106 protein-coding genes (1 of these 106 running past the window's edge) are annotated in these 113,654 nt (G+C 71.2%); 50 read left to right on the plus strand and 56 right to left on the minus strand.

The window, feature by feature from the left end:
* Positions 1-197: 197 nt before the first annotated feature.
* From ABEB12_RS33700 to ABEB12_RS33725, 6 genes are all read left to right on the plus strand, one after another.
* On the plus strand, positions 198-1,364 hold the full coding sequence (locus tag ABEB12_RS33700) for an acyl-CoA dehydrogenase family protein (RefSeq protein ID WP_185063829.1): 1,167 nt from the start codon (positions 198-200) through the stop codon (positions 1,362-1,364).
* Positions 1,364-2,539: a CoA transferase gene (locus tag ABEB12_RS33705; RefSeq protein WP_185063828.1), complete on the plus strand. Its 1,176-nt coding sequence runs from the start codon at positions 1,364-1,366 to the stop codon at positions 2,537-2,539. Before ABEB12_RS33700 ends, ABEB12_RS33705 begins: the two co-directional genes overlap by 1 nt.
* Positions 2,536-4,317, plus strand: coding sequence for an acyclic terpene utilization AtuA family protein (locus tag ABEB12_RS33710; protein ID WP_185063827.1), 1,782 nt, complete (start codon positions 2,536-2,538; stop codon positions 4,315-4,317). The genes ABEB12_RS33705 and ABEB12_RS33710 overlap by 4 nt, the downstream gene beginning before the upstream one ends.
* A gap of 127 nt (positions 4,318-4,444) precedes the next feature.
* Positions 4,445-4,921 carry a hypothetical protein gene (locus ABEB12_RS33715; protein WP_185063826.1) on the plus strand — a complete coding sequence of 159 codons (477 nt, stop codon included), beginning with the start codon at positions 4,445-4,447 and terminating at the stop codon, positions 4,919-4,921.
* A gap of 34 nt (positions 4,922-4,955) precedes the next feature.
* Positions 4,956-5,297 carry a hypothetical protein gene (locus tag ABEB12_RS33720; protein ID WP_185063825.1) on the plus strand — a complete coding sequence of 114 codons (342 nt, stop codon included), beginning with the start codon at positions 4,956-4,958 and terminating at the stop codon, positions 5,295-5,297.
* Between the two features lie 52 nt (positions 5,298-5,349).
* Entirely contained in the window at positions 5,350-5,838 is a 489-nt protein-coding gene (locus tag ABEB12_RS33725) for a MarR family transcriptional regulator (protein WP_185063824.1), read from the plus strand.
* 51 nt (positions 5,839-5,889) lie between these two features.
* Here ABEB12_RS33725 and ABEB12_RS33730 read toward each other — a convergent pair whose 3' ends face one another.
* The 14 genes from ABEB12_RS33730 to ABEB12_RS33795 form a co-directional block, all read right to left on the minus strand.
* Positions 5,890-6,684: an AAA family ATPase gene (locus ABEB12_RS33730; RefSeq protein ID WP_345703375.1), complete on the minus strand. Its 795-nt coding sequence runs from the start codon at positions 6,682-6,684 to the stop codon at positions 5,890-5,892.
* Between the two features lie 538 nt (positions 6,685-7,222).
* Positions 7,223-7,636, minus strand: coding sequence for a hypothetical protein (locus tag ABEB12_RS33735; RefSeq protein WP_185063822.1), 414 nt, complete (start codon positions 7,634-7,636; stop codon positions 7,223-7,225).
* Positions 7,633-9,189: a peptidylprolyl isomerase gene (locus ABEB12_RS33740; protein WP_185063821.1), complete on the minus strand. Its 1,557-nt coding sequence runs from the start codon at positions 9,187-9,189 to the stop codon at positions 7,633-7,635. Before ABEB12_RS33740 ends, ABEB12_RS33735 begins: the two co-directional genes overlap by 4 nt.
* Positions 9,186-11,510 carry an RND transporter family protein gene (locus ABEB12_RS33745; RefSeq protein WP_185063820.1) on the minus strand — a complete coding sequence of 775 codons (2,325 nt, stop codon included), beginning with the start codon at positions 11,508-11,510 and terminating at the stop codon, positions 9,186-9,188. Before ABEB12_RS33745 ends, ABEB12_RS33740 begins: the two co-directional genes overlap by 4 nt.
* Before the next feature lie 19 nt (positions 11,511-11,529).
* A complete protein-coding gene (locus tag ABEB12_RS33750) occupies positions 11,530-12,822 on the minus strand; it encodes an MlaD family protein (RefSeq protein WP_185063819.1) in 1,293 nt (430 codons plus the stop codon).
* Positions 12,823-12,825: 3 nt separating this feature from the next.
* Entirely contained in the window at positions 12,826-14,274 is a 1,449-nt protein-coding gene (locus tag ABEB12_RS33755) for an MCE family protein (protein ID WP_185063818.1), read from the minus strand.
* Entirely contained in the window at positions 14,271-15,698 is a 1,428-nt protein-coding gene (locus ABEB12_RS33760; RefSeq protein ID WP_185063817.1) for an MCE family protein, read from the minus strand. The genes ABEB12_RS33755 and ABEB12_RS33760 overlap by 4 nt, the downstream gene beginning before the upstream one ends.
* Positions 15,695-17,032, minus strand: coding sequence for an MlaD family protein (locus ABEB12_RS33765; protein ID WP_185063816.1), 1,338 nt, complete (start codon positions 17,030-17,032; stop codon positions 15,695-15,697). The genes ABEB12_RS33760 and ABEB12_RS33765 overlap by 4 nt, the downstream gene beginning before the upstream one ends.
* Positions 17,032-18,405: an MlaD family protein gene (locus tag ABEB12_RS33770; protein WP_185063815.1), complete on the minus strand. Its 1,374-nt coding sequence runs from the start codon at positions 18,403-18,405 to the stop codon at positions 17,032-17,034. Before ABEB12_RS33770 ends, ABEB12_RS33765 begins: the two co-directional genes overlap by 1 nt.
* Positions 18,402-19,628 (minus strand): MlaD family protein, encoded by a 1,227-nt coding sequence (locus tag ABEB12_RS33775; RefSeq protein ID WP_185063814.1) that lies wholly within the window; start codon positions 19,626-19,628, stop codon positions 18,402-18,404. Before ABEB12_RS33775 ends, ABEB12_RS33770 begins: the two co-directional genes overlap by 4 nt.
* Positions 19,629-19,634: 6 nt before the next feature.
* Positions 19,635-20,462, minus strand: coding sequence for an ATP-binding cassette domain-containing protein (locus ABEB12_RS33780; protein WP_185063813.1), 828 nt, complete (start codon positions 20,460-20,462; stop codon positions 19,635-19,637).
* Positions 20,463-20,493: 31 nt separating this feature from the next.
* Entirely contained in the window at positions 20,494-21,342 is an 849-nt protein-coding gene (locus ABEB12_RS33785; protein ID WP_185063812.1) for an ABC transporter permease, read from the minus strand.
* A gap of 18 nt (positions 21,343-21,360) precedes the next feature.
* The gene (locus tag ABEB12_RS33790; protein WP_345703376.1) at positions 21,361-22,227 is read right to left on the minus strand and encodes an MlaE family ABC transporter permease; all 867 of its coding nucleotides are present in this window, start codon (positions 22,225-22,227) and stop codon (positions 21,361-21,363) included.
* 549 nt (positions 22,228-22,776) lie between these two features.
* Positions 22,777-23,226 carry a hypothetical protein gene (locus ABEB12_RS33795; RefSeq protein ID WP_185063811.1) on the minus strand — a complete coding sequence of 150 codons (450 nt, stop codon included), beginning with the start codon at positions 23,224-23,226 and terminating at the stop codon, positions 22,777-22,779.
* Between the two features lie 147 nt (positions 23,227-23,373).
* Between ABEB12_RS33795 and ABEB12_RS33800 the strand changes: the two genes are divergently transcribed.
* A complete protein-coding gene (locus ABEB12_RS33800; RefSeq protein ID WP_185063810.1) occupies positions 23,374-24,246 on the plus strand; it encodes an alpha/beta fold hydrolase in 873 nt (290 codons plus the stop codon).
* A 44-nt stretch (positions 24,247-24,290) separates the two neighbouring features.
* Here ABEB12_RS33800 and ABEB12_RS33805 read toward each other — a convergent pair whose 3' ends face one another.
* The 3 genes from ABEB12_RS33805 to ABEB12_RS33815 form a co-directional block, all read right to left on the minus strand.
* Entirely contained in the window at positions 24,291-25,619 is a 1,329-nt protein-coding gene (locus tag ABEB12_RS33805) for a DNA polymerase IV (RefSeq protein WP_185063809.1), read from the minus strand.
* 161 nt (positions 25,620-25,780) lie between these two features.
* The gene (locus tag ABEB12_RS33810; RefSeq protein WP_185063808.1) at positions 25,781-26,095 is read right to left on the minus strand and encodes a hypothetical protein; all 315 of its coding nucleotides are present in this window, start codon (positions 26,093-26,095) and stop codon (positions 25,781-25,783) included.
* Positions 26,095-26,724, minus strand: coding sequence for an AAA family ATPase (locus tag ABEB12_RS33815; RefSeq protein ID WP_185063807.1), 630 nt, complete (start codon positions 26,722-26,724; stop codon positions 26,095-26,097). Before ABEB12_RS33815 ends, ABEB12_RS33810 begins: the two co-directional genes overlap by 1 nt.
* Before the next feature lie 225 nt (positions 26,725-26,949).
* Here ABEB12_RS33815 and ABEB12_RS33820 point away from each other — a divergent pair, with 225 nt between their 5' ends.
* Positions 26,950-27,624: a class I SAM-dependent methyltransferase gene (locus ABEB12_RS33820; RefSeq protein ID WP_185063806.1), complete on the plus strand. Its 675-nt coding sequence runs from the start codon at positions 26,950-26,952 to the stop codon at positions 27,622-27,624.
* Positions 27,625-27,697: 73 nt separating this feature from the next.
* Here ABEB12_RS33820 and ABEB12_RS33825 read toward each other — a convergent pair whose 3' ends face one another.
* The 3 genes from ABEB12_RS33825 to ABEB12_RS33835 form a co-directional block, all read right to left on the minus strand.
* On the minus strand, positions 27,698-29,374 hold the full coding sequence (locus ABEB12_RS33825) for an AMP-binding protein (protein WP_185063805.1): 1,677 nt from the start codon (positions 29,372-29,374) through the stop codon (positions 27,698-27,700).
* Positions 29,375-29,388: 14 nt separating this feature from the next.
* Entirely contained in the window at positions 29,389-30,342 is a 954-nt protein-coding gene (locus ABEB12_RS33830) for a cyclase family protein (protein ID WP_185063804.1), read from the minus strand.
* A 189-nt stretch (positions 30,343-30,531) separates the two neighbouring features.
* Complete coding sequence (locus ABEB12_RS33835; RefSeq protein ID WP_185063803.1) at positions 30,532-30,849, minus strand: hypothetical protein; 318 nt, start codon at positions 30,847-30,849, stop codon at positions 30,532-30,534.
* A gap of 482 nt (positions 30,850-31,331) precedes the next feature.
* On the opposite strand from ABEB12_RS33835, the gene ABEB12_RS33840 reads away from it, so the two are divergent.
* On the plus strand, positions 31,332-31,568 hold the full coding sequence (locus tag ABEB12_RS33840; RefSeq protein WP_185063802.1) for an FmdB family zinc ribbon protein: 237 nt from the start codon (positions 31,332-31,334) through the stop codon (positions 31,566-31,568).
* Positions 31,569-31,743: 175 nt separating this feature from the next.
* On the plus strand, positions 31,744-32,715 hold the full coding sequence (locus ABEB12_RS33845; RefSeq protein WP_345703383.1) for a glycoside hydrolase family 43 protein: 972 nt from the start codon (positions 31,744-31,746) through the stop codon (positions 32,713-32,715).
* Positions 32,716-32,817: 102 nt separating this feature from the next.
* On the opposite strand, the gene ABEB12_RS33850 is transcribed toward ABEB12_RS33845, so the two are convergent.
* Positions 32,818-33,783: a right-handed parallel beta-helix repeat-containing protein gene (locus ABEB12_RS33850; RefSeq protein WP_185063800.1), complete on the minus strand. Its 966-nt coding sequence runs from the start codon at positions 33,781-33,783 to the stop codon at positions 32,818-32,820.
* A 116-nt stretch (positions 33,784-33,899) separates the two neighbouring features.
* On the opposite strand from ABEB12_RS33850, the gene ABEB12_RS33855 reads away from it, so the two are divergent.
* Both ABEB12_RS33855 and ku read left to right on the plus strand, forming a co-directional pair.
* Entirely contained in the window at positions 33,900-35,066 is a 1,167-nt protein-coding gene (locus ABEB12_RS33855; RefSeq protein WP_185063799.1) for a hypothetical protein, read from the plus strand.
* A gap of 9 nt (positions 35,067-35,075) precedes the next feature.
* The gene (ku, locus tag ABEB12_RS33860) at positions 35,076-35,873 is read left to right on the plus strand and encodes a non-homologous end joining protein Ku (RefSeq protein ID WP_185063798.1); all 798 of its coding nucleotides are present in this window, start codon (positions 35,076-35,078) and stop codon (positions 35,871-35,873) included.
* 365 nt (positions 35,874-36,238) lie between these two features.
* On the opposite strand, the gene ABEB12_RS33865 is transcribed toward ku, so the two are convergent.
* Entirely contained in the window at positions 36,239-37,219 is a 981-nt protein-coding gene (locus tag ABEB12_RS33865) for a nitronate monooxygenase (RefSeq protein WP_185063797.1), read from the minus strand.
* A 110-nt stretch (positions 37,220-37,329) separates the two neighbouring features.
* Between ABEB12_RS33865 and ABEB12_RS33870 the strand changes: the two genes are divergently transcribed.
* From ABEB12_RS33870 to ABEB12_RS33880, 3 genes are read left to right on the plus strand one after another with little or no spacing between them, the layout of a single operon-like run.
* On the plus strand, positions 37,330-38,106 hold the full coding sequence (locus ABEB12_RS33870; RefSeq protein WP_185063796.1) for a hypothetical protein: 777 nt from the start codon (positions 37,330-37,332) through the stop codon (positions 38,104-38,106).
* Positions 38,107-38,157: 51 nt separating this feature from the next.
* Positions 38,158-39,228, plus strand: a complete 1,071-nt coding sequence (locus tag ABEB12_RS33875) for a nitrilase-related carbon-nitrogen hydrolase (protein WP_185063795.1) — start codon at positions 38,158-38,160, stop codon at positions 39,226-39,228.
* 58 nt (positions 39,229-39,286) lie between these two features.
* Positions 39,287-39,805 (plus strand): monooxygenase family protein, encoded by a 519-nt coding sequence (locus ABEB12_RS33880; protein WP_185063794.1) that lies wholly within the window; start codon positions 39,287-39,289, stop codon positions 39,803-39,805.
* A gap of 1 nt (position 39,806) precedes the next feature.
* On the opposite strand, the gene ABEB12_RS33885 is transcribed toward ABEB12_RS33880, so the two are convergent.
* Complete coding sequence (locus ABEB12_RS33885; protein WP_345703377.1) at positions 39,807-40,568, minus strand: GntR family transcriptional regulator; 762 nt, start codon at positions 40,566-40,568, stop codon at positions 39,807-39,809.
* Between the two features lie 130 nt (positions 40,569-40,698).
* Here ABEB12_RS33885 and iolC point away from each other — a divergent pair, with 130 nt between their 5' ends.
* Genes iolC through ABEB12_RS33930 form a run of 9 tightly spaced genes read left to right on the plus strand, consistent with a single transcriptional unit; the run spans position 40,699 to position 51,057 of the window.
* Positions 40,699-41,646: a 5-dehydro-2-deoxygluconokinase gene (gene iolC / locus ABEB12_RS33890; RefSeq protein ID WP_221498471.1), complete on the plus strand. Its 948-nt coding sequence runs from the start codon at positions 40,699-40,701 to the stop codon at positions 41,644-41,646.
* Positions 41,639-42,526, plus strand: a complete 888-nt coding sequence (locus ABEB12_RS33895; RefSeq protein WP_185063793.1) for a Cgl0159 family (beta/alpha)8-fold protein — start codon at positions 41,639-41,641, stop codon at positions 42,524-42,526. The genes iolC and ABEB12_RS33895 overlap by 8 nt, the downstream gene beginning before the upstream one ends.
* Positions 42,523-43,401: a 5-deoxy-glucuronate isomerase gene (gene iolB, locus ABEB12_RS33900; protein WP_185063792.1), complete on the plus strand. Its 879-nt coding sequence runs from the start codon at positions 42,523-42,525 to the stop codon at positions 43,399-43,401. Before ABEB12_RS33895 ends, iolB begins: the two co-directional genes overlap by 4 nt.
* A complete protein-coding gene (gene iolD, locus ABEB12_RS33905; protein ID WP_185063791.1) occupies positions 43,398-45,500 on the plus strand; it encodes a 3D-(3,5/4)-trihydroxycyclohexane-1,2-dione acylhydrolase (decyclizing) in 2,103 nt (700 codons plus the stop codon). The genes iolB and iolD overlap by 4 nt, the downstream gene beginning before the upstream one ends.
* A 14-nt stretch (positions 45,501-45,514) precedes the next feature.
* Entirely contained in the window at positions 45,515-47,104 is a 1,590-nt protein-coding gene (locus tag ABEB12_RS33910) for an aldehyde dehydrogenase family protein (protein ID WP_185063790.1), read from the plus strand.
* Positions 47,105-47,130: 26 nt separating this feature from the next.
* Complete coding sequence (locus ABEB12_RS33915) at positions 47,131-48,114, plus strand: substrate-binding domain-containing protein (RefSeq protein WP_185063789.1); 984 nt, start codon at positions 47,131-47,133, stop codon at positions 48,112-48,114.
* A gap of 6 nt (positions 48,115-48,120) precedes the next feature.
* On the plus strand, positions 48,121-49,173 hold the full coding sequence (locus tag ABEB12_RS33920) for an ABC transporter permease subunit (protein ID WP_185063788.1): 1,053 nt from the start codon (positions 48,121-48,123) through the stop codon (positions 49,171-49,173).
* 10 nt (positions 49,174-49,183) lie between these two features.
* The gene (locus ABEB12_RS33925; protein WP_185063787.1) at positions 49,184-50,002 is read left to right on the plus strand and encodes an ATP-binding cassette domain-containing protein; all 819 of its coding nucleotides are present in this window, start codon (positions 49,184-49,186) and stop codon (positions 50,000-50,002) included.
* Entirely contained in the window at positions 49,999-51,057 is a 1,059-nt protein-coding gene (locus ABEB12_RS33930) for a Gfo/Idh/MocA family oxidoreductase (RefSeq protein WP_345703378.1), read from the plus strand. The genes ABEB12_RS33925 and ABEB12_RS33930 overlap by 4 nt, the downstream gene beginning before the upstream one ends.
* Positions 51,058-51,208: 151 nt before the next feature.
* On the opposite strand, the gene ABEB12_RS33935 is transcribed toward ABEB12_RS33930, so the two are convergent.
* Positions 51,209-52,240, minus strand: coding sequence for a substrate-binding domain-containing protein (locus tag ABEB12_RS33935; protein ID WP_185063786.1), 1,032 nt, complete (start codon positions 52,238-52,240; stop codon positions 51,209-51,211).
* Positions 52,241-52,350: 110 nt separating this feature from the next.
* On the opposite strand from ABEB12_RS33935, the gene ABEB12_RS33940 reads away from it, so the two are divergent.
* The 8 genes from ABEB12_RS33940 to ABEB12_RS33975 all read left to right on the plus strand — a co-directional run bounded on the left by ABEB12_RS33940 (position 52,351) and on the right by ABEB12_RS33975 (position 60,029).
* Entirely contained in the window at positions 52,351-53,403 is a 1,053-nt protein-coding gene (locus ABEB12_RS33940; RefSeq protein WP_185063785.1) for a Gfo/Idh/MocA family protein, read from the plus strand.
* Complete coding sequence (locus ABEB12_RS33945) at positions 53,394-54,443, plus strand: Gfo/Idh/MocA family protein (RefSeq protein ID WP_185063784.1); 1,050 nt, start codon at positions 53,394-53,396, stop codon at positions 54,441-54,443. Before ABEB12_RS33940 ends, ABEB12_RS33945 begins: the two co-directional genes overlap by 10 nt.
* Positions 54,440-55,339, plus strand: coding sequence for a TIM barrel protein (locus ABEB12_RS33950; protein WP_185063783.1), 900 nt, complete (start codon positions 54,440-54,442; stop codon positions 55,337-55,339). Before ABEB12_RS33945 ends, ABEB12_RS33950 begins: the two co-directional genes overlap by 4 nt.
* On the plus strand, positions 55,332-56,513 hold the full coding sequence (locus tag ABEB12_RS33955) for a fatty acid desaturase (RefSeq protein WP_185063782.1): 1,182 nt from the start codon (positions 55,332-55,334) through the stop codon (positions 56,511-56,513). The genes ABEB12_RS33950 and ABEB12_RS33955 overlap by 8 nt, the downstream gene beginning before the upstream one ends.
* 5 nt (positions 56,514-56,518) lie before the next feature.
* On the plus strand, positions 56,519-56,830 hold the full coding sequence (locus ABEB12_RS33960; protein ID WP_221498470.1) for a MocE family 2Fe-2S type ferredoxin: 312 nt from the start codon (positions 56,519-56,521) through the stop codon (positions 56,828-56,830).
* A gap of 49 nt (positions 56,831-56,879) precedes the next feature.
* Positions 56,880-57,968 carry a phytanoyl-CoA dioxygenase family protein gene (locus ABEB12_RS33965; protein WP_185063780.1) on the plus strand — a complete coding sequence of 363 codons (1,089 nt, stop codon included), beginning with the start codon at positions 56,880-56,882 and terminating at the stop codon, positions 57,966-57,968.
* A gap of 76 nt (positions 57,969-58,044) precedes the next feature.
* Positions 58,045-59,253 (plus strand): Gfo/Idh/MocA family protein, encoded by a 1,209-nt coding sequence (locus ABEB12_RS33970; protein ID WP_185063779.1) that lies wholly within the window; start codon positions 58,045-58,047, stop codon positions 59,251-59,253.
* Entirely contained in the window at positions 59,250-60,029 is a 780-nt protein-coding gene (locus ABEB12_RS33975) for an oxidoreductase (RefSeq protein ID WP_185063778.1), read from the plus strand. The genes ABEB12_RS33970 and ABEB12_RS33975 overlap by 4 nt, the downstream gene beginning before the upstream one ends.
* Positions 60,030-60,042: 13 nt before the next feature.
* Here ABEB12_RS33975 and ABEB12_RS33980 read toward each other — a convergent pair whose 3' ends face one another.
* Positions 60,043-60,411, minus strand: a complete 369-nt coding sequence (locus ABEB12_RS33980) for a DUF4286 family protein (protein ID WP_185063777.1) — start codon at positions 60,409-60,411, stop codon at positions 60,043-60,045.
* Between the two features lie 111 nt (positions 60,412-60,522).
* Between ABEB12_RS33980 and ABEB12_RS33985 the strand changes: the two genes are divergently transcribed.
* Positions 60,523-61,299, plus strand: coding sequence for a hypothetical protein (locus ABEB12_RS33985; protein WP_345703379.1), 777 nt, complete (start codon positions 60,523-60,525; stop codon positions 61,297-61,299).
* On the opposite strand, the gene ABEB12_RS33990 is transcribed toward ABEB12_RS33985, so the two are convergent.
* Positions 61,222-62,022, minus strand: a complete 801-nt coding sequence (locus tag ABEB12_RS33990; protein WP_185063775.1) for an SAM-dependent methyltransferase — start codon at positions 62,020-62,022, stop codon at positions 61,222-61,224. The two genes, ABEB12_RS33985 and ABEB12_RS33990, sit on opposite strands and share 78 nt — an antisense overlap.
* A gap of 139 nt (positions 62,023-62,161) precedes the next feature.
* On the opposite strand from ABEB12_RS33990, the gene ABEB12_RS33995 reads away from it, so the two are divergent.
* Entirely contained in the window at positions 62,162-63,739 is a 1,578-nt protein-coding gene (locus ABEB12_RS33995) for an MFS transporter (RefSeq protein WP_185063774.1), read from the plus strand.
* Here the strand turns inward: ABEB12_RS33995 and ABEB12_RS34000 are convergent.
* Positions 63,736-64,959 (minus strand): cytochrome P450, encoded by a 1,224-nt coding sequence (locus ABEB12_RS34000; protein WP_185063773.1) that lies wholly within the window; start codon positions 64,957-64,959, stop codon positions 63,736-63,738. The two genes, ABEB12_RS33995 and ABEB12_RS34000, sit on opposite strands and share 4 nt — an antisense overlap.
* A gap of 295 nt (positions 64,960-65,254) precedes the next feature.
* Between ABEB12_RS34000 and ABEB12_RS34005 the strand changes: the two genes are divergently transcribed.
* Positions 65,255-65,605, plus strand: a complete 351-nt coding sequence (locus ABEB12_RS34005; protein ID WP_185063772.1) for a hypothetical protein — start codon at positions 65,255-65,257, stop codon at positions 65,603-65,605.
* A gap of 144 nt (positions 65,606-65,749) precedes the next feature.
* On the opposite strand, the gene ABEB12_RS34010 is transcribed toward ABEB12_RS34005, so the two are convergent.
* Positions 65,750-66,040, minus strand: coding sequence for a hypothetical protein (locus ABEB12_RS34010; RefSeq protein ID WP_185063771.1), 291 nt, complete (start codon positions 66,038-66,040; stop codon positions 65,750-65,752).
* A 294-nt stretch (positions 66,041-66,334) separates the two neighbouring features.
* Between ABEB12_RS34010 and ABEB12_RS34015 the strand changes: the two genes are divergently transcribed.
* A complete protein-coding gene (locus ABEB12_RS34015; protein WP_185063770.1) occupies positions 66,335-66,607 on the plus strand; it encodes a hypothetical protein in 273 nt (90 codons plus the stop codon).
* Between the two features lie 45 nt (positions 66,608-66,652).
* Here ABEB12_RS34015 and ABEB12_RS34020 read toward each other — a convergent pair whose 3' ends face one another.
* The 3 genes from ABEB12_RS34020 to ABEB12_RS34030 all read right to left on the minus strand — a co-directional run bounded on the left by ABEB12_RS34020 (position 66,653) and on the right by ABEB12_RS34030 (position 69,651).
* Entirely contained in the window at positions 66,653-67,363 is a 711-nt protein-coding gene (locus ABEB12_RS34020; RefSeq protein ID WP_185063769.1) for a TetR family transcriptional regulator, read from the minus strand.
* Positions 67,360-68,643 carry an acyl-CoA dehydrogenase family protein gene (locus ABEB12_RS34025; protein ID WP_185063768.1) on the minus strand — a complete coding sequence of 428 codons (1,284 nt, stop codon included), beginning with the start codon at positions 68,641-68,643 and terminating at the stop codon, positions 67,360-67,362. The genes ABEB12_RS34020 and ABEB12_RS34025 overlap by 4 nt, the downstream gene beginning before the upstream one ends.
* A 204-nt stretch (positions 68,644-68,847) precedes the next feature.
* Positions 68,848-69,651 carry a PaaX family transcriptional regulator C-terminal domain-containing protein gene (locus ABEB12_RS34030; RefSeq protein WP_185063767.1) on the minus strand — a complete coding sequence of 268 codons (804 nt, stop codon included), beginning with the start codon at positions 69,649-69,651 and terminating at the stop codon, positions 68,848-68,850.
* 382 nt (positions 69,652-70,033) lie between these two features.
* On the opposite strand from ABEB12_RS34030, the gene ABEB12_RS34035 reads away from it, so the two are divergent.
* Complete coding sequence (locus ABEB12_RS34035) at positions 70,034-71,581, plus strand: long-chain-fatty-acid--CoA ligase (protein ID WP_185063766.1); 1,548 nt, start codon at positions 70,034-70,036, stop codon at positions 71,579-71,581.
* Here the strand turns inward: ABEB12_RS34035 and paaE are convergent, their stop codons facing one another.
* The 8 genes from paaE to ABEB12_RS34075 all read right to left on the minus strand — a co-directional run bounded on the left by paaE (position 71,582) and on the right by ABEB12_RS34075 (position 80,125).
* Complete coding sequence (paaE, locus tag ABEB12_RS34040) at positions 71,582-72,646, minus strand: 1,2-phenylacetyl-CoA epoxidase subunit PaaE (RefSeq protein WP_345703380.1); 1,065 nt, start codon at positions 72,644-72,646, stop codon at positions 71,582-71,584. It lies immediately after the preceding gene.
* Positions 72,643-73,146, minus strand: coding sequence for a 1,2-phenylacetyl-CoA epoxidase subunit PaaD (paaD, locus tag ABEB12_RS34045; RefSeq protein WP_221498597.1), 504 nt, complete (start codon positions 73,144-73,146; stop codon positions 72,643-72,645). Before paaD ends, paaE begins: the two co-directional genes overlap by 4 nt.
* Before the next feature lie 61 nt (positions 73,147-73,207).
* Positions 73,208-74,170: a TetR/AcrR family transcriptional regulator gene (locus ABEB12_RS34050; RefSeq protein ID WP_345703384.1), complete on the minus strand. Its 963-nt coding sequence runs from the start codon at positions 74,168-74,170 to the stop codon at positions 73,208-73,210.
* 213 nt (positions 74,171-74,383) lie between these two features.
* Entirely contained in the window at positions 74,384-75,391 is a 1,008-nt protein-coding gene (locus tag ABEB12_RS34055) for a TIM barrel protein (protein ID WP_185063762.1), read from the minus strand.
* 1 nt (position 75,392) lies between these two features.
* Positions 75,393-76,577, minus strand: a complete 1,185-nt coding sequence (locus ABEB12_RS34060) for a Gfo/Idh/MocA family protein (RefSeq protein WP_185063761.1) — start codon at positions 76,575-76,577, stop codon at positions 75,393-75,395.
* On the minus strand, positions 76,577-77,623 hold the full coding sequence (locus ABEB12_RS34065) for a substrate-binding domain-containing protein (RefSeq protein WP_185063760.1): 1,047 nt from the start codon (positions 77,621-77,623) through the stop codon (positions 76,577-76,579). The genes ABEB12_RS34060 and ABEB12_RS34065 overlap by 1 nt, the downstream gene beginning before the upstream one ends.
* Entirely contained in the window at positions 77,613-78,641 is a 1,029-nt protein-coding gene (locus ABEB12_RS34070; RefSeq protein WP_185063759.1) for an ABC transporter permease subunit, read from the minus strand. Before ABEB12_RS34070 ends, ABEB12_RS34065 begins: the two co-directional genes overlap by 11 nt.
* A complete protein-coding gene (locus ABEB12_RS34075; RefSeq protein WP_185064629.1) occupies positions 78,638-80,125 on the minus strand; it encodes an ATP-binding cassette domain-containing protein in 1,488 nt (495 codons plus the stop codon). Before ABEB12_RS34075 ends, ABEB12_RS34070 begins: the two co-directional genes overlap by 4 nt.
* Positions 80,126-80,259: 134 nt before the next feature.
* Between ABEB12_RS34075 and ABEB12_RS34080 the strand changes: the two genes are divergently transcribed.
* The gene (locus ABEB12_RS34080; protein ID WP_345703385.1) at positions 80,260-81,456 is read left to right on the plus strand and encodes an ROK family protein; all 1,197 of its coding nucleotides are present in this window, start codon (positions 80,260-80,262) and stop codon (positions 81,454-81,456) included.
* Between the two features lie 489 nt (positions 81,457-81,945).
* Here ABEB12_RS34080 and ABEB12_RS34085 read toward each other — a convergent pair whose 3' ends face one another.
* The 11 genes from ABEB12_RS34085 to ABEB12_RS34135 all read right to left on the minus strand — a co-directional run bounded on the left by ABEB12_RS34085 (position 81,946) and on the right by ABEB12_RS34135 (position 93,088).
* On the minus strand, positions 81,946-83,040 hold the full coding sequence (locus ABEB12_RS34085; RefSeq protein ID WP_185063757.1) for an alcohol dehydrogenase catalytic domain-containing protein: 1,095 nt from the start codon (positions 83,038-83,040) through the stop codon (positions 81,946-81,948).
* Positions 83,037-83,777, minus strand: coding sequence for a glucose 1-dehydrogenase (locus tag ABEB12_RS34090; RefSeq protein ID WP_185063756.1), 741 nt, complete (start codon positions 83,775-83,777; stop codon positions 83,037-83,039). Before ABEB12_RS34090 ends, ABEB12_RS34085 begins: the two co-directional genes overlap by 4 nt.
* 10 nt (positions 83,778-83,787) lie before the next feature.
* A complete protein-coding gene (locus ABEB12_RS34095) occupies positions 83,788-84,390 on the minus strand; it encodes a TetR family transcriptional regulator (protein WP_185063755.1) in 603 nt (200 codons plus the stop codon).
* Between the two features lie 85 nt (positions 84,391-84,475).
* A complete protein-coding gene (gene paaC / locus ABEB12_RS34100; RefSeq protein WP_185063754.1) occupies positions 84,476-85,360 on the minus strand; it encodes a 1,2-phenylacetyl-CoA epoxidase subunit PaaC in 885 nt (294 codons plus the stop codon).
* Complete coding sequence (paaB, locus tag ABEB12_RS34105) at positions 85,357-85,683, minus strand: 1,2-phenylacetyl-CoA epoxidase subunit PaaB (RefSeq protein WP_185063753.1); 327 nt, start codon at positions 85,681-85,683, stop codon at positions 85,357-85,359. Before paaB ends, paaC begins: the two co-directional genes overlap by 4 nt.
* Positions 85,680-86,597, minus strand: coding sequence for a 1,2-phenylacetyl-CoA epoxidase subunit PaaA (paaA, locus tag ABEB12_RS34110; RefSeq protein WP_345703386.1), 918 nt, complete (start codon positions 86,595-86,597; stop codon positions 85,680-85,682). Before paaA ends, paaB begins: the two co-directional genes overlap by 4 nt.
* Positions 86,598-86,835: 238 nt before the next feature.
* Positions 86,836-88,092, minus strand: a complete 1,257-nt coding sequence (locus ABEB12_RS34115) for a hypothetical protein (protein ID WP_185063751.1) — start codon at positions 88,090-88,092, stop codon at positions 86,836-86,838.
* A gap of 110 nt (positions 88,093-88,202) precedes the next feature.
* Positions 88,203-88,820, minus strand: a complete 618-nt coding sequence (locus ABEB12_RS34120; RefSeq protein ID WP_185063750.1) for a TetR family transcriptional regulator — start codon at positions 88,818-88,820, stop codon at positions 88,203-88,205.
* Entirely contained in the window at positions 88,817-89,626 is an 810-nt protein-coding gene (locus tag ABEB12_RS34125; RefSeq protein WP_185063749.1) for an enoyl-CoA hydratase-related protein, read from the minus strand. The genes ABEB12_RS34120 and ABEB12_RS34125 overlap by 4 nt, the downstream gene beginning before the upstream one ends.
* Positions 89,627-89,682: 56 nt before the next feature.
* A complete protein-coding gene (locus ABEB12_RS34130) occupies positions 89,683-91,122 on the minus strand; it encodes a M1 family aminopeptidase (protein WP_185063748.1) in 1,440 nt (479 codons plus the stop codon).
* A 280-nt stretch (positions 91,123-91,402) separates the two neighbouring features.
* Positions 91,403-93,088, minus strand: coding sequence for a PucR family transcriptional regulator ligand-binding domain-containing protein (locus tag ABEB12_RS34135; RefSeq protein ID WP_185063747.1), 1,686 nt, complete (start codon positions 93,086-93,088; stop codon positions 91,403-91,405).
* Between the two features lie 52 nt (positions 93,089-93,140).
* Here ABEB12_RS34135 and ABEB12_RS34140 point away from each other — a divergent pair, with 52 nt between their 5' ends.
* From ABEB12_RS34140 to ABEB12_RS34150, 3 genes are all read left to right on the plus strand, one after another.
* The gene (locus tag ABEB12_RS34140) at positions 93,141-94,583 is read left to right on the plus strand and encodes an aldehyde dehydrogenase family protein (RefSeq protein ID WP_185063746.1); all 1,443 of its coding nucleotides are present in this window, start codon (positions 93,141-93,143) and stop codon (positions 94,581-94,583) included.
* A gap of 124 nt (positions 94,584-94,707) precedes the next feature.
* On the plus strand, positions 94,708-95,295 hold the full coding sequence (locus ABEB12_RS34145) for a rhodanese-like domain-containing protein (protein WP_185063745.1): 588 nt from the start codon (positions 94,708-94,710) through the stop codon (positions 95,293-95,295).
* Between the two features lie 82 nt (positions 95,296-95,377).
* Entirely contained in the window at positions 95,378-95,638 is a 261-nt protein-coding gene (locus tag ABEB12_RS34150; protein ID WP_185063744.1) for a metal-sensing transcriptional repressor, read from the plus strand.
* Between the two features lie 50 nt (positions 95,639-95,688).
* Here ABEB12_RS34150 and ABEB12_RS34155 read toward each other — a convergent pair whose 3' ends face one another.
* Together ABEB12_RS34155 and ABEB12_RS34160 are read right to left on the minus strand one after the other, a co-directional pair.
* A complete protein-coding gene (locus tag ABEB12_RS34155; RefSeq protein WP_185063743.1) occupies positions 95,689-96,780 on the minus strand; it encodes a cysteine--tRNA ligase in 1,092 nt (363 codons plus the stop codon).
* Positions 96,781-96,821: 41 nt separating this feature from the next.
* Complete coding sequence (locus ABEB12_RS34160) at positions 96,822-99,164, minus strand: hypothetical protein (RefSeq protein ID WP_185063742.1); 2,343 nt, start codon at positions 99,162-99,164, stop codon at positions 96,822-96,824.
* A 203-nt stretch (positions 99,165-99,367) separates the two neighbouring features.
* On the opposite strand from ABEB12_RS34160, the gene ABEB12_RS34165 reads away from it, so the two are divergent.
* Both ABEB12_RS34165 and ABEB12_RS34170 read left to right on the plus strand, forming a co-directional pair.
* Positions 99,368-100,978: an amidohydrolase family protein gene (locus ABEB12_RS34165; RefSeq protein WP_185063741.1), complete on the plus strand. Its 1,611-nt coding sequence runs from the start codon at positions 99,368-99,370 to the stop codon at positions 100,976-100,978.
* Positions 100,979-101,160: 182 nt separating this feature from the next.
* Positions 101,161-102,177 carry a glutamate cyclase domain-containing protein gene (locus ABEB12_RS34170; protein ID WP_185063740.1) on the plus strand — a complete coding sequence of 339 codons (1,017 nt, stop codon included), beginning with the start codon at positions 101,161-101,163 and terminating at the stop codon, positions 102,175-102,177.
* A 121-nt stretch (positions 102,178-102,298) separates the two neighbouring features.
* Here the strand turns inward: ABEB12_RS34170 and ABEB12_RS34175 are convergent, their stop codons facing one another.
* A complete protein-coding gene (locus ABEB12_RS34175) occupies positions 102,299-103,399 on the minus strand; it encodes a hypothetical protein (protein ID WP_185063739.1) in 1,101 nt (366 codons plus the stop codon).
* Positions 103,400-103,726: 327 nt separating this feature from the next.
* On the opposite strand from ABEB12_RS34175, the gene ABEB12_RS34180 reads away from it, so the two are divergent.
* Positions 103,727-104,488 (plus strand): hypothetical protein, encoded by a 762-nt coding sequence (locus ABEB12_RS34180; protein ID WP_185063738.1) that lies wholly within the window; start codon positions 103,727-103,729, stop codon positions 104,486-104,488.
* A 4-nt stretch (positions 104,489-104,492) separates the two neighbouring features.
* On the opposite strand, the gene ABEB12_RS34185 is transcribed toward ABEB12_RS34180, so the two are convergent.
* Both ABEB12_RS34185 and ABEB12_RS34190 read right to left on the minus strand, forming a co-directional pair.
* Positions 104,493-105,218, minus strand: a complete 726-nt coding sequence (locus tag ABEB12_RS34185) for a methyltransferase domain-containing protein (RefSeq protein ID WP_185063737.1) — start codon at positions 105,216-105,218, stop codon at positions 104,493-104,495.
* Positions 105,219-105,228: 10 nt separating this feature from the next.
* The gene (locus ABEB12_RS34190) at positions 105,229-105,855 is read right to left on the minus strand and encodes a TetR/AcrR family transcriptional regulator (RefSeq protein WP_345703387.1); all 627 of its coding nucleotides are present in this window, start codon (positions 105,853-105,855) and stop codon (positions 105,229-105,231) included.
* 82 nt (positions 105,856-105,937) lie between these two features.
* On the opposite strand from ABEB12_RS34190, the gene ABEB12_RS34195 reads away from it, so the two are divergent.
* The 3 genes from ABEB12_RS34195 to ABEB12_RS34205 all read left to right on the plus strand — a co-directional run bounded on the left by ABEB12_RS34195 (position 105,938) and on the right by ABEB12_RS34205 (position 109,689).
* Positions 105,938-106,960: a spirocyclase AveC family protein gene (locus ABEB12_RS34195; protein WP_185063735.1), complete on the plus strand. Its 1,023-nt coding sequence runs from the start codon at positions 105,938-105,940 to the stop codon at positions 106,958-106,960.
* Entirely contained in the window at positions 106,947-108,293 is a 1,347-nt protein-coding gene (locus ABEB12_RS34200; protein WP_185063734.1) for an FAD-dependent oxidoreductase, read from the plus strand. The genes ABEB12_RS34195 and ABEB12_RS34200 overlap by 14 nt, the downstream gene beginning before the upstream one ends.
* A gap of 460 nt (positions 108,294-108,753) precedes the next feature.
* The gene (locus ABEB12_RS34205) at positions 108,754-109,689 is read left to right on the plus strand and encodes a universal stress protein (RefSeq protein ID WP_185063733.1); all 936 of its coding nucleotides are present in this window, start codon (positions 108,754-108,756) and stop codon (positions 109,687-109,689) included.
* Here the strand turns inward: ABEB12_RS34205 and ABEB12_RS34210 are convergent.
* Complete coding sequence (locus tag ABEB12_RS34210; RefSeq protein ID WP_185063732.1) at positions 109,675-110,313, minus strand: TetR family transcriptional regulator; 639 nt, start codon at positions 110,311-110,313, stop codon at positions 109,675-109,677. The genes ABEB12_RS34205 and ABEB12_RS34210 overlap by 15 nt on opposite strands.
* A gap of 58 nt (positions 110,314-110,371) precedes the next feature.
* Here ABEB12_RS34210 and ABEB12_RS34215 point away from each other — a divergent pair, with 58 nt between their 5' ends.
* The 3 genes from ABEB12_RS34215 to ABEB12_RS34225 all read left to right on the plus strand — a co-directional run.
* Positions 110,372-111,385 carry an alpha/beta hydrolase gene (locus ABEB12_RS34215; protein WP_345703381.1) on the plus strand — a complete coding sequence of 338 codons (1,014 nt, stop codon included), beginning with the start codon at positions 110,372-110,374 and terminating at the stop codon, positions 111,383-111,385.
* Positions 111,386-111,492: 107 nt separating this feature from the next.
* Positions 111,493-112,419 carry a ferritin-like domain-containing protein gene (locus tag ABEB12_RS34220; protein WP_185063730.1) on the plus strand — a complete coding sequence of 309 codons (927 nt, stop codon included), beginning with the start codon at positions 111,493-111,495 and terminating at the stop codon, positions 112,417-112,419.
* On the plus strand, positions 112,416-113,654 hold the 5' portion of the coding sequence (locus ABEB12_RS34225) for an FAD-dependent oxidoreductase (protein WP_185063729.1). 252 nt of this gene lie beyond the right edge of the window; only the first 1,239 of its 1,491 coding nucleotides appear in the window; its start codon is at positions 112,416-112,418; the stop codon falls past the right edge of the window. Before ABEB12_RS34220 ends, ABEB12_RS34225 begins: the two co-directional genes overlap by 4 nt.

Raw genomic sequence — 113,654 nt, forward strand, 5'->3', positions numbered from 1 at the left:
TGTTCACCGAATGGTCGATGCGCAGCCGGGCACCCACCTTGGCCCGCATGTTCTCGATCATCTGCTCGTCGATCACAGCCTGCGGCATCACCGCGGCCCGCTCCTGCACCGGCATGCGGGGAGCTTAGCCGGTAAGTGCTCGCTCCACAAAAACTTGAGGACTAGAGTAATTTTCGATCCGGGTTTAGGGTTGCCGCGTGGACTTCACCGAGAACGAGGACCATCGGGCGATCAGGCAGGCGGTGCGCGACGTCTGCAAGCAGTTCGACGATGACTACTGGATGCGCCTCGAGGCCGAGCACGAGTTTCCCTGGGACTTCTACCGGGAGATGGCCAAGGGCGGCTGGATCGGCATCGCCATCCCGGAGGAGTACGGCGGCGGCGGGCAGGGCATCGCCGAGGCGTCGATCGTGCTGGAGGAGGTCGCCGCGTCCGGGGCCTGCATGAACGGCTGCAGCGCCATCCACCTGTCCATCTTCGGCATGCACCCGGTGGTCCTGCACGGCGACGAGCAGATCCGACAGCGCTACCTGCCCCGGGTCGCGGCCGGCGACCTGCACGTGGCGTTCGGCGTGACCGAGCCCGACGCCGGCCTGGACACCACCTCCATCACCACCCGGGCGGTCCGCGACGGGGACGGCTACCGCATCCACGGCCGCAAGGTGTGGACCTCCAAGGCCACCTACTCGGAGAAGGTGCTGCTGCTCACCCGCACCACGCCCAAGGCGGAGGGCAAGAAGTCCACCGAGGGCATGACCCTGTTCGTGGCCAACCTCCAGGACCCGGCGGTGGAGATCACCCCGATCCCCAAGCTGGGGCGCAACGCGGTGGTCTCCTGCGAGGTGGTCTACGACGGCCTGTACGTGTCCGAGGAGGACCGGGTCGGCGAGGAGGGCAAGGGCTTCTACTACCTGCTGGACGGCCTGAACGCCGAGCGGGTGCTGATCGCCGCCGAGGCGCTCGGCGTCGGGCGGGCGTCGCTGCGCCGGGCGGTCAAGTACGCCAACGAGCGGGTGGTCTTCGGCCGGCCGATCGGCAAGAACCAGGCGGTGGCCCACCCGCTGGCCGAGGCGCACGCCCGGCTGCACGCGGCCGAGCTGGTGATCCGGGAGGCGGCCTGGCGGGTGGACACCCGGCAGCCGTCCGGCGAGGCGGCCAACTCGGCCAAGTACCTGGCCGCCGAGGCGGCCTTCCAGGCAGCGGACGCGGCGGTGCAGACCCACGGCGGGTTCGGCTACGCGTCGGAGTACCACGTGGAGCGCTACTTCCGCGAAGCCCGGCTGCAGCGGCTGGCCCCCATCCCCCAGGGCATGATCCTCAACTACCTGGCCGAGCACGTGCTCGGGCTGCCGAGGTCCTACTGATGTTTCCCCTGGAAGGCATCCGGGTGCTCGACCTGTCCCGGGCGATCTCCGGGCCGTACGTCGGGCGGATGCTCGCCGACCTGGGCGCCGAGGTGGTCAAGGTGGAGGTACCCGGCACCGACATCACCCAGGCCTTCGGGCCGCGCAGCCACGGTCACACCGGGCTCTACCTGCAGCAGAACGCCGGCAAGCGGAACGTCTCACTGGACCTCGGCGCGGACGGCGGGGCCGAGCTGCTGTGCCGGCTGGCCGAACGGGCCGACGTGGTGATCGAGAACTTCCGCCCCGGCACGCTGGACCGCCTCGGCGTCGGCTGGTCGGTGCTCTCGAAGCGAAACCCGAGGCTGGTGATGCTGTCGGTCTCCGGTTTCGGGCAGTGGGGACCCGAGTCCGGCCGGCAGGCCTATGCGCCGGTGCTGCACGCGGAGACCGGGCTGCTCGGCCGGCAGGCCCAGGTGGACGGGGCCGAGCCGAACGACGTGGTCATGGCGCTGGCCGACTCGGTGACCTCGCTGCACGGCATGGTCGCGGTGCTCTCCGCGCTGCGCCTGCGGGACAACACCGGGACCGGGCAGTACCTGGACATGAGCATGTTCGAGGCGATGCTGGCCACCGACGACTACACGCCGTACGCGCTGGAGGGCACCGAGGTGTTCGCCGCGCGGGGCAGTGTGTACGCCGACGCGCCGGGCGGGCCGCTGCTGGTCTCCGGCGACCCGAAGTTCCTCTGGCACCGGCTGTCCGGGCGGCACGGGTTGACCGATCCCGACCCGGAGGTGTCCGGCCCGGAGCGGTTCACCGCGCGCGCCCGGGTGATCCGCGAGTGGGTCGCGTCCTTCGGGTCCCGCCCGGAGCTGATCGCGGCGCTGGAGGCGGCCGGGGTGGCCTGGGCGGAGATCCGCACGCCGGCCACCGTGATGGAGTCGCCGACCGCCCAGGCCCGCGAGGTGACGGCCCAGGTGGACGACCGGGCCGGCGGCACCCGCCCGGTGATCCGGATGCCGTACCGGTTCTCCGCCGGTTCCTGTGAGCCCCGGGGTGGGGCGGCCTTCGTCGGCGAGCACAACGCCGACGTGCTGGGCCGCTGGCTGGGCCTGGACGCCGCCCGGGTGCGGGAACTGGAGGCCGGCGGCACACTGATCCCGGCGGATCTTCCGGTGAGTGAGGCGAAATGACCAAGCGTGCGGTACGGATCGGGAACTGCTCCGGGTTCTACGGGGACCGGGTGGCGGCGGCCCGGGAGATGGTCGAGGGCGGCCCGATCGACGTGCTGACCGGTGACTACCTGGCCGAGCTGACCATGCTCATCCTGTGGAAGGCGCAGCAGAAGGACCCCTCGGCCGGCTACGCGCGCACCTTCCTCACCCAGGTGGAACAGGTGCTGGGCAGCTGCCTGGACCGGGGCATCAAGATCGTCACCAACGCCGGCGGGCTGAACCCGGCCGGGCTGGCCGAAAAGATCACCGAGCTGGCCGGCAAGCTCGGCCTCGAGCCGAAGATCGCGTACGTCACCGGGGACAACATCGTCGACCGGCTGCCCGAACTCCAGTCCCAAGGCGTGGACTTCGCCAACCTGGACACCGGCCGGCCGCTGGCCGAGACCGACCGCACGGCGATCTCCGCCAACGCCTACCTGGGTGCTTGGGGCATCGCCGAGGCACTCGCGGCACAAGCGGACATCGTGGTGTGCCCCCGGGTGACCGACGCGTCGCTGGTGGTCGGGCCGGCCGCCTGGTGGCACGGCTGGGCTCGCGACGACTACGACGCGCTGGCCGGAGCGGTCGCCGCCGGGCACGTGATCGAATGCGGCCCCCAGGCCACCGGCGGCAACTACTCGTTCCTGGACGAGATCACCGACCGCCGCTACCCCGGCTTCCCCATCGCCGAGGTGGCCGCCGACGGCTCGAGCGTGATCACCAAGCACGACGGCACCGGCGGCCTGGTCTCCCCCGGCACGGTCACCGCGCAGCTGCTGTACGAGATCGGCGCCCCGGAGTACCTGAACCCGGACGTGACCGCCCACTTCGACACCCTGAACCTGACCCAGGACGGCGAGCACCGGGTGCTGATCTCCGGCACCCGCGGATCGGCACCGCCCCCCACCTTGAAGGTGGCGCTGAACCAGCTGGGCGGCTACCGGAACACCATGACCCTGGTGCTCACCGGCCTGGACGTCGAGGCCAAGGCGGCCTACGCGGAGCAGCTGCTGTTCGAGGTGCTCGGCGGCCGGGAGAAGTTCGCCGAGGTGGACGTGAACCTGCTCCGCTTCGAGCACGCCGACGCGCCCCGCAACGTGGAGGCCACCGCACACCTGCGCATCACCGTGAAGGACCCCGACCCGCGCAAGGTCGGCCGCGCCTTCTCCAACGCCACCATGGAGCTGGCCCTCGGCGGCTACGCCGGCTTCCACACCACCACCCCGCCCACCCCGGAAACCGCCTACGGCGTCTACTGGCCCGCCCTGATCCCCGCCGAACACGTAACCCACACCGTGGTCCTCCCCAACAGCGAACGCCGCGTCATCCCCCACCCGCACCCCACCTCCCCGATTCAGTCACTTCAGCACGCTGATTCAGTCACTTCGGCAGGCCGGGAGGAACCCGCGAGGGACTTCGGCGAGACCCGGCGCGAGCCGCTGGGCCGGGTGTGCGCGGCGCGGTCCGGGGACAAGGGCGGCAACGCCAACGTGGGCCTGTGGACCCGCACGCCGGCCGAGTTCGCGTGGTTGCGCGCGCACCTGACCGAGGCGAAGTTCCGCGAGCTGTTGCCCGAGGCGGACGGCCTGGCCGTGCACCGCTACGAGCTGCCCAACCTGAACGCGCTGAACTTCGTGGTGGTTGGCCTGCTCGGCGAGGGTGTGGCCTCGTCCACCCGGCCGGACCCGCAGGCCAAGGGCCTCGGCGAGTACCTGCGCGCGCGGACCACCGACATCCCGGTCGCATTGCTGGGGTGAGTGACCACTAGCGGGTGAAACCGGAGCGTTTTCGCTGGCCGGGCCACACCTCGGGGCATGGCCCGCTCGTTATTTCAGCACGGAGGCCGAAGACTGCCCTCCGCCCGCTCCGGAGAGGATCGAGACGATGATCAGCACGGTCCGACGCACGCTGCGCACCACGGCGACCGCGGTCGGTGTCGCCGTACTGATCTTCCCACTGGCCGGCACCGCCGCCGCGGACACCCCGGACCTCGGCCTGGACGAGGGCACGCAGCGGGAGTCGAGCGCGACCGACCAGCTGCCGAACACCTCCACCACGCTGCCCAACCGCACCGGTGACACCGGCCTGAGCGGCGTCGATCTGCCCGGCACCGCGCCCGGCGCCCTGCCGATCTCCTACCGGACCAGCTCGGACTCCGACGACTGCAAGTCCTTCAAGGACCACACCTACAACACCACCCCCGGGTACAACGGCTACCGCAAGGACGACCGCAAGTACGACAGCGGTGACTACGACCCGGACTGCACCGGCCACAAGGGGCCGAAGGAGTTCCCGTACAACGGGTACAACGGCACCGACTCCAAGAAGCAGGCGGAGAACGACTACCTGCTCGGGCTCTAGCGACGCTAACTGAGAGATCTCTTAGACTCCGGGCATGCGCTCCCTGCCGCCTTCCGCCCGTTCGTTCGCCGCTCTCCTGCTCGGTTCGGTCCTCGCGCTCGGCGCGCTGACCGGGTGCGGCGGGGGCAGCGAGGGCACGGACACCAGCTGCGACCTGACCGGTTGCACGATCACCTTCCCCCGGGACGGCACGCCGTCGGTCTCCGTGCTGGGTATCACCGCGAAGATGGTCAGCTTCGAGAACAACCAGGCCAACATCGAGGTGGCCGGCCAGACGATCACCGTGCCGGTCGGCGGGGAAACCCAGTCCGAGGGTTGGAACGTGCGCGTGGAGCGGGCCACCGACACCGAGATCGTGGTGCGCGTTTCGCACTGAGCCCACTACTCCAGAGTTGGATAGTCGGGGCCTCAATCTTTAGTCTGGGCACGTGACGGAACAGGACGCGGTCGAGTACATCCGCAACGAGTGGACGGCCCGGGAACAGCCGGGCGCGGACCACTTCGCGGCTATGGCCGCGCTCATGCGCACCCACCAGCTGATGATCGCCGAGCTGGACCGCCTGCTGAAGGGGTACAACCTCAGCCGCACGGCGTTCCTGCTGATGGCCACGCTGCTCATCTCCCGTGACCACACCCGGCCGCTCGGGCAGCTGTCCAAGCACCTGCTGGTCCACCCGACCACGGTCACCCTGGTGATCGACCAACTGGAGGCCCGCGAGCTGGTCGTCCGCCGGCCGCACCCCAGCGACCGGCGTACCGTGCTCGCCGCGCTCACCGAGGAAGGGCTGCGGGTGGTGACCAAGGCGGCCCAGGAACTGGGCGCGGCCAACTTCGGCCTGCCCGGCGTGACCGATTCGATGGCCCAACGGCTCACCGGGGTGCTCGGGCAGGTCCGGGGCAAGCTGGGCGACACCTAGCGCGGAACGCGCTTGCCGAGCGTGCGCCCAGTTCGGCGCACGCGGGAAACACTAGTCCTGGCTGAGCAGGTGGCGCAGGTAGCGGTCGGGGGCGTTCAGGAACTCCCTGGTCAGCCGCACCGGTAGCGCCTGGTCGTAGTCGACGGCGGCGATTCCGCCGTCCTCGTCGATCTGGTAGATCGTCGCGCCGGGCAGCGCGAGCAGCACCGGCGAGTGGGTGGCCACCACGAACTGGCTACCCCCGCCGGCCAGCTCCACCATCCGGGCCAGCACGGCCAGGCACCCACGCACGGACAGCGCCGCCTCCGGCTCGTCCAGCAGGTACAGCCCGCCCGGGCGGAACCGGTGGGTGACCAGGTCCAGGAACGACTCGCCGTGCGAGCGCTCGTGCGGGGAGATCCCGCCGTAGGCGTCGAGCAACGAACCCCCGGGCTCCCGATCCAGCCGCTCGATCTCGGTCGCCACGTTGTAGTACGACTCCGCCCGCAGGAAGAACCCGCCGCGCGGCTTGCGCACGCCCCAGGTCAGCCGGAGATGATCGCCCAGCGAGGACTCGCTGGCCCTGGTGGCGAACCGGAAGCTCTGGCTGCCCCCCTCGGCGTTGAACCCGCAGGCCACGGCCATGGCCTCGACCAGCGTGGACTTGCCGGAGCCGTTCTCCCCGACCAGGAAGGTCACCCCGGGCGGCAGCGGCAGCCCCGACGGCCACGCGGCCAGCCCGGCGACCACCGGCAGCGTGAACGGGTACCGGCCGGTAGCCACCTCGGCCAGCGGCAGCTGCACCCGCCTGACGAACTGGCCACCCTCGCCCGCCGGCGCACTCACCACCACCGGTCGCCGCCCCACCCCCGCACGGTAACCACAACCCCCGACAATCGCCCTCCGACCCGGTGTAACCGCGACGCCGCACAGCTCGGACCGCGTGCGGCGGTAAGGCTCAAGGGGCTTTCCGGATCGGCAATCTGTTACGAGCCAGCCCAGCCCGATCCGTCGGCGCCTCACGCGCGCCGCCAAGATCCACATCAACCTCAGGCACCTTCCTCGGCGCCCGAAGGTGCGTCAGGTTGATGTCGATCTCCAGTTGGGCCGAGTGCCGGCTCTAGAGGGCTTGGACGGCACGGCCGCGCCGTCTGCCGCGACGCGGGTGCGGCCCCGATGCATTAGCTACGGACTGTGGTCGGATTGCCGCCCAGCGGTGGGCGGCTGGGGCGGGTGGCTTCATCGAGCGTTAGCTCAGTCCGGCGAATTCCATGATCGAAGCGGACTGCCCCAGCGCTCGGCGAGTAACGGTAGCTCGGAACCGGGCGGCAACGGTCCCGGCGATTACGGCGCGTGGCGGATGCCCAGAGGCAGCGCAACAGGCGGCTTCGGAGGTGAGCCAGTGCTACGACCGGCGGGCGAGCAGGGTGGCGGCCAGGCCGCCGACGATCAGGGCGGCGACGGCGGTGCCGACCGTGGTCGGCACATCGATCATCCGCTGCGCCATGTAGAACAGCGGAATGATCAAGGTGTAGCCGAGGAACGCGGCCACCGCACCGGTCAGCCCGGGCGAGTCCGCCTCCGCGCACCGCCAGCCGGCCACCACGAACGCGGCACCGGCACCGACGATGAGATACACCAGCGCGGCCTTCGGGTGGATCGTTGCCACCAGCGGTCCGGTCAGCCAGACCAGCACCAGCACGAAGAACGCGCTCCAGGTCCCCTTCGCCACCAACGGCCAGTCGATCCGGTCGATCCAGGAACCGCCCGGTTCCGGTCGGCGCCCGGCCGCGCCCGGACGCCCGCCCCGCTGGCTCACTTCGGTCCCTCAGCACCCGGCGCGGGAACAGCGCCCGGACCAGGAGCCCCTGGAGCGGAGGCCGCACCCGGCGCGGGAGCCGGGGCGGCGGCCGCGCCGGGAGCCGGCACACCTGGGACAGGAGCCCCGCCCGGCGCAGTAACACCGCCCGGAGCCGGCGCCCCACCCGGGACGGGCACGCCACCTGGAGCCGCGGCCGAGCCTCCAGGCCCCGGAGCTGTGCCCGGAGCCGGAACCGGGACACCCCCCGGCACGGGAGCGCCCGGTGCCGGAGCGGAAGCGCCCGGTGCCGGAGCGGGCGCCACCCCCGGGGCCGGAGCCGGAGCGGAAGCGCCCGGGGCCGGAGCCGCGCCGGGAGCCCCCGGTGCCGGAGCCCGGACCGCGCCGGGAGCCGGGGCTGAGCCGGGAGCAGGACCTCCACCCGGTGCCGGAGCCCCGCCCGGATCCGGAGCAGGACCGCCCGGAGCGGGAGCCCCGCCCGGAGCGCCTCCTGGCGCCTGGGCGCCTTGGGGCTGCTGGGGCCGGCCGGCTTCGGGGTCGGGCACCGCGTCGGGGTTGGCGGGGCGGTACTTGTCGGCGTACCGGACGTTGGCGTTCTTGAGCTCGTCGATCAGGAAGGCCTGCCACTTGTCGGCGGCCTTCTCCTCGATCAGCATCTGCTTGAGCGGCCCGGCGACCTTCTCCCACTCGGCGGGCGCGCCGGGCTGCACGGAGACCACCTTGCCGATGTTGAACCCGTACGGCGTGGCCACCGGGCCGTAAACCGAGCCGACCTGGGCGCCGAACGCGATGTTGGCGTACGGCTGCTCCAGCTGGCCGGCCGCCACGACGCCCAGGTTGCCGCCCTGTTCCCGGGTCGCCCCGTCGATGCTGCGCTGCTGGGCGAGCTGCTCGAAGTTGGCGCCGGCGTGCAGCGCGGCCACCACGTCGTCGGCCTCGGTCTTCTCCCGGACCACGATGTTGTGCAGCTCACGCCGCTCCGGGATGGCCAGCTCGGCGCGGCGCTCGTCGAAGGTCCGGCGCACCTCGTCGTCGGAGACGGTGATGCCGGCGGTGACCTGGTCGCGCAGCAGCCCGAGCAGCATCCGCCGCTTGAGCTCGGCCAGCACCTTCTTCTCCGAGGTGCCCTGGTTGAGCAGGTCCTGCACGTAGCGGTCCCGCCCCTCCGGCCCCTCGCCGTAGTACTGCGTGATGTAGCGGGCCAGCACGTCGGACACCTGGCGGTCGGCCACGGCCAGCTGCCGCTCACTGGCCAGCCGGTCGAGCAGCAGCGCGAACGCGGTGGACTTGGCCATGTCCCGGCGGAAGGTGTCCAGCCGGGCCGGCTCGGTGGGCGGCTGCACGCCGTACAGCGCGCGGTTGACCTGGACCTGTTCCTCGAGCTGTTCCTCGGTGACGTCCACGCCGTCCACCCGCAGGGCCACGCCGTTCGGGAGGTGGGTCGCCTGGTACCAGTAGATCCCGCCGCCCAGCAGCGCGACCAGCAGCACGGCCAGCGCTCCGGCCAACCACCAGCGGGTCTTTCCCTGGGTCAGTACCTCGGGCAGCTTCATTCTCGAGCTCCTTGCGAAGACGCCTCGCCGGCGCGCGCGGTCAGCCGCACCACGCACAGCGAGGACAGCAGCGCCAGCAGCACCGCTCCGGCCAGCAGCACACCGAACTCCCGCACCACGGCGATCCCGGAACACATCAGCACCGCGTAACCGAGGGCCGACGTGGTCGTCACCAGGAGCACCGCCCGGCGCAGCGCCGGATTGCTCCGGCGGTGTGCCTCGGCGAGGAGCACGGTGAACTCGCATCCTACGGCGGCGGTCAGCGAGCCCAGCGCGACGGTGATGGGGGACAGCGGGGTGCCGGTGGCCCAGAGCAGGAACAGCCCGCCGCCGGTGGCCAGCACGGCGGCCAGCACGGCCCGTCCGGCGTCCCAGCGCCGGCGCAGGCCCAGGGCCAGCACCAGGCCGGCCGCCAGCACACCGAGCAGGTTGGACCACACCCGGTCCTCGGAGACCAGTTCCTGGCCACGCACCGCCACGATGGGCAGGCCGGCCAGCTTCACCTCGTAGCCGGTGGGCGGCGGCGGCAGCTCGGTGCTCAGCGCCTCGCGCAACCGCTGGATGCCGCCCAGGTCGTCGATCCGCACGCCGTAGATCATCACCGCGGTGCCCCGCTCCAGGCTGACCACGGCACCGGTCAGGTACTGCGGCATCAGCCGCAGCGCGGACGCGATCTCGTCCGGGGACGGGCTGCTGCCCAGGAAGGTGAGCAGCATCGGCAGCGAGATCACCCGGCGGGCCTGGTCCCCGTAGCGGGTGCCGATGATCGCCTCGGCCCGGCTCATCCAGGCGACCGCCTCCGGAGAGGTGACGTCGGCGCCGGTCAGCACCACGTCCAGCTCGCCCGAGCTGCCCAGCACGTTCTCCGCGTGCTCGGCGTCCTTGATCGCGGGCAGCTGGGCGGCGAACTGCTGCACGTTGGTCTCCAGCGGCAGCCGGGGCAGCATCGCCCAGCCGACACCGGCGATCAGCAGCGCCACCACGAAAGCGGCGATCACCACGACCCGCGACCGCCCGGAAGGCGTACCCGGATCCCCGACTCGCCGTACCTCAACTCCCGACTCGCCGGGGTCGTGGTGGTGGCGGAAGCGCTCGAACCAGGGCGTGCGGGTGAGGGCGTAGCCGAGTAGGGCGGAGAGGAGGATGCCTACGGCGAGGGTCACGCCCAGGTCCCGGGCCAGGGGCAGCGGGGAGAAGGCCAGGGTGGCCAGGCTGGCCGCCGTGGCCAGCGCGACGGTCAGCACCGTGCGCGGGCGGGCGGACATGGCGAAGTACGTCGGGTAGTACGTGCCGATGCCCAGCACCACGGAGAGGAACGCCACCACGCCGATGGACAGCGGCCGGCCCAGCCACCCGTAGGCGGAAAGCGTCAGCCCGATCGCCGTCAGCGTGGTGATCAGCGGCAGCAGCCGCATCCACCGTCGCCGGGGCGAGAACCACGGCATGAGCAGGAAGCACAGCCCGACCGCCAACAGCGCCAGGCCGCCCAGCAGCGGCGCCTCCTGCTTCACCTTGGCGCTCAGCGCGGCCACCACGGTCGGCACGCCGGAGACGGTGACCCTGGTGGTGGGCAGCTTGGACTCGCCCACGGTGGCCAGTACCGCACCGACCAGGCGGTGCACGGCGGCCGCGTCGGCACCTTCGCGCGGCCGGATGAGGACCGCCACCGAGGTTTCCGAGGGCACCACGAACCGCCACTGCGGGCGCGGCCCGGTGGGACTGAACACCACGTGGTCGGCGAACGCCTTGTTGTGCAGCGAGGGCAGCCCCACCGGAAGGCCCTGCGCCAGCAGCGGGAAGTAGCGCTGGTCGAACCGCAGCTTCGCCGCCGCCCCTTCCGCCTTGGCCTCGGCGTCCGACTTGCCGGCCTGCCGCGCCTCGACCTCGACGCGCGCGGCGTCCCCGTCGCGGCGGCCGAGCAGCTCGGTGATCAGTGCGCGGGTCTGCCCGGCGATCTGGTTGAGCAGCGTGCCCGGCCCGTAGACGGCGGCCACGTCGGGCAGCCCGGCCAGCCGGCCCTCCAGCCCGCCGAGCGCCATGATCTGGTCACCCTCGAACAGCTGGCGGGGCTGGGCCGTCTCCAGCAGGACCACGATCGGGTCACCGCCGAACAGCTCGCCGACCCGGTTCAGATCGGTGACCGAGGGGTCCGAGGCCGGCAGGAACGACTCTATGCCGGTCTCCACCTTGGCCCGGACCAGGCCGCCGACCACACCGGCGGCGAGCAACAGAACGACTACAAGGGCCACCGCCCGGCGCGGGGTGACCCAGGCACGAAACCTGGTCCACCCGCGCCGGGCGGCGGTGAGTAAGAACGTCAAACCTGCACCATCCGGGGGATCAGTTCGGCCCTTCCTTCTCCACCTTGGTGAACGGCCGCCCCGGGGTACCCGGGGTGTAGCCCTGACCCGGCTTCGGGTACGGGTTGAACTTGGCCAGCGGGCCGACGTGCGTGTTGATCGGCAGGCCCTTGAGGGTCTGCTCGTTCGGCATCAGGTAGGCCCGGAAGTAGTGCCCGTTGTTGTCGCTGTGCGCGAACGTCTGGCTGAACCCGGGCAGCACGTTGGCCAGCTCGGGCGCGTACGGCTTGAGGTAGCCGAGCATCGGGTTCAGGTCTTCCAGGTCGTCGATCGCGGGCGACACGATGTCGCTGGTCGCCTTGGAGAAGTCCGGCACCTTGTGCAGGGTCCTCGGCGCGTTGTCCAGGGCGTCGTCCAACGCCGGCAGCAGGTGGCGCAGGCCCCGCGAGACGTCGGGCAGCTGCTCCAGCGCCTCGGAGAGGTCCGGCCCGGCCGCCTTCAGGTTGCGGGCCACCGGCCACAGCGCGTCGCCGATGTCGTCCACCGCGTGGCTGGCGTCCCGGGCGCTGTGCAGCGTGGGCGGAAGCTCACGCATCACGTTCTCCAGGTCGGCCTTGCCGTCGGCGGTGGCGGTGGTCAGCTTGTTCGCGCTCTCCACCAGGCGGGCGATCTCGCCCCGCTGGGTGTTCAGCGCGTTCATCACCGTGGCCGCGTTGCCGGTGAGCTGCTTGAGGTCCTCGCCCTGGTCGGCGAGGGCATCCAGCGCGGTACGCCCGTTGCGCCCCAGCGCACCGAGCCCGCCGACGCCTTCGGACAGCGAGTCCTTGGTGCCCTCGGTGGCCGCGCCCAGCGACCGCATGCTCTCGGCCAGAGCGCCCCTGGTCTTGCCGTCCAGGGCGACCAGCACGTCGTTCAGCTGGGTCGGCCCCTTGGCGGCGGACGCCGGGAGCTCGGTGCCGGAGGGCAGCTCCGACCCGGTGCCGTCGACGATCTCCACGAAGCTCTCCTCGACCAGGGACTTGGCCCTGATCTCGGCGGTGGCACCGTCGTGCAGCGGCGGGTAGTTGTCCAGGTCCATGACCACCTTGGCGCCCCCACCGGGGGCCGGGGTCACCTCCTGCACCTTGCCGACCTTCACGCCGGCCACCATCACGTCACCGAAGTACACCAGGTTGGCGACCCTGGGGAAGACGGCGGAGACCCGGTAGGTGCTGCCGGTGATGCCCGGCAGCTTGCCGCCGGAGTTCACCCACAGGTAGCCGAACACCACGGCACACAGTGCGGTGAACAGCACCAGGGTGGTCAGCTGAACGACTCTCGGGGAAAGCTTCATCGCTCAGTTCCCCCCGCCAAGCAGGCCGCCCGGCAACAGCTTCCGGGAGTTGTCCGGTGTGGGCACCTCGTTCGGTTCCTTCCTCGGCGTCTTCGAGCCGTCCTGGTGGGGCGGGTTCTGCCCCTCCGGGCCGACCGGCGTCGCCTTCTGCAGCGCGGTGGTGCCCCCGTCGACCGGCTTCGCCGGGATCGGCTTGATCCCGTTGTTCGCACCGAAGACCGGCGGGACGAAGTGGCTGCTGATCTGGGCCTGGCCGCGCAGGATGCCGGAGTTGGCGTCCTGCAGGCTGACCACCGAGCGGGTCTGCACGGTGAACGCGGCCACGTCGGGCAGGTACGGCACCAGCGCGTCGGTCACCGGGTCCAGCCCCTTGACCGCCTTGCGCAGCTCGGGCAGCGCCTCCTGCAGGTCGTCCGCGAACGGCCGCAGGTCCGAGATCACCGGGCGCAGCGCCCGCAGGAACGGCTTGGCCTCGTCCACCACGTCGTCCAGCTTGTCCGAGGTCTTGCGCAGCTTGCGCATCGCCTCGGGGAACGCCTCGGAGGCGTCCTCCAGGTCCCGCAGCGTCGGGTCCAGCTCGTCGGCCAGGTCCTTCACCTCGTCGGTGGACCGGTGCAGGTTGTGCACCAGGCCGGGCAGCACCTTCAGCGTCTCGTCCACCTGCGGTGCGTTCTTGGCGAAGCTGTGCAGCGTGGTCTGCAGGCTGGAGGCCAGCGTGGCCAGCCGCTTGTCGTCCCCGCCGACCGCGTTGGAGATCTGCCCCAACGAGGTGACCAGCGTGGCGATCTTCTCCTTGCGCTTGGCCAGCTCCTCCGCCACCGGGCGCAGGTCGTTGGTGGTGGTGCGCACGCTGTCCAGGCCCCCGGGCAGCTTGGCCTGGGCGTTGGTCAGCGCCACGTCCGACTCGGCCAGCAGCGCGGTGAGCGCCCGCTGCGCGTTGTCGTCCAGGTGGTCCAGCACCTCGTCGACCTGGATCGGCCGCTGGGTACTGGTCCGGGGGAAGACGTAGTCCTCGCCGATCTCCTTGGCCGGCGCGCCGCCCGGGGAGATCTCCACGTACATCTCGTTCAGCGGGCTCTTCGGCCGCAGGACGAGGGTGGCGTTCTCGTAGACGTGGTGGCCGCGCTCCAGGGACAGCTTGAGCCGTGCCTGGCCGTCCTCGTCGATGTCGGCGCCGACGATGTCACCGACGTTCACACCGGCGATACGGACCTCCTGGCCGTTTCCGGGGCTGACGCCCGGGCTGGCCTCGAAGTTCGCGTAGAACTCCATCCGGTCCGCCCACGGGGTGATGAACCGCTGGTTGGCCAGCACGATCCCGCCCACCACGCCGGCGATGGCGATCAGTGCCACCACGACGATGGTGTTGCGAGCCAGGCCCGGCTCGGTCTTGATCCGCTCGAAGGTGCGCGCCGCGCGCTCCCGGCGGCTAGGCCTGCTTGGCAGGGTCACTTCTCCCCCTTAACCGGCGTGCCGCCGAGGAACGGGAACAGGCCGGGGTTGGGACTCGGCGGCTCACCCGGTGACTGGATCGGCGGGTTGATCCGGAACGGGTCGGTGAGCGTGCTCATCGTCGCCTCGCTCCTCGGCCGGCCGTCGTTGGCCACCAGGCCCTCCTGGAACTCGGGCACCACGGCCGCCTGGAAGGGCAGCGCCGAGCCGTTCTTGTTCTGCATGGTGGCGCGGTCCAGGGTGGCCACCGCGTAGCCCAGTTCCTTGTAGATCGGCTTGTCGGTGGCGGTCTGGTAGTACGGCCCCTTGCCCTTGTACGGGTTCAGGATCAGATCGGCGATCGGGCCGTTCACCCGGGCCAGCGTCGGGTTCAGCTCGTGCAGGAGATCCGTGGCCTCACGGACGTCCGGCACCAGCTTGTGCACCAGCGGACGGGCATCCTTCAGCGCGTCGCGCAGGTCGTCGACCACCGGCTGCGCCCGGTCGAGCACCGGGTCCAACCGGTCCAGCGTCTTGTCCAGCTCCTGGACGCTCGGCCGCACGTCGTCGGCGGTGTCCTCCAGGGTGTCCAGCGTGGTGTTCAGCCGGCGCAGGCCGCGGTCCGCGCTGTCCAGGGACGCCGGGAGCTCGTCCAGGGTGGCGGTGAAGTTGCCGCCGTTACGCCCGAGCACGGTGGACAGGGTGGCCAGGTCCGTGGTGATGGCGTCCAGCCGGCCCTTCGGCTCGGCCAGCTCACGGGCCATCGCCTCGAACCCGTCGACCACCTTGGTCAGGTCGTCCGGGTTGCGGCCCTGCAGCGCGGTCAGCACCTGGCCACTGGGCTTCAGCGCGCCGGGGGCGTCGTTGAACAACCGCTGCAGTGCATCCCGGCCGCCGCCGCCCAGGGTCTGGTCGAACTTGGACAGCGTGCCGCGCATGCCCTGCAGCGCGTCGGGCTGGAAGGTGCCGATGATCTTGTCCAGCTCGACCGGCAGCTTCGCCCGCTCCTTGGGGATCATGTCCCCCTCGAACCGGCCCTTGTCGCCGCCGGGCTCCAGGTCGAGCATGTAGTTGCCGCCCAGCATTGTGGTCGGCCGGATGACCGCGGCGGGCTCGCTGCCCAGCCGGTCCCGGGCGTCCCCGAACAGCTTCACCGTGACGATGGAGGAGCCGTCGTCGGCCTTGTCCACGCCGGTGACCATGCCGACCGGCACGAACGCGATCTTCGCCTTGCTGAAGTACGGCCGCAGCCGGTAGTCCGAGGCGAAGTTCACCTGGATCGACTCACCGGGGGTGAGCCAGGTGGTGATCTGCGCCTTGCTGAACACCGCCCAGCCGAGGATCAGCACCCCGACCAGGAAGCCGACACCCAGCTTCCATGCGGAAACCGTCTGGTGACCGTGGACAACCGGGCCACCGAACAGCTTCATGAAGAACTTCTTCATCGACCGGGCACTCCGTTCGTGTTCAGACCAGGCACGCCCGTGCGCTGCTTGCCCGCCTCACCCGGCGCGGGGTACGGGTCCTTGTTCGACGTCGGGTCGCCGACCACACCGATCAGGTCGGTCGCCTGGTTCTGCGGCGTCTGCGGGGTCAGGATGAAGGTCAGCCAGCGGTAGTTGTTGTTGCCGTTGGTCAGGGTCTGCGAGATGTTCGTGAAGAACCCCGCGACCTCGGGCATGTACGGGCTGATCTTGTCCGCGGTCGGCGCGCCCCGGGCGAATCCCTTGGTCAACATCGGGGCCAGCGGCTGCAGGTCGTCGAACGTCTCCCGCAGGTCGCCGAGCGCCGGCCGGGCATCGTCCGCCACACCGGGCACCTTGTCCAGCGGTTCCGGGCTCTCCTGCAGGAAGCCGCGGAAGTCCGGCGTGGCCTCGCCCAGCGCCTTGCCGCCGGGCCGCAGCTCCTTCACCGCCGACGAGGTGTCGATCAGCGCCGGGTCCAGCTTGAGCAGGGCGGCCTTGGTGGTGCGCAGCGAGTCCGGGGCGGTCTTCAGCAGCGCCTCCAGGGCTTGGCCCCGGTCGGCGTTGAAGCCGGCGAACGTCTTGTCCATCTTGCCCAGCAGCTGGCCGATCTGCTCCTGCCGGCCGGCGAAGGAGACCGAGAGGTCGTTGGTGCTGCGCAGCAGCGAGGCGGTGTCCCGCCCGCCGTTGTTGGCGAACGCCAGCGACACCGTGCCCAGGTCGGGCAGCGCGTCCGGGAAGGCGTCGGAGGCCAGGTTGAAGTCGTGCCCGTGGCCGGCGAGGCCACCACCCACGTTGCGGACCACCGAGCCGATGGCCTGCCGGGTCGGCACGTCCAGAACCGCCAGCACGTCGGAGAGCTCCTGCGCGCCGACCGTCTTGGCCGCCGGGATCACCGCGTCCGGCGCGAGCAGGCCGGCCGACGGGTCGCCCGGGTTCAGCTCGACGAACTTCTGGCCCAGTGCGGAACGGGCGCCGACCGAGGCGGTGAGCGCCTTGGCGTTCTGGTAGACCGGCCGCTCGTTGTCCAGCCTCAGGATCGCCACCGGCTCCTTGGCCTGGCCGGCGTTGGGGTCCGTGGTGTCCCGCAGGTGGACGCTCTCCACGTAGCCCACCCGCACGTTGGCGATCCGCACGTCGTCACCGGTGCGCAGCGAACCGATGTCCTGGAACGCCGCCTGCACCGTGGTGCGCGGGGCGAACGGGAGACCCTGGGTGGACACCAGGGACAGCCCGGTCAGCGCGATGAAGAAGACGAAGACGAAGAAGCCGAAGAAGATGGCCCTGCGCCGGCGTGCCGCGGCTCTGCGCACCATTACTTGTCACCGCCCAACAGGAATCCGAGCGCGCCGCTCTCCTGCTTCTCGTTCAGTCCGGTCACGCCGCCGTCCTTGGAGGGTTGCTTCTGGAGCAGGCCGGTCGGCAGCTCCGGGCGCTTCGGCTGGCCGGAGTCGGGCGCCCGGTCCTTGCCGCCGACGCCCAGGTCACCCAGGCCGCCGGGGACGTAACCGGTCACCGTGCTCGGCTCGAAGATCAGGTGGGCCCGGAAGTAGTGCGAGAGGCCGTCCTTGCCGTTGGTGGTCAGCGCCCAGAACCGGATGAAGTTCATGACGTTGTCCACGTTGTGGGCCAGCTCGTTGACGATCGGGTTCAGCGCCTTGGACAGCTTCACGAGGTCCGGCCCGGCCTGGCGCAGCTGCTCCGCGACCGGCTTGGCCGAGCGCAGGAAGTCGGTGCCCTTGTCCAGCACCGGGGCCAGCTTGTCGAACGCCGGGTTGGCCGACTCGGAGAAGTAGATCAGCTCGTCGCTGATCTCCTTCAGGTCGTCGGTGACCGGCCGGATGTCCTTGAGCAGCGGGGTGGTGTCGTCGGCGGTGTCCGCCAGGTGGCCCAGCGTGCCCCGGGCCGCCGCCAGCGAACCGGGCAGCTCGGCCAGCGTGGCGTCCAACGCCTGCACGTTGGTCGACGTGGTCTGCAGCAGCGAAGTGGTCGACGCCACCAGGCTGTCCAGCGTCTTGCCGTCGTCCTGGGCCAGCGACTTGGCCACCGGGTCCAGGTTCTCCACCAGCGAGTTCAGCGTGGCGTTCTGCTGCTGCAGGACCTTCACGAACTGGTCGGTCTGGGTCATCGCCGGGGCCAGTGCCTTCATCGCGGCGTCGACGTCGGCGCCGTTGCCCCGCATGCCCTCGCCGAGCACCGCGACGAACGCGGCCAATGACTGGCCGGTCTTGTCGTCGAAGACGTTCAGCACCTCGTCGAGGTCGGTGTTCTGCCCGGTCTGGCTGACCGGGATGATCCCGCCGGTCCGCAGCAGCGGCGCGCTCGGGGTGCCGGTGTCCAGCTCCATGTACCGCTCACCGAGGAGGCTGACCGGACGGACCGTGGCGCGCGCGTCGCTGTGGATCGGCAGCGCCTCGGGCCCGAGGTCCAGGGCCACCTTGGCGATGCCGTTCTCCTCGGACATCGCGGCGACCTCGCCGACCTTCACGCCGTGCAGCTTCACGTCGTTGCCGGTCAGCATCGGGGAGGCGTCCCGGAACTCGGCGATCACGATGGTGCGCTGCTGGGTCGCCTCCACGGCGAGGCTGCCGCCGGCGGCGGTGCACGCCACCACGGCGACTCCCACAGTCGCCAGCACCCGGGCCTTGGAGAAGCGCTGGGCCGGCCCGGCGAGGGGTTGTCTTCTCACTTCACACCGCTCCCAAACGCGTCTTTCCAGGGGGTGCCGCCGTTCTCACCGGGCAGCGGGTACGGGTTCGACCGGATGCCCGGCGGCATGACGCCCGGGTTGGCGTTCAGCATGGACAGGCCGGCCTGGTACCAGATCCGGGCGTACTTGCCGTTGCCGTCGTACGGTGCCCAGTTGGAGTTCCAGTTGGACAGCCAGCCGGCCGCCTCCGGGGTGTACGGGCGGAGGAAGTCCAGCGGGTCGCTCAGCACCCGCAGGGTCCGGTTCAGCTGGGGGAACGTGTTGTACACGGCCTCCAGGAAGTCCGGCGCGTCGTCGAAGAGGTCATCCAGGTCCTCGAGCGTCGGGCCGAGGTCCCGGACGGCCGGGCGCAGGTCCTTCAGCAGCGGGTTCAGGTTCTTCGACACCGATTCCAGCTTGTCCGTGGCCGGCTCCAGGTCGTGCAGCAGCGGCACCACCTCGTCGGCCACCGGGGGAAGCTTGTCCAGCGTGGTGCGCGCGGTGCGCAGCGTGCCGGGGAGCTTCCGCAGGCCGTCCCGCAGCTGCTGCTGGCGGGTGGCGGCCTGGGTGGTCAGCCGGGAGAGCTGGGCGACGATCGCCCGCACGTCGGTCTGGTGCGTGGCCAGGGTGCCGGTCAGGTTGTTCAGCCGGACGACCAGTGCCTTGATCGCCGGGCCGTCGGTGCCGACGGCGTCCAGCACGCCACCGAGTCCCTTGAGCGTGGGGCCCAGCGCCTGGAGGGTGGCATTGATGTCGCCCTCGTGGCCCTTGCTGGTCGCGTCCAGCTCGTTGATCAGCGACTTCAGGTGGTCCAGCGTCTTCGGGTCGAGGGCGTTGAGCACCTGGTCGACCTCGGTCGGCTTCGGCATCTGCCCCTTGAGGAGGCCGGAGCTCGGGATCTCCGCGTTCGACGACGGACCGTCGGTCACGTCGACCAGGCGCTCACCGAGCACGGCCTTCCAGGGCACCTTGACGACCGCGCCCTCGTGCAGCGGCGCGTAGGCGCGGTCCAGCTCGATCTCCAGGATCGCCTGGTTGTCCACCGCCTTGATGCTCTTCACCGTGCCGGCCGCGAAGCCGTTCACCTGCACGGTTCCACCCGCGATGATGTTGGTGGCCGCCGGTAGGGCCACCTTGACCGTGTAGCCGCCGGTGAACACCCAGACGGCGGCCGCGATGACCACCGCCAGTACTCCCCCGAGGATCAGAAACTTGCGAGGCATGCGTGCTTAATCCATTCCCAGCGGGCCGGCGGATTCGCCGGAGAGGAACTGGCGAACAAACGGGTCCTTGGAAGCGAACGCCTCCTCGGCCTCCCCGTAGTGGACGACCTTGCCCTTCCAGATCAGCCCCACATAGTCACTGACCTTGCGCGCGGTCCGAATATCGTGGGTCACCAACATGTAGGTGCCCCGATGCTCCGCGTGCATATCCAAAATCAAGTCGTTCAACAAGCTGGTCCGCACCGGGTCCAGACCCGAGTCCGGCTCATCGAAGAACACGATCGACGGATCCATCACCAACGCCCGCGCGAAACCCGCCCGCTTGCGCATACCACCGGACACCTCGTTCGGCAGCTTCGACCACGACCGCTCCAGGCCCACCTCGGTGAGCCGCTTCATCACGATCTCCCGGATCTCGTCCTCGGACTTGTCCGTGTGCTTGCGCAACGGGAACGCCGTGTTGTCATAAATGTTCATCGACCCGAACAACGCGCCGTCCTGGAACAACACACCCATCCGGGTCCGCAGCTCGTAGCGCTCCTTCTCGGAGATCTTCCACAGATCCTCCCCGAAAATCAGCACCTCACCGTCGTCCGGCTCCAGCAACCCCACCAAGTGCTTGATCAACACCGACTTACCGGTACCCGAAGGCCCCAGAATCGTGGTGATCGCATCATCCTGGAACTGCAGATCCAGACCGGCCAGCACGTGGAAGTTGCCGAACGACTTGTAGACGTTCCGCACCTCCATGCTGTGCGTGGCATCGCCGTTTCCGTTGCCCCCGGCGGATTGCCGGGACTGCTCCCGGCCGCCAACCTCTGCGTTGAACGACATCTCGCTCCTGTGTGTTTTCCGGCGGCTTCTACTAGTTAGCGATCGGGGCGTTGGGCGACAGTCCCCAGAACAGCTGGGTACCGAGCACACCCACGATGTGGATCAAGACCATGTTCAGCATCATGGACTTGGCGGTGTTGCGTCCCACTCCGACCGAACCACCGCGTGCGGTGAAGCCGTAGTAGCAGCCGACGAAGGTGATACATGTCCCCATCGTCATGATCTTTGCCATTGAATAGACGAAGTCGGCCGGGTTCTGGTACAGCCAGAAGATGTAGAGATAACCACCCGGGGAAACCCCGCCGAGGTTGACCACGGTGATGATGTACTCGGTGACGTACATGACGCCCAGGCCGACGGTGTAGAGGAACGGCATGGCGATCCAGACCGCGATCACCCGGGTGCCCACCAGGTAACTGCGGGACTTGACCCCCATGACCTCCATGGCGTCGATCTCGTCGGCGATCCGCATCGAGCCCAGCTCGGCCACCAGGCCACAACCGACCTTCGCGGCGAAGATGTAGCCCCACATGTACGGGGCCATCTCCCGGATCGCGCACCAGGCGTTGAACACCCCCGAGTAGATCGGGGCGCCGATCTGCTTCAGCGTGTACGCCGCCTCCAGGCCGCAGACCGTGCCCATCACGCCCTGCATCACCCAGATGATCAGGCCGCTGGACAGGATCAGGATGCCCGCCTGGTGCAGCGTTTCGCTGCTGTACTTGCGTACGTCGGGGAACGAGCGGATCACGCTGCCGGAGAACCGGGCGATCTCCCCGACCGAGGCCAGCACGTTCTTGAGGCCGTTCTCCTTCGGCAGCTTGTTCCCGGAGATCGAACCGGGAGCGCCGCCGGGCTGCTCGGTTTCAGTCACAGTCATTTCGGCTCCTCCTCCCGGTTACCGGTAGACCTGCATGTCGGGGTTGAGCCCCAACATCAACGTGGTGAACGCGAAGTTGAACATCCAGATCCCGGCGAACGCGATCACCACCGCCTGGTTCACCGCCCGGCCCACACCGATCGGACCGCCCTCGGCCCGGTAGCCCTTGTAGCAGCACACAATCCCGATGATCAGACCGAACAGGGAGGTCTTGACCACGCTGCACCACATGTCGGTGGTGGTCGCGTTGTTCCAGAAGTTGGCGAAGTACGCGCTCGGGTTCGCGTTCAGCTCCCAGGCGGCGATCAGGCCGCCGAACACGCCGAAGCACAGCGCCACCACATCCATCAGCCCGGTCATGATGAACAGGGCGATGACGCGGGGCAGGATGATCGTGCGGACCGGGTCGACGCCGAGAACCTCCATCGCGTCGAACTCCTCCCGAATGCGCCGGGCACCCAGATCAGCCGTGATCGCGGTGCCCATCACACCGGCGACCACCATGGCGTTGATCCACGGGGCGAACTCACGCACGCTCGCCATCAGGAAGAACGAGCCCAGCCGTTCCGGGATACCGAACAGCAGGAAGATGTTGCCGCCCTGCAACCCGGGAGCGCCCATACCGAACGCGGTGCAGGACACGATCATGGGCAGCCAGCAGAGCTTGAGCGTCTCGAACATCTGCTCACGCACATCGCCCCAGTACCCGACCGGCTTTGTAACGGCGCTCTTGACTACCTCGATAAACAGCTCGAACATCTCGCCGGCCTGCTGCAACGGGCGCGCAGCCATGCCGGGCGCGTTGCGCAGCCCTCGGCCGACACTCGGCCGGCGGGCCGTCTTGAGCTGCCCGAGCGTCCCGGTGCTTTGCACTGGGTCCGTCATCCCACACTCCTATTCCTGTGCTGTGCCGAACCCGATCGACCACCGGGTACGGCAACAGGGACAGCGGCTCCGCGCTGTCCCCGGCCCGCGGGAGGCGGGTAACCCGGTCGCCGCTATCGGGGTTGGCGGCACCTATGCGGCGAGGGGGCGCTGGGGATCGCCCACCGCCGCAACGTGGAAATCATCATCCCGTTTCGCGTCGGCCATTACATCTGCAGTAGGAGGCATCTCCACCCCCCAATCGGGAGGGAGAGCAAGGACCACCCCTTTGGAGGAATAACCCCAACCCTCAAGATAACCCCGTTATACCTGGTCGCCGCTGGTGAGACGCCAGGTCTAACACTCTCCTAACGCATGAGGTCGACCCTGGATACGCATGCGCGGCACACTCTTGGCCTTACCCCTCGATGAGTGAAGAGGACACCACTCAAGTGTTATTAAGCAACACTCGCACCAGTTAGGACGACCAATTCTCACCCTTTGTAGCGGATCATGCTTCGCGATACGGGCAATCGGGGGTCGACCGCTGACTCCCTCCGAGTGGTTCGGTTACTCACCCCGGAGATATCGGTACACCGATGGAGGGAGAAGCAGCACGGTGCCGAGCACCAGCGCCAGGAACGCGAAGCCGGTCTCCACCACGCGGCCGCTGGCGGCCAGTGCCACCACCGCGCCCAGGGCGAGGACCGCGAGCACGTGCCTCGCCCAGCCCTGCCCGATCAGCAGCAACAGCGCCATCATCAGCGTGGCGAAGCCGAGCAGCATCCAGATGGTGGTGTGCTGCGCGGTGTTGCCCGCCGTGTTGGTGGTGATGTTCAGCTCCTTGAGCTGACCCAGCGAGGCGTCGTCGCTGGCGCTGTTCGAGGAGTCACCGAACGCGGACACGATCAGCATCAGCGCCAGCAGGATCCAGATGGCCACCGAGACACCCAGCTGCCAGGGGAACTGGCGCGCCTCCTTGATCTTCGGAGTCTGTTCGGGCTGACCCGGCTCACTCATGATCCACCTCGCGATCTTGTCGCGCGCAGTGTAGGAGTCCCGGCGGGCGATCACCACCGCACAACGGAGGGTCACGCGGTAGCGTGCCGGGGGAGATCGTCCTTTCGTTTCGTCTCGTTTCGTCTCGTTTCGTCGAGGAGCCGCCGGATGAGTCCCACCACCATTCAGTACGACTCGGCCGGCGGCGTGCGGATCACCGCCTACCGCTGGGACCCGAACGGCCCGGCGCGCGGGATCGTCCAGCTCACCCATGGCATGGGCGAGCACGTGCTGCGCTACGACGCGCTGGCCGGCGTGCTGAACGAGGCCGGCCTGGTGGTGTACGGCCAGGACCACCGGGGCCACGGCGCCACGGCGGGCTCCCCCGAGCGCCACGGGGTGCTCGGCGAGAACGGCTGGGTGGAGCTGGTCCGGGACATCGGCCGGCTCACCGACGTGGTGCGCACCGACCAGCCGCTGCTGCCGTTGGCGCTGATCGGGCACAGCATGGGTTCCTTCGCGGTGCAGCAGTACCTGCTGGACCACAGCACCAGGGTGGACGCGGCGGTGCTGTCCGGCACGGCGGCGATCGACCTGCTCGCGCCGGGACTGAACTTGGAAGAGCCCATCGACCTGTCCGCGTTCAACGCCCCGTTCGCCCCGGCGCGCACCGACTTCGACTGGCTGTCGCGGGACGAGGCACAGGTGGACCTGTACGTGGCCGACCCCGACTGCGGGTTCGGCCTGGACACGCCGTCCGGCAAATCGATGTTCGCCGAGGCTTCCCGGCCCGCCGATCCCGCTGCCGCCGCGGCGGTGCGGTCCGACCTGCCGGTGTACGTGGTGGTCGGCGACGCCGACCCGCTCGGCGGCGGCATGGCGCTGGTCGACCCGGTGGTCGCGCGCTACCGGGAGGCGGGCCTGACCGACGTCACCCTGCGCGCCTACCCCGGCGGCCGCCACGAGATCTTCAACGAAACCAACCGCGACGAAGTCTTCGCCGACCTCCTAACCTGGCTCCGCCGAGTCCTCTCCCTCTAACCCCCACCGCGCTCGCACTCCCCGGCCGGCCCGCCGGTGCGGGGTCAGTCGAGGCTGGCGAGGGGGTCGGCGCGGGTGAGTGCCGGGTCGTCGACCGCCAGGGTGCGGGCCTGGCCCGGGCCGGTGTTCCGGGTCTCGAACCGGACGGTCACCCGGCCGTGCCCGCTGCCCTGCACCCAGCCGTGTCCGTGTTCGGTGTGCCGCACGTCGTCCCCGGCGCGCCAGGCCCGCTCGGGGACCTGGTGGTCCACCGGTCCCGGCGGCTCAGCGGGTTCGGCGCTTCTTGCGTTCGCCTCGTCCGCTTCCTCCGTCCCGTCCTCGAACAGGGGTGGCTGCACGAAGTCGGTGAGCCCGGACAGCGAGACACCGATCAGCCGAACCCCCGAGTCCGGCAGCGCGCCATCGGTCAGCCGGCGCGCGGTGGCGGCCAGCGTGGCCAGGTTGGTGCTGGCCGTGGGGGTGGTCGCGGACCGGCTCTTGGTGGCGAAGTCGGCGCCCCGGATCTTCACCGTGACCGTGCGCGCGGCCCGCCCCGAGGCGACCAGGCGCCGGTGCGCGTGCGCGGCCATCTCGGCCACCGCGCGGCGCACCGCCTCCACGTCGGAGAGGTCCGCGTCGAAAGTGGTCTCCGCGCTCACCTGTTTCGCCTCGCCCCGCTGCGCCACCGGGCGGTGGTCCACGCCCTGCGCGAGGCCGTGCAGTTCGGTGCCGATGGCGTTGCCGATCAGCGCGGTCACCTCGGGCAGGGTGAGTGCGGCGAACTTGCCGATGGTGTCCACGCCGGCCCGGCGCAGGGTCGTCTCGGCGACCGGCCCCACGCCCCAGAGCTTGCGCACCGGCAGCGGCGCGAGCAGGTCTTTCTCCGTGCCCTGCGGCACCACTTTGATCCCGTCCGGCTTGGCCATGGTCGACGCGATCTTGGCCAGCTGCTTGCCCGAGCCGGCGCCGACCGAGGCGGTCAGCCCGGTGCTCGCGCGGATGTCCGCGCGCAGCCGTTCGGCGGACTCCAACACCTCGTCGGGGCCGGCGCCGAACAGGCCCGACGGCTCCACGAATGCCTCGTCGATGGAGATCTGCTCCATCGCGCCGTCGATCCGCCGCACGACGTCGAACACCCGCTCGGACAGCACCCGGTAAACCGCCAGCCGCGGCGGCAACACCACGGCGGCCGGCACCAACCGCCGCGCCCGCGACATCGGCATCGCGGAATGCGCGCCGTGCACCCTGGCCTGGTAGCTCGCGCCGGCCACCACCGACCTCGGCCCCAGCCCTCCGACCAGGACCGCCCGCCCGGCCAGCGTCGGCCGGGTCAGCTGCTCCACCGACGCGAAAAACGCATCCAGGTCCAGGTGGAGCACCCAGCGACCCGCCACGACCTCACGCTACCCGCACCCCCCGACAACCCCACCCCCCTTCCCCACCCCGCGAGTCGGGGATTCGGGCACGGTGAGTCGGGGATTCAGGTACGGCCGGAGCGGGTGTGGCGAAACCGCCGACTCGCGGGGATGAGAGTGCCGACTCGCGGGAGAGGGGGTTAGTGGCGGCGGCGGGAGCCGCCGGTGCGGTTGAGTTCGGTGCGGACGGCTTCGGCCACGGCGGGGTCGGTGCGCATCAGGGAGAGCAGCGCGCGGAACACCTCAGCGCCGGCGACCAGGGGCAGGTCAAGGTCGGCGGATGTCTGCGCGCACCACTGGCGCAGGGCCTTGTGCTCCATCGGGGAGAGCTCCACGGTCACCCGGACCGGCCTGGTCCGGGGGGCGCGGGCGGCGGCCTCCGGGTCGGCCGGCGCCGTGCCGCCGGCCACGGCGGCGGCCCGGGCGGCCAGGTCGGCGCGGCGGTCGGGGGCCATCAGGTCCAGCCCCGCAGAAGCTCGTCGGCGGCGGTGCCGTACGGCACGTCGTGGTCCGGGATGCCCGCGCCGAACGCCTGCGCGTACCGCTCCAGGCGGGGCACGGTGGCGTAGAGCACCCGGCGTCCCTGCCCCTCGAGGATCTCGCGCACGGTCTCGGTGCTGGTCGCGTGGGCCACGGTCCGGGTGAGCAGCACGGCCACGGTGGGATCCTCCTCCCGGTGACCGGCGGCATCCTCGAGGGCCTTGAACACCGGCCCGACCCGGTCCAGCTCCATCATCGTGGGCGCGATCGGAACCAGCACGTCGGTGGCCACGCGGAGGGTGGCGGACACGATGCCGTCCCGCTCCTCCAGCGGCGGCGTATCGATCACCACGGTGTCCCAGCGCTCCGGGTCGACCACGCCCCAGAGCTGCCGGTGCAGCGCCGTGGAGGCCAGGCCCATCGCCGGGACCGGCCATCCGGCGAGCCCGTGCCAGCGCAGCGCCGACCCCTGCGGATCGGCATCCACCAGCACCACCTTCCGCCCGCGCTCGTGGAACGCGTGCGCCAGGAAGGCCGCCGAGGTGGTCTTGGCGCTACCGCCCTTCAGGTTGGCGATCGTCACCACTCGGATGCCGGGGGTCATGATCAGAGGCTATCTCCTGGGACGGCTCGCGGCGCTGGTCCATCCGGGCGCCGAAACACCCGGACCGGTAACCCGTTTCCCGCGTGTTGCGCCGAATGCCCTGTTCGAGCGGCCGCCGTTGCTAGCCTTGCGCCCGATTCCAGCGGGGGTGTCATGGAGACTGGGACCGATCGGGCGGCGAACGGCCGGAAGAGGCCGGACGGTGTCGCGACAACCCAGGTCACGGTGAGCGCGCACATCGGCACCAACGCCGATGTCTTCCCGTTGATCCTGGACCTGCACGTCCCCCCGGGTTCCCGGGTGGCCGACGTGACCTGGGGCAAGGGTGCGTTCTGGCGCAAGGTCCGCCAGGACGGCTACCGCGTGCTCGGCACCGACCTGCAGACCGGCGTGGACTGCCGCGACCTGCCCTACCCGGACGGCGGGCTGGACTGCGTGGTGCTCGACCCGCCGTACATGGAGGGCCTGTTCCGCCGGTCCGAGACGCACCTGGCCGGGGCGGGCTCGCACGCGCCGTTCCGGGCCAGCTACTCCGCGGGCCAGGCGACCGCTCCGGTGGACGGGGCGCCCCGCTACCACGAAGCGGTGATCGACCTGTACCTGCGCGCCGGCGCCGAGGCCCGGCGGGTGCTGCGCAACCACGGCGTGTTCATCGTCAAGTGCCAGGACGAGGTGAGCGCCAACCGGCAGCGGCTCACCCACGTCGAGCTGATCAACGCCTACACGGCGGACGGCTTCTACTGCAAGGACCTGTTCGTGGTGGTGCGGCCGAACCGGCCGGTGGTGGCCCGGCTGCTCCGCCAGGAGCACGCGCGCAAGAACCACTCGTACTTCCTGGTGTTCATCAAGCTGGACCCCGAGCACCCGAACCGCCTGCGCGCGCCGGCCTCCCGGTCCTGAGGCCCGAGTCCGCGAGGCGAGGGGACGGCCGGCGACATCGTCGGCACCGGCCGTCCTTTATTCGCCGCGCGGATCAACCGGCGGCAGCCCGGTCGCGCAACTCCCGGCGCAGGATCTTCCCGGTGGTGGTCTTGGGCAGCTCATCCAGGAACTCGATGGAACGCGGGTACTTGTAGGCGGCCATCTGGCCCTTGCAGTACTCGATCAGCTCGGCCGCGGTCACCTCGGCGTCCGGGCGCAGCGAGACGTAGGCCCGCACGCTCTCGCCCCGGTATGCATCGGGTATACCGACCACGGCGGCCTCCAGCACGTCCGGGTGGCCGTAGAGCACGTCCTCCACCTCGCGCGGCCACACCTTGTAACCCGCCGCGTTGATCATGTCCTTCTTGCGGTCGACCAGATAGAACCAGCCGTCCGCGTCCATGAATCCGACGTCGCCGGTGCGCAGTTCGCCACCGGGCAGCGAGGTGGCCGTCGCGTCCGGCTTGTTCCAGTAGCCGGGCACCACCTGTGGCCCGCAGGTGGCGATTTCCCCGATCTCGCCGACCGGGACCTCCTCCCCCGTGTCGGAGAGGATCCGCACCACGGTGTTGAACACCGGCACGCCGACGGACAGCGCGCCGGACGCCGGGTCCACCGGGGCGTGCACCCCGGCCGGTACGGCGTGCGACGGCGAGTTGGTCTCGGTCAGCCCGTAGCAGTTGTGGATGTAGTGCCCGGTCAGGGCCTCGAACCGGTCGGTCACCGAGGGCGCGATCGGCGCGCCGCCCGAGTAGACGAGGCGGAAGGACTCGAAGTCCGACTTGGTCACCCCGGGCACCTGGGTCAGCGCGATGAACACGGTGATCGCGCCGACGGTGAACGTGGGCCGGTGCTCGCGGACGGTGTCCAGCACTACCCCCGGCTCGAACCGGTGCGCCAGCACCAGCGGGCTGGGCACCAGCAGGGCCACGCCGATGTGCCCGATCAGCCCGGTGATGTGGAACAGCGGCGCCACGCCGAGCACCGAGTCGGCCGGGGTCATGCGCATCCACTCGCGGTAGGTCTGCGAGTTGAACGACATGTTCCGGTGCGTGTTCATCGCGCCCTTGGGCACGCCCGTGGTGCCCGAGGTGTAGGTGAGCACGGCGACGTCGTCCGGGCCGGGCGGGGGCGCCGCCGGCGGCGCCCCGTCGGCGTGCTGGTCGAGCAGCTCCAGCAGGTCCAGGGTTTTGTCGGGGTGCGTCTTTACGGTTTGCGCGAACAGGCGTGGGTCGTTGCGCGTCTGCCAGTCCAGCGGAGAGCAGGTGATCACCGTGTGAACCCGGACGCCGTCGGCGTGCGCGATCACGTCCCGGGCCACCGACTCGTACAGCTCGTCCAGACAGAGCAGTGCGGTCGCCCCGGAGTCGGCGAGCAGGTAGGTCAGCTCGCGCGCCTTGTTCATCGGGTTGATCGCCACCGCCGCGCCGCCGGCCTTCCAGGCGCCGAGCAGCCCGATCACGAATGCCGGGTTGTTCTGCGTGTACACCGCGAGCCGGTCACCGGGCGCGAAGCCGTGCGCGGCCAGGCCGGCGGCCAGGGCGCCCGAAGCCCGGTCCAGGTCGGCCAGGGTGAGCACACCGTCGAAGTAGCGGATGGCCGCCGTCTGCGGTGCGCGGGCCACCGAGGCGGCGAACAGCTCCAGCATCGTCGGGTAGTCGGTGTGGATGTCCGCCGGGAGGCCGTCGTTGTAGCGGCCCAGCCATGGCCGGGCGGTATAGCTGCTCATCGGCCGGCCGTCCGCTACTTGATGGCGAGGGGGTTGACCGGTGAGCCGGTGGCTCGGTGCACCTTGAGCGGCGCGGCGGCGTAGAGGAAGGTGTAGCGGCCGTCCTCCGCGCAGCTGGCGGCGAGCTCCTCCAGGTCGCAGATCTCGGTGAGCGCGATGCCGAGGTTGCGCATCAACGCGCAGTGCAACGGCAGCGCGATGCCGGTCTCCGGCTCGTAGGTGGTCTCGTTGGCGATCGTGTCGGTCACCAGGTTCGGGATTTCCCGGTCCGCGAACCACTGGACCAGCTCGGGGCTGTAGGTGAGGCCGGGCTCGGAGAAGTTCTCGTAGAACCTCTCGCCCTCGGCGAAGAACAGCCGCAGGAAGTTGGTCCTGATCAACAGGATGTCGTGCGGCTCGATGGTGTGCCCCTGGGCGGCCGCGCACTCCTCGAGGTCGGTGTGGGAGAACGTCTCGCCCTTGTCGAGGTTCTCCTTGCCCCGGAACCGGGCCATGTCCAGCAGGACGCCCCGGCCGACCACGCCGCGCTGCGCGATGGGTTCCACGCTGGCCTTGTCCATGCCGCCGATCGTGGTGCGCGCGTCGTACCCGTTCCAGATCTTGCCGTCGTACCAGACGTGGCCGAGGGCGTCGTACTGCGTGGAACCCTGCAGGAACGCGTGGATCTTGTCGTCCGCGTAGTGCAGGCCGCCGGGGAAGTTCGGCGCATCCGCGCCGTCCCAGGCCGACTCATCGATGATCATTGTGCGCTGGGCCGGCTCACGGCCCGGCCAGACCGGGTCCCCGTTGGGATCACCGATCAGCCGCTGCAAGGTGAACACCTCGCCGGTGCGTACGTGCGACACCCCGCGCAGCACCTCGGCGGGGGTCAGGAAGTTGAGGGAACCGAGCTCGTCCTGCTCACCCCAGCGCCCCCAGTTCTTCGGCGCGTCGGCGAGCAGTTCACCCATGCTCAGCTGTTCACTCATTCGAGGAAGCCTCCCCAGACCGCGTTGTCCTTAGACCGCCTTATGACCTACTTAACTCTTTCACTAGGCGGCCGACCGCGCAGCCCGAGTGGATGCTCCAGACGGGTGGGTACGTTCTTTCCTGAGAACGCGCAAGGGGCGCCGAACCCCAGTGCAAAAGATCCGGCGCCCCCCTCACTCAGCGCGTACTCAGTTCTTCGCGCTGTTGTCCTGGTCGCACTTGCCGTTGTGCTCGTCCTCGTTGGACAGGTCCTTGGCCAGGTAGCCGACGGTGCCCTCGTAGGTCGAGTTGTTGCAGGCCTGGATCGGGATCTGCACGGCCGTGCCGTTCTGGTTGTAGTGGCCGTCCTGCTCGTTGTCGCTGGCGAACGCGAACGGGCTCAGCGCGAGCAGGCTGACGCCAGCTGCCGCCGCGACGATTGCTGCCTTCTTGTACAAAATTCCCCTCCAGTTGAAAAAGGGTGCCCAGCGTTGGGGAACGCTGCCCTCCGGAACACGGACCTTCATGATCATCGGCGATACATGCGGGGAGCCCACGCCGACGAGCACAAGGTAACTGTTATGTCACAACTCGTACACTTTTCTGGCACAAATGGGACTCAAGTGAAAGATCAAAAAGTTACTCACTCTTTCGAGTGGATCTTGATCACCGACAACTTCAGACAGTTATCAGCACTCGGCCGCCACACCATTCTGCGCGCCGTCGCGAAACCTCGCAACACTTTTCTCCGGATGTTTTTCCGGCACTTTCCCGCGGCATTGTCAATAAGCGTCCGGACGGGCGCCCGCGGGCCGTTCCTGGAGCTTTGAAAGGGTTCGGCGGACAGCCCGAGTTAATCCGGAATTCGTGCCGTCGCGGCCGTCGATGACGCCGCTGCCGGCAACGCTCGGTCAGCGGGTGACGGTATAACTCGATCAAGTGATGAGCAAGTATCGGTGCGCGACGGCGTGGCGTGGCCGCCGGCCCGCCGCTCGCCTACCATTGCGGAATGCCGCGCTACGAATTCCGCTGCCGGGAATGTGTCGGACTCGGCGAGCCGGGCGTGTTCGAGGTGAACCGCCCGATGAGCGCCGCCGGCGACCCCGCGACCTGCCCAGTCGGCCACGGCGACACGGTCAAGCTGCTGTCCGCGATCGCGCTAACCGGGAGCGGCGGCGGGTTCGGCGGAGCACCGGCGCCGGCGGCCGGGGGCGGCTGCTGCGGGGGCGCGTGCGGCTGCGGCTGATGGGGTGACGCCGGCCACGGCGGGTGGTACGCCGATCGGGCTGCCTAGCTGGTCAATCGCCCAGCGTAACCACGCGACACGCCGACCTCACCTGTTCGAGTAGGAAAACTCTGGACTGCAGGTTGAGACACGCTACTGTGTGTCCTCGATGTCTCCCTTTCTTCGCGGCAGCTGGATGCGCCTGTTGACGACCCCGCCCGTGGTGGCGGCGGTCGTTGTCGCGACGACCGCGGCCAGCACCGTGACAATTCAACCGATTATTGCCAGGGATTTCCCCGACCCGGCCCTGTTGGCCGTCGGGAATACCTATTACGCCTATTCAACGGCGAGCAATTACAATGGCAAGGTCTGGCATGTGCCGGTGCAGCGGTCGACCAAGTTGAACGGCCGCTGGACGGTGGTCAACGACGCCATGCCAGACCTGCCGAGCTGGGTCGGCAAGGACGGCGCCGGCAACGGCAACGTGTGGGCGCCCGAGGTCGCGGCGCGCAGCGACGGCACCTACATCCTGTACTTCACCGCGCGGGCGACTCCGCAGAACGTGCAGTGCATCGGGGTGGCGCTGGCCGACTCGCCGACCGGGCCGTTCCAGCAGGTGGGCGACAAGCCGCTGGTGTGCCGGCCCGAGGACATCGACTCGATCGACCCGAAGGCGTTCACCGACAGCAACGGCAAGCAGTACCTGCTCTACACCAGCGGCCGGGGCAAGGCGACCATCTGGCTGCAGCAGGTCTCCATCGACGGCATGACCCCGATCGGCTCCCGCCGGGCGCTCATCCAGTCCGACCGGCCCGAGGAAGGCAACATCGTGGAGGCGCCGACGCTGGTGCGGCAGGGCGACAACTACGTGCTCTTCTACTCGGGCAACGCGTTCAACAGCGGCAAGTACTTCGTGAACTACGCGACGTCGTCGTCGCTGGCCAGCGCGTTCGAGAAGGCACCCGGGCAGTTCCTGAGCAAGGAAACCCTGGGCGGGGCGATCACCAACCCGGGCGGGCAGGACGTGGTGCCCGGTTCCAAGAACGACTACCTGATCTTCCACGGGTACACCGCGCCCGGCCAGCGGGCAATGTTCGTCGCCCCGCTCACCTGGGACGAGAACGGCAAGCCGGTGCTGCACGTGAAGTCGGTCGTCAAGACGCCGTAGGCAGGCGCACGGGCTCGCCCGGCCGGCGCGGGCTCACGCCGCTGTACCTGAATCCCCGACTCACCGTACCCAGATCCCCGACTCGCCGGAGGGCTGTGCCGTTTAGGGGGCGCCGCCGGAGGCCGGGCCCTGGTAACCCGGCTGCGAGCTGTCGTCCATGCCGACCTCGAAGTGGACCGATCCGGCCCGGTTGTCCTTGATGACCGCGTCGGTGCTCTTGTTCTGCAGCGCCCAGGCGTGGCTGATCTTGGAGACCACCTCGTTGCCGGTGATCGTGGCGTGCCGCACGTCGTCCAGCAGCACCGCCTGGGCCGCCTTGTTCTGGCAGTAGTTGTTGCTGAACGTGATGCCGGTGGTCTCGCCCTCGCCGCTGCCGTCGCCGGCGCTGCTGTTCGGGCCCTCCACAATCAGGCAGTTGTTGTCGATCTCGGTGCAGCGGTTGCCGTCGATCAGCACGTTGTGGCTGGCCGGGCTGTCCGAGTCGGTGGCGAAGCTCTGCATACAGTCGGCATGCGAGCCGCGCTCGTTGCGGGTGTCGGTGACCGTGTTGTGCAGGATCTTGATGTTGTCGCCCCAGAACCGGATGCCGTCGCCGTCGCCCTTCTCGGGGCTGTTGATCGTGGTGTTGGTCAGGGTGATGTTGTTGCCCTTGAGCGAGGCGCCGGGCGCCTTGGGCTGGTCGGCGGTGAAGCCGTCGACCACCACGTTGTCGGCCTCCACGTCGATTCCCTTGACCGCCGTGCGGCCGTCCCCGACCACCTGGACCGGCTTGTCCGCCGAGCCACCTTTCTTGATCTTCAACCGGGAGTCGCTCAGGTCCCCGGTCACGCAGATGACGTCCCCGGCGGACGCGGAGTTCAGCGCGGACGACAGGCCGTCGGAGTCGCTGACCTGCTTGGCGCAGTCGGCCCGGGGCGGCGCGGTGGCTCCCGGAGGGCCGCTCGCCGCCGGCGGCGGCTGGTTGCCCCCGCCGCCCCGCCCGCAGCCGGCGACCACCATCACCGCGACGGCTCCGAGGCCGATACAGACGGCGGCGCGACGTTTCCACCTGCGGTTTTGTCGGTTCACCTCACCGATGCTAATCACGCCGGGACCGGCGGCGCCGGTCGTTTGAGGCGGTTCTGAGTGAACCGACAGGAGCGCCACAGCGGACACACAGTTTGCCGGCGTGACAAGCTGGTCCGGTGGATCTCGACGAGGTGGCCGACGCGCTGTACGCGCTGCCTCGCGAGGAGTTCACCCCGGCCCGTGACGCGCGGGCCAAGGAGGCCAAGGCCGGCGGGGACCGCGAGCTGGCCGGCGCGATCGGTCGGCTCCGGCGGCCGACGGTGGCCGCGTGGCTGGTCAACCGGCTCGCCCGGGACGACCCGGACCGGTTGGCCGAGCTGGCCGAGCTGGGCGGGTCCATGCGCGCGGCCCACGACCGCCTGGACGGCGCCGCGTTGCGCGAGCTCTCCGCCCAGCGCCGCACCGTGCTGACCACCCTGACCGAAGCGTCCCGCACCGCGGGCGAACGCGCCGGCGTCCCGGTCAGCGAAACGGTCACCCGCGAACTGGAGGAGATGTTCACCGCCGCCCTGGCCTCCCCCGACGCCGCCCGAGCCCTAACCCTGGGCCGCCTGACCACCCCCAAAGAACTAGCCGATGCCGCCAACCACTGGCCCAACGCTCTCCCCGTTTCCCGGCGAGTCGGCGCTCCCGGCACACCGAGTCGGCAGTCTGAGCACGCCGAGTCGACGTTCTCGGCACACCGAGTCGACGCTCCCGGCACAACGGCCACCACCGACCCGGCATCCGATGACCGTTCTCCTGCCGACGGCGTAGCGGGAGGCGACGACGTTGCGGGAGGCGACGATCTTGCGGGAGGCGACGAGGTTGCGGGAGGCGACGGCTTAGCGAAAGCCGACGGTGTTGCGAAAGCCGACGACGTTGCGGGAGCCGACGGCGTTGCGAAGGGCGGGGACGGCGCCGGACGTCGGGGCGCGGCTGCGGGCACGGCGGTCACGGAGGAACCGGCGCGACCCAGCGGGGAACCGGCGCGGCCGAGCGCGGCGGTGTTGCGCGCCCGCCGGGAGCTGGCCGAGCTGGAGACGCGCCTGGCCGACACCGAACGGCGGCACACCGAAGCCGAGGCCGACCGCGAACGGGCCGCCGGCGAGGAAGCCCAGGCCCACCGGGCGGTCGCCGACCGGCGCGCCGAGCTGATCGCGGCCGAGCAGGCCGAACGGGACGCCAGGCAACGCGCCCGCACCGCCCGCCGCACCCACGAGGACGCCGAGCGGGCGCTGCGGGACACCCGGCGCCGGGTCGCCGTCGCGCGGGAGCGGCTCACCGCACTGGACAAGGGATAGGAGAGGCGCATGCCCCGTGCGATCTGGACCGGCTCGATCTCGTTCGGGCTGGTCACCGTGCCGGTCGGACTGTACAGCGCGACCGAAGACCACACCGTGCACTTCCACCAGTACCAACGCGGCACCACGGACCGCATCCGCTACCAGCGGATCAACGAGCGCACCGGTGAGGAGGTCGCCTTCCGGGACATCGTGCGCGGGCACGAGGAGGACGGCCAGACCGTGATCATCGAGCCGGCCGAGCTGGACGAGATCGCGCCGGGGCGGTCACGGTCCATCGAGGTGATCGCGTTCGTGGACCTGGACGAGATCGACCCGATCCACTACCAGAAGACGTACTGGCTGGCTCCGGCCAAGGAGGAGAACGGCAAGGTGTACGCGCTGCTCTCGGCGGCCATGGAGTCCACCGGCCGGGTGGCCATCGCCAACTTCGTGTTGCGCGGCAAGCAGTACCTGGCGGCGGTGCGCGCCTCCGACGGCGTGCTCTCGCTGGAGACACTCTTCTACGCCGACGAGATCCGCTCGCCGCGTGAGCAGTTGGACTTCCTGCCCGAGGCCGAGCACGACGCCGACAGCCGCGAGCTGGACATGGCCCGCACGCTGATCGAGTCGATGAGCGCGCCGTGGCGGCCCGACGACTACCGGGACACCTACACCGACCGGGTCCGCCAGCTGATCGAGGACAAGCGCGCGGGCAACGAGGTGCAGGCCGCCCCGGAGGCGCCGGAGGCCACCGAGGTCACCGACCTGCTCGAGGCCCTGCGCCGCAGCGTCGAGGCCCGCCGGGCGGACACCGGAGCGGCGTAACTCAAAGCCGTTCAGCCAGCTGAAGCGATCACGTTCCGCTGAACGCGCGCACCAGCCGGCGCAACCACGAAATCCATGTCCGCCAAACTGGCGCGCGGGTTTTGACTCGATCACCACCCCGCCACCATCGGCTCACCAACGGTGAGCGCCTTTCAAGCCCCGGGGCAGCCTGGGACGGCGCGGACTCATCGAGGGGTAGCTCAGTCGCCTTTTGATCATGAATCGGGGCGACTGAGCTACCACTCGACGCGGCCTGGCCCTCAGCCATCCTCACCTGGAGTAATCAGCAGGGCGGGTGCATCGAGTGCTCGCTGAGTCCGCTCGCTTCATGCCCTCCCCCGGGTCAAGGGCTCGCCGGAGCTGGCTTAGCGGTCCGCCTCGGCGGCCAGCCGGGCGACGATCTCGGCCGCCGGGCGGATGTCGTTGACCAGCGTGCAGGACTCGCCGGCGTAGAGCGCGGTGAGCTCCAGGTCTCCGGTGAAACCACGGAGCGGCGGGAACACCGCGTACCGGGGCAGCTCCACCGACTCGCCGGCCACCGGCATGCTGCCCACCGGCTCGCCCTCACCGGGGCGCTGCCCGGACGCGGGCATACCGGCTGTCTCCCACTCGTATACAGCGCGGTTGCGCAGCACCCGGTGCGTGGCGTCCGGCCAGCCGATGTCGAACAGCTTGGTCAGGTAGGTGTCCTCGGCGGTCGCCGCGGCCACCCGTTCCCGGTAGCCGGCCTGTGACTCGTCGCTGCACAGGAACCGGGTGCCCAGGGACACCGAGGAGGCGCCCAGGGCCAGCGCGGCGGCCAGGCCCCGCCCGTCCGCCACTCCGCCGGCCGCGATCACCGGCAGCGGCGCGACCGCGTCCACCACCGCCGGGAGCAGCACGGACAGGGACGTCCGCGCGCACACGTGGCCGCCGGCCTCGACGCCCTGGATCATCACCGCGTCCACGCCGGCGGCGGCCACCCGCTGGGCGTCCTCCACCGAGCCGACCTGGGCGACCAACTTGGTCCCGGCCTCCCGCGCGCGGTCCACGTACGGCGCCGGGTCGCCCCAGAACAGCACCAGCACCGGCACCCGTTCGTCCAGGCAGCACAGGATCTGCGCCTCGTCCGCGACCATCGGCATGATGATGTTGACCCCGAACGGTGCCGCGCCGACCAGTTCCCGCGTGCGGGCGATCTCCGCGCGGATCACCGGCTCGGGCAGCCCACCCATGCCGAGCACGCCCAGGCCACCGGCACCGGTCACGGCGGCGGCCAGTTCCGAGCCGGCGATCCCGCCGCCCATCCCGGCGTTCCAGATGGGCAGCCGGTAACCCCAGGTCCGACACAGTTCGGTAGTCAGCATGAGCGTAGATAGTGGCTGCTATTACAACCGATGTCCGGTCCGCAATCCCCCATTCGGTACCTTGCTCGTTGGCTCGATTGGCAGGAGTCCCGCCCCGGAAAGGTGAGCGCGTGTCGTACGACGAGATGTTCACCGTCGCCAACTCGGCCGAACGCACCACCAAGATCGACCCGGAACCGCCGCGCAGGGACCCCCCTTACGGGCTGATCCTGCTCGGCCTGGCCGTCGTCTGTGTACTGCTTGTATGCATCCCGGTGACCCGGCTGGCCGGGCTGGTGCTTGCGCTCCTGCTCGCCATTCCGGGCGTCTACCTGTGGCTGCGCGAGCGGGACGCGGCGAAGGCCCGGGACGCCATGGCCGGCTGGGGGCCGCCGCACCAGCAACCGCACCAGCAGCCGCAGCAACAGCGCGACCCGCGCTGGGCGATCACCTCGGCGCTGGCCGTGCTGGCCGTGGCGGTGGCCGCCGGCCTGGCCGTCGGCCTGATCACCGGCGAGGGCCTGCAGCTGAGCAACGACGACGGGTCGCCGGGCTCGGGCAGCGACTTCGTCGGCCCGATCGGCGGCCCCGGCCAGCCGAGCCCGTCGCCCTCGCCGGAACCCCCGCCGTCCGCGCGGGCCACCCCCACCACCTCCGCCAAGCCGAAGCCGCCCGCCGCGAACACCAAGGCCACGCACGCGCCGAGCCGGTCGGCGTCCGTGTCCGACGAGGACCGGGACGACCAGCCGCGCCGTTCGGAGAAGCCGAAGGTGCCGGCTTGCAGCTACGGGGCGACCCGGATCGGCGGCTCCAGCGGGGTGGAGATCTGCGACAAACCCACCGAGGACGGCTACACCTGGCGGCCCGGCAACCAGGGCGACATCCCCTCGGACGACGACGACAGCTGACCGCCGCATAAACGGTATGCCCACTGTATGCAGGCCTGCCAGGCTGGACGGATGCCCGAGCGAATTGAGCCGTACACCGCCGTAGGACTCATCCCGACCGTGCGGGGCATCCGCACCCGGGCCGACATCGGCCGCAACCTGGAGCACATCGCGCACCTGTTCAAGGCCGCGTTCTGGCTGTCCAGCCTGGACCTGCCGGTGCGGCTGGTGGCCATCCCCGAGGGCGGGCTGCAGGCATTCAACGACGAGGTGCTGGACCTCGACCACGCCACGTTCGCCAACGAGTGCGCGATCGACATCCCCGGGCCGGAGACCCGCTTCCTCGGTGACCTGGCCCGGGAGTACGACACCTACGTGATGGCGCAGGCCAAGGCCCGGCACCCGGAGTTCCCGGACCGGTTCTTCAACGTCGGGTTCGCGCTAGACCCGACCGGCGAGATCGTGCTGAAGCACTACAAACTGAGCACGCTCTACCCGGTGGAGCACTCGGTCACCCCGCACGATGTGTGGGACCGCTGGGTGGAGCTGTACGGCTGCACGCTCGACGCGTTCTTCCCGGTCGCGGACACCGCCATCGGCCGGCTGGGCGTGCTGATGGCCAACGAGGGCTCCTACCCGGAGAACGCCCGCGGCCTGGCGCTGAACGGCGCCGAGGTGCTGTACCGGGCGTCCTACCCGCACCCGCACACCGGCAACGAGTTCTTCGAGATCCAGAGCCGGGCGCGGGCGCTGGACAACAACCTCTACGTGATCGCGCCGAACCTGGCCACCTACTACCTGACGCCCGAGTCCGCCGACCCGATCGACACGTTCGGCGGGCGATCCATGGTGATCGACTACAAGGGCCGGGTGGTGGGCCAGCACCTGTACGGCGCGGGCTCCTCGTACGTGGCCGGCACGGTGGACATCGGCGCGCTGCGCCACTTCCGCACCCACGCGCAGTGGGACAACTGGGCCAAGGACCTGCGCACCGAGCTCTACCAGCTGGTTTACGCCGACCCGATCTACCCGAAGAACCTGTATACATCTCGTGCACCGTTCACCCACGCCGAGTTCCGCGAGCAGGTGATCCGGCCGCAGATCCAGAAGATGATCGATCGAGGCGCCTACCGCGAGTCGTAACGGCGTTATAGACTCAACCGGACTCGCTCTAGCTCGCCGCCGAGCCGAGGAGGCCGCGATGTTCGGACCGAAGGTGCTGCCCGGGCGCTACACCGCCGATCTGGGCGAAGAGGGCGTCGTCCTGGTCCTGATCGGCATGCGGTTCAACCACTGGTGGCGGGTGGACAAGTGGTGGTTCGTCTTCCGCGCGATGTTCGCCAGCCTGCGTCACCTGGCCACGCACGAGGAGGGCCTGCTGGCCAATCACACCTGGTTCGGCCGGACCACGCTGATGGTGCAGTACTGGCGCAGCATGGAGGAACTGCAGGCGTTCGCCGCCAACCCGGACGCCCCGCACCTGGCCGCGTGGCGCCGCTATGCGCGCAAGATCGGCGACGACGGAACCGTCGGCGCCTACCACGAGGCGTACCGCGTCCGCCCCGGCGGCACCGACGTCGTCTACGTGAACATGCCCGCGTTCGGCCTGGGCGGGGTCAACGAGCCGGTGAAGGTGGACGCCGGCCGCAACACCGCCCGCCAACGCGTCGCCTACCGCTCGTCTCCCACCTCAGACGATTCGGTCACTTCCGCGGGCTGAGTCAGGTGGTGAGGGTGAGTTCGAAGGAGTAGCGGCCGGCGCGGTAGAGGTGCGAGCCGTACTCGACCGCGCGGCCTTCGGCGTCCCAGGCCGTGCGGGTCATGGTGAGCATGGGGGCGCCGCGGCGCTCGCCGAGCAGCTTGGCCTCCTGGGCGGTCGCGGCCTTCGCGCCGACCGTCTGGTTGGCCATTCTCGGGTGGTGGCCGGCGGCCCGCAGCAGCTGGTAGAGGCCGCGTTCGGCCAGGTCGGCGCGGGTGAGCCGGAGCACGTCGACCGGAACCGCGTTGTGCATCAGGGCCAGCGGTTCGCCGTCCGAGTAGCGCAGCCGCTCCATCCAGGTGATCTCCGTGCCGAACGGGATGCCGAGCGCCTCCGCGATGGCGTCCGGGGCCGGGCGGATCTCCAGCACGGTGATCTCGGTGTGCGGCCGCTGGCCGGACTTCACCAGGTCGTCGTACAGGCTGGAGAGCTCCACCGGGCGGCGCAGCTTCGGTTGCACAATCTGTGTACCGACGCCGCGCTTGCGCACCAGCATGCCCCGGTCCACCAGGTAGCCGATCGCCCGGCGCATGGTCGGTCGGGAGACGCCCAGCCGGTCGGCCAGCTCGACCTCGTTCTCCAGCCGGCCGCCCACCGGCAGCTCGCCCTCCTCGATCAGCTGCTGGATCCGACTGGCCACCTGGAAGTACAGCGGCACCGGGCTGTTGCGGTCCAGCTGCACGTCGGGGACCAGGCCCCACCGGCTCATGTTTCCGGCCAACATGCCGCTCCCCGGTTCGGTGAGTTTGTCCGAACAAAGTATGTCAGGACAAACTGTTGACTTACTGTCACCCGGAAGGGTACACATGGACGGGCCAAGCCCGCTACCAGTCAAAACGCGCGAGGACGGCGACATGTTCGAGGTGCTGACCATGGGTCGGCTCGGGGTGGACATCTACCCGCTACAGACCGGGGTGTCACTGCGCGAGGTGCGGAGCTTCGGCAAATACCTGGGCGGCACGGCCGCCAATGTGGCCGTGGCGGCGGCCCGCTACGGCCGGCGCGCCGCGCTGATCTCCCGCACCGGCGCCGACCCGTTCGGCGAGTACCTGCACGACGCGCTGCGCGGGTTCGGCGTGGACGACCGGTTCGTCACCCCGGTGTCCGCGTACCCGACGCCGGTGACGTTCTGCGAGATCTTCCCGCCGGACGACTTCCCGCTCTACTTCTACCGGCTGCCCAAGGCCCCGGACCTGGAGATCCACCCCGAGGAGCTGGACCCGGAGGCGGTCCGGGGCGCGGACATCTTCTGGGTCACCGGCACCGGGCTGTCCGCCGAACCCAGCCGGGCGGCCACGCTGTATGCACTCGGTATACGGGCCAAGCACGGCATCACCGTGCTGGACCTGGACTACCGGCCGATGTTCTGGGACTCGCGGGAGGCCGCGCGGGCCGAGTACGCGAAGGCGCTGCCGCACGTCACGGTGGCGGTGGGCAACCAGGACGAGTGCGAGACGGCGGTCGGCGTACGGGAACCACGCGCCGCGGCGGCCGCCCTGCACGAGGCCGGCGTGGAACTGGCCGTGGTCAAGCAGGGTCCGAAGGGCGTGCTGGCCTCACGGGACGGCGAGATCGTCGAGGTGCCGCCGGTGCCGGTGAACGTGGTGAACGGGCTCGGCGCGGGCGACGCCTTCGGCGGCGCGCTGTGTCACGGACTGCTCGCCGGGTGGCCGTTGGAGCGCATCATGCGGTTCGCCAACACCGCCGGCGCGATCGTGGCCGGCCGGCTGGCCTGCGCGGACGCCATGCCCGGCTACGACGAGGTGGCCGAGGCACTGAGCAGGGCAGCCGTCGATGCATGACGACCGGTGGCTGTCCGCGCTGGTGGGGACCCGGGTGCACCGGCCGGACGCGATCGCCGAGGCCGCCGCCAGGCGGCCCCGTCCCACCTCACTGCTCGGCCCGCACGGCAAGCTGATGATGATCGCCGCCGACCACCCGGCCCGGGGCGCGCTGCGCGCCGGCGACCGGGCGATGGCCATGGGCGACCGCATCGAGCTGCTGGACCGCGTCTGCGAGGCACTCTCCCGGCCCGGGGTGAACGGCGTGCTCGGCACCCCGGACATCCTGGAGGACCTGCTGCTGCTCGGCGCGCTGGACGAGAAGGTGGTCATCGGCACGATGAACCGGGGCGGCCTGGCCGGCACGTCCTTCGAGCTGGACGACCGGTTCACCGCCTACGACGCCGCCGCGCTGGCCGCCGCCCGGTTCGAGGGCGGCAAGATGCTCACCCGGATCGACCCGGCCGACCCGGCCACCGTGGCCACCCTGGCCGCCTCGGCAGAAGCGGTGAGCGAGCTCGCGGCGAATCAACTGATGGCCATGGTCGAGCCGTTCATCTCGCACCGGGTGGACGGCCGGGTGCGCAACGAGCTGACCGCCGAGGCGATGATCCGCGCCATGTCGGTGGCCGCCGGGCTGGGCACAACCTCGGCCTACACATGGCTGAAGGTGCCGATCGTGCCGGACATGGAGCGGGCGATGGCGGCGACCACGCTGCCCGCCCTGGTGCTCGGCGGCGAGGCGGCCAACGACCCCGCCGCGCACGACGCGGCGCTGGCCAACTGGGACAAGGCGCTGGCGCTGCCCACCGTGCAGGGCCTGGTGATCGGGCGCAGCCTGCTCTTTCCCCCGGGTGACGATGTTTCGGCGGCAGTGGATGCGGCGGTGAGTTTGCTGTGAGTAAGCACGTGGTCCGGCGGGGCGAGGCGGCCGAGGGGCCGTTCGAGCTGGTGATCACTCCGGAGTCGGCCGGTTGGGGGTACTCCAGCCTGCGGGTACTGGCGCTGGGAACCGACGAAACGGTCGAGTTCGAGACCGGGCCGGAGGAGATGGTGGTGCTGCCGCTGTCCGGCTCGTGCGTGATGACCTGCGACGGCGCCGAGTTCTCGCTGGCCGGCCGCCGCTCGGTGTTCTCCCGGGTGACCGACTTCGCGTACCTGCCGAGGGACGCCCGCGCGCGGGTCACCTCGGTGGGCGGGGGCCGGTTCGCGCTGCCCGGCGCGCGGTGTTCGCGCCGGCTGACGGCCCGCTACGGCCCGGCGTCCGGGGTTTCCGTGGAGCTGCGGGGCGCCGGCCAGGCCAGTCGCCAGGTGAACAACTTCTGCAATCCCGACACCTTCGACGCGGACAAGCTGATCGCGGTGGAGGTGCTCACCCCGGCCGGCAACTGGTCCTCCTTCCCTCCGCACAAGCACGACGAGCAGCGCCCCGGCGAGTCGGTGCTGGAGGAGATCTACTACTTCGAGGTCGGTGGCCCGACCGACCAAGGCGTCGGTTACCAACGGGTCTACGGCTCCGGGCCGGGCCGGGAGATCGACGTGTGCGCCGAGGTGCGGTCCGGTGACACCGTGCTCATCCCGCACGGCTGGCACGGCCCGTCCATGGCGCCGCCGGGATACCCGCTGTACTACCTGAACGTGATGGCCGGCCCCGATCCCGAGCGGGCCTGGCTGATCTGCGACGACCCGGCGCACGCCTGGGTCCGCTCCACCTGGCCGGACCAGGCCCTCGACCCCCGCCTGCCGTTGACCGGGACCGAGGAGCGGGAGTCATGAAACTCACCGTCGCCCAGGCCGCGGTCCGCTTCCTGGCCGCCCAGTACTCGGAACGGGACGGCCTGGAACACCGCCTGATCCCCGCCATGTTCGGCATCTTCGGCCACGGCAACGTCGCCGGCCTGGCCCAAGCCCTACTCGAATCCTCCGCCAGTCGGCACCCTGAGCACACCGCCGCCGGTTCCGGCGACCTGCCCTACTACCTGGCCCGCAACGAGCAGGGCATGGTGCACACCGCAGTCGGCTACGCCAAGACGCGCAACCGGCTGGCCACCCTGGCCTGCACCGCGTCCATCGGTCCCGGCTCCACCAACATGGTCACCGGGGCCGCGCTGGCCACCATCAACCGCATCCCGGTGCTGCTGCTGCCGAGTGATTTCTTCGCCACCCGGGTGGCGAACCCGGTGTTGCAGGAGCTGGAGGACCCACGCGGTTACGACGTCTCGGTGAACGACGCGTTCCGCCCGGTGTCCCGGTTCTTCGACCGGGTCAACCGGCCGGAACAGCTGCCGGCCGCGCTGCTCGGCGCCATGCGGGTGCTCACCGATCCGGCCGACACCGGCGCGGTCACCCTGGCACTGCCGCAGGACGTGCAGGCGGAGGCGTTCGACTGGCCGGAGGAGCTGTTCGCCCGCCGGGTGTGGCACATCCCGCGCCCGGTGCCCGAACCGGCCGCGCTGGCCCGCGCCGTCGCGCTGCTCCGCTCGGCGCGCCGGCCGCTGGTGATCGCCGGCGGCGGGGTGGTCTACAGCGAGGCGGGGTCCGCGTTGCGCCGGTTCACCGAGGCCACCGGCATCCCGGTGGCCGACACGCAGGCCGGTAAGGGCGCCATTCCGTGGGACCACTCGCTGTCGGTCGGCGGCATCGGCGCCACCGGTTCGCCGCTGGCCAACGAGCTGGCCCGGGAGGCCGACGTGGTGCTCGGCATCGGTACCCGGTACAGCGACTTCACCACGGCGTCGCGAACCGTGTTCGCGAACCCGGGGGTGCGGTTCGTGAACCTGAACGTGGCGCGGTTCGACGCGGCCAAGCACGCCGGAGAAATACTGGTCGCGGACGCGCGCGAGGGCCTGACCGCGCTCACAGAAACGCTGGCCGGGACGGCGCGGGCCGGGAGGGCGCCGGCCGGGAATGCGGCGGCGCTGGCCGGCAATGCGGCGACAGCGCAGGTCGGCACGGCGGCGGCGGTGCTGGCCGACAATGCGGCAGCAGCGCGGGCCGACAATGCAGCGGCGCTGGCCGACACGGCGGCGGCCGACCATGCGGCAGCGGCGCCGGCCGGCACGGCCGCGGCGGCGCTCCACACCGCGAACGCGCCGCTGGGCGTACCCGAAATCCCAACTCACCGTACCCAGATCCCCGACTCGCCGTACCCAGAATCCCGACTCGCCGGGCGACCGGGGGAGAAGCCGGGGCAGGCGGAGGTGTTGGGGGTGTTGAACGCGGCGTTGGAGCCCTCCGACGTGGTGGTGCAGGCGGCGGGGTCGATGCCGGGTGACCTGCAGCGGATGTGGCGGGCGTCGGATCCGAAGGCGTACCACGTGGAGTACGGCTACTCGTGCATGGGCTACGAGATCGCCGGCGCGCTGGGAGTGAAGCTGGCGGCGCCGGAGCGCGAGGTGTTCGCGCTGGTCGGCGACGGCTCGTACCTGATGATGGCGCAGGAGATCGTCACCGCCGTCGCGGAGAACATCAAGCTGAACATCGTGATCGTGCAGAACCACGGGTTCGCGTCGATCGGCGCGCTGTCCGAGTCGGTCGGCTCGCAGCGGTTCGGCACCGCCTACCGGTACCGGGACGCGAACACCGGTCGCCTGGACGGCGAGCGGCTGCCCGTGGACCTGGCCGCCAACGCGGCCAGCCTGGGCGCCGACGTGATCAGGGTGAGCACCATCGACGAGTTCCGGGCGGCCATCGCGCGCTCCCGGGCCGCCACCCGGACCACGGCGATCCACATCGAGACCGACCCGCTGGCCCCGTCACCCGGCTCCAACGCCTGGTGGGACGTGCCGGTGGCCGAGGTGTCCGACCTGGAGAGCACCCGGCAGGCCCGCAAGACCTACGAAGAGCAGAAGACCGCGCAGCGCCCGCTGTACTGACCGGGAGAGCCACGTTGAGAACGATCACCCACTGGATCGGCGGCAAGCCATACGCTGGGGATACCGAGCGCACCGGGCCTGTATACAACCCGTCCACAGGCGAGATACAGGCGAAGGTCGCGCTGGCCGGCGAGGCCGACGTGCACGAGGCGGTGCGGGTGGCCGCCGCCGCGTTCGAAACCTGGTCGCAGTCCTCGCTGTCCCAGCGGACGAAGGTGCTGTTCGCCTTCCGCGAGCTGGTGAACGCCCACGTCGACCAGCTCGCCGAGATCATCTCCGACGAGCACGGGAAGGTGCTCTCCGACGCACGCGGCGAGGTGCAGCGCGGTCTGGAGGTGATCGAGTTCGCCTGCGGGGTGCCGACGCTGCTCAAGGGCGACTACTCCGACCAGGTGTCCACCGGGGTGGACGTGTTCTCGTTCCGCGAGCCGCTGGGCGTGTGCGTGGGGATCACCCCGTTCAACTTCCCGGCCATGGTGCCGATGTGGATGTTCCCGGTGGCCATCGCCTGCGGGAACACCTTCGTGCTCAAGCCCAGCGAGCGGGACCCCGGAGCGGCCGACCTGATCGCCCGGCTGTGGGCCGAAGCCGGCCTGCCGGACGGCGTGTTCAACGTGGTGCACGGCGACAAACAGGCCGTGGACGCGCTGCTCGACCACCCCGAGGTGGCCGCCGTTTCGTTCGTCGGCTCCACCCCGATCGCCCGCTACATCCACCAGCGGGCCAGCGCGAACGGCAAGCGCGTGCAGGCGCTGGGCGGGGCGAAGAACCACGCCGTGGTGCTGCCCGACGCGTCGCCGGACTACGCGTCCGACCACCTGGTCGCGGCCGCGTTCGGGTCGGCCGGGGAGCGCTGCATGGCACTCTCGGCGGCGGTGGTGGTCGGCGGCCCCAGCCGCCCAGGCGGCCCAGGCGGCTCGGGCGGCTCGGGCGGCTCGGGCGGCTCGGGCGGCTCGGGCGGCTCGGGCGGCTCGGGCGGGGGGTACGCGGATGAGCTGGTCGCGGCGGTGTCCGAGAAGGCCCGCGCGGTGCGGGTCGGCCCGGGCCGCGACCCGCGGTCCGAAATGGGGCCGGTGATCACAGCCGAGGCCAGACAACGGATCACCGGCCTGATCGGCACCGGCGCCGAGCAGGGCGCCGACCTGGTGGTGGACGGCCGGGGGCTGACCGTGCCGGGCCACGAGAAGGGCTTCTTCGTCGGCCCGACCGTGCTGGACCGGGTGTCCACCGGGATGGACGTCTACCGCGAGGAGATCTTCGGCCCGGTGCTCTCCGTGCTGCGGGTGGACGACGTCGACCAGGCGATCGCCCTGGTCAACGCCAACCCGTACGGCAACGGGACCGCCGTGTTCACCAGTTCCGGCGAAGCGGCCAGGCGCTTCCAGCGCGGCGTTCGAGTGGGCATGATCGGCATAAACGTGCCGATCCCGGTGCCCATGGCGTACTACTCGTTCGGGGGATGGAAGGACTCGCTGTTCGGTGACCAGCACGTCCACGGACCGGAAGGGGTCTCGTTCTACACCCGGGCGAAGGTGATCACCGCCCGGTGGCCACACGTGGCAGCGCCCACCGGCGCCTCATACCACTTCCCCACCTCGCACTAATACACGCTGTATACAAGGAGCACTCAATGAGGAGTACCCACAAGCTGGGACGCGCGCTCGCCGTCGTGGGCATCGCGGCGGCGCTGGCGATCACCACCGCGTGCAGCAGCAAGGGCGGGGCCCGCAACGAGGGCGGCGGGGCCGCCACCGGCGAGCGCTTCACCATCGCCATGATCACGCACGAGAAGCTGGGCGACACCTTCTGGGACAAGATCCGGTCCGGCGCCGAGGCGGCGGCCAAGCAGCTCAACGTGGACCTGAAGTACTCCTCCGACCCGGAGGCCGGCAAGCAGGCCACCCTGGTGCAGAACGCGATCGACTCCAAGGTCAACGGCATCGCGGTGACCCTGGCCAAGCCGGACGCGGTCGGCCCGGTGGCCCAGGCCGCGCGCAAGGCCGGCATCCCGGTGGTGGCGTTCAACTCGGGCTACCAGGACTGGCAGAAATACGACGCGCAGATGTACTTCGGCTCGGACGAGGACGTCGCCGGGCAGGCCGTGGGCAGCCGGATCGCCTCCGGCGGCGGTGGGAAGGCGGTTTGCGTGATCCAGGAACAGGGTCACGTGGCGCTGGAGGCCCGGTGCGCCGGCGTCAAGAAGACCTTCCCGAACACCGAGATCCTGTACGTGGACTCGGAGAACATGCCCGCCGTGCAGTCGACCATCGTGGCCAAGCTGCAGCAGGACCCGTCCATCACCTGGGTGGTCACCCTGGGCGCCCCGATCGCACTGGCCGCGCAGGGGGCCAAGCAGGGCGCCGGGTCGTCGGCCAAGATCGCCACGTTCGACCTGAACACCGACGTGGCCAAGCAGATCGAGTCGGGCGCGATCGAGTTCTCCGTGGACCAGCAGCCGTACGTGCAGGGCTACATGGCGGTCACCTCGCTGTGGCTGAACCTCACCAACGGCAACGACATCGGCGGCGGCCGCTCGGTGCTCACCGGCCCGTCCTACGTGGACAAGACCAACATCACCAAGATCGCCCAGTACGCCGCGCGGAACACCAGGTAGGCCGGCATGACGACGGACGTGGCAAAACCACCCTCACCGGCCGTGGAGCCGGTGAGGGTGCAGCGATCGATGATCTCCCGGGTGCTGGGCCGCCCGGAGGTCGGCGCGCTGGTCGCGGCGGTGGCGATCTTCGTGTTCTTCTTCGTCATCGCCGAGCCGTTCCGCACCACGGCCGCGCTGGCCACCGTGCTCTACCAGAGCTCCACGATCGGCATCGTCGCCGTCGGGGTGGCGCTGCTGATGATCGGCGGCGAGTTCGACCTTTCCACCGGCGTCGCGGTGACCACCACCGCGCTGGCCTCGTCGATGATCAGCTACCAGCTCAGCCTGAACGCCTGGGTCGGCGTGGTGCTCAGCCTGGCGGTCAGCCTGGGCATCGGGTTCGTCAACGGGTACCTGCGGATGCGCACCGGGATACCCAGCTTCCTGGTCACGCTGAGCACGTTCTTCGTGCTGGCCGGCCTCAACCTCGGGGTGACCAAGCTGATCACCGGCACGGTCGCCACGTCCAACCCGTCCGAGCTGGACGGGTTCGCCTCGGCCAAGGCGGTGTTCGCCTCGGAGATCCCGCTGGGCTTCATGACGGTCAACATCAGCGTGCTGTGGTGGCTGGTATTCACGTTGGTTGCCACCTGGATACTGCTGCGCACCCGGACCGGTAACTGGATCTTCGCGGTGGGCGGCAACGCGGACAGCGCGCGGGCGGTCGGCGTTCCGGTGCGCGCGACCAAGATCGGCCTGTTCATGGGCGTCGGGTTCACCACCTGGTTCTTCGGCCAGCACCAGCTGTTCCAGCTCAGCGTGGTGCAGTCCGGCACCGGGGTGGGCAACGAGTTCATCTACATCATCGCGGCGGTGGTGGGTGGCTGCCTGCTCACCGGCGGGTACGGCTCGGCGATCGGGTCCGCACTGGGCGCGTTCATCTTCGGCATGACCACGCAGGGCATCGTGTACGCCGGCTGGGACCCGAACTGGTTCCGGGCCTTCCTCGGCGCGATGCTGCTGCTCGCCGTGCTGGTCAACCTGTACGTCAAGAACTACGCGTCGACCAGGAAATGAGGACGCCGGTATGACCGACACGATCGCGGCCCATGCGGCGAAGGACCTGAAGCGCGGTGAACCTCTGGTGCGGATGGAGGGCGTCGGCAAGGCGTACGGGGCGATCCGCGCGCTGGAGGGCGTGGACCTGACCGTGCGCGCCGGCGAGGTGGCGTGCGTGCTCGGCGACAACGGTGCCGGCAAGTCCACGCTGATCAAGATCATTGCCGGCCTGCACCCGCATACCGAGGGTGTACTTCGTGTGGACGGGGTGGATACCCGGTTCTCCTCGCCGCGCGAGGCGCTGGACCGGGGCATCGCCACCGTGTACCAGGACCTGGCGGTGGTCTCCCTGATGGAGGTCTGGCGGAACTTCTTCCTGGGCTCGGAGCTCCGCCGAGGCAACTACCCGCTCGCCCCGATGGACATCAACGGGATGCGGGAGATCGCGGACACCGAGCTGAAGAAGATGGGCATCCACGTCAAGGACATCAACCAGCCGATCGGCACGCTGTCCGGAGGGCAGCGGCAGTGCGTGGCGATCGCGCGGGCGGTGTACTTCGGCGCGCGGGTGCTGATCCTGGACGAGCCGACCGCCGCGCTCGGCGTGAAGCAGTCCGGCGTGGTGCTCAAGTACACCGCCGCCGCCCGCGACCAGGGGCTCGGCGTCGTCTTCATCACCCACAACCCGCACCACGCCTACCTGGTCGGGGACCATTTCGTGATCCTGAAACTGGGCCGCTGCGTACTGGACAAACGCCGCGACGAGGTGAGCCTGCAGGAGCTCACCACCGAGATGGCCGGCGGCCAGGAGCTCGCGGAACTCACCCACGAGCTGCGCGGCTCGTGACCAACACCGGCGTGACCAACACCGGCGTAACCGACACCGGCGTGACCAACATCGGCGTGATCGGCACCGGCGTGATCGGCGCGGAGCACATCCGGCGGCTGACCACGGCGGTGCCCGGCGCACGGATCACCTCGGTCACCGACGTGGACCTGGACCGGGCGCGCGCGGTGGCCGACTCGCTGGCCCCGGGCGCCTCGGTGCCGGCGACCGGCGCCGAGCTGATCGAGTCGCCGGAAGTGGACGCGGTGGTGGTCACCTCGTGGGGCAGCACGCACCGGGACTACGTGCTCGGCTGCATCGCCGCCGGCAAGCCGGTGTTCTGCGAGAAACCGCTGGCCAGCTCGTCCACAGATTGTATAACGATCTTGGAAGCGGAGGTGGCGGCCGGGCGCCGCTACGTCCAGGTCGGGTTCATGCGCCGCTACGACCCCGCCTACCTGGCGCTGCGCGCCGCCGTGCACGGGGGCTCGCTGGGCGCGCCGCTGCTGATGCACGCGGCGCACCGCAACCCGGCGCTGCCCGCGCACTTCACCGGCGACATGGTGGTCACCGACAGCGCGGTGCACGAGTTCGACCTCATCCGCTGGATGTTCGCCGACGAGATCGCGGCGATCACCGCGTACACCCCGAGGCGCAACTCGCGCGCCAAGGACGGCTTCCCCGACCCGCTGGTGCTGGTGCTGGAGCTGGCGAACGGGGTACTGGTGGACGTGGAGGTGCTGGCCAACGCGCGGTACGGCTACGACATCCGGGGCGAGGTGGTCTGCGAGGACGGCGTGGCCGCGCTGTCCGAGTCGGCCGGCGTGGTGGTCCGCTCGGCCGGGACGGTGGCCCTGGGGGTGCCGACCGACTGGCCGGAGCGGTTCGCCGCCGCGTTCGACATCGAGTTCCGGTCCTGGCTGGCCTCGGTGGCCGGGGGCGAGGAGCCCACCGGCCCGGATGCCTGGGACGGCTACGCGGCCGCCGCGTGCATCGACGCCGCCCTGGTCTCCCTGCACGACGGCGGGCGGGTCCCGGTCACGCTGGTCGACCGGCCTTCGCTCTATCGACCCTGATGGCGTGGTTGCGCGCGCCCACTCCCCCGAATGACGCGCGCAACCACGCTTCATCAGGCCGACTCGGGGCCGGCAAGTCCTTCGTCCGGGGCAGGCCCGCCACGTTAGCCCTGGTGGTCGCCGCAAGCTGAGAAGAGCGTCCGACTGGCTGTCACCCAACCGGCTTACCGGCGGATCGTGGCGGCCCGGTGGTGGCACGGACCGCCAGGTAGGGCGGGAGCACGACCTCGCGGTGCGTGGTCCGGCCGCCGTCCAGCCGCTCCACCACGGCGGCCACCGCGTGTTCGGTCAACCGGCGGGTGTCCTGGCCGACCGAGGTCAGCCCGACGTGCGCGAGCCGGGCCAGCTGGTCGTCGTCGTAGCCCACCACGGACACCCGCCCGGGCACGTCCACCCCGGAACGGCTGAACACATCGAGCAGGCCCACCGCCGAGCGGTCGTTGAACGCGACGATCGCGGTGGGCAGCTCGTCGCCCGATTCGAGCAGCTCGCGGGCGGCCCGCATGCCGGTCGACTCGTCGTAGCCGCCGCGCAACAGGCGCTCCCGGTCGGCCAGGCCGGCGGCCCGCATGGCCCGCTGATAACCTCGCCGGCGCTCGCTGGGGATCGCGCCGGGACCGGCGTCCAGGTACGCGATGTCCCGGTGGCCCAGCCCGGTGAGGTGGGCGACCGCCTCGCCCACACCGGCGTCGTCGGCCACCCGCACCACGTCCAGCCCCGGCGGGTCCGTGCCGACGCGCCGGCTCACCGCGACCACCGGCAGCTGCCGGTCCAGTGCGGCCAGCTCCTCGTCCCGCGCGTCCGGGCCGAGCAGCACCAGCGCCTCACAGCGGGAGTCGAGCAGCGTCTCCACCGCGCGCCGTTCGCCCCGGCTGCGGGTGATCGTGGCCAGCACCAGGTCGTATCCATGCTTTTCCACGGTGTCGTGCAGGTCCTCGACCAGCTGCGCGTGGAAGGTGCTGCGCACGTCCATCAATACGCCGATCAGCCGGCTGCGCCGCCGGGCCAGCAGGCTGGCCGTCCGGTCCGGCCGGTATCCCAGCCGGGTCGCGGCCTCGAGCACCTTCTCCCTGGTCGCGGCGCTCGGCCCGGGAGCCCCGCGCAGCACCAGGGAGACCGAGGCGGGGGACAGCCCGACCGCCTCGGCCACGTCTTCCAGGCGCACCCGCCTGCCGTTCCCCACTGGCACCCCGTTCGGCCCATTGACACGTACCGCTGGTTCTCGGGATAGTACTAGCAGTCTTAAAGCGCTTTAAAGCAGCTCTGAAGGGACGACCAACGGAGGTCAGGCGGATGGCATCGGCGGGGGAACCACTGCGGATCGGCCTGCTCGGCGCGGCCCGGATCAGCGCGGCGGCCGTGGTCGCCCCGGCGCGGATCACCGGTGACCGGCTGGTCGCGGTGGCCGCCCGGTCCCGGGCCAGGGCGGCGGAGTTCGCCGGTCAGCACGGGGTCGAGCGGGTGCTGGACGATTACGCGGCGGTGTGCGCCGACCCCGAAGTACAGGCTGTATACAACCCCTTGGCAAACGGTATGCACGGCCCGTGGAACCTGGCCGCCATCCGGGCCGGCAAGCACGTGCTCTCGGAGAAGCCGTTCGCCAGCAACGCCGCCGAGGCGCACGTCGTCGCCGACGCCGCCCGCGCTGAGGGCGTGGTGGTGGTCGAGGCGTTCCACTACCGGCACCACCCGGTGATGCGGCGCATGGTGGAGCTGGCCCGCACCGAGCTCGGCCCGGTCCGGCACGTCGAGGCGCACTTCACCATGCCGCCGCCCAAGCCCGTCGACCCGCGCTGGTCGTTCCAGCTGGCCGGCGGCGCGCTCATGGACCTCGGCTGCTACGGACTGCATGCCAGCCGGGTACTGGGGCGCGAGGTGGCCGGCGGCGAGCCGGCCCTCATCCGCGCGGTCGGGGTCGAGCACGCCGACAACCCCGGCGTCGACGAGACGATGACCGTCGAGCTGGCCTTTCCGAGCGGCGCCACCGGCCTGGTCCACTGCTCCATGAACAACGGCCGGCGCACCACCCTGCGGGTGATCGGCGAGCGGGGCGAGGCCGAGGCCCGCCACTTCGTCTCGCCGCAGCGCGACGACACGATCGCGGTCACCACCGGCGGCGCCGAGCGCATTGAACGGCTGGGCACCCGCGCCTCCTACACCTACCAGCTGGAGGCGTTCGCCGAGCTGCTCCGCCACCCGGCGGGCGACGCCATCGCCGACGCGCTGGACGACGCGGTCGCCAACGCGGAACTGATCGACACCGTCTACCGGGCCGCCGGCTTCCCCCTCCGGCCCAGCACGCGGAGCGAACCCACACACAGCGAAGAGGAGCCCTCATGCGGCTAGGTCTGATCGGCTTGGGCCGGATCGGCGCGTTCCACGCGCGCACGCTGGCCGGGCTGGACGAGGTCGAATCGCTGGTGGTCACCGACGCGGTGGCCGATACCACCGCGCGGATCGCCGCCGAGGTGGGCGCGGAGGCGGCCGAGTCGCCGGCGAAGCTGCTCGCCTCCGGGGTGGACGGCGTGCTGATCGCCGCCGCCACCAACGCCCACCCGGAGCTGCTGCTGGCCGCCGTGGACGCCGGGCTGCCGGTGTTCTGCGAGAAGCCGATCGCCGGCGACATCGCCGACGCGGTCCGGCTGGCCGAGCGCATCGCGGGCCGGGACGAGCGGGTGCAGATCGGCTACCCACGCCGGTTCGACGCCGGGTACACCGCCGCGAGACAAGCTGTATACAGCGGCGAGCTGGGGTGGCTGCACACCGTCCGGGCGACCACCCTGGACCCCGCCCCGCCGCCGCCGGACTATCTCCGGGTCTCCGGCGGGATCTTCCGGGACTGCTCGGTGCACGACTTCGACGCGATCCGCTGGGTCACCGGGCGCGAGGTGGTCGAGGTCTACGCCACCGGGGGCAACCGGGCCGACGCGGAGGCCGGCTCGGCGGCCGACCCGGAAGCCGGCTCGAGGGAGGCAGTGAACTTCGGCCGGTACGGCGACGTGGACACCGCCGCGACCACGCTCACCCTGGACGACGGCACGCTGGCGCTGGTCTCCAACAGCCGGTTCAACCCGCGCGGCTACGACGTGCGCCTCGAGCTGCACGGCTCGCGGGACAGCATCGCCGTCGGCCTGGACGCCGGCCTGCCGCTGCGTTCGGTCGAGCCCGGCGTGACCTTCCCCGGCGGCACCCCGCACCGCTTCTTCATGGACCGCCTGGCCGGCGCGTTCCGCGCCGAGCTGGCCGCGTTCACCGAGCTGGTGGCCGGCCGGCGCCCGTCGCCGTGCACGGTGGCCGACGCGCTGGCCGCCGGCTGGATCGCCGAGGCCGCCGCCCGCTCCGCCGCCGAACACCGACCTGTACGGATCACGGAGGTGACTCGATGACCCACCCACCCGAAGCCGCCGCAAAGATCGCCGGCGCACCGATCTCCTGGGGCGTGTGCGAGGTCCCGGGCTGGGGCTACCAGATGCGCCCGGACCGGGTGCTCGCCGAGATGGGCGAGGTCGGCCTGGCCGCCACCGAGTTCGGGCCGGCCGGCTTCCTGCCCGACGCACCGGACCGCATGGCGGCCGTGCTGGCACGCCACCACCTGACGGCGGTCGGCGGGTTCACCCCGCTGCTGCTGCACCGGCCCGAGCACGACCCGCTGCCGGAGGTGGAGCGGCTCCTGGCCGGTTACGCGGCCGCGCACGCCGGCACCCTGGTGCTGTCCGCCGTGACCGGCCAGCACGGTTACGACTCGCGGCCCGAGCTGGACGAGTCCGGCTGGCGCACGCTGCTCACCAACCTCGACCGGATCACCGACCTGGCCGCCCGCCACGGCGTCGCGGCGGTGCTGCATCCGCACGTGGGCACCATGGTGGAGACCGGCGCCGACGTGCGGCGCGTGCTCGACGGGTCGGCCGTGCGCCTCTGCCTGGACACCGGCCACCTGTTGATCGGCGGCACCGACCCGGCCGAGCTGACCCGGCAGGCCCCGGAGCGCATCGCACACACCCACCTCAAGGACGTCGACCTCGGCCTCGCCCGGCAGGTGCGGGACGGCCGGCGCGGCTACACCGAAGCGGTGCGGGCCGGCATGTACCGGCCGCTGGGCACCGGCGACGTGGACACCCCGGCGATCGTCGGGCACCTGCGCGCGCACGGCTACGCCGGCTGGTACGTGCTCGAGCAGGACACCATCCTCACCGAGGAACCGACCGGTATCGGCCCGGTATGCGACGTGCATACCAGCGTCGAGTTCCTGCGCAAGGTGCTGAGCGGGGGCGGCGATGGCTAGCCCGGAACGCGCTCGCCGAGCCCGCGCCCAGTTAGGCGCGGGCGGAGGACAAAGCGCGGAACGCGCACGGCGAGCCCGCGCCCAGCCCGGCGCGGGCGGAGGACACAGCGCGGAACGCGGGGGACACGGCCCGCAGGCCCGGTACGACCTGACCGGCCCGAAGGGCGCCCGCGCCCAGAGCGCCGGCCTGACCGGCGGGCAGTGGTACCGCAGCCCGATCGACCGCCGGCGGATGAAGGAGCTCATGCGCCGCTCCGACGGGCCGGCGCTGCGCGACACGGCGATCTGGCTGGGCCTGCTGGCCGTATCCGGCACGGCGGGCGGGCTGCTCTGGGGAACCTGGTGGGCGGTGCCGTTCTTCCTGGTCTACGGCGTGCTCTACGGGTCGGCCGGCGACTCGCGCTGGCATGAGGCCGGGCACGGCACCGTGTTCCGCACCCGCTGGATGGCCGACGTGGTCTACCAGGTCGCCTCGTTCATGATGATGCGCGACCCGGCGGTCTGGCGGTGGAGCCACACCCGGCACCACACCGACACCCTGATCGTCGGCCGGGACCCGGAGATCGCCGCCATGCGCCCGGCCAAGCTGGCCCGGATCCTGGCCAACTTCTTCGGCCTGGTCGACGTACCGCTGGCGCTGCGGGACATGGTTCGGCACGCACTGGGCCGGCTGGGCGCCGAGGAGGCCACCTTCATCCCGGAGTCCGAGCGGTCCCGGGTGTACCGGACCGCGCGGATCTGGCTGGCCATCTACGCCGCCACGGTGAGTTTGTGCGTGCTGACCGGGTCCGTTATGCCGCTTGTATACATCGGCGGGCCGCGCGTGTACGGCACGTTCATGCACCTGGTCTACGGGCTCACGCAGCACGCCGGGCTGGGCGAGAACGTGCTGGACCACCGGCTGAACACCCGCACCGTCCGGATGTGCCGAATCAACCGGTTCCTCTACTGGAACATGAACTACCACGTGGAACACCACATGTTCCCGATGATCCCCAACCACCGGCTGCCCGAGCTCCACGAGGAGATCAAGCACGACCTGGCCCCGGTGTACCCGTCAATCTGGGCCGCGTACCGCGAGCTGGTGCCGGCCGTACTGCGTCAGCTGCGCGACCAGACCCATTACGTGCGCCGCACGCTGCCGGCGACCGCGCGCCCGTTCCAGGAGGTGTGACCAGGATGTGGATCGAGGCCTGCAAGACCGGTGACATCGAGCCGGACGACGTCATCGGCATCCGGCACGACGGCGTCGACTACGCGATCTTCCGTTCGCCGGAGGACCGCTTCTACGCCACCGCCGGCCACTGCACCCACGAGCGGGAGCTGCTCTGCGACGGCCTGGTGATGGACGGCGAGATCGAGTGTCCCCGGCACATGGGCCGGTTCAACTACGCCACCGGGGAGGCCCAGGGCGCCCCCGTGCTCGTCGACCTGCGCACCTTCCCGGTGAAGGTCACTGACGGCGCCGTCTACCTCGAGGTGTCCGGGTGACCGGGTTCAGGGAGCGCAGGCGCGGAAGCGCCGGAGCGGGGTGGGCGGGATGACGTTGAGAACAGAATCCTGCCGGTTGGCCGAGCTGAAAGCACTCGTGGTCCGGGACGTGCCGGTCTACCAGGCGAAACTGCTGCGCGAGGCTGACCGCACCGCCGTCTGTGAACAGCTTGTATACACGTTGTCCGACGGCCCCGGTATCGTGATCATCCGAGGCGCGTTCGCGGCGGAGACCGTGCACCGGGCCACCGAGGAGTTCGCCGCGATCATCGCCGAGCAGCACGCGACCGGCGCCGCGCAGGGCGACCACTTCGCCAGGCCGGGCGCGAACGACCGCATCTGGAACGCGCTGGAGAAGCTGGCCGTGCGGGCGCCCGAGGTGTTCGTCGACTACTACGCCAACGACATCCTGGCCCTGGTCAGCGAGGCCTGGCTCGGGCCGGGCTACCAGGTGACCTCGCAGGTCAACGTAGTCAAACCGGGCGGCGCCGGGCAGGTCGGGCACCGCGACTACCACCTGGGCTTCCTGGCGCCGGAGCGGATCGAGCGGTTCCCCGAGCACGTGCACCGGCTGTCCCCGGTGCTCACCCTGCAGGGCGCGGTGGCGCACAGCGACATGCCGGTGGAGTCCGGGCCGACCTGCTACCTGCCCGGTTCGCAGCGCTACCTGCCCGGCTACCTGGCCACCGAGCTGCCGGAGTTCCGCGAGTACTTCGACGAGCGCCACGTGCAGCTGCCGCTCGAGCTGGGCGACGCGGTGTTCTTCAATCCGGCGGTGATCCACGGTGCCGGGGCGAACCGGACCGCCAATGTGCAGCGGATGGCCAACCTGCTGCAGGTGTCCTCGCCGTTCGGCCGCGCGATGGAGACGGTGCACCGCGAGCGGATGTGCAACGCGATATACCCCGCTCTGGTCGCGCGCTCGGCCACCGACCCCGGCGGCGCCGGACACGCCCTCACCGCCGCCGCCGAGGGCTACCCGTTCCCGACCGACCTGGACGCCGACCCGCCGGTGGACGGCCTCGCCCCGCCCAGCCAGGCCGACCTGGTCCGCCAGGCGCTGGAGGAGTCCTGGCCGGAGGGCCGCCTGCGCGACCAGCTGGCCGAGCAGGCAAGGCGACGGGGCGGCGGTCGGTGACCAGGACGCGGACGGCGACCGGGCGGCGGCCGGTGACCAGGACGCGGACGGTGAGGGGACGCGGACGGTGAGCGGGATGCGGACGGTCGGGGTCGGGCTGGTGAGCGTGGGCTGGATGGGCAAACTGCACAGCCGCGCCTACCTGGGTATACCGGTTGTGTACCCGGACCTGGGGCTGCGGCCGAAGCTTGTGTGCGCGGCGGACACCTCGCCCGAACGCCAGGTGTATGCAACCGATGTACTGGGCTACGCCCGGGCCACCGGCGACTACCGCGAGGTGGTGGACGACCCGGCGGTCGACGTGGTGTCCATCTGCGCACCCAATGCCCTGCACCGGGAGGTCGCATTGGCCGCCGCGGCGGCCGGCAAGCCGTTCTGGATCGAGAAGCCGGTCGGGCGGGACGCCGAGGATGCGGCCGCGGTGTCGGAGGCGGCGGCCGCCTCCGGGGTGGTGACGGCGGTCGGGTTCAACTACCGGCAGGCGCCGGCCGTGGCGCATATCCGGCGGCTGGTCGCGGACGGCGAGCTGGGCCGGGTGACCAGCGTGCGCTGCGTGTTCCTGAACGGCCAAGCGGCCGACCCGAGGGTGGCGCTGTCCTGGCGGTTCCAGCGCGAGCACGCCGGGACCGGGGTGCTCGGCGACCTGCTCTCGCACGTGGCCGACCTGGTGCGGTTCGTGCTGGACGACCGGATCACCGAGGTCAGCGCGGCTTCCGCGATCGTGCACCGGCAGCGGCCGGTCGCCGACGCGGAGAGCCACTTCGCCGTGGTCGACGGCTCGGCCGGCGACGTGGAACTCGGCGAGGTGGACAACGACGACTACGCCGCCCTGCTGGCCCGGTTCGCCGGCGGGGCGATCGGCACGCTCGAGGTGTCCCGGGTGGTGGTCGGACCCCGGTGCGGCCTGGTGCTCGAGGTCTACGGCACGCGCGGCTCGGCCGGCTGGGACTTCGAGCGGATGAACGAGCTGCGGGTGACCCGGCTGGGCACCGACGGCTACACCACCGTGCTCGGGCACGCCGGGCTCGGCGAGTACGCCCGCTTCCAGCCGGGGCCGGGCAACGCGATGGGCTACGACGACCTGAAGGTGATCGAGGCCGCGCACTTCCTGGACGCCGCTCGCGGCGACGGGATGCTGGAGCCGGCGGCGAGAGCGACCGTGGCGGACGCGCTCGCGGCGGCGCGGGTGGTCGAGGCCGCCGTCGCCGCGTCAGCGGACGAGCGCTGGGTCCGGGTCCAGGGCGGGCGGGTTCGGGTGGAAAGAGCTGGAGGAGCGCGGCGATGAGCTTGCTGAACGACAAGGTGGTACTGGTCAGCGGCGGCACCCAGGGCATCGGGGCGGCGGTGGCGCGCGCGGCGGCGGCCGAGAGCGCGGCCGGCGTCGCGGTCACCGGGCGCCGTCCGGAGCCGGGTCAGGCCCTGGTGGACCAGCTGCATACAGCGGGTACACCGGCGGTATTCGTGGCCGCCGACGTGGCCGACGTGGCCGCCAGCCAGGCGGCGGTGCGCACGGTGATCAACAAGTTCGGCCGGGTGGACTGCCTGGTCAACGCGGCCGGCCTGACCACAAGGGGGAGCCTCACCGACACCACCCCCGAGCTGTTCGACCAGCATGTCGCGGTGAACCTGCGCGGCCCGTTCTTCCTCATGCAGGCGGTGGTCAACCACCTGCGCGAGCACAACCGCCCGGGCAGCATCGTCAACATCATCACTTCCTCCGAGCTGGGCGGGCAGCCCTACCTGGCGCCGTACGTGGCGACCAAGGCCGGCCTGGCCGGCCTGACCCGCAACGCCGCCCACGCCCACCGCTGGGACCGCATCCGGATCAACGGCCTGGACATCGGCTGGACCGACACCGAGGGCGAGGACGAGATCCAGCGCCGGTTCCACGCCGCCGACGACGGCTGGCGGGAACGCGCGGCGAAGTCACTGCCGATGGGCAAGCTCGGTCAGCCGGACGAGATCGCCGCGATGGTGGTGTTCCTGCTGTCCGAACGGTCCGGCGTGGTCACGGGTTCCGTGCTGGACTGGGACCAGAACGTCTTCGGCGCCTTCGACTGAGGCGTGTCCCGCCTCAGAGCGTGATCTCCTCGCCTACGGGCAGGACCCAGGCGGCCTGCACCCTGCTGAGGTCCATGGTCGGGGACACCGATGTCTCGCCGGCGGCCAGGCCGGCCTGGAGCTTGTCGGCGACCGCGCGGATCTGCTCCACGGTGTCCGCCTCCACCGGATAGACCGCCGCGTAGCGGCCGGGTTCCGGCAAGCCGGGCAGCAGCGGCACCCCGGAGGACCGGTAGCGGCGGCCGCTGCGCAGGCCGCCGAGACGCAGCACGTCCGGGATGTGTTCCTCGGTGTACCAGCGGTTGAACTCCTCCTCCTCGGCGTCCGAGGACGGGTTGGAGAACACGATCAGCAGCGCGCGGGTGTGAGCGGCCTGGACCATCAGGTGACTATGTGACAAAATCTGATGACTGTCAAGGAGAGGCGCCCGCTCATGACCGCCGCCCGGAGACGACTCCACCTGATCTGAGCCCACTCCTGGGTGCCCTTCGTCGTGCTGACCGGGATCGGCTTCTGGGGGCTCGCGGGATTCATCCCCCCGCCGGACCCGAGCGCCGGAGCCGTCGAGATCTTCGACCGGTTCCGGGAGAACGCCACCGGCATCAGGGTCGGCATGGCGATCTGCATCTTCGCGGCGGCCTTCCTCCTCCCCTGGGGGGCCGCGATCTCGGCCCAGATCCACCGGCTCGAGGGGCGCGACCCCCTGCTGCTGTGGGCCTTCGTCGCCGCCACCGGGTGCATCGTGCTCGAGTTCGCCTTCCCGAGCGCGTTCTGGGTGGCGGCCGCCTACCGGCTCGACGTCCCGCAGACCGTGCGCGCGCTCAACGACCTGGCCTGGCTGCCGTGGATGATCGTGTGCACCGGCATGTTCCAGATGCTGATCCTGGCCGCGGTCACCCTGGCCGACGAACGGGCCGATCCGGTCTACCCGCGCTGGTTCGGCTACTACAACCTGTGGAGCGCGTTCGGCGTGGCGCCCGCCGGCCTGCTCTATGTCTTCCAGACCGGCCCGTTCGCCTGGAACGGCATCTTCGGCTTCTACGTCCCCGCCGTGACCGCGTTCTCCTGGATCGTCCTCAGCGGCGTGATGACCGCCCGCGCCGTCCGAAGACAACCCGGCCAACCCGGCCAACCCGAGCACCCGGACGACCGGATCGAGGAACGGTTGCGTGCGTTGGAACGGCGGGCAGACTCAGGTGCGCGAGGCGACCAGGGTGATCGCGCCGAGATGGTGCCGGTAGCGGTGGAAGACGCGGTAGAACGCGGCTAACCGGGGCAGCACTTGAGGGTGCGCCAGCGCCCGGCCGAGGATAGCGGCGGTTCCGCCGGCGCCTTCGTCGGCGAGCACGGTGCGCGGCTCCAGCAACAGCAACGGCGTGGTGCGCTCCTCCCGGACGGCGAACCCGGAGCCGGCGAGCAGCTCGTGCCATTCCGTGCGGGTGAGCGGTCGCGCGCCGATGCGGAGCACCCGGGTGAGCACGGCCTGGATCTCGGTCTTGGTCTCCTCGGGCAGGTCATCGGGGGTGAGAAGGAGCTCGTGGACGCCGTAGCGGCCGTCCGGGCGTAGCAGCCGGGCGGCCTCCGCGACGATCTCGACCTTGCGGCCGGCCGGTTCCAGCGTCAGCAGTGCCTCGCCGTAGAGCGCGGAGGCACACCGGTCGGGAAGGCCGCTGCGGTGCACGGGCGCGACGATGCACCGCTGGTCGGGGCCGCCGAACGCGCGGCGGGCACGGGCGGCTTCGGCCTCACCGCGTTCGATCCCGACGTAGGAGCGCGGCTTCCGGGTGAGCGCGAGCGCGGTGGTCCGGCCCAGGCCGGGCCACATCTCCACCACATCGTCGTCCGGCCCGATGCCCAACCGGTCGATCAACCACTGGGAGGAGCCGAGACCACCCGGGCGCATCACCCGTTTACCCAGCCGGCCGAGCATCCAGTGCGCCGGCATGCGCCGCAGCGACAGTCCCTCACCCAGACGCGGCGCCTCGCTCGTCATCGGGTCAGCGTAGCCATACCTAACGCATCCGGTCGGACGGCGGCGGAGACGCGTCTCACAGTGCGGATCGTGTCGATCCGATGAGTTCCGGTTCGACGTCTGGTCAGAACCATCGGACACGGACGAGAGGAACCCGGCGATGAGCACCCTGGAAACCCCCACCGCGCCGAGGAGGGCGGGCCGGCGCGAATGGGTCGGCCTGGCTGTGCTCGCGCTGGCCTGCCTGCTGTACGTGATGGACCTGACCGTGTTGCACCTGGCCATCCCCGCGCTCACCGAGCAGCTGCGCCCGACCAGCAGCCAGCTGCTGTGGATCATCGACGGGTACGGATTCATGGTGGCCGGCGCGCTGGTGACCATGGGCACCCTGGGCGACCGGATCGGCCGGCGGCGGCTGCTGCTGATCGGGGCGGCGGCGTTCGGCGCGCTGTCCGTGCTGGCCGCGTTCTCCACCTCGCCGGAGATGCTGATCGTCACCCGCGCGTTGCTGGGCATCGCCGGCGCCACGGTCGCGCCGTCCACCCTGTCGCTGATCTTTCACATGTTCCCCGACCCGAAGCAGCGCTCGCTCGCGGTGGGCATCTGGATCGGCGCGTTCTCCGCCGGCAGCGCGATCGGGCCGGTGCTCGGCGGACTGCTGCTGCAGTGGTTCTGGTGGGGTTCGGTGTTCCTGCTGGCGCTGCCGGTGATGAGCGCGCTGCTGGTGCTCGGGCCGAGGGTGCTGCCGGAGTACCGGGACCCCGACGCCGGCCGGCTGGACCTGGTCAGCGCCGGGATGTCGGTGGTCGCGCTGCTCGCCGTGGTGTACGGGATCAAGCAGATCGCGCAGGACGGCCTGCACACCGGCGCGGTGCTGGCCATCGCGGGCGGTATCGCCGTCGGGGTGGCCTGGGTGCACCGGCAGCGGCGGCTGGCCGAGCCGATGATCGACGTCGGCCTGTTCCGCATCCGCGCGTTCAACTCCGCGCTGGTGGTGAACTTCCTGTCGATCTTCGTGATGGTCGGCTACTTCCTGTTCATCGCGCAGTACCTGCAGCTGGTGCTGGAGCAGTCGCCACTGGAGGCCGGGCTGTGGTCGCTGCCGTCGGCGATCGCGTTCGTGATCAGCTCGCAGCTGGCGCCCCGGCTGCTGGCGCGGGCGCGGCCGGGTTACGTGGTGGCCGGCGGGCTCGGCTCGTCGGCGATCGGGTTGCTGCTGCTCACCCAGGTCGGCGTGACCGGCGGGCTGCCCGCGCTGATCGCCGCCTCGGTGGTCATCTCCCTCGGCATGGGGCCGGTGTTCGGGCTGACCACGGAGATGGTGGTCGGGTCCGCGCCGCCGGAGAAGGCCGGCGCCGCCTCCGGCATCTCGGAGACCGCCGCCGAGCTGGGCGGCGCGCTGGGCATCGCGGCGCTGGGCAGCATCGCGGTGACCATCTACCGGAGCGGGGTGGCCTCCGCGCTGCCCGCCGGAGTGCCGGCCGACGCGGTGGACGCCGCGCGGGACACCCTGGGCGGGGCGGTCGTGGCCGCCTCACAGCTGCCCGAGGCGCTCGGCTCCGCGCTGCTCGGCGCGGCCCGCGAGGCCTTCGTCTCCGGCCTGGTACTCACCTCGGCGGTGGCGGCGGTGATCGCCGCCGTGCTGGCCGTGGTCGCCGCCGTGGCCCTGCGCACCCCGGCTCCGGCCGACAACCCGGCCGCGGCCGAGGCGCTGGAGCAGGACGAGGCCCTGGTTTAGCTCAGGCGGACCGGAACGTGGGTGGGACCGGAGATGAAGTTGGATGCCAACCAGGTGGGTTCCCCGGCCAGGGCCAGGCCGGGGAACCGGCCGAGCAGCTGGCCGAGCATCTCCACCGCCTCGATCCGGCCGAAGTGCGCGCCGAGGCAGAAGTGCGGCCCGCCGCCGCCGAACGCGATGTGCTCGTTCGGCGTGCGGTCCAGCACCAGCTCCTCCGGGCGGTCGAACACCGCCGGATCACGGTTCGCCGCACCGTAATAGAGGACAACCTTGTCGCCGGCCGCGATCGGGACGTCACCCAACGCGGTGTCGGCGACCGCGGTGCGCCGCATGTAGATCACCGGGGCCTGGAAGCGCAGCAGCTCCTCGGCGGCGGCCGGTATGCGCGCCGGCAGGTCGGAGCGCAGCCAGGCCAGCTGCGCGGGCCGGTCCAGCAGCGCCGCCACGGCCCCGCCGATCAGGTTGCGCGTGGTGTCGCCGCCGGCGTTGAGCAGCAGCATGAAGAAGGAGATGAACTCCTCCTCGGTCAGCCGCTGGCCGTCCACCTCGGCGGTCACCAGCCGGGTGGCCATGTCCGGGGCCGGGTTGGCCAGCTTGTCGGCGCGCACCCCGGCCGCGTACTGCATGATCTCGACCATCGCGGCCGACCGCCGCTCCACGATCACCGCGTCCGGCGCCGAGTGCATGATCTCGGTCTGTTCGTAGAGCCGCTCACCGTCCGCCCTCGGAATGCCGAGCAGTTCGGCGATCACGTAGGACGGCAGCTTGCCGGCCACCTCGGTGACCAGGTCACATGAGCCGGCCGCGCGCTCCGCCTCGGCCGCCTCGTCCAGGATCGCGGTCACCGTGGCGGCGATCCGCTCGCGCCACTGCGCCGCCCGCTTCGGGGTGAACAGCCCGCCGACCAGCCGCCGGTAGAACGAGTGCCGGGGCGGGTCCATGGCCAGCATCATCGTGCGGAAAAACTCTAGCTCCTGCGGCGGCAGGTCGGGGATCAGGATGCCGCCCAGCGCGCTGGAGAACCGCTCCGGATGCATGCTCACCTCGCGCACCAGCGCGTGCGAGGTGACCGCCCAGAAACCCGGCCCATCCGGCTCTTCGTGCCGGTACACCGGGGCGTTCTCCCGCAGACACCGGTACTGCTCGACCGGATGCCCCTCGGCGAACGAGGCCGAGCTCCACAGATCGATTCGAGCGGTCAACTCGGCCGGAGCGGACATCGCGTTCCCCCGTCTGGGCGCCTGGTTGCACGGCACTGTGCCTAACGAGAATAGGCGCGGCCGGGTCACCCCGCCGTCAGGGAACAGCGGGCCTCTCCCGCCGCTGACCGGCCTCACGGGCGCATTTCGGGAGTTCGAAGCGGACCCCCGGCCGCGACACGCCGACACCATTGGAGTATTCGCTGGTCCGGCCGGGTTACCCTGACCGCACTCCCCGACCCGAATCCCGCTCCCCTAGCATGGGCCGCTGCCGTACGGACCACCGTGCGACTGACGATCTGAGGAGGATTGCAATATGCAGCGACGCCTGCGCATCAGCTTGGCAATCGCGGCCGCCAGCGGGGCACTCCTGCTCGGCGCCGGCAGCGCGTATGCCGACGGACTCGGTGGCCTCGGGGGCATCCTCGGCGGTGACGACTCGAGCGCGAGCAGCCCGGGCGACGAGGAGCTCCGGAGCGACAGCAGCGACAGCCTTTCGGACTCGGAGGACGGCGACACCGGCTCGGCGACGGACTCCGCCTCGGACAGCAGCAAGCCGTCCACCAAGAAGTCTTCGTCCTCGTCCGGTGACGACTCGGACGACAGCGGCAGCGGTTCGTCCAGCTCTGGCTCTTCCGGTTCCTCCGGCTCGGACGACGACAGCTGACTCCCCGCATGACTTAGTCCGCTCCCCAGCGGTATGACCGGACGCCGGTCGGTGCATCCTCGAGTGCGCCGACCGGCGTTTCGTATTTCCGGAGCCGGCCGGCCGCGCCGACCGGCGTTTCGCATTCCCGGCCCCGGGCCGGGGTCAACCCAGGCACCGGCGGATGGCGCTGAGGCGCTCGGTGACCGCGGTGTCGGCGCCGGCCAGCGCGGCGGCCCGGCGGTGCAGCGCGGCGGCCAGGCCGGCCAGCTCGGCGACGTCGGCGGCCGTGCCGGCCAGCACCTGATCCGCGTACTCGGACCACCCGCCGCCGGGCACATCCTGGATGCCCGCCACGCGCGCCGCCTCGGCCGCGGCGGCCAACTCGTGCGCCAGAGCCGAGATCCGGGCCGCGCGCGACCACAGGGCCGAGGGGTCAGCGTCGATGTCCGCCACGACCGGGATCCTGCCGGCAGGCCGCTCGGCGCTGTGGCCGTTCCCGATCACCCATTCGCGATCGCGATCCAATACCACCAATGGACCTAGATAGGACCGAACGACTTACCCCAGATAGCGTAGTGATCAATAACGACTTGGTAACTGCTCCGCTGAACGTGCATAGGGTACCGCCCGGCGCACGCGCACGGTGAGCACGCGAGTACGGGTTGCAATCACCCACATGGATCCGTCTACAGTGGCGGCCGCTGTCCGGCCATACGTGCTAACAGTTCAAACCCCGAGAGGACAGACATGCGTCTGCGCTACACCCTGGCCCTCGCCGCCGCCGGAGGAGCCCTGCTCCTCGGCGTTGGCACCGCGGCCGCCGACGACCTCGACACCGACTCGCTGAGCACCGACAGCGTTTCGTCCAGCGACCCCACCGACTCGGTCAACACCGACTCGGAGGACACCGACTCCGACAGCCCGAAGTCTGACGACACGGGCAAGAGCCCGTTGGGCAGCGTGGCCGACGTGAAGCCGCCGACCGATCTGGGCGGCTTGGGCGGTCTGGGCGGCCTGTAACCACCCACGCTCGATCTCCGGAACGGCCGATCTGATCCCCCGAGGTCAGGCCGGCCGTTCTGGTGTTTCCGGACCGCTTTTGAGCAGGCGTAACGTGCGCGCGCTGAGCGGCGCGGTGAGCAGCCCGGTGACCAGGTCGGTGAGCTGGCTGGCGAACAGCCGGTCGTCCCGCCTGGGCTGTGGCTGGAGCGCGCGCCGGCCCAGCTCCACGTAGACGAACCGCATCGCGGCGAACCGCCGGTGCAGCCGCCCGGTCGCGGCGTCGTCACTGCCCGGCATCAACGGTTCGACCAGGTCACCCCAGCCGTGCTGGTGGGTGATCAGCTCGGAGATCGGCGTGCCCGGCGCGACCACCCAGTCGCTGCGGTTGACCACCTCGGCGGCGATGCGCAGGAAGTCCGGGCCGCCGTCCGCGCACTCCAGCTCCGCGCAGGCCGGCATGACCAGTGCGTCGGCCAGCTCCCGCAGCCGATCCCGCGCGGAGGCCGGCGGGTTCTCCAGGTACCGGTCCACCAGCGTGCGGTGGCGGATGCGCAGCTCGGCCAGGTGGTGCTCCAGCACGGCCCGCAGCAGGCCGTCGCGGGAGCCGAAGTGGTAGTTCACGGCGGTGACGTTGCGCTGCCCGGCCTCCTTGGTGATCTGCCGCAGCGACGCCCCGTCCACGCCGTGCTCGGCGAACAGCCGCTCGGCCGACCGGCGCAGCCGGGAGGCGGTGTCGCCCCCGGCCGCGCTGGTTTCGGCTGGCGCGGAGGTCACGCGTTCGCGGTGGCCAGGTCGAGCTGCTCGGCGAACTTCTTGCGGGCCGCCTCCCGGCGGGTCGGAATGTGCTCGGTGGGCACCTCGGTCGCCTGGTAGCCGCGCAGGATGCGCCGCGCCACCGACTCCTTGTGCACCTCGTCCGGGCCGTCGTAGATGCGCGCGGCGCGGGCCGCCCGGTACATCTGCTCGAGCGGGAGGTCGCCGGAGAAGCCCAGCGAGCCGTGTACCTGGATGGCCTGGTCGATCACGTCGTGCAGCACCCGGGCGCCCCAGTACTTGATCATGGCGATCTCGTTGCGGGCGTTGGACGCGCCGACCTGGTCCATGGTCCACGCCGCGTGCAGGGTGAGCAGGCGGGCGGCCTGCATGTCGGCGGCCGAGGTGGCCACCCAGTCCTGCACCATCTGCTTGTCGGCCAGGCGCGAACCGTGGGCGATCCGGCTGACCGCCCGCTCGCACAGCATGTCGAACGCCCGCTTGGACTGGCCCAGCCAGCGCATCGCGTGGTGGATCCGGCCCGGCCCCAGCCGCTGCTGGGCCAGCTTGAACCCGTCACCGGGGTTGCCCACCAGGTTCTCCCTGGGCACCCGCACGTCGGTGTAGATGATCTCGGCGTGGCCGCCGTCCAGGCCGCCGGACCACGGATGGTCCATCACCGGGATGTCCCGCAGGATGTTCACCCCCGGCGTGTCCACCGGCACGACGATCATGGACGAGCCCTGGTAGGGGGACACGTCCGGGTCGGTCACCGCCATCACGATGAGGAAGTCGGCCACGCTCGCGTTGGACGAGAACCACTTGTGACCGTTGATCACGTAGTCGTCGCCGTCCAGCACCGCACGGGTGCTCAGCATGGTCGGGTCCGCGCCGGCGCCCGGCTCGGTCATGGAGAAGCAGCTGCGCAGCTCGCCGCGCAGCAGCGGGTGCATCCAGCGCTCCTTCTGCTCCTCGTTGCCGCCGACGGACAGTAGCTCGGCGTTGCCGGAGTCCGGCGCCTGGTTCCCGAAGATGCCGGGCGCATACTTGCACTGCCCCAGGATCTCGTGCATCAGACCCAGCTTGACCTGCCCGAACCCGCCGCCGCCCAGCTCCGGCGGCAGGTGCGAGGCCCACAGCCCCTGCTCCTTGACCCGGTCCTTGAGCGGTTGGGTGATCCGGTCGTAGGTCGCCCAGTCCAGGTCCAGCGTCTCCAGCGGGATGATCTCTTCACGCACGAACTCGCGCATCCATGCGAGCTTGGCTTCGAACTCCGGCTCGGTGGAGAAGTCCCACGCCATCGTCGGCTACCGCCCTCCGTCTAGTTCATGTGCCAGAGACTGTAATGCACATGCATTAACGGGCCAAGGCGTCACCGTGAACTCGAAGCGCACGTCACACCGGCGGCGTACCCAAATCCCCGACTCGCCGTACCCAAATCCCCGACTCGCGGACGCGGGCACGACACCTCGGGTGAGGTGTCGTGCCCGGCCCTCGTTCGCGTTCTAGGCCGTGCGAGAGAGGAGGGAGGCGACGCACTCCTCGGCCGGCTCCCGGAGCAGCTCGTGGGCCTGCCGGAAGACCTTGTGGGCCGTCCAACCGGCCCAGTCCTCCGGCAGCAGCTGCACGGGCAGCTCCGGGTCCCGGTAGAGCGACTCCCGGTACCGGCCGACCAGCCGGGTCCGCTCCACCAGCGCGTCCTGTCCGGCCAGGTCACCGGAGCTGTAGTGCTCCAGCCTCGGCTCGAACTCGGCGACCAGTTCGGCATAGTCCCGGTTCAGCTCGTCCAGGTCCCAGGACCGGGCCGCCATCGCCCGGTCCACCTGCGGTCCCTCGGACGCGGCGCTGAACAGGTCCATCCGCACCGAGGACCACTGGGCGACCGCCAGCTTCACCTCGTCCACCCGGTCGTGCGGACTCAGCCACACCGAAGGCGAAAGCGGGCCGTACCCGAGCCAGCTGAGCTTCTTGCGCAGCTGTTCGCGCACCGCCCGCTCGGTCTCCGGGACCGAGTAGATGACCAGGTGCCACCGCCCGTCCCAGGCCTGCTCACTGCGCCGGAAGACGCGCTCCTGCCCCTCCTCCAGCATGTGCCCGGCGGCGTCGGTGAGCAGGTAGGTGGTTTCCCGGCCGTCACGACGGCTGGCCAACCAACCCTCCTTGCGCAGCCGGGTGACCACCACGCGGACTGTCGCCTCCGGAACCCCGAAGCAGCCCATCAGGGCTATGAGCCCTCTTAGTCGGACCTCTCCACCGCCCGTACACAAGTAGTCGCCGAAGAGGTCGAAAACCAACGATCGAGCCTTCACCGTTTCCCCCTTCTGATCGACCGCTCGTCCCCACAAGCGGTCGTCCAGTCCTGGTAGCGAAAACCCCGGGCGGATCGGGTCCGGTGAACGCCCCCGACGCACCCAAGGTGGCTGTGATAGTCGCACAGAGTAAACCTGATTACTTCGCGTCGCGGCCGTTGGACTCCCCGCAACCCCACCATCGGGTCAGTTAAGCCCGGGCCCGAATCCCCTGGCCCCAGGTCTGCATACCGCTAAGTATTGAAAGTTATACCATTGCAACTGCGACATAACGTCGTTCTCCTGCTGTGTCGCGTGGTGCCAGTGGGCAACGACGATCACCCAGCGCATCCGACCGAACACACCTCTAAACTTTCAGCGGCAACAACAGGAGGAGGCGCGGATGAGTGGCGGCCACAACCCCCCGACGGACCTCGGCTCGTGGATGGCCCGGCGGGCGGCCAGCTCGCCGGAGCGCCCGGCGCTCACCTTCGGCGGCGAGACGGACAGCTACGCCCAGCTGCTCGACAAGATCGACCGGCTGGCCGCCGAGCTGCGGGCCGGCGGGGTGTCCGCCGGCGACCGGGTGGGCTACCTCGGGCTGAACCACCCGCTGTTCCTGCACACCATGTTCGCCGCCGCGCGGCTGGGCGCCATCTTCGTTCCGCTCAACTTCCGGCTCAGCGCCGCCGAGCTCGCGTTCATCGTGGGCGACGCGGAGATCCACACCCTGATCGCCGACGCGGACCGCGCGCGGGTGATCGACCCGGTGCGGGGGGAGACGCCGCTGCGCCGGGTCATCACGCACACCGACGACGTGCCGGGCTGGGAGGCACTGGACGCGCTGCTGACCTCGCGCGAGCCGCTGGCCGAGGCCGACGCGGTCGGCGCCGGCACCGAGGACGTCGCGGTGATCATGTACACCTCGGGCACCACCGGCCGGCCCAAGGGCGCCATGCTCACCCACGGCAACCTGTTCTGGAACAACGTCAACGCGCTGCTGTCCTTCGACATCCTGTCCGACGACACCACGCTGGTCTGCGCTCCGCTGTTCCACATCGGCGGGCTGAACGTGACCACGCTGCTCACCCTGCAGAAGGGCGGCCGGGTGGTGCTGATGCCGGGGTTCGACCCCGGCGCCGCGCTGGCCCTGATCGCCGAGCACCGGGTGACCACGATGTTCGGCGTGCCGGCGATGTTCCTGTTCATGAGCCAGCACCCGTCGTTCGGCGAGGCCGACCTGTCCAGCGTGCGGCTGCTCATGTGCGGCGGCGCGCCGGTTCCGGAGCGGCTGATGAAGCTGTACAACGGCCTGGGCGTGCCGTTCGCGCAGGGCTACGGGCTGACCGAGACCGCGCCGTTGGCGCTGGTCACCCGGCCGGAGGAGACCGTACGCAAGACCGGTTCCGCCGGGCGGACCACGACCATGCTCTCCGACGTGCGGCTGCTCGCCCCGGACGGCACGCCGGTGCCGGTGGGCGAGCGCGGGGAGATCTGCGTGCGCGGCCCGCAGGTGATGGCCGGCTACTGGCGCAACCCTTCCGCCACGGACAACGTGATCGACGCGGACGGCTGGTTCCACACCGGCGACGTGGGGGTGTGCGACCCGGACGGCTACGTGTACGTGGTCGACCGGGTGAAGGACATGGTGATCAGCGGCGGGGAGAACGTGTACCCGGCCGAGGTGGAGAGCGTGCTCTACGACCACCCGTCGGTGGCCGAGGTGGCCATCATCGGCACGCCGGACACCCGGTGGGGCGAGGCGGTCACCGCGGTGGTGGTGCTGGCCTCCGGCGCGTCCCTGACGCTGGACGAGCTGCGCGAGTTCGCCCGCGAGCGGCTGGCCGGGTACAAGCTGCCGCTGCGGCTGGAGATCGTCGACGTGCTGCCACGCAACCCGGCCGGCAAGGTGCTCAAGTACGAGCTCCGCGAACGCTTCGCGCCGGAGTGATCAGGCGTCGAAGTCGATGGTCAGGGTGTCGGTGGTGGGCAGGGCCTGGCAGGTGAGGGCGTAGCCGGCGGCCAGCTCGGCCGGCTCCAGGGCGAAGTTGCGCCGCATCCGCACCTCGCCGTCGGTGACCAGCGCGCGACAGGTCCCGCAGACCCCGCCCTTGCAGGCGAACGGGAGGTCGGCGCGCACCCGCTGCGCGGCGTCCAGCACCGGTTCCGTCCGGGGCAGGGTGAGCACGGTGGACCGGCCGTTGAGTACCACGGTGACCTCGGCGGTCTCGCCGTCCAGCGGGGCCGGGTCGTCCGGGTGGTGCAGCTCGGGGGGCGGTTCGTCGACGTAGAACAGCTCGCGGTGCACCCGTTTCGCGTCGACGTCGAGCGACTCCAGCACGCCGCGCGCGGCCTCGGTCACACCCAGCGGGCCGCACAGCCACCAGTGGTCCACGCCGTCGGTGTCCACGAGCAGCGTGAGCAGCTCGCGCAGCTTCGGCTCGTCCAACCGGCCGGACCCGATGTCCGCCTCCTGCGGTTCCCGGGACAACACGTGCACCAGGTGCAGGCGGGGGCCGTAGCGGTTCTTCAGGTCGGCCAGCTCCTCGGCGAACATCACCGTGTCGGTGCGCCGGTTGCCGTAGAGCAGGGTGACGTGGGTGTCCTCGTGGGCGGCCAGCACGGACGCGGCGATGGACAGCACCGGGGTGATGCCCGAGCCGGCCGCGATCAGCCCGTGGTGCTCGCCCCGCGCGATCCGGGCCGGGCTGAACGTGCCGGACGGCGGGGCCACCTCCACCCGGTCGCCGGCGCGTACCCGGTCGACCAGCCAGCTGGAGAACAGCCCGCCGTCGATGCGCCGCACACCGACCCGGGGCGGCGCGCCGGCCGGCGCGCAGATCGAGTAGGAGCGGCGCTCCTCCCGGCCGTCCACGTTTTGGCGGAGGGTCAGGTACTGGCCCGGGCGGAAGGCGTACTCGGCGCGCAGCTCGTCCGGGATCTCGAAGGTCACGGCGGCCGCGTCGTCGCACAGCCGTTCCACCTCGGCCACTCGTAGTGCGTTGAAACCGGTCACAGCGGCCTCACGTGCTCGAAGGGTTCCCGGCAGGCCGGGCAGCGGCGCAGCGCGGTACATGCCGTCGGCCCGAACCGGGACAGCTCCTCGGTCGAAGGCGCGCCACAATGCGGGCAGGGCACCCGGGCGCTGAGCGGCTCCAGGTTCAGCGGCACCGGCCCGGCCGGCCGCTCGCCGACCCGGTCCGGTGGCGCGACGCCGGCCTCGGCCAGTTTGCGCCGGCCGCGCTCACTGATCCAGTCGGTGCTCCACGGCGGGGAGAGCACGGTGCGCACCTCGACCTCGCGGTAACCGGCGCCGTGCAGGGCTTCCCGCAGGTCGTCGCGCATCTCGGCCAACGCCGGGCAGCCGCTGTAGGTGGGCGTGATGGTCACCGTGACCGCGTCCCCGGACACCTCGACACCGCGCAGCACGCCGAGGTCGGCGAGGGTGAGCATGGGCATCTCCGGGTCCACCACCTCGCCGGCGACCCGGCGCGCGTCCCGGCTCTCGGTACTCAGCACCGACGCCTCCTCACTCGTACTGACCGAATGTTCGGTCGTCTAGTAACAGGATGCCGCCTCAGCACCGCTGGCGCAAGCCCCGCGTGAGCGTCCCGCACGTCCGGCGCAAGCCCCGCGTGAGCGTCCCGCACGTCCGGCGCAAGCCCCGCATGGGCGAGCCGCCGGCGACGCGCCGCGCAGACCGGGCCCAGGCGGCTCGCCGATCGGGGCGCGAACGTCTCGCTCGAGGAGTGATCACCGTCCGCGGCGGTTCAGCGTCGAAAATCGACGCCAGAGCGCCAGAGACGGCGATCACCCCCTCGGGCCGGGGCTCGCTGCCCTGGGCAAGGAGCGGCAGCGCCGCCATCACCCCGTTCACCGTGCGGGCGGTGAACGGGGCGTCCAGAGGTTCACGGGACAGCAGCCGCCGGTAGAAGATCGGCCCCAGGAACAGCTCGGCCACCGCTTCGGCGTCGATCCGCGGGTCGATCTCCCCACGCCCGGCCGCGCGCGCCACCGCCTCCCGGATCGGCGCCCGACGCCCGGCGGTGAACCCGGCGAGCGGCTTCGCCGGCGCCGTGTCCCGCTCGGCCGAGTCGACCAGCGCGGGAACCAACGCCGAGGTCGGCGGCGCGGACAGCACCCCGGCCAACTCCTCGGCGAACCGCGCCAGGTCGCCGCGCAGGCTGCCGCTGTCCGGCGCGGTGGCCATCGGGATGATCGACTCGATGGTGCCGCCCAGCACGGCCCCCTTGTCCGGCCAGTGCCGGTAGGTGGTGGTCTTCGCGGCGCCGGAGCGCTCGGCGATCGCCTCCACCGTGGTGGCCGCGAAACCCGTTCCACCAGCAGATCTACCGTGGCTTTGATGATCATTTGACGGGACCTGACCACCCAGGGCTGGCTGCCGGCCAAGCTCGGCCCGGAGGGGATCCAGGCCGGGCGGACCAAGCTGGACTCCTACGCCCGGGAAGCCGGCCGAGATCCCGCCGAGATCACCACCGCGCCGCGGTCCGTGGTCTGCCTCGGCGACACCCCCGGGCAGGCCAGGAACTCCTCGTTCGACCCGCCCGGCGTGGGATTCCGGTGCGCGACGACATGCTCGGCGACGACCGGCCGGCTGAGGTGGCGCGGTTCCACCGGGAGGCGTTCGCCTGGGCGGGGCTGCCCGAGGCCTGCTGAACCGACTGAATCACCGTGCCCAAACCACTGAATCACCGTGCTCAAAGCACTGAATCAGAGTGCTGGGGGCACTGAATCAGGGTTGGGGGGAGAAGGCGGTGTCGAAGGCCGCTTCTGGTGGGGGGAATACGTTGGCGCGGATGTAGGCGAGGGCTTCGGGGGCGCCTTGTAGGCGGTCCATGCCGGCGTCTTCCCATTCGATCGAGATGGGGCCGGTGTAGTTGATCGCGTTGAGCATGCGGAAGGACGCTTCCCAGGGGACGTCGCCCCGGCCGACCGAGACGAAGTCCCAGCCCCGGCGGGGGTCGGCCCAGGGGAGGTGCGAGCCGAGGCGGCCGTTGCGGCCGTTTCCGGTGCGCAACGCCGTGTCCTTGCAGTCCACGTGGTAGATCCGGTCCCGGAAGTCCCAGAGGAAGCCGACCGGGTCGATGTCCTGCCAGACCATGTGGCTGGGGTCCCAGTTCAGGCCGAAGGCCGGCCTGCGCCCGAGCGCGTCCAGCGCGGCGACCGTGGTCCAGTAGTCGTAGGCGATCTCGCTCGGGTGCACCTCGTGGGCGAAGCGCACGCCGACCTCGTCGAACACGTCCAGGATCGGGTTCCACCGGTCGGCGAAGTCCCGGTACCCGTCCTCCACCATCGACGCGGGGACCGGCGGGAACATGGCCACCGTCTTCCAGATCTTCGAGCCGGTGAACCCCACGACCGTGTCCACGCCGAGCGCGGCGGCCGCCCGGGCGGTCACCTTCATCGCCTCGGCGGCCCGTTCCCGTACCCCCTCCGGCGAGCCGTCGCCCCAGACCCGGGAGGGCAGCAGTGCCCGGTGGCGCTCGTCGATCGGGTCGTCGCACACCGCCTGCCCGGTGAGGTGGTTGGAGATGGCGTACACGGACAGGCCGTGCTTCTCCAGGATGTCCCGGCGGCCGCGCAGATAGCGATCATCGGAAACCGCCGCCCAGGGGTCGAAGTGGTCGCCCCAGCAGGCGATCTCCAGCCCGTCATAGCCCCACTCGCCGGCCAGCCGGGCCACCTCCTCGAACGGCAGGTCCGCCCACTGGCCGGTGAACAGCGTGATCGGTCGGGCCAAGTCACTCACTCCCAATCGGCTGCCAGGCGCCGCCGCCGTCCGCCGAGCGGGCGACCGCGTCCAGCACCAGTTGCACGTTCAGGCCGTCGGCAAAGGACGGGGTCGGGTCACGGTCGGCGGCGATGTCGGAAACCAGGTCGGCCACCTGGTGGGTGAAGGTGTGCTCGTAGCCGAGCAGGTGCCCGGGCGGCCACCAGGCGTGCACGTAGGGATGGGTCGGCTCGGTGGCCAGGATGCGCCGGAAGCCGGCGGTCTCCGGGTCCTCGGTGTTGTCGTAGTAGGCCAGCTCGTTCATCGACTCCAGGTCGAAGGCCAGCGCGCCGAGGCTGCCGGACAGCTCGATGCGCAGCGCGTTCTTCCGGCCGGTGGCGAACCGGGTGGCCTCGAAGGAGGCCAGTGCGCCGCCGGCGAACCGGCCCAGGAACAGCGCCGCGTCGTCCACGGTCACCGCACCGCGTTCCGCGCTGACCCCGCCGGCCGCCAGACCGCCGGCCGCGGCACCCACCGGCAGCGGGCGTTCCTTCACGAACGTCTCGGTGAGCGCGCACACCCCGGTCAGCCGGTCGCCGGTGAGGTACTGGGCCATGTCCACGATGTGCGCGCCGATGTCACCCAGCGCGCCCGACCCGGCCGCCTCCCTGCGCAGCCGCCAGACCAGCGGCGCCTCCGGGTCGACCAGCCAGTCCTGCTGGTAGGACGCCCGCACGTGCCGCACCTCGCCGATCCGGCCCCGCGCCACCAGCCGCCGGGCCAGCGCCAGCGCGGGCACCCGGCGGTAGGAGAAGCCGACCATGCTGCGCACCCCGCGTTCCGCCGCGTGGGCGGCCGCGGCGGCCATCTCCCGCGCCTCGGCGACGCTGTTGGCCAGGGGTTTCTCACACAGCACGTGTTTGCCGGCGGCCAGTGCGGCGATGGCGATCTCCGCGTGGGTGTCGCCGGGGGTGCACACGTCGACCAGCGCGATGTCATCCCGGCGCAGCAGCGCCCGCCAGTCCGTCTCCACCGACGCCCAGCCCATCCGGTCCGCCGCCGCGTCCACCGCCGCCCGGTTGCGCCCGCACAGCGCGGTCAGCTCCGGGGTCAGGGGCAGGTCGAAGAACCGGGCGGCCGACCGCCAGGCGTGCGAGTGCGCCGCCCCCATGAACGCGTAGCCGACCATGCCCACGCCGAGTACCGAAGCGCCCATCAGGACTCGAAGCCCAACGGCAGGTACTCACCGACGTTGTCCTTGGTCACCGTGGCCGAGGCCAGGGTGATCGACGCCGGCACCTCGTGCTCGACCAGGTCGCCCAGCCCCCTTCGCTGGGCGACCAGGCGAGCCAGGGAAATCGCCGAGGAAGCCATGGTCGGGCTGTAGGTGACCGTCGCCTTCAGCACCGTGTTGTCCGCCTGGATGGCCTGCATCGCGTTCGACGAGCCGGCCCCGCCGACCATGAAGAACTCGGAGCGCCCGGCCTGCTGGATGGCGGCGAGCACGCCGATGCCCTGGTCGTCGTCGTGGTTCCACAGCGCGTCCAGCCGGGGCGCGGCCTGCAGCAGGTTGGCCGCGACCCGCTGGCCGCCCTGCGCGGTGAAGTCGGCCGCCTGGCGCGGCCCCACGGAGAAGCCGAAGCTGGCCAGCGCGTCCTTGAAGCCCTGGCTGCGCTGCTGGGTGAGCGGCAGGTTGTCGATGCCGGCGATCTCCCCGATCACCGGCTGGGCGACGTTCCGCTCGCGAAGCCGGTTGGCGATGTAGTTGCCCGCGCTCACGCCCATGCCGTAGTTGTCCCCGCCGATCCAGCAGCGGTAGGCCAGCGGGGTGTCGAAGATGCGGTCCAGGTTGACCACCGGGATGCCCGCCTGCATGGCGCGCCGGCCCAGCGAGGTGAGCTGGCTGCCGTCGTTGGGCAGGATGACCAGCGCGTCCACCTTCTTGTTGATCAGTGTCTCCACGGCGGCGATCTGCTGGGTGATGTCGTTGGTCGGGTTCACCGGCTGGTAGGTGACGTCCGGGTACTGCCCGGCCTGCGCCTGGGCGTTCTTGGCGATGGCCGCGATCCAGCCGTGGTCGGCGGCCGGCGCGGAGAACCCGATGGTCACCGGGCGGCCCGGAGCCGCATTGTTTCCGGCCGGTGCGGCGGCACCCGGGGCGGGCGCGGCGTTGTTGCCGGCCGGTGTGTTGCTCGTACAAGCGGTGAGTGCCACCCCGGCTCCCACCCCGACCGCACCGGCCAGGAATCCCCTACGTAGCACGTGTCCTCCTCTGCACCAGCACGGCGGCGACGATGATCGCGCCCTTGGCGATGTTCTGGACCTCGGTCTCCAGGTTGTTCAGCACGAACAGGTTGGTGATCGTGGTGAACACCAGTACGCCGAGGATGGAGCCGATCAGGGTGCCCCGGCCGCCGGAGAGCAGCGTGCCGCCGATGATCACCGCCGCGATCGCGTCCAGCTCGTAGAGCGTGCCGTGGGTGCTGGACCCGGTGGTGGTCAGCGAGGCGATCATGATCGCGGCGATGCCGCAGCACAGCCCGGACACCGCGTACAGCGCGGCGGTGTGCCGGCGCACGTCGATGCCGGCCAGCCGGGCCGCCTCGGGGTTGCCGCCGATGGCGAAGGTGCGCCGGCCGAACGTGGTGCGGTTCAGCAGCACCCAGCCCAGCGCCACCACCACGGCGAAGATGTAGACCAGCAGCGGGATGCCCAGCAGCCGGGTGCTGGCGATGCCGGCGATCACCGGGTCGGTGACGATCTGGCTGCGCTTCCCGGAGATCCGCTCGGCCAGGCCCTGCGCGGAGATGAGCATGGCCAGCGTGACGATGAACGGCACGATCCGCCCGTAGGAGATGAGCAGCCCGTTGACCAGCCCGGCACCCACGCCGACGACCAGCGCGCAGAACACCATCACCACCGGCCCGTAGGACTGCGTGGCCACCGTGGTCGCCCACACCGAGGCCAGCGCCATCACCTTGCCGACCGAAAGGTCGATTCCCCCGCCGATGATCACGAAGGTGGCCCCGACGGTGAGCACGCCGATGATCGACGCCGAGGTCAGGATGGTCAGCAGGTTGCCGGCGCTGAGGAAGGTCGGCGCGGTGAGCACGCCGATCACGCCCAGCGCGGCGAGCACCCCGACCAGGCCCAGGTTGTGCCGGGGCAGCCGGGACACGGAGAACCGCCCGGGCCGGGTCGGGCCGGCCACGTCGTCGGGGTCGGCTGGATGGCCGGCCCGGGCGGTCTCCTTCGCGGGAGGTACGTTCGCGCGCGTCATGCCCGCTCCCCCTGCATCACCAGGTCGAGCACGCTTTGTTCGTCCAGCTCGGCGGCCGGCGCGCGGTGCACCACCCGGCCGTCCGCGACCACCAGCACCTGGTCGGCCAGCCCGAGCACCTCGGGGATGTCGCTGGACACCAGCACCACGGCCACACCCCGCCCCACCGCGTCCCGGATCAGCGAGTAGATCTCCGCGCGGGCACCGACGTCCACGCCCCGGGTCGGCTCGTCCAGCAACAACACCCGCGAGCCGGCCAGCAGCCAGCGGGCCAGCACCACCTTCTGCTGGTTGCCGCCGGAAAGGGTGCGCACCGGCGCGGTCGGGTCGGCCGGCCGCACGTCCAGCCGTTCCGTGGTGCGCGCGGCCTCGGCCAGGTCGGCGTCCTCGGCCAGGAAGCCGGCGCGGGCGAACCGGTCCAGCACCGGCAGCGAGACGTTCCGGTACACCGACTCGTGCAGGATCAGGGCCTGGCCCTTGCGCTCCTCCGGGCACAGCCCGACGCCGGCTTCGACGGCGGCCGGCACGGAGCCGGGGGCGAGTGGGTTGCCGCGCACCCGGACCGTTCCGGCGCCGGCACGGCGGGCGCCGTAGACCGTCTCCAGGATCTCCGAGCGCCCGGATCCGACCAGCCCGGCCAGCCCGACGATCTCCCCGGCCCGCACCTGGAAGCTGACGTCAGCGAACTCGCCGTCGCGGCCCAGCCCGTCGACCTCCAGCGCGAACCCGCCGGGCGGTCGGGCGCCGCCCGGCGCGGACCGGGCCGGCTGGTCCAGCGCCCGGCCGGTCATCAGCCGGATGACCTGCTCGGTGGAGGTGTCGGCGGCGGGCAGGTTGCGGGCCACCGTGCGCCCGTCCTTGAGCACGGTGAGGCGGTCGCCGATGGCCCGGATCTCGTCCAGCCGGTGCGATATGTAGACCACGGCGACCCCAGCGTGGGTCAGCTCGCGGATCACCCGGAACAGGTTGGTCACCTCGGCCGGGTCCAGCACGGCCGACGGCTCGTCCATCACGATCAGCTCGGCGTTGCGGGAAAGCGCGCGGGCCACGCTGACGATCTGCTGTCCGGCCGCCGGAAGGTCACCGACCTCGCGGTGGGTGGGGATCTCCGGGTGACCCAGCCGGGTGAGCAGCTCGCGGGCCTTCCGGTGCGCCTCCCGCCGCCGGACCCAACCCAGCCGGGCCGGCTCGTGGCCGAGGAAGATGTTCTCCGCCACGCTCAGCCCGGGCACCAGGTCCAGCTCCTGGTGGATGGCGGCGACGCCCGCGGCGTCGGCGGCGTGCGGGTTGTCGAAGTTGACCAGCTCGCCGGACCAGTACAGCTCGCCGCCGTCCGGCTTGTGTGCGCCGGCCAGCACCTTGATCAGGGTGGACTTGCCGGCGCCGTTCTGGCCGAGCAGGCAGTGCACCTCGCCGGCGGCCACGTCCAGGTCCACGCCGTCCAGCGCGCGCACACCGGGGAAGTGCTTGCATACACCGCGCATACGCAGAAGTTCCACCGGTGGCTCCTTCGACACGCATGCAGTTTCGGCGGTTGACCAATGCCGCACAACGACGGAATAATGTTTCACCTGGTTATTAATCCGGCGAAAAGAGGAAGACGATTCTCGAGTTGCCGGTGTTGCCCCTGTTACGCCTGAACCCGCCGACGGACGCCGCGCGGAACGGTTCGGCCGTTCTCCTGAGCACCCTCGCCCGGCTGCTCGCCTCGGGCGCGGCGGCCAGCAAGGCCGACCTGGTGATCGCCACCGGGTTGGCGCGCACCACGGTGAGCAACGCGGTGGACCAGCTGCTCGCCGGGCATCTGCTGGAGCTCGACGCGAACCCGCCTCCGCCGGTCGGCCGCGGCCGGCCGGCCGAGCGGTTGCGCCTGTCCCCCGGTGGCGGCCACGTACTGGTCGCCGACCTGGGAGCACACGGTGCCCACCTGGCCGTGGTCGACCTCGGCCAGCGCCTGCTCGCGCACACCCACGTGGACTGCGAGATCGCGGACGGGCCGGACCCGGTGCTGGACGTGGTCGAGGCGTCGCTGCGCAAGCTCCGCGCCCGGCTGCCCGGGCCGGCACGAGCGATGGTGATCGGGGTCCCCGGGCCGGTGGACACCCGCCAAGGCATGCCGGTCCGCCCGCCGATCATGCCCGGCTGGCACGCCTACCCGGTGTCCGGCCGGCTGCGCCGGGAGTTCGAATGCCCGGTGATGCTGGAGAACGACGTCAACCTGCGCGCCCTCGGCGAGGCGCGTTCGTTGCCGGCGGACCAGGCGCCGCTGCTGTTCGTCAAGGTGGGCACCGGCATCGGCGGCGGGCTGATCACCCGGGCCGGCGAGCTGCACCACGGCGCGGACGGCTCGGCCGGCGACATCGGGCACATCCGGGTGCGCGGCGGCCCGGACATCCGGTGCGTGTGCGGCAACGTGGGCTGCATCGAGGCGGTCGCCTCCGCGTCGGCCATCGCCGGCCGGTTACCGGCGCAGCCCGCCACCATCGCCGACGTCCGCGCGCTGGCCGCGCACGGCGACCCGGTCGCGGTGCGCCTGGTCCGGGAGGCCGCCGAGCTGATCGGCGAAGTGGTGGCCACCCTGGTCCACTTCTACAACCCGGCCCGGGTGACCATCGGCGGCTCGCTCACCGCCGCGAGCGACGAGCTCCTGGCCGGCATCCGCGCCGTCGTCTACGAACGCGCCCTCCCCCTGGCCACCCGCAACCTGGTCCTCACCACGTCCACGCTGGGCGAGTACGCCGGCCTGGCCGGCGCCACAGTCCTGGGCATAGAACGAGCGTTGTCACCAAGCCGCATCAAACGCACCCTCACCTAACCCCATATCGCGGGTCTCCCCAGCCCATATCGCGGGTTTCCCCAGCCCATATCGCGGGTTTTCACAGCCCATGTCGCGGATTCGTCCGCACTGTGTCGCGGATTTTGCGCTCCGGCCCGCCGGTTCGGAACGGGCAGGTTCGGCAGCAGCTTGGACGGCGCGGAGCGGCGGTCTGCCGTGGCTTGCGAGCCGCCTGCCGCGGCTGGCGGGCACTGCGGGTCGGATCGGCCGGCGCGTCGTGTCGAGGTCCACGTCAGTCTGATTGCTCAAAAATCGAACCAGGCTGGTGTCGAACTCGATGATGACGAATTAGTTGCTGTCCGTAGTTGGCGCTCGGTGGCCCGGCGCCGAACCGGGGCAGGGCACCCTGCCCCACCGTCCAAGTCGTCGGCCAAACCTGCCCCACCCGAACCGGCGGGCCGGAGCACAAATCCGCGACACAGTGCGGACAAACCCGCGACATGGGCTGGGGAAACCCGCGATATGGGTTTAGGGGGTGAGGACTACTTTGCTGACGCCGGCTGAGCGGGTGGACATTAGGCGGTAGCCTTCGGCGGCCTCGGATAGGGGTAAGCGGTGCGTCACCACTTCGGCGGGGCGGAGGCGGCCGGCGGCGGTCAGGGCGAGCAGGGTGGGCAGCTCGTACTGCACCGAGCACAGGCCGATGGCGAACTCCAGCTCGCGGACCTGCGCCGCCGGCATGTGCAGCGGGAACGCCTTGTTCTGGCTGACCCCGACCACACTCACCCGGCCGCCGGTGCGGACCGCGCCGATGGCCAGGTCGATGCTGGCGTCGGCGCCGACCGCCTCCAAGGCCACGTCCGCGCCGCCGCCGGTGGCCGCCCGGATTGCCGCCTTCGCCTCCTTGCCCGCTTTGGCCGCGCTGCCCCGGTCCGGGTCGGGGCCCTCCGGCGGCGCGACCGGTTCGGCGCCCATCGCGGCCGCCCGGTCGCGCCGGTCCGGCACCTTGTCCATGCCGAACACCCTGGCCGCACCCAGCGCGTATGCCGCCTGTATACACATCAAGCCTACCGGCCCCAGCCCGACCACGACCACCGAGTCGCCCGGCTGGATGCGCGCCCGGCGGGCGCCGTACCAGGCGGTCGGCGCGTTGTCGGTGAGCACCACCGCGTCCTCGTCGGACAGCCCGTCGGGGACGGGGATCAGGTTGGTCGCCGCGTGCGGCACCGCGACCGCCTCGGCCTGGCTGCCGGGCAGCGCGTGGCTCAGCCCGTAGCAGGCCACCGTGCCGGCGGCCACCGGCGGCGCCGCGCACCTGGACACCCGGCCCCGCCGGCACTCCGCACAGAACGCGCAGCCGACCGAGGCCGCCACCAGCACCCGGTCGCCCACCGCCAGCCCGGTGACCGCGCGGCCCAGCTCGACCACCCGGCCGACCGCTTCGTGCCCCAGGCAGTAGCCGGTGTCGGGGCTGAACCCGTGCCCGGCGTAGATGTGCAGGTCGCTGCCGCAGATGCCGGCCAGGTCGACCGCGACCACGGCGCCATGCTCGTCCGGCAGCGCCGCGTCGGGCACCGAACGGACCTCGACCGAGGACGGCCCCCGGTAGGTGACCCCCCTCACGGCGCGCCGCCGTCCAGCCGCAGCACCGCGCCGGTGCAGTAGGAGGACGCGTCCGAGGCGAAGTACAGCGCCGCCCCGACCAGTTCTTCCGGCTCGCCGACCCGGCCGAGCGCGAAGGTCCGCTCGATCCGCTCGAACGCCTCCGGCGGCCACGCATTGGAGATGTCGGTGCGGAACGGGCCGGCCTGGATGCAGTTGACCCGCACCTTCGGGCCGAACGCCCGCGCCATGCTCTCGGTGATCACGTTCAGGCCGGCCTTGGCGGTGGCGTAGGGCAGCTCGTGCGGGCCGGGCCGGATGGCGGCGATGGAGCTGACGTTGATGATCACGCCGCCGTCCCCTTCGGCCATCCGGGTACCGATCACCGAGGACAGCCGGAACGGCCCCTTCAGGTTCACCCCGATGACCTTGTCGAACAGCGCCTCGGAGACCTGGTCCAGGCTCGGGTAGAGCGGGGACAGCCCGGCGTTGTTGATCAGCACGTCGACCCGGCCATACTCGTTGTATACAGCGTCGATCAGCGCGTCGCAGTCCGGCCAGCTGGACACGTTCGCGGCCACCGGCAACGCGCGCACGCCGTGTTCCGCGCGCACCGACTCGGCCAGCTCGACGCAGGCGTCCAGCTTCCGGCTGGCGATCACCACGTGCGCGCCGCGCTCGGCGAACGCCTCGACCATCCGCCGGCCCATGCCCCGGCTGCCGCCGGTGACCAGCACAACCTTGTCCTGGAACTCCATTCGTTCTCCCTCAGATGGTGATCCCGTGCGCGGCCAGCGCGAAGAACCGTTCGGCGATCTCCTCCGGCTCGAGCGGGCCGCTCGGCCGGTACCAGTAGAAGACGGAGTTGGCCAACCCCAGCAGGCCGTTCACCTCGACCCGCTCCACCGGCCGGAAAACCCCGGCGGCCATGCCCTCCCGGAGCACCCGCCACCACACCGACTCCACCTCTTCGCGCAGCCGCTGCAGCTCATCGGCCCGCTCGCCGGTCAGCTTGTCCTGCTCCCGCAGGTAGATCACCACGTCGTCGCGGCGATCGGCGATCGTGGCCACGTGATGGGTGATCAGCAGGCGCAGCTTCTCCGCCGGCGGCCGGTCGCCGTCCGCGATGGCCGACTCGCCGCGCAGCGACTCCGCCACGTGCCGCTTGAGCACCTCGAACAGCAGCTCCTCCTTGGAGCCGATGTGGTAGTAGAGCGCGCCCTGGCGTACCCCGGCGGCCCGGCCGATCTCGGCCACCCCGGTGCCGTGGTAGCCCCGCTCGGCGAACAGCCGGACGGCCACCTGGTGGATCCGCTTCCGGGTGGCCTCCCCCTGCGGCACCTCCTTGGGTGGCCGTCCGACCGATCGCACCGTTGCCTTCGCCCCCAATATATTGAGTAATCAGTACATTAAGGGCAGCGGAAAACCCCCGCAACCGGACGGAGGCCTTCCCGAACTACCAGGTGGCTTGCGGGTGCTGGCGGGCCAGGCTCTGCATCTCGGCCAGCACCCGGCCGAGGTGCTCGGTGTGCACGCCCTGGCGGCCGCCGCGCCCGCCGATGGTGCCGATCGGCGTCCGCTCCGGCACCTCCAGGGTGGCGCGGGTGATCACCCGCCCCAGCACCTCGCGCACCTCGGCCTCGACCTCCGCCGGGTCCACCGCGACGCCCTGGGCGGCCAGCCGGCGCTCGGGCTCACTGACCCGGAACAGCTCGGCCAGATAGGGCCAGGCGTAGTCCAGCGCGGCCCGCATCCGGTCGTGGGACTCGGGCGTGCCGTCACCGAGGCGCAACGTCCAGCGCGCCGCGTAGTCCCGGTGATAGGCCAGCTCCTTGACCCCCTTGGCGGCCACCGCGGCCAGCACCGGATCGCGCGAGTCACGCAGCCGGTGCAGCACCGCCAGCCGCCAGCTGGCGAAGATCAGCAGCCGGGCGACCGCGACGCCGAAGTCGTCCCCGTCGCCCAGCTCGGCCAGGTTGACGTGCCGGAACTCGGCGTCGGACCGCCAGTACGCCAGCTCGTCCTCGGTCCGGCCGAGCAGGTGGCCGGCCCGTGACAACAGCAACCGCGCCTGGCCGAGCAGGTCCAGCGCGGTGTTGGCCAGCGCGACCTCCTCCTCCAGCTCCGGCGCGTTGGCCACCCACTCGGACAGCCGCTGAGCGTAGATCAGCGCGTCGTCTCCGAGCATCAGGCAGTACTCGGCCAGCTCCGCCGGGCCCGCCCCGTCCGGCACCGGCGCGTCGATCTGCACGCCCGCGTCGGTGAACCCGGTACCGAAGGCCCAGTGCTCGTCCCCGCCGTGCGCCTCGGCCAGCTCGTCGTAAACCTTCTCCGCGCTCACAGGTGCGGCACCTCCTCCGGGATGTCGTAGAAGGTGGGGTGCCGGTAGACCTTGTCCGCCGAGGGCGCGAAGAACGGGTCCTTCTCCGCCGGGCTGGACGCGGTGATGTCGGCCGCCCTGACCACCCAGATGCTCACGCCCTCGTTGCGCCGGGTGTACACGTCCCGCGCGTTGTGCAGCGCCATCTCCGCGTCGGCCGCGTGCAGCGAACCCACGTGCACGTGGTTCAGCCCGCGCTTGCCCCGCACGAAGACCTCCCACAACGGCCAGTTGCGCTGGCCCCGTGAGTGGCGAGTGTGGCTATGGGCAGACTTCTCACTCACGGGTGCACCTCCTGCTTGGCCGCGTAGGCGGCGGCCGCCTCGCGGACCCAGGCGCCGCTCTCGTGCGCCCGGCGGCGGCGGGCCAGGCGCTGGGTGTTGCACGGGCCGCCGCCGGAGATCACCGACTTGAACTCCACCCAGTCCGGCTCGCCATAGTCATGGGCGTCGCGCTCGGCGTTCCAGCGCAGCTCCGGGTCGGGCAGCGTGACGCCCAGCGCCTCGGCCTGCGGCACGGTCATGTCCACGAACCGCTGGCGCAGCTCGTCGTTGGTGTGCCGCTTGATCCCCCAGGCCATGCTCTGCCGGGTGTTCGGCGAGTCGGCGTCGGGCGGGCCGAACATCATCAGCGACGGCCACCACCAGCGGTTCGTCGCCTCCTGGACCATGGCCTTCTGCGCGTCGGTGCCGCGCATCATGGTCATCAGCAGCTCGTAGCCCTGCCGCTGGTGGAAGGACTCCTCCTTGCAGATCCGGATCATCGCGCGGGCGTAGGGGCCGTAGGAGCAGCGGCACAGCGGCACCTGGTTGCAGATCGCCGCGCCGTCCACCAGCCAGCCGATCACGCCGATGTCCGCGTAGGTCAGCGTCGGATAGTTGAAGATCGAGGAGTACTTCTGGCGGGACTCGATGAGCTTCTCGGTGAGCTCCTCGCGGTCCACGCCGAGGGTCTCCGCCGCCGCGTAGAGGTAGAGCCCGTGGCCGGCCTCGTCCTGCACCTTGGCCAGCAGGATCGCCTTGCGCCGCAGGCTGGGCGCGCGCAGGATCCAGTTCCCCTCCGGTTGCATCCCGATGATCTCGGAGTGCGCGTGCTGGGCGATCTGCCGGACCAGCGTGGCGCGGTACGCGTCCGGCATCCAGTCCCTCGGCTCGACCCGTTGGTCGGCGGCGACGATCTCTTCGAACCCGGCGGACAGCTCGGTCTCGCCACGCCGTTCGGTGGTGGTCACGGCGCCTCCTCGTTGTGAACCGAATGTTCGGTTGGTTGGTATTCTGCCTCGGAACGACGCACGTTTCAACCCCGGGAAGCCGCCGCCCGCGCTACCTTCGGCGAGCTGTTGATCAGGTTGGAGGGGTGGGGACGGCGCGCGCAAGAAGGCGGGACCACCCGGTGGATGGCCCGCCGCGAGGACTGGGACGCCCTCACGGCACAGTTCAGGCCAGCACCAGGATGACGATGGCGATCAGGATGGCCGCCGTGAGCAGGGCCAGGTAGAAGCCCATCATCCCGCCGGACCGCCGCCGGCGCGCCGGCTGGTTGAAGTCCGGCGTGGCGAAGACGTCGGTGGGGAACCGCTCGACGTGATAGGCCTCCGGCCGGTACCGCTCGCGCTGGAACGCCGCGTCCGCGAAGGACTCCGCCGGCGGGTAGGCCACCGGCCGGTGCTCCGGGGTGGAGGGCTGGAACGGCGTCTCGGCGGGTTCCGTGCCGCGTTGCCTCGGCAGCACCGGCCCGCCGCCGAGCGGCTCCGGCGGGGACGGCCTCGGCACGGGCGACCAGGGCTTAGGGGTGGCCCGCACCGGGGGCTCCGGCTCGGCGACCGGCGCCGGTTCCGCAACCGGCTCCGGTTCCGCGGCGGAATGCGGCTGCGCGGCCGTATTCGGCTCCCCCGCCGAATTCGGTTCCCCGCCGGAATTCGGTCCCGCAGCGGAATTCGGTCCCGCGGCGGGTTCCTCGGTCACCTCCGGGTCCGAGGAGGGTTGCGGGGAATCCGCGCCGGCCTCCGGTGCGACGGGGTGCTGTTCGGCCGCCCCGGCGAGCGCCTCATCCAGCACCGATGCGCCGACCTCCCAGCGCCGGGCGTGCGCGACCAGCCGCTCGGGCTCGTCGGATCCGGCGGCCAGCACGGCCAGCGGCATCACCAGTGCGCGCGGCAACTCGGCGTGCAGCGCGGCGAGCACGGTCTGGTCCAGGCCGTCGTCCTCCAGGTCGGCGACCCGGTACCGCAGGTGCTCCCAGAACTCGGCGCGCCGGAGCAGCTCGCTCCACAGCTTCGCGGCGGCCAGCCAGAGCGCGTCCGCGACCTCCCGTTCCTCGGGCTCGGCCTCCAGGTCGAGCGCCAGGGCGTGCGCCCGGACCGCCTCGTCGTGCTCGGCGTGGAACTCTCCGGTGCACCCGCACCGGGGCTTGTCCGTGCCCCACAGCCAGAAGACCTCGCCGACGATGCGCCGACCCGGATCGCCGAGCTCCTCCAGCGCGGCGACCAGCTCGGCCTCGGTCGCCGGCACCGCCAACTCGCCGGACGCCGGCGCGGGCACGCCGCCGGACTCCACCCGCTGCCGCGCCGCGCGCACCACGCGGCGGTTGACGTCCGTCGGCAGGCCGGTCAACCGGAAGGGGTTGCGCAGGTAGAGCCGGGGACCGGCCAGCTCGCGGAGATGGTCGACGGCCGTGACGACTCCGGCCGACATCCCGGTCCGATCCACCGCGCCCCCCAAGCACGCCCCAAAGCGGGCACCAGGCAAGCACGATCGGGGCGCCCTATCAACCGTATAAGTTATGCCGTGTCGCCGACGAGGCGTCAGGTCTGTCCGAGTATCCCCTCCGAGACGACCCGGACCACGTCGTCGGGCAGGTCCGGCAGGCCACCGCGCTCCGGCCGGTACCACTCGATGATCGAGTTGACCGTGCCGGAGAGCAACCGGGCAACCATGCCGGGCGAGATGTCCGCGCGCACCTGGCCGGCCGCCGCCGCCTCGGTGACCAGTGCGGCGATGGCCGCGTCGAAGGCCCGCCGGCGGTCCAGCGCCCAGCGTTCGGTCTCGGTGTTGCCGCGCACTCGCAGCAGCAGCGTGACGTAGGGCAGGTCGCCGGTGAGCACCTGCACCTGCCGGCGCACGATGTACCGCAGCCGGTCCAGCGGCGTACCCCGCCCGGCGTCCGGTTCGTCCAGGATGCCGAACAGCCCGTCCAATGCCCGGGCCAGCGCGGCGCGCAGCAGCTCCTCCTTGCCGCTCACGTGGTGGTAGAAGGAGGACTTGGTGATGCCGGCGGCCTTGGACAGGTGCTCCATGCTGGTCGCGTCGTAGCCCCGGGTGTTGAACTCGGCGACGGCGACCGCGAGCAGCGACTCCGCGTCGTAGACCGCCCGCCGGGCGCCGTCCCGCGCGCGCCGGGTGCGGGTGGCGGGCTCGCTCACTTGCCCTCGAAGACCGGGCGCCGCTTGGCCAGGAAGGCCTCGACGGCGCCGGCGTGGTCGCCGGTGAGGCCCAGCCGGGCCTGCGCGGCACCCTCGGCGGCCAGCGTCTCGTCCAGCCCGGCGACCGCGCCGAGCGCGATGCCCCGTTTGATCTCCGCGTAGGCGGCGGTGGGCCCGGCGGCCAGGCGGCGGGCCAGGTCCAGCGCGGCCGGCAACAGCTCCGCCGGGGGTACCACCGCGCGTACCAGGCCCAGCCGCAGTGCCTTCTCCGCGTCGAACGGTTCGGCCAGCAGCAGGAGCTCGGCGGCCCGGGACGCGCCCACGGCGTGCACCAGGCTCGCGGACAGCCCGGAGTCGGCGGTCAGCCCGATCGCCGCGAACGCGGTGCCGAACGAGGCGCCCTCGGCGGCGATCCGCAGGTCGGCGGCCAGCGCGAAGCCCAGACCCGCGCCGACCGCCCCGCCGTTGATCGCCGCGACCACCGGTTTCGGCATGCCGGCCAGCGCGCGGACGATCGGGTTGTAGTGCCGGTCGACGGTGTCGAACGCGGTGGCCGGGTCGGCGCGCAGCGCCTCGGCGTGTTCCCCGAGGTCCTGGCCCACGCAGAACGACTTGCCGGCGCCGGTCAGCACCACGGCCCGCACACCCGGGTCGTCGGCGACCTCGCTCAGCGCGCCGGCCAGGGCTTCCTTCAGCTCCACGGTGAGCGAGTTGCGCCGGTCCGGGCGGTTCAGCGTGACCACGGCGACGGCTGCGTTCTGCTGGTCCCGCTCGAGCCGGACGGGCGCGTTCTCCGGGCTGCTCATCCGCCCATGCTAGCGCGTCAAACGACCGAACGATCGGTCAGATCGTGTGGACGGCACTAGGCCGGCGGGGCCGGCGGGCGGGTGTTCGCGTACAGCCAGGTCTGGGCGACGTCGCCGACCGGTTTGCCGGACACCCGCTCCAGGGTGGCCAGGAAGTCCGCCACCGTGCCGTTGCCGTTTCGCCGTTCGGCCAGCCAGGTGCGCAGCGTGGTGAAGAATGCCTGGTCACCGACCCGCGCGCGGAACGCGGCCAGCGCCATCGCGCCCCGGCCGTACACGGCGGCGTGGAAGATGTTGTCCTTGCCGGGCGCGCCCGGCGGCACCTGCCAGAACCGCGCGTTGCCGAACTGGCAGTCGTAGGTCCGGTTGGCGATGTCCCGCGCCGACGGGCCGCCGGTGCGCTCCCGGTACAGCCATTCGGCGTAGCTGGCGAAGCCCTCGTTCAGCCAGATGTCCGCCCAGGTGCGCACCGAGACGCTGTCTCCGAACCACTGGTGGGCCAGCTCGTGCACGATGATGCTGACGTCGACGTCCACCCGGAAGCTGGTCGGCCCGTAGACCGGCCGGCCCTGGTTCTCCAGCGCTCCGGTGAAGTCGCAGACGTTCGGCACCACGCCGCCGATGCCGTCGAACGGGTACGGCCCGAACACGTCGGAGAGCACGCCCACGACCTGCGCGGAACGGTCCACCGAGGCCCGCGCGACCTGGGCGACGCGCGGGTCCAGGTTCGCCGCATAGGCCGCGAGGAACGGGCCGAACGGGGTGTCCCGGCGCACGATGTCGTACTTGCCCACGGTGAGAAAGGCCAGGTAGGAGGCCATCGGGGTAGTGGAACGCCAGTGCCAGCGCCGCCACCCCGGCTCGACCGGTTCGGGATCTCCGAGCAGCGTGCCGTTGGAGATCGCCTGCACCGCCTCGGGCACCGTGATGGCGACCGACATGGTCGCCTTGTCCGTGGGGTGGTCGTTGGACGGGAACCACCAGGCGGCGGCCTCCGGCTCGCCGGCCACCAGCGCGCCGTCCGGCGAGCGCACCCACGGCGGGCCGTCGCCGTCCTTGATCGTCGACGGCACGCCGGCGTAGGTGACCACGGCGGTGAACGGCCGGCCGGAGGTCAGCGGGCGTTCCGGGGTGACCCGCAGTTCGCCGGCCTCCTGCTTGATCGCGGCGGGCCGGTCGTCCACGGTGACCGCGCTGGCCGGCACCCGCAGGTCCAGGTTGAACCACTCGCGGTTCTCGGTGGCCGTCGCGGTGATCGTGGCCCGACCGTCCAGCTGGTCGGTGGCCGGGTCGTAGCGCAGCTGGAGGTCGTAGCCGCCGACGTCGTAGCCCCGGTTCCCGGCGTCCGGGTAGTACGGATCGCCGACGCCCTCGGCGAGCGAACCCCGGGCCGGCGGTTCCTCGCCCCCCTGCGTGCCGCGAAAGGCGTAACCGCCGGCTGCCCCGACGACCAGGAGCAGCACCGCACCCAAACCGAGCAGCACCCGCGTCCGCACGAAACCTCCCGGATTGCCGACCTCACCGACGATCTTCGCGCATCACCCCCGGACCCTCCCTCGCGCCACGCCCACCAGGCTCGCCCGGACGTGATGGCCGAAGCACGGTTGCCGCTTCCGACATAGGTAACGGTGTTTTGATGCCGGAAGCGGCAACCGTTCGCCAGCACCAGCCCGAGGTCACCGATACCTCCGACACTTCGGGCCGACCGGACGCGACTGATCGCCATCTCTGCCGGTTCCAGGTCGCTGAGCGAGGCCCCAGCGCCCCGGACCGCTGTCACCGGCGGGGAGCCGTGCCCCGCGAGCCGGCGACGCCTTCCGTGCGCCGCTCGGACAGGCGCAACGCCAGCCACAGCTCGGCCCGGAGGTCGGCGGAGTCCAGCTCCCGGCCGAGCAGCCGCTCCACCTTGCGGATCCGGTTGCGCAGGGTGTGCCGGTGCACGCCGAGCTCGGCGGCGGCCGGGTCCCACTGCCCGTGGTGGGCCAGCCAGGCCCGCAGCGAGCGGGTCAGGTCGCCCGGCTCGTCCAGCAGCGGGCGCAGCACCGCCGCGCTGAACTCGGCGGCCGGCCGCGCCGGGAGCAGGTCCAGCAGGTCGCGGGGCAGCTCAGCGAACCGGCTCACCACGGTCCCGCCCCGGTACTCCGCCGCCCGGCGCGCCTCGTCCCGGGCCCGGCCCAGCTCCGGGTAGCCGGCCGGGCTGGAAACCCCCAGCCGCAGGCCGTCGACCTGGGCCAACACCCGCAGCAGCGAGTCGGTCGGCGGCCCCTCGGAGGCGATCACCACCAGGATCCCGTCCAGCTCGGCGAACAACACGCGGGCCGAGGCGACCCGGCGGTCGGCGGTCAACCGGTCCCGCACGGCCGCCATGGCGAGCCGGCCACCCCGGCCGACCAGCACGTTCAGTGGTTCCGCCGGCATGCCGTGCCAGAGCTCGCCGGCCGCCTCCGCGACCAGGCCGAGCGCGTCGGGTGCGCCGGCCAGCAGCAGCCGCAGCATTCCCGCGCGCAACCGCCATCCCGCGCGGCCCACCGTGCGCGAGCGGTCCAGCAGCAGCGTGCACAGCGGCACGGCGGCGTTCACCACCTGACGGGCGGAGTGCCCCGGCGCCCGCTCGTGGGTGACCACCAGGAAGCCGAGCGGCTCACCCCCGCCGGAGCCGCGGCGGCCGCCCGCGCCGCCGACCAGCGACTGCGCCCACACCTCGGCGGCGCCGTACCGGGCAACCAGGCTGGCCGGCCCGGGCGCCTCGCGCAGCCGGTCCAGGTCAGCGGCCGACACCGGCACGTCCACCCCCGAGCCGTCGGCCGGCCCGGACACGTCCACCCCGGAACCGTCCGGCGGAACGGACACGTCCACCCCGGAACCGTCGGGAGGAACGGGCGCGGCGGCCAGCACCGCGCCCGACCCGTCCAGCAGCACGGCGGTGCCGCCGGCCAGCTTGACCAGCTCGGTGAGCAGGCCGGCGAGCACCACCGGCGGAGCGCCGGGACCCACGGCCGCCGAGGTGAGCGCCCGCTGCGCGGCCACCAGGGCGTCCTTGGCCGCCAGCTCGCGGCCGTGGATGGCCTGAGCCACGGCGCGCGTGATGGCCAGGAACGGCGTGGGCCGGGGCACCTCGAGCAGCGGCAGCCCCAGTTCCTCGGCGGCCACGACCATCGCGGGTGGCACCTCCGGCCAGACCATCCGCACCCCGAACGCCACCGCCGCCACCCCGGCTCCGGCCAGCCGCCGCAGGTACTCGCGCTGCGCCTCGGGGCCGGCCGGCAGGTTCAGCCCGGTGAGCAGCAGCAGCTCGCCGCCCCGCAGGAACTCGGTCGGGTCGGCCATCTCGCTGGCGTGCGCCCAGGCGATCTCCCTGGCCAGCGCGTCGGCGCCGGCCAGCACCCGCAGCCCCAACCCGGACACGGCGACCAGCTCGCGCACCGTCATGGTGGACAAAGTGGAGTCCGGCACGATCGACATGCTCCATATTGTCCATATCTGCACGCCTGGCGCGGGGCGCAGACTGGTTCACATGCCGGTAGCGAGCACCCCGTTCTGGCTCGCGGGCAAGCCCGCGACCAGTTCCGAATCCGTGACCATCAACAACCCCTACGACGGCGCCGAGGCCGGGCGGCACGACGTGCCCACCGCCGAGGACGTGGAGAGCGCCGTGCAGGCGGCGCGGGACGTCAGCGCGGAGACCGCCGCGCTTCCCGCGCACGTGCGGGCCGACGCGCTCGACCACGTCTCCCGCACCATCGCCGCCCGCCGCGACGAGTTCGCCGAGCTGATCACCGCCGAGTCCGGCAAGCCGCTCAAGTGGGCGCTGATCGAGGCCAACCGCGCGGTGTCCACCTTCCGCTGGGCGGCCGAGGAGGCCCGCCGGTTCTCCGGCCGGCTGCAGCGGCTGGACACTGACCCGGGGGGCGTCGGGCGCACCGCGCTGATCCGCCGGGTGCCCCGGGGCCCGGTGCTGGGCATCACCCCGTTCAACTTCCCGCTCAACCTGGTCGCGCACAAGGTGGCCCCGGCGATCGCGGCCGGCGCCCCGATCGTGGTCAAGCCGGCGCCCAAGACCCCGCTGACCGCGCTCGCGCTGGGCGAGGTGCTGAGCGCCACCGACCTGCCCGCCGGGTCCTGGTCGATCCTGCCGGTGCCGAACTCGGCCGCGCCCGGGCTGGTCGCCGACCCCCGGCTGCCGGTGGTGTCGTTCACCGGCTCCGGCCCGGTCGGCTGGTCGATCAAGGAGAGCGTGCCGCGCAAGCACGTGGCGCTGGAGCTGGGCGGCAACGGCGGCGTGCTGGTCTGCGACGACTGGACCGACCTGGACTTCGCCGCCAAGCGCATCGCCACCTTCGCCATGTACCAGGCCGGGCAGTCCTGCATCTCGGTGCAGCGGGTGTACGCGCACGCATCGGTCTACGACGAGCTGCGCGAGAAGCTGCGCACCGAGGTGGCCGCGCTGGTCACCGGTGACCCCCGGGACGCGGCGACCGACGTCGGCCCGATGATCAACGAGGACGCGGCGCGGCGCGCCGAGTCCTGGATCTCGGCGGCGGTCGACGCCGGTGCGCGCCGGGAGCTGGGCGGCGAGCGGGACGGGGCGACGCTGGCCCCGACCATGCTCTCCGAGGTGCCCGAGAACACCGACATCATGGCCGACGAGGCGTTCGCCCCGGTGCTCTGCCTGAACCGGGTGGAGTCGGTGGAGGAGGGCTTCGACCGGATCAACGCGGCCAAGTTCGGCCTGCAGGCCGGCGTGTTCACCCGCGACCTGCAGACCGCGTTCCGGGCGTCCGCCGCGCTGGACGTGGGCGGGCTGCTGATCGGTGACGTGCCCAGCTTCCGGGCCGACCAGATGCCGTACGGCGGGGTCAAGGACTCCGGCGTGGGCCGCGAGGGCCCGGCCTCGGCGATGCTGGACTTCACCGAGGAGCGGGTCACCGTCCTCACCGGCCTGCCGATCGCGCTGTAGACCGGGCCTCCGGCGGGGGCGTGGTTGCCGCGGCCCCCGCCGGGGATACCCCCTAGGGCATAGGCCCGAATCCTGGTAGCATGCCGCTCAGATACCCCCCTCGGTATCAGTCAGGGAGGCGGCGATGACCAGTACCCAGCACTCCCCCATCGACCCGGCCGAGCTGCGGGAGCGGCTGGGCACCGAGCACCCGCCGAGGCTGCTCGACGTGCGCACCCCGGCCGAGTTCGCCGCCGCGCACATCCCCGGCTCGCACAACGTGCCGCTGGACGACGTGCGGGCGCACCGGACCCGGCTGGCCGGCGAGTTGGCCGGTGGACCGCCGACCGTGCTGATCTGCCGCTCCGGGCAGCGCGCGGGGCAGGCCGAGCGGGAGCTGGCCGGGGCGGGCCTCACCGGCCTGCGGGTGCTCACCGGCGGCCTGGCCGGCTGGGAGTCGGCCGGCGCGCCGGTCAGCCGGGGGCACAACCGCTGGGACATGGACCGCCAGGTGCGGTTCGCCGCGGGCTGTCTGGTGCTGCTCGGCGTGCTGGGCAGCCTGGTGGTACCGGGGCTGCAGTGGTTCGCCGGGTTGATCGGGTTCGCCCTGGCGTTCACCGCCCTGTTGGGCATCTGCCCGATGGCGTTGATGCTCGGCAGGATGCCGTGGAACCGGTCCGCCGACTACGACCTGGACACCGCGCTCCGCGGGCTCACCGCCCCGGCGCACTGACCGGGGCAGATATCCCGCACCCAGACCCACTCCGCGACGTTAAGCTTGGCCTACCGGTCGATCGCACACGAAGGAGTGCCGGATGCGGCTTGATGAGGACGTCGTCGGTGACGTGATCAACCGACTGCGTCGGGCCGAGGGCCAGCTCTCCGGCGTGATCCGGATGATGCGCGAGGGCCGCGACTGCGAGGAAGTGATCACCCAGCTGGCCGCCGTCTCCCGCGCACTGGACAAGGCCGGCTTCGCCCTGATCGCCTCCGGCCTGCAGAAATGCATCTCCGAGGGCGAGCGCGGCCAGGTGGACGTGGCCAAGCTGGAGAAGCTGTTCCTCTCCCTGGCCTGACTCGGTAGTAGCGGACCGCGGAGAAGGTGGCCGGCCGCGACGCTACCGGATCAGCCGAGGGCGAGGGTGCGCAGCAGCAGCCGGGCCGCCTCCCCGCCGGACTCCTCGGCGATGTCCAGTGCGCGGCGGGTGTCCAGCTCGGTGCACAGCGCGTCGACCAGCGCCTCCGCCGCCTTGGCCGACGAGGTGGAGGGGCGGCCGGCGGCGGCGTACAGCCGTTCCAACCGGTCGGCGGCCCGGGTCAGCTCGATCGCCCGGTAGTCCCAATCCTCGCGCCAGTCGCGGTCCAGCAGCATCAGCCGGATGGCCGCCGGTTCGTGCTTCTTCAGCAGGTCACCGACCAGCACCAGGTTGCCGGTGGACTTGGCCATCTTGGCCCCGTCGATGTTGACCGTGCCCACGGACAGCCTGGCCCGGGCGAAGGGCCGCACACCGGTGGCCGCGCTGGCCAGTGCCGCCTGGTACGCGTGGTGCGGGAACGCCAGGTCCGCGCCGCCGGCCACCAGGTCCACCGCCGGGCCGAGCACGCTCACCGCGATCGCCGCGCACTCCGCGTGCCAGCCCGGCCGGCCGGGTCCCCACGGGCTGGGCCAGGCCGGGTTCCCGTCACCGGGGTCGGAACGCCGCCACACCGCCACGTCGTACGGCTCCGCCTGCTCACCGCGCTGGGTCAGCTCACCGTGCTGCTCCGGCACCGCCGGCGAGCCGCCGGGCACCGAGGGATAGCCGCGGAAGAACACCTGGCCGTCCCGCACGTAGGCGTGCCCGGTGTCCAGCAGCGCGGCGGCCAGCTCGATCACCCGGTGCACGTGCCGGCGGGCCCGCGGGGTGAACTGGGGCGGGCGCACCCGCAGCGCCGCCATGTCCCGCTCGAACAGGTACTCCTGGGTGACCGCCAGCTCGTCGTAGCTGCTTCCCCCCTCGGCGGCGGCCCGGGTGAGGACGTCGTCCACGTCCGTCACGTTCCGGCAGACCTGCACCTCGACGCCGGCCAGCCGCATGACCGAGGTGGCCGCGTCGGCCCACACGAAGGTCGCCGCGTGGCCGAGGTGCGTCACGTCGTAGGGCGTGATTCCGCACAGGTACACCCGCGCCGGACTGACCAACGGCAACGCGTGCCCGCCGATCGTCACCGCAACCACAACCGCCTCCTCAAGCTGTTCGGCTTTGCGGTCGCAGTATCTCAGTTCGTGGAAATGCGGGCCGTCCAGTACATCGTGCGGTAGCCGCCCACCCCGGCCGCCGGGTTCCCCGAGGTGGCGGGGAAGCTCTGGTCCGTGAAGGGCGTGGAGCGGAACGGGATGGTCTGCACCAGGTCGCCGTTCATCCGCACCTCGATCGTGCCGCTGGCCGGCAGGTCCCCGGTGTTGGACAGCTTGACGGTCGCGGTACAGGTCGGCGTGGTGCACAGCTTCGGCGGCTCGATGCTCAGCGTCAGCTTGGGCTGCTCGTAGAGCCGGACGCTGAAGCTCTTCGCGCCGGCCGCCGTGCTCTGCGCCGTACGCAGGCCGGCCAGCTGCGCCGGGTCCGCCGGGCTGATCTTCAGCGGCGCCTTGGTGTAGAGGGAGATCGACGGCAGGTAGCTGAGCAGCTGGGGCGGCGAGTCGTCGGATATCACCACGGTGCCGATCAGCGGGGACTTGAACGTGCGGCCGTCGACGCCGTCGATGGTCTGCTCCGGTTCCTCGGTCCAGAACGTCGCGCCGCCCCGGAACTGTTGGGCGAGCTCGGAAGGGGACTTCAGGACGGAGTTCAGGGTGGGCACGTCCTGCGGGTTCTTCAGCCAGATGTCGGCCAGCCGGTCGGCCTTGGCCGAGTTCGTGCCGGACTTCCACCAGTTGACGTCCGCCTTGATCAGCGTGTCGTTGCCGACCACGGCGAACTCCGCGCGGTTGCCCTCCTTGCTGATCGTGCCGTAGGCGTCGCCGTTCTTGGCCACGGTCATGTCGATATCGAACTCGCCGGCCGTGTACGCCGACACCTTGCCCTGGTAACGCATCCCGTCGGCCTTGTCCAGCTGGTCGGCGACCTCCGCCGCGACCTGCTGGGGCGGCGGGTCGGACACCGCGAACCAGATCAGCACCGAGCCCACCAGCAGCGCGAACACCACGCCCAGGGCAATCCACAGGCCGATCGGCCCGCCCTTCTTCGGGCCACCGGGGCGGCCGGGCGCCGCCGGCGGCTGCCACGGCGGGGGTTGCTGCCCCCCGTACGGCGGCACGCCCGGGGGCTGTGGCCCCCCGTAAGGCGGCGCGCCCGGCGGCTGCGCACCCGCGTACGGCGGCGTACCCGGTGGCTGCGCGCCCCCGTAAGGCGGCGCGCCCGGTGACTGTGCGCCCCCGTAAGGCGGCGCGCCCGGTGACTGCGCGCCGGGCGGCGGTGTACCTGGCAGCTGAGCCTGACCCCAGCCCGGCGGCATCCAAGCCTGGTGCGGATGCTGCCCGGGCGCCGGGTACTGGCCCTGACCGGGGTACTCGCCCTGCCCCGGGTACTGGCCGAGCCCGGGATACTGGCCCGGTTGTGCCCAGGCGGGCGGCGGCTGCTGGGGCGTCTGCGTTGGAGTCTGCGGTGGGGCCGCGCTCGCCGGCCGCGGTGCGCTCAACCAGTCCGGCAGCGCGGGCGCCGGGGTGTCCGACACCGGAGTCCCCGCCGACGGAGTGTCCGATACCGCTGGACCGGCCGGCGCGGGGATCGCCGTGGTCCGGCCCTCCGGGTCGGAATCTTCGGAACCACCCCGGGAGAGGATCGTCGTCTTCTCATCATCGTCCGGCGCCTTGCCGCGGCTCACCCGGACCACCCCGCCGGCCGGCAGGATCACCGTGTGCTCGTCCGCCTCGGCCGGCACATACCCCTGCTCGGCCTCGCCCGCGTGGTCTCGACGTCGCACAGCTTCCTGTGACGCCGCATACGGTGCGGCGTCACGGTTTGTTGTGCGGCGTGCTGAGGAGAGCACGTCCGAGTCGGCGTCCGCGTCCCTGGCTTCGTCCGCCGACGCGTGCGCGTCCCCGCGGTAGCCCGGTTCGTCCGAACCAACTCCGTCCGGATCCACCGCGTCCGAGCCCCCAACATCCGAGCCCCCGACATCCGAGCCCCCGACATCCGAGCCCGTCACGTCCGTGACCTGGCCGTCTAAGACAGCATCGTCCTTGCTGGCATCGTCCTTGCTGGCGTCGTCCGAGCCCCGACCGTCCGGGGCGGCTTCGTCCCTGGTCGCTTCGTCCGAGGGCTGGCCGTCCGAGACGGCGTCGCCCCGGGTTGCTTCCTGCGAGCCCCGGCCGTCCGGGACGGCGCCGTCCCCGGTGGCTTCTTCCGTGACGGCTTCGCCCGGGGTAGCGGTCTCGGGTGCGGCCTCCGGACCGGGGCGCTCAATGGTGGACGCGGGATCCGGGGTGCGATCCTCCGGCGCCGTTTCAGCGGCGTTCCCTTCGGGCGTCCCCAGCTCGGGCGCGGCGCCCTCGGAGTCCGGCCGCTGGTCCCGCGCGTCAGCGCGAGCGGTACTCGCCGGCTCCGGCCGACCCTCGTTCATTGCACGGTCCCCCCTGGTAGGACGGTTCTTTGTACCCATTGCGACCGCATCCGGGCGCCCCGGGTTGGCACTGTGACCGGATCGTGACCTCACGTAATCAAACCGGCTGGCGGGCCGGTTCGCCCGCCGACACGACAGGACATGCGCAGGCGCGCGCTTTGGGGCACGGTCGAGTCGGGGAACGGCAACCGAGGGGAGCACCCATGATCGACGAGGTGCCAGTAACGATCTTCACCGCCCGGACGGTCCACGCCCAGGCCGGGCGGCCGGTGGAAGCATTCGCGGTGACCGGCGAACGGATCGGCGCGGTCGGCGAGCTGGCCGGGCTGCGCGAGCGATACCCGGCGGCGGCGGTGCGAGACTTCGGCCCGGCGACCGTCGTGCCCGGGTTCCACGACGCGCACATGCACATCGGCCTCACCGCCGAGGACCTGCTCCACCTGGACCTGTCGCACGCGGCGGTGGGCAGTATGGACAACCTGCTCGCCACGGTCCGCGAGGGCGCGCGGGCCAAAGGTCCCGGCGAGTGGCTGCGCGGCGCCCGCTTCGACGACGCGAAGACCGGCCGGCTCACCCGCCACGAGCTGGACGCGGCGGCCGGGGACGTGCCGACCATCGTCACCCACGTCGCCGCCCACTGGGGCGTGGCGAACAGCGCGGCGCTGCGCGAGCTGGGCTACCACGAGGACAGCGAGCCACCGGCCGGCGGCGAGTTCGGCCGGGACGCGGACAACCGCCTGGATGGTCGGTTGGTCGAGCGCGCACTGCTGGACGTGCTGTACCCGGCGACCAGCAGGACGGAGTCACCGATCCGGCCCAGCTCGCCGGAGGAACGCCTGGTCGGGCTGCGCCGCGCCACCGAGATGTTCCACGCCGCCGGCCTCACCTCCATCTGCGACGCGCTCGCCTCGCCCGCCGACATCGCGCTGCTGCGCCGCGCGCAACGGGCCGGCGAGCTCACCCTGCGCACCAGCCTGCTGGTCGCCGTCGACCACTACGCGAAGGTCCGCGAGTTGGGGGTCGGCAGCGGTTTCGGCGACGACCGGCTGCGCATCATCGGGGTGAAGGGCTTCGTCGACGGGGCCATCGGCGGGCGCACCTGCCTGTTGTCCGAGCCGTTCTGTGACTCGGACTACCGGGGCATCCAGATCACCGACACCGAGGAGCTGCACCGGTCCATCGCGCAGGTGCACGCGGACGGCAACCAGATGGCCGTGCACGCCAACGGCGACCAGGCGATCAGGCTGCTCCTGGACGCCTACGAGGAGGCGGCGCACACCAACCCAAGGCCCGGCCTGCGGCACCGCATCGAACACTGCACCCTGATCGACGAGGAGATCCTCCGGCGGATGCGCGCACTGGACGCGATAGCGGTGCCGTTCGCCGGCTATCCCGCGTACCACGGCGGGGCGCTGGAGTCCTGGTACGGCCCGGAGCGCACCTCGCGGATGTTCGCGCACCGCTCGTTCCTGGACGCCGGCATCACGGTCGCCGGGTCCTCGGACTACCCGTGCGGGCCGTTCGAGCCGTTGCTGGGGCTGCAGAGCATGGTCACCCGGCGCGGGATGGACGACGGCATCACCGTCGGCGCGGCGCAACGGGTCACCGCCGCCGAGGCCCTGGAGATTTACACGGTGGGCTCGGCTGAGGCCTGCGGCGAAGCCGGGCGGAAGGGCCGGCTGGCCCCGGGCTACCTGGCCGACTTCGTGGTGCTGGACCGCGACCCGCTGGCCGCCGACCCGGAGGATCTGGCCGCCGTACCGGTCGCCCACACCTACGTCGGCGGCACCCCGGTCTGGTCCCGTCAGACCTGACCCGTCCCCGCTCACCACGCCGGCCCCCGCGTACCCGAATCCCCGACTCGCCGTACCTGAAGTCCCGACTCGCCGTACCTGAAAGCCCGACTCACCGCACCTGAAAGCCCGACTCGCCGTACCTAGATCCCCGACTCGCCGTACTTGAAAGCCCGACTCGCCGGGTGTGTCATCTTGGGTGGGTGGGAGACGATCACGACTGGGCCGGGTTCGGCGAGGCGGTCGACGCGTTGGTGGCGACCGATTTCACGGCGCGCGGCGTCTGTGCGCCGCTCTACGCGGCCGCCCGGGAGCGCACGGGCGAGCCGCTGGTGCTGGCCGCCGCGACCCGGCTGCGCGAGCGGGTGCGCCCGGGTGACCCGGTGCTCATCTGCACCGGGTGGCCGTGCGCCACCTGGCTGCTGTCCGACCTGACCGAGACCGACGGTCCGGTCGGTGCGGCGCACCTGGCCCGCGCGCTGGAGGAGTGTCTCGGCGCCGTGCCGGTACTGGTAACCGCGCCCGCCCTGGTACCGGTCGCCGCCGCCGCGCTGCGCGGGGCCGGGCTGGTCGTGGCCGACCTGGACGTCGCGGCGCGGTCCAAGTCCGGCCCCCGGCGCGCGGCGGTGGCCGGGGCGATCGGGTTCACCACCGACGCCGCGCGCGCCGGCGACGACGCCGCCGGCCTGCTCGACCGGCTGCGCCCGGCGGCGGTGATCGGCATCGAGGTCCCGGGCGCGAACCAGGCCGGCGACTACCACGACGCCACCGCCAGCCGGATCCCCTCCGAGCTGGTGGTGAAGGCCGACGCACTGGTGCGCGCCGCCGCCGAACGCGGCTCGTTGACCATCGGCATCGGTGACGGCGGCAACGAGCTGGGCATGGGCTCGATCGCCGAAGCGGTCCGCCGGCACCTGCCGGACGGGGAGATCGTTGCACCGGCCACCGAGGTGGACACGCTGATCGTCGGTTGCGTGTCCAACTGGGCGGCCGTGGCGCTCTCGGCCGCGATCAGCGCGCTGGCCGGACGGCCGGACTTCCTGGCGGGGGTGGACCTCCGGCGGATCATCGACCAGGCCTGCGACGCCGGGGCCATCGACGGCCCCACCTCCTACATCGACGCCAAGTCCGACGGCACGCCCCTAGCGGCCAACCTCGGCCTGGTCGCCCTGCTGGAGACGGCGGTGCGCGCGCACTCCACCGGCTGGCGGATGGCGTGACCCATCCGGCCGGCGGCGTGCTCTGGACCGGCACGACGCGATGGCCGACGACGTCGGGGCACGGGCGTGATCGGAAGTGGTCCTCGCTGGTCCGGCACCGAACCTGTCCGGGCTCGAGACGCTAGGCCGGCTTGGTGCCCGGCGGCCGCTGCGACGGCGTGGACGGCATCTCGGGCGAGGGACCGTAGGGCGAGGAGCCGTAGGGCGAGCCGCCGTACGGGCCGCGCGGGTAGCCGTAGCCGGGCAACCGGCTCATCACGCTCGGCGCGCTGTTCGCCTGGGGAACCAGCGCGCCGATCTCGGCCAGGGTGTCCGGGCTGGCCGGAGCGATCTTGGCGGTGAAGTTCGCGCCGCCGGCCGGGTTGTTCTCCACGGAGACCAACCGGGGACGTCGCCCGTCGGCCACCAGCACGGTGCCGAACGAGTCGGCGGCGAACACCCGCAGCCGCCGGCCGTCCACGGTCCGCTCGGGCTGCTCGGTCCAGCCGACCACCGTGGCCAGCCGGTCGGCGTACCGGGCCGGCGGGTCGTGCACCACCTGGTTGAGCCCGGGCGTGCCCGACACGGTCTGCCCGCGCAGCCAGCCGTTGCCCAGCGAGGCCGTCTTGACCAGCACCTGGTCACCGACCATGCCGATCTCCATGCGGGTGGCACCCACGGTGACGTCGCCCTTGCCGTTGCCGGCGCGGTCGATGGTCAGGTTGATGCCGAAGCTGCCCAGCGAGGAGCCGGTGCTGCTGCCCTGGATCGCCATGCCCTCCCAGCCGCGCATCTCGTCGGCGATCTGGGCGACCACCTCGGACGGCTCGGCCTTCGCGGTGGCCACGAACAGCCCGACCGCCCCGGCCACCAGCAGCGCCACCACGCCGAGCGAGACCCAGACCAGCGCCCGGACCCCGCCCGAACGCCTCGGCGGCGGCACCGGCCCGCCGGCCACCGGCCAGCCGGGGTGCGGCTGCCTCGGCTGGGGAATGAGCCCGGGCGGCACACCCTGTCCGTGCGGAAGCCCCGGCCCCTGGGATGCGCCCGGCGGGTACTGGCCACCCGCCCACCACGCACCCGGCTGGTGGGGCGTTCCGGGGGCGCCGGCCGGTCCTACCCGAGCGGGAGGCGGCGCCCAAGCGCCCGGCGGCGCGGCGCGTTGCGTGGGGACTACTGGCCGCGGCGCGGCGCCGGGCTCGGCGCCCGCCCTCGGGTCCGCCGAGGGCCGGTTGTGGTTCATGCCGTGGTCCTCACTGCTCGGCTCCAGCTCGCTTCCCCCACAGTGACCGGCCGAATGGCCGCCGGGTTGTGGTCAACAATTGTCGTTACCAAGTTGTGATCCTACGGCCAAATCCGCCGCTTAACGATCACCAGATCTAGGACTTGCGCTGGCCACGGGCGTGCGGCATGTGCGGCGGCGAGGGCTTCGCTGAGCGCCCGGCCAAGCCTCGGCATCGGGTTTATTACGACGGGTCTCGGCGACGTCACAGCCGTCCCGTTCGGTGGACACCCTCAGATCGGCGCGGGTACCTTGGTAGCACAGCTAATGACCAGGGGGAGCTGTTCCGTGCTCAAGCCACGTTCGTTCGGGAAGGTACTGGTCGGCACCGCGCTGCTGCTGCCGGCGGGCATGCTGACCCAGACCGCCGTCGCGCACGCCCAGCCGAGCGCGGGCACATCGGTGCTGGCCAGCTACTCGCAGGACGATGGCACCGACGATGGGGCCGATGGCTCCGAAGAGCTGCCGCGGAGTGCCCGCCCCGACAAGGGGTCTACGTCCGGAGCGCAGTACGAGGAGGTCGGCCCGGCCCGGTCCCTGGAGGACATTCGGAACGCCAACCAGTCCGGCGCCTCACAGGAGCCCGCGAAGGAGCCCGAGTACGACCCGCCCCTGTTCAACGGCGTGAGCCAGCTGGCCAAGAGCATCGTGGGCGGCGTGGTCGGCGCCGTCGCACGCGAGGGCGGCCCGTTCGACGACGACAAGGGCACCTGGTTCAACCTGTTCCTGCAGCAGTTCCTCTCGGCCGCGAGCCAGACCGCCGGCCAGGTGGGCCAGGCCACGCAGAACACCGTCAACACGCTCACCGGGAACCAGCCGGAGCCGGCCGCCTCCGCTCCGGCCCAGTCCGCGCCCGCGCCGCAGGCTCCCCCGGACCCCGCCGCCTCGATGCCCGCACCGCAGCCCAGCACGTCGATCACCGAATCTCAGCCGCAGTACAACGGGTCGCCGCCTGCCGGCCCCGGCCACGGCAGCGGCAAGCAACCGGGTGTCGGCGAAGCGGACGGCCCGGTGCCCGACGGCAGCAAGGGCAAGGGCGCCAAGCCCTGAGGGCTCAGCCTTCCAGGCCCTCCAGCCGGAAGTGCCAGATGAGCATGACCGGCGCGTAGTCGCCCACCAGGTGCCGGTACCCGGGCAACCGCCCCGGCCGGCCGTCCGGGTCGCGCACGGTGGGGATCGAACCGCGCAGGATGCGCTCCGGATGCAGGTCGGCGATGACCAGGTGGCCACCGGGCCGCAGCACCCGGGCGAACTCGGCGAGCACCGGGTCCAGCTCCGGCACATGGGTCAGGGCGAGCCCGCACACCACCAGGTCGACGTGGTCGTCCGGCACCGGCAGCCGGCGAAGGTCGCCCAGTCGGAAGTCGGCCTCGGGCAGCCGTCGCCGGGCGTGCTCGAGCATGTCCGGCGAGCCGTCCACCCCGATCACCCGGTGCCCGCGCCCGGCCAGTAGCGCCGCGTGGTGGCCGGTCCCGCAGGCCGCGTCCAGCGCGACGCCGGCCGGCAGCGGCTCGATGATCTCCCGCACGGCCGGTTCGTCGAAGGCGAAGGCGCCGTTGGGGGCGGAGTCGTAGGTCGCGGACCAGGCCCGGTATCCGGCCACCGGGTCGACCCAGGTGACCCTCACGGCGGCCTCGGCCAGTTCCGGGTCGTCCAGCAGCCGGCGCACCTCGGCGATCCGCGCCCGGACGAACTCCTCGTCGCGTTCCCCGATGAAACCGCGCAACAGCGCGAGCCCTTCGATGCCGAGCAGGTAGGCGAGCGGGTGCTCGTAGATCACCCGGCCGACGTTAGGGCGTCCCCCCGGGAGCGGCGAGCGACTTTTCCAGCCGGCGCCGCCAGGCCCTGATCTCGCCGGCGAAGTCGTAGCGCTCCGGGGTGAGCACGGACCGGAAGCACAGCCCGATCGCGTAGGACACGAACTCCTCCGCCTCGCGCGGGGGGTCCAGGTCGGGCCGGACCGAGCCGTCCCGCTGGCCGGTGGCCAGGTGCCCAGCCAGCTCGGACTGGTAGCCGACGATCAGGTCGGCGAACCAGGGGGCGAAGTTGCGCAGCCCGCCCGGGGTCTCGAACGTGAGCACGATCAGCGCGCGCATCACCTCGGGGTCGTGCTCGACGGCGTGCAGCAGGTCGTCCAGCTGGCCCAGCACGTGGTCGCGCCCGGTGCCGATCCGCTCGCCCCGCGCGGCCGGCAGCAGCCGCTGGCCGAACGTCTCGAACAGCGAGCCGAGCAGCGCCTCCTTGGACCCGTACCGGTCGCGCACCATGTTCCGGCTGAACCCGGCGCGCAACCCGATCTCGGCGGCGGTGGTCCGCTCGTAGCCCTGCTGGGCGAACAGCTCGACGGCCGCGTCCAGCAGCGCCAGCTCCGACTCCCGCACCCGCTCGGCGTTCGTCCTGGGCGAGCGCCTGGTCATCGTGGTCACCCGGGCAAGGCTACCCGTCTGCACCGAAACAGATATCTGTCTGTTGACAGACAGATAGGCTACGCTCCCCAACATGACGTCGACGGCGACGCGGGTCGAACCGGACCGGCTCGAGGGACAGCGGACGGCCGCGCGACTCTGGGTGCTGCACGGCCTGGCCTGGTTCGCGCTGATCGCCTACTGCTGGACGATGTGGGTGCTCTCCGGCGACTTCACCCCGAACACCCTCGGGCGCGGGCTGGAACCCACCTGGTACGTGGTGCTGGTCCGCTGCGTGGAGGTGTTCTTCGGCATCCTGATGTCCGGCTGGATCCTCTGGCGGTTCGTCCTGGGACCGAAGATCAGGACCGGCCGGTTCACCTTCGACGGGCTGTTCTTCCTGTCCGCCTGGCTGATGTTCTTCCAGGAGCCGTGGATCAACTGGACCGTCTACCAGTTCCAGTACGCCACGACGTTCGTCAACTTCGGCGGATGGATGGCGCACATACCCGGCTGGAGCTCGCCGAACGCGGACAAGATCCCGGTGCCGCTGGTGTACGGCATGGCCTACCTGTGGATGTGCGGCATGCTCGGCTACGCCAGCTCCCGGTACATGGCCCGCCAGCGCCGCCGCGACCCGGGCCGGAGCGTGTTCCGGCTGATCACGCAGACCTACGCGCTGATGATCGCCATCGACATCGTGATGGAGCTGACCATGACCCGGCTCGGGTTGATCAGCTATTCGATGACCATCCCTTCGCTGACCCTGTTCGCCGGCACCGACCACCAGTTCCCGCTGTACGAACCGTTCAGCTGGGCCGGCACCTTCGTGGTGCTCGGCTGCCTGCACTTCTTCCGCGACGACCGGGGGCGCTCGCTGCCCGAGCGGCACATCGACAAGCTGCGCCTGGGTGAGCGGGCGCGCACGTTCGCCCGGTTCCTGGCCGTTCTCGGGGTGTGCCAGCTGGCCATCCTGGGCACCTTCAACATCCCGTACTGGTTATACGCGTTGCATACAGGGCCGATACCGGCTGCACACATAGAGCGGGAATGGCGCAACGGCGGGGTGTGCGGCCCGCAAACCACGTGGAAGGAATGCCGCCTTGTCTATCGGTAGAGCCGCTGTGATCGGCGCCGGGATCGCCGGCACCACCGCCGCGTACCGGCTTCAGCAGGCCGGGTTCGAGACCACCCTGTTCGAGAGCCGCGACCGGGTCGGCGGGCGGATCTGGACCGTGCGCAAGGGCGAGTTCCTGATGGACCTGGGCACGGCGGTCTACCTGGGCACCTACCGGGACGCCATCGCACTGATCAAGGAAGTGGGCCTGGAGCCGGAGTTCGTGGTGCGCTCCGCGATGGGCGCGATCCCGCGCGACGGGGTGAACCACTACCTGGACTACACCACGCCCATCCGGACCGCACTGGGCACTCGGCTGCTGTCCCCCGGCGCCAAGCTGCGCGGGCTGCGGCTGGCCGCCGACGTGTTCGCCCATCGCCGCGGCCTGGGCTACGACAGCTACGACCAGCTGGCCGAGATCGACACGGAGACTGTCCGCGAGTACTGCCGGCGGCGGCTCAACGAGGAGCTGCTGCAGTGGTGCGGGCGCCCGCTGGTGTCCGGCACCTGGGTGGCCGACGACGCGGACACCTCGGTCGCGCTCATGCACTGGACCGTGCGCAACATGCTGGTGCCCAACGTGTACAACCTGATCTCCGGCGTGGTCGGCCTGCCGGCGAAGCTGGCCGAGTACGTGGACCTGCGCCTCGGGCACGCCGTGCGCAACGTGACCGACAACGGCTCCTCGGTGGAGATCACGTACGACGCCGGCGGGGAACGCACCGAGCGGTTCGACACCGGCGTCATCGCCACCACCGCCCGGCCGGCGCTGGAGATCTACCCGCAGGTGGACGAGGTCACCCGGGGCCTGTACTCCAGCACCCGGTATCGCCGGCTGGGCAGCATCTGCCTCGGGCTGTCCCGGCGGCCGCCCGACCCGGCGACCTACTTCCTCGTCCCGCCGGCCGAGGACCCGGACACCATCGCGGTGATCGCCGACCACAACAAGGCCCCCGGCCGGGCGCCGGAGGGCAAGGGCCTGCTCACCGTGCTGCTCTCGCACGAGTACCTGGAACGCACCGAACACCTGACCGACGAGCAGGTGCTCGACTACGCGCTGGACCGCGCGGCCCGCTACCACGGCTACGACGTGGCGGCCGACCTGGAGGAGCACGCCGTGGTGCGCTGGCCGGAGTCGGTGCCCACCCTGGACCGGGGCCGCTTCGCCCGGATCGCCGACTACCGGCGCCGGATCGACCGGTCGGCCCGCGTGCAGTTCGCCGGCGACCTGGACCGCATCCCCGGCCTGAACGGCGCCCTGGTCAGCGGCCAGGAAGCCGCTACCCGGGTACTCGACCGGTTCGCCGCCCGCCGGGTGGCCAGCCCGTCCTGAGGCTTCGCGCACACACCTTGGCTCTGCGTGGAAATACGCAACGGGGGCTAATCGAGGTTCACTTTATGTGACTGACGGGACATGTGGGACTGACCGAGGGCCGTGCGGCCGTTACTGACCGCGCACCGATGCCCGCCACCGGGCCGTACGCCCCACGATCCATGATCGATATCAACCTGAGTGCCCTTTGTCGCGACAAAACGGGCTCTGAGGTTGATGTCGATCAGTCGCGAGTTGTGAACGGCGATTAGCCCGCGTTGCGTATTTCCACGCAGAGCCAAGGGGAGGAACAGCCCGCGGCGCCGGGGAACTACGCAGCGCGATCGATCGTAATCGAACCGTTGCCACCCAGAACAAGTGCCACTTGCTAAATATGGTCGAGTCCGCGACCATATAACGAGTAATCGAGGACTAGACGAAGTCGCCGACGACTTGGCGACAACCCGTACAGGGGGTTCCCATGCCCACGTTCAACACCGTGGTCGCCGGGGTCCACGACTCGGAAACCGGTTTCCGCACCGTCGAGGTCGCCGCGCTACAGGCCGCGGAAGCCGGCAACCGGCTGATTCTGGTCACCGCGTTCCGGGGGATGGTGCGCGGCCGGAGCGGCGACGAAGAGACCACCTACCAGTCCGAGGACCGCGAGGCCGCCGAGCGGGTACTGGCCCGCGCCGCGGCGCGGTGCGCCGAGGTCGGCGCGTCCAACGTGGAGATCGAGGCAGTGCCGGGTGAGCCGGTGGCTGTGCTGGTCAACGCGGTGAAGCGGCATGGGGCGGACATGCTGCTGGTGGGCAACCACGGGCTGTCCAGCATCGCCGGCCGGCTGCTCGGCTCGGTTCCCTCGGGAGTGCGCAAGGAAGCCCGGTGCGACGTGCTGATCGCGCACACCACGACACACGAGTGGCGGAAGCTGCTGAGCCGCCGGCACCACCCGCGCACCAGCAACTACCAGCGCAAGATCGTGGTCGGCGTGCACAACTCGCCACTGTCCCACCGCGCGCAGGAGAAGGCCGCCGCGCTGTGCATCGAGGGCGGCGCCAAGCTGATCCTGGTCGGCGTGCGGCTGCCGGCCAACATGCGCGAGCTGGCCTACGCCACCGACATGCTCCGCGAGGACAGCTACCAGGCACACGACGCGACGTTCAACCGGGACGCCATCGCCGAGTCGCTCTACGAGGCCGAGGAACACGCGCGCGAGCTCGGCGTCGCCGACGTGGACAAGGTGATCGCGCACGGCGACCCCGGCCCCGGCGTGCTCCGGGTGACCGAGGAGCGCGAGGCGGACCTGCTGGTCGTGGGCAACCGGCACGACCACGGCCGGGCCGAGCGCGCCCTGGAGTGGGTCACCACCCGGGTCTCCAAGCACACCGCCACCCACCTGCTACTGGTGGATTAGATAGCGAGCGGCCAACACCGCTCCCACCTCGGCGGCGTGGTCGATGATCCCCTCGGCGGGGACGTCGACCACGCCGGCGCGCCACGCCTTGATCAGTTCGACGAACCCGCCGATGCCGATCAGCGTGCTCATCCGTAGCCCGTTCTCGTCCGCGCCGGGCCGGAAGAACGGCCGGCCAAACTGAATGAGCAGGTCGGTGACCTGCTGCAACGCGTCGATGTGCCGGCGCTCCAGCGCGTCGTTGCCGGTGTGCTCACCGAACAGGATGCGCGCCCTGGCCGGGTTCGCCGCCACGTCGTGCACCAGCGTGGCGATGGCCGCGCGCAGCTGCGCGATCGGGTTCTGCACCGCGCCGGTGATCACCGCGACCAGCTTGGCGATCAGCTCGTCGCCCATCTGGTCCCAGACCGCCACGAGCAGCGCCTCCCGCTCCGGGAAGCTCTCGTAGAAGTAGCGGTCGATCAGTCCGGCCTTCGCGCACACCCCGCGCATGGTGACCGCCGACCAGCCCTGCTCGCCCCAGATCTCGATCGCGGCGTCGATCAGCTGGCGGCGGCGTTCGGCCCGGCGCTGCTCGGTGCTGCGCCCGCCGTACACCCGCGAGTTGGTTTGCACGCCCTCCATCTTGACAAGCTACCGCCGGTAAGCACAATCTGATGGCATGCACCTTCAGAGAAGGCAGGTGCCATCAGAAGCGTCCTGGCGGGCCGTCGCCGCGCGCCGGTTCACCCGGGCGACGCTGCGGCCGCTGGGCACGTTCATCCCGGCCACCCCGGGCGGGGTGCGGTTCACCCGGCGCCTGGTCGCCGGCTCGCTGGCCGTGTTCGGGCCGCCGCTGCGCGGCACCTCGGTCCGGCGGGTCCAACTGGCCACCCAGGGCGCGCCGGCGGTGCGCGGGGAGTGGGTCCTCGGCCCCGGGGTGAGCGGTGCGGACGCCGCCGTGCTGTACATCCACGGCAGCGGTTACGCGATCTGCTCCGCCCGCACCCACCGGGGCCTGACCTCGCGGTTGTCCGCCGACACCGGCCTGCCGGTGTTCGCCTGCGACTACCGGCTCGCCCCTTCCCACCGCTTCCCGGCCGCCGCCGACGACGTGCGTTCCGCCTTCGAGTGGCTGCTCACCCAGGGCTTCCCGGCGCACCGGATCGCCCTGGCCGGCGACTCCGCCGGCGGCCACCTGGCTATGGACCTGATCGGCGAGCTGGGCCGCGCCGGGCTGCCCCTTCCGGCGGCGGTCGCGCTGTTCTCCCCGCTGGTCGACCCGACGTTCGCGCTGGCCGGGGAACGCGACCTGTTCCGGCCCGACCCGATGATCTCGGCCGGCCGGGCGCGCCGGCTGGTGGCCCACTACCTGCGGGACGCCGACGCCGAGCACCCCCGGCTGGCGCTGCCCTTCGACCCGTCGGTCGACTACCCGCCGACGCTGGTGCACGCCGGCGGCGCGGAGATGCTCGCCGCCGACGCCGAGTACCTGGCCCGGCGGCTGCGCGCCCTCGGTGCGCGCTGCGAGCTACGCGTCTGGCCGGGCCAGATGCACGTGTTCCAGGCGCTGCCGGCGCTGATCCCGGAGGCCCGGCCGGCCGTGCGCGAAGCGGCCGCCTTCCTGCGCGAAGAACTAGTGCCCCGACACGGAACGTCGGCATGTTTATTCGGTGGATCCAGAGGTCGGCTGGCAAGGCGGAGGAGGAGTGCGTAGCGGAGCTACGTGCGACGACGACAACGCCGCCAGGCGGCGTCTGGGCCGCCGAGAAACGTGCCGAACGTTTCGTGTCGGGGCACTAGCACGGATGTGAGGAGCAAACGATGACGTTCGACTTCGACAACATGCTGCAGACGATCAAGGACAAGCAGTGGGCGCTGGCCGACATCGACTGGGAGGCCCCCGGCGCCGAGCTGATCACCGACGAGCAGCGGCCCGCGCTGAAGGCGTTCATGGCCGACCTGGTGTGGATCGAGAACATCGGCGCGCGCGGTTTCGCCGCGCTGGCCCAGAAGGCGCCCACGCCGACGATCAAGGAGATCTACCAGTACTTCCACGCCGAGGAGCAGAAGCACGCCAACGCCGAGCTGGCGCTGATGCGCCGCTGGGGCATGCTGGAGAACGACGAGTGGCCCGAGCCGAACGTGAACGTGCGGATGGCCGCGCAGATGCTGGACCGCTTCGGCGACGACTCGCCGCTGTCCACCCTGGCCCCGCTGATCTCCATGCTGGAGTGCGCCCTGGACGGGGCGCTGGTCAAGTTCCTGCTGGAAGAGGTGCAGGATCCGCTGTGCCACGAGGTGTTCAAGCACATCAACTCCGACGAGTCGCGGCACATCGTGGTCGACTTCCAGGTGCTGGACGTGATCGGCGCGAGCTCGATGAGCAAGATCCTGATCCGCAGTGCCGGCGCGCTGAAACCGCAGCTGCTGTTCGGGCTGCTGGTGTACATCCCGCTGCTGAACAAGATGCGGGACAACATCGTGGCCATGGGCCTGTCGGAGAAGCGCCTGTTCAACGCGGCCAAGCGGTTCATCACCAACGGTGAACGCGGCCGGTATACAAAGCGTATACCCGAGTACCACGTGTTCAAGGCGCACGCCCAGATGACGATCAACCGGGCGCACCCCTACCACCGGCTGGTGGCCGACCCGCTGGTGCGCATCACCGACCGGCTGCCCAAGCGGCTGGTCGGCGACCGGCTGCCCACCTGGGCGCGCGAGCTCACCCACGAGCCGGTGGCCAAATGAGCGTGCTGATCATCGGTGCCGGGTTCGCCGGGCTGGGCACCGCGATCCGGCTCAAGCAGGCCGGCATCGAGGACTTCGTGGTGCTGGAACGCGCCGACCGGGTCGGCGGCACCTGGCGGGACAACACCTATCCCGGCGCCGCCTGCGACATCCCCTCGCTGCTCTACTCGTACTCGTTCGCACCGAACCCGGACTGGTCGCGGGCCTACTCGGGCAGCGCGGAGATCCAGGCCTACATCGAGGACGTGGTGCGCGAGCACAACCTTCAGACGCACCTGCGGTTCGGCGCCGACGTCACCGGGCTGGCCTTCGACGAGGACACCGCGCGCTGGACCGCCCACACCTCGGCCGGCGACACCTACACCGCCCGGCACGCCGTTCTCGCCGCCGGCGCGCTGGCCAACGCCTCGCTGCCGGACATCCGGGGCATGGCCGACTACACCGGCAAGATCATGCACAGCGCGCGCTGGGACCACGACTACGACTTCACCGGGAAGACCGTCGCGGTGGTCGGCACCGGGGCCAGCGCGGTGCAGATCATCCCCGAGCTGGTCAAGACGGCGGGCAAGGTGAAGGTGTTCCAGCGCACCCCGGGATGGGTGCTGCCCCGGCTGGACTTCGCGCACCCGTCCTGGGCGAAGTCCCTGTTCCGCGATCGGCCGGAAACCCAGGCCGCCGCCCGCGGGGCGTGGTTCTGGGGCCACGAGGCGGTCGCGCTCGGCCTGGTGTGGAACTCGCTGGCCACCGGCCTGGTGCAGACCGCCGCCAAACGCCACCTGCGCACCCAGGTCAAGGACCGATGGCTGCGCCGCCAGCTCACCCCGGACTTCCGGGCCGGCTGCAAGCGCATGCTGGTCTCCAGCGACTACTACCCCGCGCTGCAGGCCGACAACTGCAAACTGATCACCTGGCCGATCGCCCGCCTCTCGGCGGACGGTATCCGCACCGCCGAGGGCATCGAGCACCGGGCCGACGCCATCGTGTTCGCCACCGGGTTCCAGGTGAACAAGACCGGCACGCCGTTCCCGGTCACCGGCCCCGGCGGGCGGGATCTGGCGCGCGAGTGGGCGGGCGGGGCGCAGGCGTACAAGAGCGTCAGCGTGGCCGGCTACCCGAACCTGTTCCTCACCTTCGGCCCCAACTCCGGCCCCGGCCACAACTCCGCACTGTTCTACCTGGAGGCGCAGATCGACTACCTGGTGCGCGCCATCCGGCTGTGCCGGGAGCGGCGGATC

It is taken from the genome of Actinospineispora eucalypti, assembly GCF_039543365.1.
Lineage (GTDB): Bacteria > Actinomycetota > Actinomycetes > Mycobacteriales > Pseudonocardiaceae > Pseudonocardia > Pseudonocardia eucalypti.

What these genes read in the sequence shown, in the direction of transcription:
- ABEB12_RS33705 (WP_185063828.1), top strand. Translation starts at nt 1,364, where the DNA reads ATGTTTCCCCTGGAAGGCATCCGGGTGCTCGACCTGTCCCGGGCGATC.
- ABEB12_RS33710 (WP_185063827.1), top strand. Translation starts at nt 2,536, where the DNA reads ATGACCAAGCGTGCGGTACGGATCGGGAACTGCTCCGGGTTCTACGGG.
- ABEB12_RS33715 (WP_185063826.1), top strand. Translation starts at nt 4,445, where the DNA reads ATGATCAGCACGGTCCGACGCACGCTGCGCACCACGGCGACCGCGGTC.
- ABEB12_RS33720 (WP_185063825.1), top strand. Translation starts at nt 4,956, where the DNA reads ATGCGCTCCCTGCCGCCTTCCGCCCGTTCGTTCGCCGCTCTCCTGCTC.
- ABEB12_RS33740 (WP_185063821.1), bottom strand. Translation starts at nt 9,189, where the DNA reads ATGAAGCTGCCCGAGGTACTGACCCAGGGAAAGACCCGCTGGTGGTTG.
- ABEB12_RS33750 (WP_185063819.1), bottom strand. Translation starts at nt 12,822, where the DNA reads ATGAAGCTTTCCCCGAGAGTCGTTCAGCTGACCACCCTGGTGCTGTTC.
- ABEB12_RS33760 (WP_185063817.1), bottom strand. Translation starts at nt 15,698, where the DNA reads ATGAAGAAGTTCTTCATGAAGCTGTTCGGTGGCCCGGTTGTCCACGGT.
- ABEB12_RS33765 (WP_185063816.1), bottom strand. Translation starts at nt 17,032, where the DNA reads ATGGTGCGCAGAGCCGCGGCACGCCGGCGCAGGGCCATCTTCTTCGGC.
- ABEB12_RS33775 (WP_185063814.1), bottom strand. Translation starts at nt 19,628, where the DNA reads ATGCCTCGCAAGTTTCTGATCCTCGGGGGAGTACTGGCGGTGGTCATC.
- ABEB12_RS33780 (WP_185063813.1), bottom strand. Translation starts at nt 20,462, where the DNA reads ATGTCGTTCAACGCAGAGGTTGGCGGCCGGGAGCAGTCCCGGCAATCC.
- ABEB12_RS33785 (WP_185063812.1), bottom strand. Translation starts at nt 21,342, where the DNA reads ATGACTGTGACTGAAACCGAGCAGCCCGGCGGCGCTCCCGGTTCGATC.
- ABEB12_RS33790 (WP_345703376.1), bottom strand. Translation starts at nt 22,227, where the DNA reads ATGACGGACCCAGTGCAAAGCACCGGGACGCTCGGGCAGCTCAAGACG.
- ABEB12_RS33795 (WP_185063811.1), bottom strand. Translation starts at nt 23,226, where the DNA reads ATGAGTGAGCCGGGTCAGCCCGAACAGACTCCGAAGATCAAGGAGGCG.
- ABEB12_RS33800 (WP_185063810.1), top strand. Translation starts at nt 23,374, where the DNA reads ATGAGTCCCACCACCATTCAGTACGACTCGGCCGGCGGCGTGCGGATC.
- ABEB12_RS33810 (WP_185063808.1), bottom strand. Translation starts at nt 26,095, where the DNA reads ATGGCCCCCGACCGCCGCGCCGACCTGGCCGCCCGGGCCGCCGCCGTG.
- ABEB12_RS33815 (WP_185063807.1), bottom strand. Translation starts at nt 26,724, where the DNA reads ATGACCCCCGGCATCCGAGTGGTGACGATCGCCAACCTGAAGGGCGGT.
- ABEB12_RS33825 (WP_185063805.1), bottom strand. Translation starts at nt 29,374, where the DNA reads ATGAGCAGCTATACCGCCCGGCCATGGCTGGGCCGCTACAACGACGGC.
- ABEB12_RS33830 (WP_185063804.1), bottom strand. Translation starts at nt 30,342, where the DNA reads ATGAGTGAACAGCTGAGCATGGGTGAACTGCTCGCCGACGCGCCGAAG.
- ABEB12_RS33835 (WP_185063803.1), bottom strand. Translation starts at nt 30,849, where the DNA reads ATGAAGGTCCGTGTTCCGGAGGGCAGCGTTCCCCAACGCTGGGCACCC.
- ABEB12_RS33840 (WP_185063802.1), top strand. Translation starts at nt 31,332, where the DNA reads ATGCCGCGCTACGAATTCCGCTGCCGGGAATGTGTCGGACTCGGCGAG.
- ABEB12_RS33845 (WP_345703383.1), top strand. Translation starts at nt 31,744, where the DNA reads ATGCGCCTGTTGACGACCCCGCCCGTGGTGGCGGCGGTCGTTGTCGCG.
- ku (WP_185063798.1), top strand. Translation starts at nt 35,076, where the DNA reads ATGCCCCGTGCGATCTGGACCGGCTCGATCTCGTTCGGGCTGGTCACC.
- ABEB12_RS33865 (WP_185063797.1), bottom strand. Translation starts at nt 37,219, where the DNA reads ATGCTGACTACCGAACTGTGTCGGACCTGGGGTTACCGGCTGCCCATC.
- ABEB12_RS33875 (WP_185063795.1), top strand. Translation starts at nt 38,158, where the DNA reads ATGCCCGAGCGAATTGAGCCGTACACCGCCGTAGGACTCATCCCGACC.
- ABEB12_RS33880 (WP_185063794.1), top strand. Translation starts at nt 39,287, where the DNA reads ATGTTCGGACCGAAGGTGCTGCCCGGGCGCTACACCGCCGATCTGGGC.
- ABEB12_RS33885 (WP_345703377.1), bottom strand. Translation starts at nt 40,568, where the DNA reads ATGTTGGCCGGAAACATGAGCCGGTGGGGCCTGGTCCCCGACGTGCAG.
- iolC (WP_221498471.1), top strand. Translation starts at nt 40,699, where the DNA reads ATGTTCGAGGTGCTGACCATGGGTCGGCTCGGGGTGGACATCTACCCG.
- ABEB12_RS33895 (WP_185063793.1), top strand. Translation starts at nt 41,639, where the DNA reads ATGCATGACGACCGGTGGCTGTCCGCGCTGGTGGGGACCCGGGTGCAC.
- iolD (WP_185063791.1), top strand. Translation starts at nt 43,398, where the DNA reads ATGAAACTCACCGTCGCCCAGGCCGCGGTCCGCTTCCTGGCCGCCCAG.
- ABEB12_RS33915 (WP_185063789.1), top strand. Translation starts at nt 47,131, where the DNA reads ATGAGGAGTACCCACAAGCTGGGACGCGCGCTCGCCGTCGTGGGCATC.
- ABEB12_RS33920 (WP_185063788.1), top strand. Translation starts at nt 48,121, where the DNA reads ATGACGACGGACGTGGCAAAACCACCCTCACCGGCCGTGGAGCCGGTG.
- ABEB12_RS33925 (WP_185063787.1), top strand. Translation starts at nt 49,184, where the DNA reads ATGACCGACACGATCGCGGCCCATGCGGCGAAGGACCTGAAGCGCGGT.
- ABEB12_RS33940 (WP_185063785.1), top strand. Translation starts at nt 52,351, where the DNA reads ATGGCATCGGCGGGGGAACCACTGCGGATCGGCCTGCTCGGCGCGGCC.
- ABEB12_RS33945 (WP_185063784.1), top strand. Translation starts at nt 53,394, where the DNA reads ATGCGGCTAGGTCTGATCGGCTTGGGCCGGATCGGCGCGTTCCACGCG.
- ABEB12_RS33950 (WP_185063783.1), top strand. Translation starts at nt 54,440, where the DNA reads ATGACCCACCCACCCGAAGCCGCCGCAAAGATCGCCGGCGCACCGATC.
- ABEB12_RS33955 (WP_185063782.1), top strand. Translation starts at nt 55,332, where the DNA reads ATGGCTAGCCCGGAACGCGCTCGCCGAGCCCGCGCCCAGTTAGGCGCG.
- ABEB12_RS33960 (WP_221498470.1), top strand. Translation starts at nt 56,519, where the DNA reads ATGTGGATCGAGGCCTGCAAGACCGGTGACATCGAGCCGGACGACGTC.
- ABEB12_RS33965 (WP_185063780.1), top strand. Translation starts at nt 56,880, where the DNA reads ATGACGTTGAGAACAGAATCCTGCCGGTTGGCCGAGCTGAAAGCACTC.
- ABEB12_RS33970 (WP_185063779.1), top strand. Translation starts at nt 58,045, where the DNA reads ATGCGGACGGTCGGGGTCGGGCTGGTGAGCGTGGGCTGGATGGGCAAA.
- ABEB12_RS33975 (WP_185063778.1), top strand. Translation starts at nt 59,250, where the DNA reads ATGAGCTTGCTGAACGACAAGGTGGTACTGGTCAGCGGCGGCACCCAG.
- ABEB12_RS33980 (WP_185063777.1), bottom strand. Translation starts at nt 60,411, where the DNA reads ATGGTCCAGGCCGCTCACACCCGCGCGCTGCTGATCGTGTTCTCCAAC.
- ABEB12_RS33990 (WP_185063775.1), bottom strand. Translation starts at nt 62,022, where the DNA reads ATGACGAGCGAGGCGCCGCGTCTGGGTGAGGGACTGTCGCTGCGGCGC.
- ABEB12_RS33995 (WP_185063774.1), top strand. Translation starts at nt 62,162, where the DNA reads ATGAGCACCCTGGAAACCCCCACCGCGCCGAGGAGGGCGGGCCGGCGC.
- ABEB12_RS34000 (WP_185063773.1), bottom strand. Translation starts at nt 64,959, where the DNA reads ATGTCCGCTCCGGCCGAGTTGACCGCTCGAATCGATCTGTGGAGCTCG.
- ABEB12_RS34005 (WP_185063772.1), top strand. Translation starts at nt 65,255, where the DNA reads ATGCAGCGACGCCTGCGCATCAGCTTGGCAATCGCGGCCGCCAGCGGG.
- ABEB12_RS34015 (WP_185063770.1), top strand. Translation starts at nt 66,335, where the DNA reads ATGCGTCTGCGCTACACCCTGGCCCTCGCCGCCGCCGGAGGAGCCCTG.
- ABEB12_RS34025 (WP_185063768.1), bottom strand. Translation starts at nt 68,643, where the DNA reads ATGGCGTGGGACTTCTCCACCGAGCCGGAGTTCGAAGCCAAGCTCGCA.
- ABEB12_RS34035 (WP_185063766.1), top strand. Translation starts at nt 70,034, where the DNA reads ATGAGTGGCGGCCACAACCCCCCGACGGACCTCGGCTCGTGGATGGCC.
- ABEB12_RS34060 (WP_185063761.1), bottom strand. Translation starts at nt 76,577, where the DNA reads ATGGGCGCTTCGGTACTCGGCGTGGGCATGGTCGGCTACGCGTTCATG.
- ABEB12_RS34070 (WP_185063759.1), bottom strand. Translation starts at nt 78,641, where the DNA reads ATGACGCGCGCGAACGTACCTCCCGCGAAGGAGACCGCCCGGGCCGGC.
- ABEB12_RS34075 (WP_185064629.1), bottom strand. Translation starts at nt 80,125, where the DNA reads ATGCGCGGTGTATGCAAGCACTTCCCCGGTGTGCGCGCGCTGGACGGC.
- ABEB12_RS34090 (WP_185063756.1), bottom strand. Translation starts at nt 83,777, where the DNA reads ATGGAGTTCCAGGACAAGGTTGTGCTGGTCACCGGCGGCAGCCGGGGC.
- ABEB12_RS34115 (WP_185063751.1), bottom strand. Translation starts at nt 88,092, where the DNA reads ATGTCGGCCGGAGTCGTCACGGCCGTCGACCATCTCCGCGAGCTGGCC.
- ABEB12_RS34125 (WP_185063749.1), bottom strand. Translation starts at nt 89,626, where the DNA reads ATGAGCAGCCCGGAGAACGCGCCCGTCCGGCTCGAGCGGGACCAGCAG.
- ABEB12_RS34135 (WP_185063747.1), bottom strand. Translation starts at nt 93,088, where the DNA reads ATGTCGATCGTGCCGGACTCCACTTTGTCCACCATGACGGTGCGCGAG.
- ABEB12_RS34140 (WP_185063746.1), top strand. Translation starts at nt 93,141, where the DNA reads ATGCCGGTAGCGAGCACCCCGTTCTGGCTCGCGGGCAAGCCCGCGACC.
- ABEB12_RS34145 (WP_185063745.1), top strand. Translation starts at nt 94,708, where the DNA reads ATGACCAGTACCCAGCACTCCCCCATCGACCCGGCCGAGCTGCGGGAG.
- ABEB12_RS34150 (WP_185063744.1), top strand. Translation starts at nt 95,378, where the DNA reads ATGCGGCTTGATGAGGACGTCGTCGGTGACGTGATCAACCGACTGCGT.
- ABEB12_RS34160 (WP_185063742.1), bottom strand. Translation starts at nt 99,164, where the DNA reads ATGAACGAGGGTCGGCCGGAGCCGGCGAGTACCGCTCGCGCTGACGCG.
- ABEB12_RS34165 (WP_185063741.1), top strand. Translation starts at nt 99,368, where the DNA reads ATGATCGACGAGGTGCCAGTAACGATCTTCACCGCCCGGACGGTCCAC.
- ABEB12_RS34175 (WP_185063739.1), bottom strand. Translation starts at nt 103,399, where the DNA reads ATGAACCACAACCGGCCCTCGGCGGACCCGAGGGCGGGCGCCGAGCCC.
- ABEB12_RS34190 (WP_345703387.1), bottom strand. Translation starts at nt 105,855, where the DNA reads ATGACCAGGCGCTCGCCCAGGACGAACGCCGAGCGGGTGCGGGAGTCG.
- ABEB12_RS34195 (WP_185063735.1), top strand. Translation starts at nt 105,938, where the DNA reads ATGACGTCGACGGCGACGCGGGTCGAACCGGACCGGCTCGAGGGACAG.
- ABEB12_RS34205 (WP_185063733.1), top strand. Translation starts at nt 108,754, where the DNA reads ATGCCCACGTTCAACACCGTGGTCGCCGGGGTCCACGACTCGGAAACC.
- ABEB12_RS34210 (WP_185063732.1), bottom strand. Translation starts at nt 110,313, where the DNA reads ATGGAGGGCGTGCAAACCAACTCGCGGGTGTACGGCGGGCGCAGCACC.
- ABEB12_RS34220 (WP_185063730.1), top strand. Translation starts at nt 111,493, where the DNA reads ATGACGTTCGACTTCGACAACATGCTGCAGACGATCAAGGACAAGCAG.